The organism is Fibrobacterota bacterium, assembly GCA_019509785.1.
Lineage (GTDB): Bacteria > Fibrobacterota > Fibrobacteria > UBA11236 > UBA11236 > Chersky-265.
The window spans coordinates 173,015-275,935 of record JAEKLQ010000022.1 but is presented as its reverse complement, the minus strand read 5'-3'; the positions used below and the strand labels follow the sequence as shown (position 1 = coordinate 275,935).

Sequence of the window (102,921 nt, the reverse complement as noted above, 5' to 3'; positions counted from 1 at the left end):
GCTCAAAATATAGCCGCAAGCTTCCCCTGACCTCGCTCGCCCGGCTTGCGGAAGACGACACCGGTGCTGAGGTTGTCCATGAAGGCGGTCCACTACAGAACCATTCTTCTCACGCCAAGATGTAGTTGGGGCGCCCTATCTTGACGTAACAACTTCTGCAATAGTGGTGCTCCTTTCCATCTTTGCTCCCGTCATCAGTTACGCTGGCTTGGCTCACCCAATCTTTGCATCCATAGCAAAGGTATCGGAAGCTATGCCATTTTTCGTGCTTCGCCACCTCAGCCCGCTGAATAACAAACCCTTCCGCTTCCAACTCATCCGCTTTGATCCTTTTCGGCAATGCCATACGGTCTCCTTCCTACCATGTCGCCCTGAAATACACCATTCCCCGAATGTTTTCGTTCTTGATGAAACACCATCTTTCATCTTCATCTCGACGCATCATCACTTCCCACAGCAATAGTCCAAAGCAAAACGCTGCGTGCTCATACACCCCTTGGGCCGCAATCACAAATATCGGTTGAAACCCGCTTTTCTCCCAATCATCACCCGGAATCCAACTGCTTGTATGAACTTCACCGCCGCTCACGATGTCATTCAACTTGTCCATCATGGGCTGCAACTGCCCCGCCCGTTCCAGCCTATCCCTCCAGATCATGTAATGTGAGTGATGCGGAATATACGTCACCCGTTCACGGTCGATGTTATACAATGGCACGATCAGATCCCCAACAACTGAGACCGCAAATGTTTTCGTTGTTCATCCCAAGCGAACAACTGCGTGTTCGCCTCGAAGTCGTAAAGCTTGTCGGCCCCTTCCAGCGACTTCCACGTGAAGTACATCCGGTCTAGGATATCTCGATACCTGACGTACTTCGCATAACCTTCTGGGTCTTTTCTAACGAAGGCTTGTCCTATTTCCCCGAACAAGAGTGAATCTATGTTTTGCACGCCTGCATGCTGAGCGCATTTGATAAGGAATGTGTTCTGCTCGAACACCAATGCCTCCGCCGTGGTTGGAACACTTGGAAGATCTGGCCTGTGGCCATAAGACATCTGTGACATAGCGCCCTCCTTCACTCAGTCTATAAAAACGCCGCCCGCCCACAAGTCCTATGGAGGTAACCATAAATTTTCGTTTCGAGAAAATTCCGGATTCGTGTTCCACTAGGAACCACGGTGCATGCATTACAACAGAGAACCCGCCCAAGGCACCCGGTTGATTGTGACGGGGTGTCCACAAAGCGTCCACTTTTTCGGAGTAGGAGAGAGGCCTTCGTAGGGTGAAGACCTAATGGGGGGCCATCTGGTCTCCCTCGATCTCCCGAAATCTCACGATTTCAGAAGAAAGGGGAGCCTGATGGTGGGCCCGGGCAGACTTGAACTGCCGACCCCCGCCTTATCAGAGCGATGCTCTAACCAACTGAGCTACGGACCCGAAACAGGGGTGCAAAAGTAGCTTGGACCAGGTTCCGCGTCAAGGGAAGGGCGGCCTTAAAGCCCCGATTCTTCGCTGTTTGGGGCGGTTCTCAGGCCGGCCGACACTGATTCCCATTGCCAGTCGCGGCTTTCGCACAAGGCCTCGAACGCGTGCGCCTCCCACTGGAGGGCTCCTGGTAATTGGCGACGGAAAAAAGTGCGCTGCCGTTTCGCGTAGTTACGGGTGCGCTTCTGAATGGCCGCCAAGGCCGCGGATTGGCTCAGACGTCCTGCCGCCACCTCCGTCATTTCCGCGTAGCCGAGCGAGCTGGAGGCGGGCGAAGCGCTCCAAGCGGGATCGGCTGAGAGGGCCCGGGCTTCCTCGAGCCAGCCCGAGCGCAGCATGTCTTCCACGCGCGCGTCGATGCGCCGGTACAGATCCTCGCGCTCGCGATCGAGGCAGATGAGCGGGACATCGGCAAGACGCGGATCGCGCACGGCCGGTCCTGCCAGGCTCGTATAACTCTCCCCCATCAGGACCAGGTTTTCCCAGCGCTTGGCGATGCGGTAGGCGTCGTTGGGATGCACGGAAGCGGCGGCTTCGGGATCGACCGCGGCCAACTGGGCGTGCAATGCCGGCGCGCCTAGGACGCGCAGCCGTTCCTGCACTTCGTTCTTGACGGCTTCGGGCGTGGGCCCTCGATCGAAGGGGGACGGGAAGAACAGTTCCTTGAGATACAGGCCGGTACCTCCCACGATGAGGAAGCGCGTTTCAGGACGGGAGTCCAAAAGCGCATGCACCAACGGCGGGAAGGCGCGCGGCGAAAAAGCCTGGGATGGATCGAGGATGCCCAGGAGATGGTGCGGGACGGAGGCGAATTCTTCGGCCGAGGGCGCGCCGGTTCCGATGGAAAGGCCGCGGTAGATCTGACGCGAGTCGGCGGAGATGATTTCGAACCCGTTGGCCCGGGCCAGGCGCAGGGCCACGGCGGACTTTCCGACCGCGGTGGCGCCGCACAGAGCGGCAATCAGCATGCGATAATGATAGTTCAGCGGGGCGGATTTTCTATCTTGGCGGGACCTGCGATGGGCGTTGTCCGGAAACTCCTGATCTTCATCGTCCTTACCGCGGGCCTCATCGCCCTGGGCCGGTTGGCGGGTCGCGTCCTACCCCATTCCTTAATGCCGTCCATCGGCTCCCATGCCCCCGCGGATAGCGTCATTCCCTCCGGACCCGCAAGGGACTCCGGCGATGTTCTCCCCGCCGTCTCCGCCGATACCAGCGGCGGGCGCTGGCACGAACGGCTATTCGATCCCCTGGAGCACGCCAACGGACTGGGCCCCAAGAGCCTGAAACGCAAGCCCGGCTATTTCGAAATCATCCTCCCCAAGGGGAAGCCCCTCTACGAATACGCGCTGGACATCGAGAAAACCTGCCGCGCCCGCGGCATCGTCGTGGTCCAAGGCGCCGAATCCCGGCCCTCCGGAAAGAGCGTGGAGTACCTGCTGGAATCCAACGGCCAGCGCATCAAACTGCGCGCCAGCCTGGGCGGCCCGGTCCGGGCGGGCGCCGCGCGGCTGGCCGTCGTCTTCATCGGATTGGATTCCCTTTCCCTCTCCCAGGCCCAGTCCCTGAAGGATGCCGATTGGGGCAAGACCTTGGTGATCGATCCGTATAATCCCAATCCCGCCTTGCGGGCCTTGCGCGACGGGGACGGCCGCGACGGGATCCTCGCCGAATTGCCGATGGAGCCTTCGGCTTATCCTTACGTCGATCCCGGGAAGAACGCCCTCTACATCCATCATGGCAAAGAGGACGTGGATCGCATCCTGGGGAAAGCCATGGACAGCTTGCCCAAGGCGGAAGGTTTCGCGAGTCGTTACGGGGATCGCGCCATCGAGAACCAGCCTCTGCTCGACAAGCTGTTCCAGTTCACCGCCCGGCGTAGGCTGGTGTTCCTGGACCTGACGGGATCGCAACGCAGCCTGGCGCGCCAGGCCGCGGCCGCCCAGGGCGCGCGCAGCCGCACCTTGTCCCCCTTCCGCGACAGCGCCCATGTCGAAGAGGAACTGGCGCGCAAAACCGCCCTCGCGCAAAAGTCCGGCGAAGCCGTGCTGGTATTGCCGTTCAGCGAGACCGGATTCCGCAGGTTGTCCAAGGCCATCGCGGCGGAAACGCCGCGCTTCAACGAGATCGGGCTTGAACTGGTGGACCTGGCGTCCGTGTCGGCCCCGGATACGCTCCCGTCCGAAGCCGGTATAACGGGGCCTAAAGCGGAATCGCCCATGGGAGCCAAGACGACATCCGCGGCCGCGAAACCGGCCAGCGGTTCGAAAGCGCCGGCGAAAGGTCTTCCTAAAACGCCCGCGAACCCGCCGGCCACGATCTCGAAAGCCCCCGGCGGAGCGAAGCCGGTGAAGGGAAAGACCGCTTCCCCGGTTGCCGGGAAAGCGCCGGCGAAAGCGTCCGCGAAGCCTGCCGGCGCGAAGCCGCCAGCCAAGCCTTCCGCGGGAGCGACGGGAGCGCGTCCGAAGGAAAAGCGGATACCGCAAGACGATAACCCGGCTTCCAAGTGAAAACGGCCGCGCGGTTAGCTATTTATTGGGTCCGGTCCGCGATGGTCCGGCCTGAAACGAGGAAGTTATGCCGAAGCTGGGCGTGAATATCGATCATGTGGCCACCATCCGCGAAGCGCGAAAGGTGCGCGAGCCCGATCCCATCGCGGCCGCCATCATCTGCGAGCTGGCCGGGGCCGATGGCATCACCGCCCACCTGCGCGAGGACCGCCGCCACATGCAGGAGCGGGACATCCGGCTCCTGCGGCAAACCGTAACCACCCATCTCAACCTGGAGATGGCGCCCACCCCCGAGATGCTGCAATTCGCCATCGACGTGCTGCCCGATATGGTGACCCTGGTTCCCGAGAAGCGGGAAGAGCTGACCACCGAGGGCGGCCTGGACGTGGCGGCCCGCGTGGACGATATCATGAAGATGGTCAACTCCCTGCATAAGCACGACGTGTCCGTCTCCCTCTTCGTGGACGCGGAGCTGCACCAGATCAAGGCGGCCGTGCGCACCGGCGCCCGCTTCATCGAATTGCATACCGGGCAATACGCGAGCGCCTACGATTTCGGCGAAGGCAACGAGTGGGAAGAAGAGCTGGTGAAGCTGGACAACATGTCCCAGGTGGCCCAGAAGAGCGGCCTGATGGTCAATGCCGGCCACGGCCTCAACTACCGCAACGTGGGGCCCATCTCCGAGATCAAGGGCTTATGGGAACTGAACATCGGCCATTCCATCGTGGGCCGGGCCGTGCTGGTGGGCTTCGAACGCGCGGTGCGCGACATGAAGGACTTGCTCAGGACCAAGGGTTAAGCCGGTCGGACCTCGGTTCGCGATTAAGGGGTTACGCGCTTTCCCCGAGCGGCCGCCGGCAACGGGAAAATCCTCCCCAAGGCGTTGGCCGCTTCGGTTTTTTCATCCGCCGGCACGATCCATAAATGCATATCGCCGCGAGCCGCGATCAAGCGCGCTTTCGGCTTGCCGGATAGGATCGCCGCCGGTTTACTGAAATCGGGAAGGTCGCCGGCGTTCAGCATATACGCGCTTCCTACGCGCCGGCTCAGGACGGTGCAGGCTACGCCGTTGGCTTCGTCGGAGTACCAAGGCAAGGCGTAGAGCCAGGGGGCGAAGGTCGAATCGGTGAAGGACTTTGCGGGGTCCGGGAAGCCTTGGCATTCGCTTAAGGCGATCATCTTGGTGTTGGTGACGGCTTGCATGAGCTTCCAGGCATCCCGGTATGTTTTGCCGTAGTCCTTTCCATCCGGAGCGTAAGTACCCTTGTTGATCCAGTCCCAATCGTAGAGATCGATCCCGACCAGATCGCAACGGGCATCGCCGACGTAGAAGGCCTTGCGCCGCGGGTATTCCGAAGCCTCGTACGGGGGCCAACTTCCGCCGTCGCATAGGACCCCCGGATTGTAGATCCAAATCAGGTTGTGCATATGGTGATACTTGATGATACGATCTTGTACTATGCCGTAGAGCTTGGCGGTCTTGGCCGGATCGCTCTTGCAGGTCCACCAGAACCAGCCGCCGTCGATCTCATGCAAGGGCCGGAACAAGATTGGGATGGGCCCGGTCGCATCGACGAGTTTCTTCAGGAAATTGACGACGTGGTAATCGACGTCCTCGATCATTGCGTCGTACGTGGCCGTGCCCGGCGTAACGATATCCGACCACTCCTTGTCCGTCAGCTCGGACCAGGCATCATCGGTATAAGCGCCTTTGGCATCCTTATGGGCGACATTCTGCCAATGCCAATTCACCTGGATGATTTCGCGCCGGCCCCAGGCGGTCTTGAATTGCGCGATGTTCCCGGCCCAGGTATCGGACCAGAGCTTGTCCGTCCGGCTCTGGTACCAGCTATTCATGTCCTGCCCGAAGATGGCGGGCCATTCGTTCGTGCAGGCATGGAAGGCTTGGGCGCCCCCGTACTGGCTTTCCGTCCAACAACCGGTGAGCATCTTCTTGCCGTATTGCGCCTGGAGGTATTCCCAAACCTGGCGGGTCCGGGCGTCGGCGCTATCGTCGAGAAGGGCGTTGGCGAAGGCGGCGGGCGCCGTTGCCGAAAGGCATAAGGCCGCGAAAAGCCCAGTCAGAGCGAACCGCATATCACGCATGGGGACCTCCCGCGAATCCCTCAGGAGGGCCGGGGCTCGTAGCCGAAGCCTAATTCATTCCAGCCGGCTTTGCCCCGGGGTCTTTAGTTCCAAAGCGTCCAGTCCACGCCGAAGCGGAAGTTGAGGCCGGGCGGGTGCACCCCGGGCTCGGTCGCGTATCGATCGTGGTTGAGGTTCATGGCATCGAAGTAGAGCAGGAAGGTCTTGATGCGCATATGGGCCTCGAAGTCGAGGACCAGGTATTCGTCGAGCTTGGTAAGCGTGGAGGCCCCGGATAGGTCGGGCGCCCAAGCGTAGCGCGTCGAGAACCATTCCCAGTTCCATGCGAAATCGACCTTGAGGCGATCCTCCACCAGGCTGCGCTTCCAGGCCAGACGGCCTTGGAAAACGCGTTGGGGAACGGAACGATCCGTGAAGCCGATCTTCAGATCCGGATCTTCGACCTGGCGCGAGAGGACGAAGCGTTCGCGTAAATCCAGGCTCCAATTCCCCAGCCCGAAACCGACGCCGAGATGCCAAGCGTCGATGGTTTCCCGGGAATAGTTGCGCAGGGCCAAGGCCAGCGAGTCGGGCACGCTCGGTTCCGCGGCCGCCTCGGATCCGGAAATCGCGCCCGAACTGTCAACCGCGCCCTCCGAACACGTGGTTCCTGCGAGCTTCGTATATGACGAATCCGCCAAAGCCCCGCAGGCCTCGCGGCCGGGCAGCACCCGCGGCAGCCAAACGTCCTTGCCGGCGAAGCGATCGAATCCCAGTTCCAGGGAGTAACGCGACCAGGCCCAGGCCGCCGCGCCCCGATAGGTGCGATCGGTGCGCGGGCCAAGCGAAGGATTGGCGTAACGGAAGCGCGCCGGATTGGTGCGGTATAGCATTTCCCAGTTGGGATCCTCGGCCCGCGAAGCGCCGGATGCCGTTACCGAAAAGCCCAAGGGCAAACGCAGTCGGGCTTCGGCGCCGAAGCGGGGCAGCCATTCCACCCGGTCCGCCATGCGGCTGGCGCGGCCCATTCCCGCAGATCCCTCCAAGCCCAAGGGCCCGAACTCCGGGGCCACCCGCGCTTCCGCCTCTTCATCATCACCCCAGCCGCTCGTCCCGACCCCGGCCCCGCCCAGCACGGGATCCCCGGTCCAAAACTCGCTGCGGGCCTGCGCGGAAAGGGAAGGCCTTCCGGGCAAGCTATCGGCCCGGGCCATCGCGCGCAGGCGGAAGAGTTCGCCGCCGAGCGCGTCCTTGGACGCATCCGCGCCACGGCCCCGCGTTTCGCTTTCATCGGCGCTCCCGTGGGCGGCTTCGAACTGGCCGGTCCAATCCGCATGCGTTTCGCCGTAAAGCACGCCCTCCGTGAGGGCGGAGAAGCGCGCAGGCATCAGGGCCTGCATGCTGTCGGGCCCGCTGGGAAGAATGGTCGTGCTGGCCGGATGCGGCAGTCCGGTGGGATAGGTGAGGCTGGTGGAATTGCGCGTCTCGTCGAGGAAGGCCTCGAGGACGCGATTGCTATCGAGCCAGAACCCGATGCGCGGCCGTATCGTCAGGGCATGGATGGTATGCGAGGTCCCCGCCAGCACCAAAGATGCGCTATCGCGATCGATGGGCTTATACAACTTGCCCAGGAAGCCCCATCCCCCCAGGTAAGGCTGGTGCACGTTGAATTGGTAGTCGTAGGTCGCGGAATCGGCCGTGGACGTGTAGTATTCGAAGCCCAGGTAGGCCCGCTGCGATAGCATGCGATTTAGGCGTAGATCGAATTGGTTCAAGGTAAGCGCGCCTCGCGTCCATGTAAGGCGCGTCACGGGCGTATCCAAAGGCATGACGGGCGTCCAGGCCTCGTCGATGCCGTCCAGGTCGCCGCCGGTGCGATGCAGGGCGAAGCGTTCGGGCGGCGGCAGGCCGCCGGAAAGATAAGGCGAGTCCTTCCAGAAGGGGAAATAGGGGGAGGCCTGCGGCAACGGCCGCCAATGGGTGAGGGACAGGGACCAGGCGCGCGGGCCGGGGAAACCGATTTCCTGGTTGGCCACGTCGCGGGAACCGCGCCAACAGGGCAAGGCCCCTTGCGCGACGCGGCAGGTATCGAAATCCTCCGGGGCGGTCCAACGGTAAACGGGCCGGAGGGTATCCTTGGCGAGGGCCGCCGAATCGCGCGGCATTACCGAACCGGCGCGTCGCGAAGAGTCGGGCAGGACCGGCGCCGCGGATGTGGCGGCCCGCGCCGAGGCGCTGTCGGTGATGGGAACGCGTCCGGGATGGGTGGAATCGGGAGCGGTGGGCGGAGGCGTGGGTCCGGCGCCCGGCAGGAAGGGCGGGGCGGCGGCCCCCGCCGCGCATGCAGCGATGAGGACTGCCAGGAATGTCCGCCAGAGCATAGGAGGGAGAATTTAGTTAATGCGTCCGGTACTTGCGGCCCGCCGGTAGGGTGGCCCGGGGATACCCGTCCGCGAATGATCCCTACGGGCCGGTGATGACGCGGCGGATCTCGTCCCAGTTCTCGTCGAACTGCACGCCTTTATCGTCGATGTAAAGGTCGGCGTAGACCTTGCGGGTGCCGAGGTCGGCGCCCATGATGGGATTATTCACGGTATCGAAGGGGATATCGTTGGCTTGCAGGAAGGCGCGCACGTCCCGCTCTTCCTGGCCGGCCCGGCAAGTCCAAACGATGATCTTGTGGCCCGCCGCCCGGAAGGCCCGCATGGCTTCCTTGGCCCCCGGCTTCAGGGCGCCGATCTTCGGGTACTTATGCTCGACGATGGTGCCGTCGAAATCGACCGCGATGATCACTTACAGTTCCAGGATCCAAGTGCTAAGGGCATGCTGGAATTCTACCACCGACTTGGGACGCTGCTCAATGTCGCGGTGCATGCAGCGCATGAGCACGTTGCGCAGGACCTCGCCCTTGCGGAACGGGATCTCCGGCAACTCGGGCTCGACTTTGGAAAGGGACGAAATGCCTTCCTCGCGGTAGTTGATCTCCTCGCGCTTCGCGAAGGGATAGACGCCGGTGAAGGCATAGGCGGCCATGGCCCCGAGGGAGAAGATGTCGGTGCGGTGATCCACCTTGTAGAAGTCGCCGTCGAGTTGCTCGTAGGACATGTGCGAGGGGGTCCCCAGCACCGTCTGCTGCTCGTCGCCCACGTCGTCCTTCACGTGCATCCAACGCGCGGCCCCCAAATCGGAAAGGTAGGGTTCCCATCCCTTCACGATGATGTTGCTGGGCTTTAGATCGCGATGGATGATTCCCCGGAAATGCAGCTCCCCCACCACTCCCGCCACGGCGTTGATGAAGATGATGCGCCGCATCAGCTCTTGCACGTTCTTCGGACCGCGCTTGATGAGGTCGGAGAAGTTCGGGCCGTCCACGTAATCCATCATGGTGAAGTAGTGCTTGTTGTGCAGGTTCCCGAAATCGAAAATCTTCACCACGTTGCGCACGTTCTGCGAAGTGAGGTAGGTGTTGTAGAAGATCTCGGCCAGGAAGGTTTTCACCACGCGGTTGTTGGCCATGGTGTCCGGGGTGCGGTAGAGCGACGGACGCAACACCCGCAAAACCACCGTCTGCGGGCCCTTGCCGTGCACGTTCACCAGGGGGATCAGGAAGACGTCGCAGAAGCCGCCCGAGCCCAGCCATTTGCCCAAGCTGAGGCCGGGATCGTAGGCCTTGAAATCGACCTCGACCGCCTGGCGGTAGACTTCCAGGTATTCGCTGCCGCGCTCCGGAACCTGGTTTTTGCCCGCCGTAAGCCAGTTGGTGATGGTGTCGAAGGAGAAGTCCATGATAACAGACCAGAATGATACACGAATTCGAGGGGCGAGTAAACCCCCAGGAACCCGATGCCAACCGGCGCGGGCCGCTTGGCCGTGGCGGAAAAAAAAATCCTACCAAACCCGGATGCGTTCGCTGAACGATCCGCCGCCGCCCCGGCCCGACAGGATATAGAGGCCCGCTGGTAAAGCGCCGCTTTCGAATCGGGACGGGCCGGTACCGGAAGCCCGAGAGATCCGCGACCCGTCCAATCGGAGCAAATCGAGGCTCCAGGCCCCTTGGAAGGGGAACGCGAGCGAAACATGGCCCCGTTGCGATGAACCATGGATCCGGCGCGCGAAGGCAGCCACGCCCGATGGAACTATCCGGGTTAAGGCGTTGACCGAGTTCAAGGTGTAATAGCCTACGTTCGTCCACAAGCCGGACCCGCCCGCGCTTTTCACCGCGCTGTCGGCGGTGATGGCGTACATGCGCTTCGGTAATAGGGTCGCCATTTTCAGGCGGACATGCTTGCCGTCTCCGCTGAGGATGGCGGAATCGACCGCGACACGGACGTTGTTGTCGGAGGCGCTGAAATCGCCCCCATGTTCCTGAACCGGAGTATAGACAGTTGTCTTCACCGTCCAATTGGCGGCCAGGCCGGCCGCGGAGTTCGCTGGTTCCGTGAGTTCGACATCGAATCCGTCACGAACCGATCGGATGGCGAGGATATCGAAGGGAACGGAATCGGTCGGGATTAGCAAATCCAAACCCCGGCAGGTACCACGCCAATTCCAATCCTGTTCGCCACCCAAGCCGCAGGCGCCTCCGCCGATCCCCGCCACCAGAATGGAACCTGATGGGGTGTAGAGGAACTGATGGATCCCGAATTGGACGCCTCCATAACCCAATCTCTGGTCCATCAAAGCGAATGCGGCGCCCTGCCATTCTCCGTTCACCTTCTCCAAAAAGGTCCGGAAAATGCCGCCATGGTAAATATCGCCGAACATCATCTGCCCGGCGTAGGCTCCGCTTTTCAAGAGGATGGGACGGGTGGGGCTGTTGGTGAAGCTCCCGTATGGCAACCATACCGCCGGCGGATAGACGGGATCGCTGGGGCAATTATCCTGGTCGACCGCGGCGTAGGGTATGAGATGGCAATCATTGTTCAGGTTGGTGCGATATCCGTAGAATCGGCCATGCTTGGCGGGCTCGGTCCCGGGAGTGGGAATCCAATACAAGGCGTTGGTGGGCTTCCATTCGCCCTGGTTCTCCGTGGTGAAGACCTCGTTTTCCGGCCCTAGCCCGATGCCGTCGGGTTCCCGAAGGCCCCGGGCATATTGGGTGAATCCGCTTCCATCGAAGGCGATCTTCATCAAGGCGCCGCGCTCCCGGGACCCGTCGGGATCCAGCGGGAAAGCGACCGCCGTGGTGATCCAAAAGGCGGAATCCTTGAACTCCAATCCGAATGAAAAATGGAGGTACTGCGCATCGTTATACCAAGCATCGGGCAAGGTCCAAAGGGTGGACTGGGTCCAGGTCGCCCCCGAACCGGAAAACTTCACGAGACGGGGCTTCTCCATGACGTAGAAATCCGGGCCGACCACCTTCACGCCCATAGGTTCGCGCAGCCCTTGGGCGATCCGCACCGGGACGCCAGGGCTGCCGGTCGCGAGGGCGGGGATGATCCAGACTTCGCCATTGCTCGTGGCCGGGCTACGGCCGGCATTGTTCATGCTGCCGCCCCAAGTGCAAATAACCCCATCCCCGTTCGGGAGTAGGTCCATCCCGCCGATGCCGCTGATATTGGCCAGCTCAGAGGGAAGGATGCTCTTTTGGGTGAAATACGGGTTTAGCGTACCCAGGGCTGACGCGCCCCCGAGGCAAAGGCCCAAGACCATCGCCAATACCGGACCTTGCCTGGATGCAGCCATGATTCCCCTTTTCCTTCCGCCGTTCGCGAACTTCGCAAGCTCCCTTCGGGACGTTCCCATTAGATACTCTCATGCCGGAAAATGCGCCGCCCGATCCCATACTTGCCGCTTCCTTCCGCGAACGTCTATCTTAAGGGCTTCCGCCCCGAACGGGCCCGGCGCCGGGCCCGAAGGTTACGCCAAAGGTTACGCTTAAGGACCGGGCTGCGGTTGGAACCCTACTAGATGATCGAACGCGACCCGATGCATGCGCCCAAAGGCGCCCTGGTGGCCGTCGCCATGAGCGGCGGCGTCGATTCTTCCGTCGCGGCCTTGCTGATCCAGAAGGCCGGCTACCGCGCCGTGGGCATCACCATGAAATTGTGGAGCCCGGACGACAAGGATGCGGCCCCGGCCGACGCTTGCGAAACCGAAGGCGGCGAAAAGACCTGTTGCACCGCCGATAGCGCCATGGACGCCAAGCGCGTCTGCGATCAAATCGGCATCCCGCATTTCACCCTCGATATGCGCGAAGAGTTCGAAGAGCGGGTGATCCAGCCCTTCTACCAAGCTTATCTTGCAGGCGAGACGCCCAATCCTTGCGTGAACTGCAACAGCTTCGTGAAATGGGATGCGCTCTGGAAACGCGCCAAGGCCGTGGGGGCCGACTACATCGCGACCGGACATTACGCCAAAACCGCCGCCCTCGACGGACGCGCCTTCATCGTGCGGGGCGATGCGGCCAAGGATCAGAGCTATTTCCTCTGGGGTATCCCGCCGGTTACCCTGGAGAAGACCTTGTTCCCCCTGGCCAACCTGTCCAAGCCCGAGGTGCGGAAGCTGGCGGCCGACGCCGCCCTCCGTACGGCGCAAAAGCGCGAAAGCATGGACATTTGCTTCATCCCGGACGGCGATTACCGCCGCTTCGTGGGCGAACGCGCGCAAGCCCAAGGCGCCGACATCGCCCCCGGCCGCATGCGCGGGCCCGACGGTAAGGACTTGGGCCCTCACCAGGGTTTGCCCTTCTACACCATCGGGCAGCGCAAGGGCCTGGGTTCGGCGACCGCTGCGGCGACGGGCCCCGAGACCGAGCCCCTTTACGTGAAGAAGCTGGACCGGGCGACCAATACCTTGCTCCTAGGGAAGAAATCGGATCTGGATTGCTTCGGCTTCCGCGCGGACCGCGCCAATTTCTTCGAGCCCTTCGAAGGGGAAAAGGAATGCCTGGCCCAGTACCGCTACCGTTCCCCGGCGAAGCCGGCCATCGTGAGGGACGAGGGTAACGGCTGGATTACGGTAACCCTGAAGGAACCCGGCTACTGCGTGAGCCCGGGGCAGTCGGCGGTCTTCTACGTTGGGGACCGGCTGATCGGCGGGGCGAGGATCAAGGAAACGCTTTAGAGCCACGCGCCGCGGGCCGAATAACCGCAGGTTTCGCCAATAAAAAAGGGGCGGACCCATCGGATCCGCCCCCCCACTAGCCCCGACTATCAAGCGGGTTCCGGTTTCCCGGATTTCACCGCCCCGGCAGGCTATCTGAGATCAAGATACGGCATTCCCACGTGCGGGTCAAGAACCATTCTGCATGGTCCCCGGGGCGCGGGATCCCGGTTGCGAACCGCCTAGGCCACTTCCTTGGGTTCCTGGACCTGCTTGAACTTTTCCTTCAGGTCCTTCTTCAACTTCCGCAACTGCTCGCCCTCGTCGCGCTTGCGGTAGTACTCGTCCAGGGGATAGCAGCCCGATTTGATGCCGTTGCGCGGCGCGGTGGTGCAATCCGAAAAGGTGCGGCAAATGGCCTTGGTCTCGAGGCTTCCCTTTTCCAGGGAATCGGCGATGATGCGCGGGTAAGACAGCACCATGCGGCCCATTCCCGCGAAATCGGTCCATCCCTGGCGGACCAGCGCCTGGGCCACTTGCGGCATGTACTCTTGCAGATAGGTAAGCCCCGAGCTGACCAGGGGCATATCCGGGACGGCGGCCTTGAGCTTGCGCACGGCTTGGATTTGCCGCTCCACATTGATGATGGGATCCTCCGCGGGCTGATACCCGTCGGAAGGCGGGAACAGCGCCGGGCGTTGGATGTGCGGATTGTAATATGGCGAGCCGGCGGAAATGTTGACGATAGCCACGCCCCAGGCCTTGAGAAGGGCTAGGTATTGCGCGGTCTCGGCCAGATCGTATTGCACGGGATTTTCCCTGTCCACCCCGAAGCCGTACTTATAGGGAAGGCAAGCGGAATAATCCTCGGGCGTGCCCGGCCCTAGGTTGCCGCCGTTGGCCAATACCGGGTCGGGCTTGAAAGGCACGAAGTCGAAAGCCGAGACCCGCACCCCGAGGATGAGCCGCGGCGCGACCTGGCGGATGCCGGCGATGATTTCACGAGCGAAGGTGGACCGCTCTTCCAGGGTCTCGCCCCCGTATTTCCCCTTGCGGGTAAAGGCGGAGAGGAATTCATGGCCCAGGTAACCATGGCATTGCTTGATATCCACGAAGGGCACGCCGGCCTGATCGGCCAACCTGGCCGCCTCCACGTAATGCTCGACCAGATCCTTGACATCGTCGTCGGACAGGACGGGATAATCCATGGGCAATCCGAACTTCGGATTGAGGATGGGATGGGCGTAGGCCAGCTTGGGCTCGAGCTTCTCTTTATCGCGGGGGCGGCAAAAACGGCCTGAATGGGTCAGCTGGAAACCCCAGAGCACGTCCGCGGCGGTACCGAAGGATCGGGCGTGCGCCTCCAGGGCCTGATGGGCGGCCTCGGCAAGCTCGGCCATGGTACTTGGGTTCGCCAGCAATTGGTTGGGGTTCGCGCGCCCGTCCGCGCGTATCGCGATCGCTTCCATGCCCCACAATAGTTTGGCGCCGGACTCCCCGAAGCGCCGCCAGCGACGGATCAGATCCGGAGTAGGACGACCGTTCGACGTCGCATCCCAACCCTCCATCGGATGGATGGCCCAACGATTGCCGATGCGGAAACCCGCCACGTCCAGGCTTTGGGCCAAGGGCGAATCCGGCGCCTTCTGGATGGAATCCTCAATGGGCAGGTCTAATCCCAGTTCCACCATCCGTTCACGGAATGAGGCTGGGGACTTAATCGACGTAATTCTTTTAATATCCGCTTGCATCTTCTCTCGATCAAATATTTCAGAAATAATATAACCCGAAAGGAAATTTACACCGTATATTTTATCTATAACAGTATCTTAATCCGTAATATCTATCATAGAAGAACTTTTAGGTGTCGGAATTAGAACCAAATACCTCAAGCCTGGATTTTACTGAAGTAGTAAAATCAGATAGCGTTATGACAAGTTCCCCTCAATTCCGACTTCGCGAAGCCTCAGTCTTCTCCCGCCAGGTGAAAACCCGGATGCCGTTCCGGTTCGGGCGTGCCACCATGACCCAGATGCCTATTTTGCATCTGCGGCTCAAGCTGGAATCCGCCGACGGCGCGCTTATCGACGGGGCCAGCGCTTGCGGCATCCCTCCCCTATGGTTCGATAAGGCGGCGGGCAAGACGCACGCCGACAACATCCAGGATCTTTCCGTCTCCCTGCGCCTGGCCTTGGACGAGTATATGAAGCTGGACGCGGCGCCGGTATGGTTCCTGCACAAGGTGGCCGAACCGACGGTGCGGAAAGCCGCCACGGCCAAGGGCCTTAACGATCTCACCGCCGGTTTCGGGGTCGCCTTGGTGGACTCCGCACTTATCGACGCCGCCTGCCGCCATGCCGGCGTTACCCTGCACGCGGCCCTGAAAGCGAACCTGCTCGGGTATGGCGCACATCTCGCGGACCTTTTGCCGGCGCGTCCTCTGGAATTGATTGCAGTGCGGCATACCATAGGCCTGGCCGATCCCATCCTGGATTCGGACATCAGCGAACCCGTGAATGACGGCTTGCCGGAATCCCTGGAGCAAGTGGTGCGGCGGTACCGGACGCGCTTCTTCAAAATCAAGATCACCGGCGATGCCGGAGCCTCGAGGGAACGGCTCCGCCGCATCGCATCGGTGCTGGACGCGCAGGCCGGGGATTATCGGGCCACCCTGGACGGAAACGAGCAGTTCCACGACATGGCCGATTTCGCGGCCTTCATCGGGGCGGCCCAGGCCGATCCCGCGTTGCGCGGCCTATGGGAACGGACCCTGTTCATCGAGCAGCCGGTCGGCCGGGCCCATTCCCTCCTCGACGCCGTGGCGGAGCCCCTGGCGGAGATATCCCGATTCAAGCCCATGATCATCGACGAATCCGACGGCGACGACGAAGCGGTGGACCGCGCCTTGGCCCTCGGTTACCAGGGGATTTCGGCTAAGAATTGCAAAGGCGTGTTCCGCACCCTGCACAGTTACATGGCGATCAAGACCGCGGAGGCTTCGGGAAAACTGACGCCCATCCTCTCCAGCGAGGATCTGACCAACGTACCCACCCTGCCCTTGCAGCAGGACCTGTGCGTAGCCGCGGCCTTGGGGATCCGCCACAGCGAGCGGAACGGCCATCATTATATCGTGGGATGCGACTTCCTCTCCCCCCGGGAACGGGAAGACGCCCTGCGGGACTTTCCCTCGCTTTACTCCGCCCGGGAAGGCGCATCCCCGGTGGTGCGCATCGAAAACGGATACATCAATGCCGCCGATATCAACCTTCGCGGTTTCGGCGCCGCGACCGAACCCGATTGGGACGCTTTGGAGCCGGTCCGGCTCCCGGGGATCCCGGCCGATCTGATCGGGGAAGGCCACCAGGAAGGAAGGAACGCCTCATGACGGACGATACCGAATCCACGCAAACCCTGGATGCCAACGAGAACGAGAAATCGGAGCAAGCAGTCCCGGAGGCCGCTCCGGGAAAGACGCGCGTATACGATTTTTCCATCCTGCGCAATCTCCGCAAGGCCCAGGGCTTCACCATCGCGGACATAGCCCAGGCCTCGGGAATTTCCACCGCGGTCATTTCGCGCATCGAGCGCAACCAGGCGGTTCCCGAGCTGGACACGCTTTCGCGCTTGGGCAAAGCCTTCGGGATCTCGGCCACCGATCTTCTGGGCTTGGCTGAATTCCGCACCGCCCAAACCACCCACTCGCAGCATTACGTATCGGGCGGCTTCCAGTTCCAGCACATCAACTTCATCAACATCCAATGCTTCCTGGGATCGGCCATGGCCGGGGGCACGGTCAACCGTCCCGAGGTGCATCACAACGATCACGAAATCTGCTGGGTGCTCCAGGGCAGCATCGAAATGGTCCTTAACGACGAGCAACACGTTTTGAAGGAAGGGGACGCCTTGCAGTTCGATGCGGTGCTACCGCATTCCTATCGCGCTTTATCCGACTGCCGCATCCTTACCCTGCATATCCGCAAGGGCAAGCAAATCTGAGCCGCGACGGGCGCGCCATTCCACCCAGCGAATCCCGAGAAGCGAATAAACCATGATGGAAATCCGCGCCTCCCTCAAACCCGCCGATCTCGCGCCCAAGCTGGAGCGCATGTGGGGGCTTTCCGCCGCCAAGATAAGGGCCATCGAAAAAGACTGGGATCCCGCCAAGGGCTCTCCGGTCTTTACCATAAAGGGCCGTTACGCCTCGCAAGGCTGGACCGAATGGACCCAGGGCTTCGTGTTCGGATCCGCCTTGTTGCAATTCGATGCGACCCACGATTCGGAATTCCTGTCCTTGGGCCGGGAGCATACCTTCCGGGACATGGCCGGGCACGTGACCCATTTCGGGGTCCACGATCACGGGTTCAATAACGTAAGCACTTACGGCAACCTGTGGCGGCTGCTGGGGGAAGGCCGCTTAAAAGCCGATGGCCGCGAAAGGGAATTCTACGAGCTGGCCCTCAAGGCTTCGGGCGCGGTGCAGGCCAAACGCTGGACCAAGATCGCCGGGGGCCGGGGGTTCATCCATTCCTTCAACGGGCCCCATTCGCTTTTCGCCGATACCATCCGTTCGCTACGCTCGTTGGCGTTGGCGCATAAACTCGGCCATGTAGCCATGGACGAGGGGGACGCGAGGATAAGCCTGCTCAAGCGTTTGGTCGAGCATGCCTCGGTGACCGCCGAGTTCAGCCTGTTCTACGGGATGGGCCGTGACGTGTATGATACCCCCGATCAACGCGGCCGCACGGCGCACGAAATCATTTTCAATACCCTGGACGGCCGGTACCGCTGCCCCAATTCGCAGCAGGGCTACTCGCCTTTCTCGACCTGGACCCGCGGTCTGGCCTGGGTGATGTTGGGATACGCCGAGGAGCTGGAATTCCTGCAAACCCTTTCGGATGCGGAGCTCGACGCCGTCGGCGGGCGCGGGGCCGTCGAGGCCATGATGATGAACGCGGCCAAGGCCGCCTGCGACTTCTACATCGCGCATACGCCCACGGACGGCATCCCGTATTGGGACACGGGCGCGCCCAACCTGCATAAGCTCGGGGACTATCTGGCGCGGCCCGCAGAACCCTTCAACGGGCACGAACCGGTGGACTCTTCGGCCGCGGCCATAGCCAGCCAAGGACTGCTACGCTTTGGACGTTTCATGCGCGCCCGCGGCGAAGCGGCGCAGGGGGACAAATACTGGTCGGCCGGAATGACCGTGGCGGATCGCCTTTTGTCCGAACCCTATTTGAGTACCGACCTGGCCCACCAGGGCCTGTTGCTACATTCGGTTTATCATCGCCCGAATGGTTGGGATTACGTTCCCGCCGGGGCTAACATGACCGGGACCAAGGCATCCGGGGATAAGCCGGACGGCAAAGCGACGGACGGCAAAGCGACGGACGGCAAAGTGCCGTATGGCGAATCGAGCCAGTGGGGGGACTATCATTTACGCGAAGTGGGATTGTACTTGCAGCGCATCATCAAGGGCGGGAAGTATTATGCGTTTTATGGAGCGTGAGAAGAAGGGTAAAGGGTAAAGGGTAAAGGGTATCAGCGAAAGTGAGTCATCGAACCTTACCCTGTACCCTTTACCCTTTACCCTAATCGAAGAAGCGAATATCGTGACCCATAAAGTTGCAGCAATCACCGGCGGCGGACGAGGTATCGGCTTAGGGATCTCTACGGCATTGGCTCGGGAAGGTTTCTCCCTGGCCCTATGCGGGCGTAAGGAGGAGAAGGATGTGGAATCCCTCGCGGATTTGCGCGCTCTCGGCGTCGAGGTTCATTACCTGCAGGCCAACGTCGCGGCGGCATCCGAACGGACCGGATTCCTGGAAAGCATCCGGGGTCGCTTCGGCCGATTGGACGTCCTGGTCAATAATGCCGGGATCGCTCCACGGGCGCGCGCCGACATCCTTGACGCGGGCGAAGAGAGCTTCGATGAGTTGATCGAAGTGAACCTGAAGGGCCCTTATTTCCTGACCCAACTCGCCGCCAAATGGATGATCGCCCAGCGGCGCGAAGACCCTTCCCGTTCCCCGGCCATCGTGAACGTCTCGTCCATATCGGCTACCCTGGCATCGACCAATCGCGGCGATTATTGCCTGGCCAAGGCGGCTTTGGGCATGTCCAACCAGCTATGGGCCGCGCGCCTGGCCGAGTTCGGCATCCCGGTGTACGAGGTAAGACCCGGCATCATCAAAACCGACATGACCGCCGGCGTGGCCGCCAAGTACGACGCCTTGATCTCCGGTGGACTAGTGCCCCAAGGCCGCTGGGGTTTTCCCGAAGACGTGGGCAAGGCCGTGGCCATGCTGGCGCGCGGCGATCTTCCCTATTCCACCGGCCAGGTGATCATGGTGGACGGCGGTCTCACCGTTCCGCGGCTTTGAGCGGCCATAAGGAGCATTCATGCGCCCCGTATTCGACAGGCTCGCTTCCATACGCCTCATGCCCGTGGTCATCATCGATCGGGCCGAGGACGCCTGGCCCTTGGCCCAGGCCCTTAAGGCCGGCGGGCTTCCCTGCGCGGAAGTCACCTTCCGCACCGACGCCGCCGAGGGCGCCATCCGGTCCATCGCCAAGGACAAGGATATCTGCCTGGGAGCCGGCACCATCCTCCAGCCCGATCAAGTCGATCGGGCCATGGCCGCCGGGGCCGCCTATATCGTCACGCCGGGCTTCAATGCCAAGGTCGTGCGGCGTTGCCGCGAGCTCGGCATACCCGTTTTCCCCGGCGTCGCCACGCCCACGGAAATCCAGATGGCCCTCGACGAAGGCGTCGATGTCGTGAAATTCTTCCCGGCCGAGAACTTGGGCGGTATCAAAACCTTGAAGGCCATCGGAGCGCCCTATTCCATGGTCCGTTTCATCCCCACCGGTGGCATCGATCTGGCCAAGCTGCCGGATTACCTGGCCTACAAGGCGGTGATCGCGGTGGGCGGATCGTTCATGGTCGCCCCCGAACTGCTGAGGACCGGCAACTGGGACGAAGTTACGCGCCTGTCGGCGAACGCCGTGGCGCTCGCGAAGGCCGGAAAATAAGCGAGGAGCGATGAGCCTGTTGAACGTTAAGCCCGCCACATCCTGCCGCTTCGATCAGATCTCGCTGGGCGAAATCATGTTGCGCCTGGACCCCGGGGATATGCGCATACGGACCGCCCGCGGCTTCCGGGCCTGGGAAGGCGGCGGCGAGTATAATGTCGCCCGCGGCTTGCGCCGCTGCTTCGGGCTCAGGACCGCCGTGGTCACCGCCTTCGCCGACAACGAAATCGGCCGCCTGGTGGAGGACTTCATCCTGCAAGGCGGGGTCGATACCTCTTTCATCCGTTGGGTACCCTACGACGGCTTGGGGCGGGCGACGCGCGTCGGGCTCAATTTCACTGAACGCGGCTTCGGCGCGCGCGGCGCAGTGGGCATCTCCGATCGGGGGCATACCGCCGCCAGCCAGCTCAAGCAAGGCGATATCGATTGGGAAGACGTCTTCGGGCGCCAAGGAGCGCGCTGGTTCCATACCGGCGGCATCTACGCCGGCCTTTCCGCGACCACGCCGGACGTGATCGAAGAGGCGATGATCGCGGCCAAGCGCCATGGCACCGTCGTCTCTTTCGATCTCAATTACCGGCCCTCCCTATGGAAGCAATTCGGCGGGCAGAAGCGCGCCCGGGAAGTGAACCGGAGGCTCGCGCGATACGTGGACGTGATGATCGGCAACGAAGAGGACTTCACCGCCTCGCTGGGATTCGAAGTATCCGGAACCAACGAGAATCTCTCCGACCTGGACTCGGCCGATTTCAAATCCATGATCGGGGACGTGGTCAAGGAGTTCCCCAACTTCAAGGTCATCGCCACCACCTTACGTACCGTGAAATCGGCTTCCGTAAACGATTGGGGCGCGGTGGCCTGGGGCGGCGGCCGATTCCACGAAGCCACCCTGCGCAAGGATCTATGGATTTACGATCGGGTGGGCGGCGGCGACAGTTTCGCGTCCGGCCTCATCTACGGGCTGATGGAGAAAAGCGATTTGGCCGCGGCGGTGGAATACGGGGCGGCCCATGGCGCCTTGGCCATGACCACTCCCGGCGATACGTCCATGGCGAGCCTGGCGGAAGTGGAAGCCTTGGTCAAGGGCGCATCGGCCCGGGTCCAAAGATGAACGCCGCCAATTTCCGCCCTACCAAGTCGTAACCGCGCCAAGGCGCCGGGCGCGATCCGGCTTGGGCCTTACGGTAGCCGCCCGGCCTGACCGCGAGCGTCCCCGGGAAAACGGCCGACCAATCGAATTGGTTCTCCTTATCCGGCATCGCGACGATCGTCGAGTCCTCCCCGGCATAGAGCCTCACGGAATCGCAAGCCGCCGGCACGCCTGGTATGGAGTACTCCCCCTGCGAACCGGTTTGCGCGAACAGATCGGCCGCCGCCTGATCGTTCCGGCAACTCAGAAGGACCCTCTCGCCCACGGCCGGACCCGCGCCCCGCATGCTTAAGGCCCCCTTCAATTCCTTATTGGTCGCCGCGACATCGCTGTCGAGCAGGACGCGGAAGAAGATGTTGGAGACGGGATCATGGAAATGGAGCATGTTCGAAGTCGTCTTCCGGCCCGGCGCCGAGACCGATAGGAGATACCCCGTGAAGGACTGGAGCTCGGTGAAGCGGATGCTTCCCGTGGAGTCGATCATTACGGAACGAGGCGGCTCGTTGCCCGCCGAGAACAGCACCGCCTGGGAGTTCAAGATGGCCTGCGCCGTATCCTCCGCCTTGAAAACCCGGACGGTCAAGGAATGGATACGTTCCAGCGCGACGTCCACCTGCTTGCCTCCGTCCGCGGCGATCCCGAAATAATCGGAAGCGAAGAACCAGAATCCCGGTTTGCCGACTTCGATTGCGCATGCCTGCTCGCAACCCGTAACATCGTAGAAATGATACGCGCCGGCGCTATCGGTTTGGAGCGAATCGACCTGCTTGGTCGGGCCGTGCACCAGGCGCACTATCGCACCCTGGATGGGAATGTACTGCGGGGGTTCGGCTACGGTGCCGAACACCGTGGCCGCGGAGCTTTGTCCCGCGCCCCATGCGAAGGCGAAAGCCAGGAATAATATTCCGACGTGACGGGAAGGATTTCCCATTTCGCCCCCTAGGACCCGGAGTGAACCGATTCGCCCGGCAGCAATGTACCGGCCGACCGACTTAAGTTAAATCCGTCGAGGGAACGGGATAGGGGGAATCTTGCGGCGGTGAGGGAACAAATCCGTGCCCGCGAGAGGCGGGATCGGTAAGGTTCGGAAGAGGTGGCGGAAACCTGAGGGATCAGCCCAACCAGTGTTCGCGGCTCCAGAACAGCATGAGAAAACCTGCCGTACAGAAGCCGAAGAAGGAGTTCCACAGGACCAGGCCTAGCACCAAAGTGGCGCCCATGGAAAGGGCCCAGCTGATGGAAGCGAGCGCGCCAACGGCCCAGATGACGAAGAGGACGATTCCGCCGATCAAGTTCATGAGTCACTCCGAAAGCCGCGCCCGATCCGGGGCAGCGGCCAAATGATAGCAAATCCCCATTCCGATGCAACGGTCGGCCGGGGGGCCAGGTTCCGCGTAAGGGGCCAATCGCAACTCGTTTCTGACTTAGGGCGGTATTTCCCCGGACAAAAACGGCGTCCCGCCCGCCCCCGACGGCTTCGAAGCGGGGATTAAATCTTGGCCCTGAGGAGGATTAGATCTTAACCCCGAGCTTCAGGCTCCAATACCACTCGCTGGGTCGGGTATAGATTTCCCAAGGCGTCTTTCCGAAATTGGCCCAATCCCAACCGCGGGAATGATCGCTTGCGGCCTGGGCGCTGACCATGAAGTTCTTGAGGATGCTTTTCTCCAGGGAGACGGACCACTTCAGGTTATCCCTGTCCCAGTTGGTCGGATAATAATTCTCCGACAAGAACATGAAGGGAGTGGGCCGGCCATTCAGGTTCTGCGCGGCGTCATAGGTAGGGACATAGGGATACGCTCTGACATTTTCTCGTAATATACGGGATGGTTCTGCGCGCCGAGAATGGCGGCTTCGCCATAGATGACCAGATCCTTCGCGCCGAAAATGCCGGGGCTCCCCAAGAGAGGTTTGGGATCGAAGGAGAAGTACACCAGAGGCTTTATGGCAAAGGCGGTATAGGATTTGATTTCCGGTTTCAGTTTCCCGGCCAATATGGAATCGTTCGCCGCGATAGCGGTATCGACATCCGCCCTTTCCGCCGTCAACCTGGCCCGATCGGCGGCGGATAGATTGGGTTTCGCGAGCAGGGTATCGATACCGCCCTTGAGGGCGTTATAGTAACCGGCGCCCAGGGCCCCGGTCACCAGGTTCTTCCCGTTATATTCGAAATACCGGACCCGCATGACGTCGTCGATATTCGGCTGCTTAGCGTAGGCATGCGCATTCAGGAGGCGCGCCAATTGCACGCCGCCGCCGATCTTCAGGATGTTGGACACGCTGACCTTGGCCATATAGGTCAGATTGAGGTCATATACGGGGGTCATCTCCGTCTCGAGCGAGACGATGAAGTCATGGGAGAAAATGCCCAGCGATTGGTTGAACTTGAGACCCGTGACGGTGGCGGAATTCGCGCCATTGTAGTTGAAGGTGCCTCCGTTCTGGATTATCCCGGGGTATGCCCAGGTGCGGAACATGTACTCGCCGAGGTTCCGCGCGTACTCGTCGTATTTGTAGTTGAAGATTCCGGCGTCGATGCGTAGGGTCGGATGCGCGGGATCGCCGTAGACGTAACTGCCATCGAGACGGGGAGCGATCAGCGCCAAGCTGCGCACGTAATTCTGAGGGAGGTCATTATGGTAAGGGGCGCTGTAATAGATGCCCGCCAGCATCATCTCCAACCCCAGGCCGCGGCCGGTCTTGATCTGCAGGTCCAGAGAACCAATGGTCGGCATCACCCATGCGTTGTCGAGGCCGCCCTTCTGGTTCTGGAATTCGCCCCCCTTCACCACGCGGTCCACTTCCTGGGTGACGTTGAGAACCGGCCTCAGGAATTGGATGCTATCGCCTTCGTCCGCGTAAGCCGGACCGCCGAGCAGGCTTGCCAGCGCCACGGTGGAGGCGACCAAGGACTTCATCATGCGGAACTCTCCTGTAGTGGATTTGGTCGGATGCGATTGTAGGGCGCGGAGCGCGGCCGTATCGGCGGGCCCCGCGTTAGCGGAATCGAATGGCTTGCCCGCGAAGCGGTCGTATGCGGCTTATTTTACGCCGATGATGCTTTCTGTAAGCTTCTTGTCGCCCTTCCAGATCGTGAGTACCCGGGGGCTGCCGTTGAATTTTCCCGATAGGAAAATCTGGTTGGCCTGCTTTACCTTGTGAATCGAGTAACGCATGCCGCGCACATCTTCAATCGTCACGGTGTAATTCCCCGCTTCGGAAAACTCGATGGACAAGCCTTCGCTGCTGGTCCTGATCTTGACGGCCGTCCTGGGCACGATCAAGTACTTCGGCAGGTTGGAAACCCCCTTAGGGAACAGGTCCTGGTCGAAAGCCAGGGTGTCGATGAGGGTGGAGTCCTTACCGGAAGCTTTGTTGAGATAGGGGGAAGCGGGGCCCCACGGATTATCCGTGAGCCGCTTGACGCGGAGGTTGCGGAACTTCATTTGCGGCTGTCCGTGGTCCTGGATGAAAAAGCTCCCGGCATGGATCGTCGGGTAGGTGGCATAGGTCTGGTACTTACTGGCTGCGAATGCCGTCTGATAGGCCGGCGTGCCCTTCTGGTACTCCAGCAGTCGCAGGCCGTTTCCGTAATGGGCGCAATGGCCTTGATAGGAGATGATGCGCGATTGGTTCCAATGGCCTTCGGCCCGCAGCCAGTTCGGGGAATTGTCCGAATTCTTCCGCGAGGGGAGTAGCGGAGTCATCTCATAGTTGCAACCCGCCGTCGTCAACAGCGACTTCCACTCGTCGACCCATTGCGAGTTCTGCAATTGGTATTCGGCAGCGGTGGGATTATTCTCGGTGCTGACTGCGATTTGGTAATAGTAGAGAAGGCCCGCGTTACCCGCCGCGCCTACGGTGGCTTGCCACTCGACTTTCCAATCGAAATTGAGGAAGGATGCGTCCTTGGTAAAAAGGCTGGAACCGGCGCTCACCACTTCCAGCATGTTCGAGTCGGGAGAGGCGCTCTTGTGCGTGTCCCCGCTTTCCACGCCCTTGGTGTTCACGATGGTCCAGTTGCCGGCGGCATCGGGAGCGCCGGGATTGGACTTGCTGTTGTTCAGCACCCAGCCTGTGTAGTCCTTGCCGTTCCAAAGCAATTCATATCCATCCTTGGCTTCGTCAGCCGTAAGGGCGTTGTTGGGGAGGCCCGATACATAGATCCCGCCGTCCTGGGTTTGCGCGAATCCGGTTCCGACGAGAGAAAAGAACATTGTCGCTGTAAGGAGGCTTCGGCCCAGGTTGGATTTCACGGTATACCCCTTAAATCGATGCCGTCTTCAAAATTTGTATAGGAAGTAACTTAAGTCGGAAATTTCAATCGTCGGCAGTATTTCTCCATATTCTTGGGCACATTTCCGCAAAATTACTCGAAGCGCTCATTTATTTTCGCACAAGATATCAAGACCTTTATAATCGGGCTTAAAGCGACAAAGCAGGGAGCCGAATCGAAGGGACCTAAACCAAATCGGGCATGGATTAGGTTCTCAAAGAAGTCCCCGGTGGCCGCTCCGTCCAAATGGTATTGGGGCGTTAAGCTGGGCGTAGCCAATTAAAACCCAAGGGCCTGACGGGAAAGATCCGGGGCCGGCCATTAGTCGAGGTCCGGCGTCGAAGTGCGATTAGGCGCGGGAAGAGGTCCGCTTGCGGGCGGCGAAAATGATACCACAAGCTCCGAGGCCTAACAAGGCCAAGCTCGACGGCTCGGGAACGGCTTCGGGAGCCGGTCCCTGGATATTCATCGCGAAAGTCCCTTGCGCATCCGTTGCGGTTTCGCCATCGGCGGCCTGCCAATGCCGGATATAGCTGGACATGGAATAACCGTAGGTATGCCCTGCGATCAGGTCCCCCGAAGTAGCGCCGACGGTAGGATAATTGAATGATTGGGCCCCCGTTCCCAGTCCCATGCTACCGTCCGTCGAGCCATTGGTGAACTGGAAATCATCGTACAGAGCTCCGTACTCGGTAATGTCGTAGAGACTGGCGAAGAGCACCATCTGGGAAGTACCGGTCTGGTCGAAATCGGCTGTCATGGAATAGGTGTATCCGACATCTGCGGCATCCAAAGTGAAGGTCCCGTTGACCAGCGATTGGGAGTACATATCGCCGGATAGAAAGCTGACGTACCCGTACCAGTAGTCGTAATATGAAACCAGGGTAGGATGAGGGGCGTCGAGATGCTCGGAAAAGGCGTAGTTCATCGTCAAGCTGTTCGCCGAAGACGAAACCGTCCCCTGGGTCGATTCGGAAACCGTGCCGAGATCGGAGGATATTGCCGCTGCGCCGCTCGTCAGGCTGGTGGATTGGACGGTTGATCCAACTGCCGCGTCCGAGCTGATCGTGTACAGGTTCGAGGAGTTAAGTACCGGGACCGCTAGTGACTTGGATACGCTGACGATGGATATGATGCCTAAGAGGAAGAATTGGAAAGGTTTTTTCATATCCGGTCTGCACATCGAATACCATGCCAAAGGCATCCTCCCTGAAATTGGATGAGGGGAGGGATTTAAACCTCTGATGGTCTGTTTTCTGTCAAATTTCCCGACTTTTCATTCAAAAGCCGGCATCAGATAGGAAATATCAATCCATCGCGATAAACCGATGCATCTCGATTGGAAATATTGTATCCTTTACCAAAGAGGGCCATAATTTGGCCGCGGGCGACCCGGGTCGCTTGGAACCATCAGCAGGAGTCCGTAATGTCCAGACAGCTCTTTACGTCCGAATCCGTATCCATGGGCCATCCCGATAAGATGGCCGATCAGATCTCCGACTCCATCCTCGACGCGATGCTGGAGCAGGATCCCAAGAGCCGCGTGGCTTGCGAAACCATGCTGGCCACCGGCATGGTGATTATCGCCGGCGAAATCACCACCAAGGCCAACATCGACTTCCAGAAGGTCGTTCGCGACGCCGTGGCCCGCACCGGCTATACCAATGCCGAATGGGGCTTCGATGCCAAGACCTGCAACGTCATGGTCGCCCTCAACAAGCAGTCCCCGGACATCTCCCAGGGCGTGACCGAAGGCGAAGGCCTCCACAAGGAACAGGGCGCCGGCGACCAGGGCATGATGTTCGGCTTCGCTTGCGACGATACCCCCGAGTTGATGCCCATGCCCATCCACTACAGCCATCGCCTGATGGAGAAGCTGGCCGAACTACGCGAGAAGGGCGTACTCACTTGGCTGCGTCCCGACTCCAAGTCCCAGGTCACCGTCGAGTATATCGACGGCAAGCCCAAGCGCATCGACGCCATCGTGGTCTCCACCCAGCACGGCGAGGAAGTGGACCACGCCACCCTCGTGAAGGAAATCCTCGAGAAGTGCATCAAGGCGACCATCCCCGCCCACCTCCTCGACGCCAACACCAAGTTCTACATCAACCCCACCGGCCGCTTCGTGGTCGGCGGACCCATGGGCGACTCCGGCCTCACCGGCCGCAAGATCATCGTGGACACCTACGGCGGCATGGGCCGCCACGGCGGCGGCGCCTTCTCGGGCAAGGATCCGTCCAAGGTGGACCGCAGCGCCGCGTACGCCGCGCGCTACGTGGCCAAGAACATCGTGGCGGCCGGCCTGGCCACCAAGTGCGAAGTTCAGGTGGCCTACGCCATCGGCGTCGCCAAGCCCGTCTCCGTCTACGTCGATACCTTCGGCACCTCCAAGCTTTCCACCGAGGCCCTCGAGGCCCTGGTGCACGAGCATTTCGACCTCACTCCGGCCGGTATCATCCGCACCCTGGATCTGCTGAAGCCCCGTTACAAGGCGACCGCCACCCATGGCCATTTCGGCCGCAAGGGCGATGCCTTCACCTGGGAAAAGACCGACAAGGCCGAGGCCCTCAAGGCTTCCGCCGCCAAGCTCACCGCGGGCAAGCCCGAAAAGGTGATGGCCTAAATCCCTCCCGGCCCGCCCGTAGGATACGCGGCGGGCCTTTTCATATTCAGGAATTAACGGAACAACAAAGGAACGAATCCATGTCGACCATGACCCAGGCAGCGCCCAAGGGCGTCAAGCAGTCCCAGTACAACGCCCCCACTTGGGGCAACTTCCAAGTCGCCGATATGAGCCTGGCCGACTTCGGCCGCAAGGAGCTCGAGATCGCCGAGCATGAAATGCCCGGCCTGATGGCCACCCGCGCGAAGTACGGCAAGACCAAGCCCCTCAAGGGCGTTCGCATCATGGGCTCGCTGCACATGACCATCCAGACCGGCGTGCTCATCGAGACCTTGAAGGAACTCGGCGCCGACGTGCGCTGGGCCTCGTGCAACATCTTCTCCACCCAGGACCATGCCGCCGCGGCCATCGCCAAGGCCGGCACCCCCGTCTACGCCTGGAAGGGCGAGACCCTGGAAGAGTACTGGGAATGCACCCTGGCCGCCCTCAGCTTTCCGGGCAAGAACGGCGAGCTGATCGGACCGGAACTGATCGTCGACGACGGCGGCGACGCCACCCTGCTCCTGCACTGGGGCGTCAAGGCCGAGAAGGATCCTTCCTTCCTCGACCGCAAGGCCGGTTCCGAAGAGGAAGCGGTGATCCTGAAGCTCCTGAAGCGGACGCTTAAGGAAGCCCCGGGCATGTGGGCCCGCTACGTCAAGGATTGGAAGGGCGTTTCGGAAGAGACCACCACCGGCGTGCATCGCCTGTACCAGATGTTCGAGAAGGGCGAGCTGCTCGTCCCCGCCATCAACGTGAACGACTCGGTGACCAAGTCCAAGTTCGACAACCTTTACGGCTGCCGGGAATCCCTGGCCGACGGCATCAAGCGCGCCACTGACACCATGGTCGCCGGCAAGATCGCCGTCATCTGCGGCTACGGCGACGTGGGCAAGGGCTGCGCCCAGTCCATGCGCAATTTCGGCGCCCGCACCATCGTCACCGAAATCGACCCCATCTGCGCCCTGCAGGCCGCGATGGAAGGCTACAAGGTGACCACGGTCGAGGACGCCCTGGCCGAGGGTAACATCTTCGTTACCACCACCGGCAACGTGGACATCATCACCGCCGAGCACATGAGCAAGATGAAGGATCAGTCCATCGTCTGCAACATCGGCCACTTCGATTCCGAAGTGGACATCGCCGGCCTGCGCGGCTGGCCCGGCATCAAGCACGTCAACATCAAGCCCCAGGTGGACAAGTACATCTTCCCCGACGGCCATTGCATCTACCTGCTGGCCGAAGGCCGCCTGGTGAACCTCGGCTGCGCCACCGGCCATCCGAGCTTCGTGATGTCGACCTCGTTCACTAACCAGTCGCTGGCGCAGATCGAACTCTGGACCAAGAAGCTGGAAGTGGGGGTCTACACCTTGCCCAAGCACCTGGACGAGGAAGTGGCCCGCCTGCATCTGGACAAGCTGGGCGTGAAGCTGACCAAGCTTTCGAAGAAGCAGTCCGACTACATCAACGTGCCGGTGGAAGGGCCTTACAAGGCGAACCACTACCGCTACTAGTCCCGGTCGGCCGTTGAGCCGATTGGAAAAGATGAAGCCCCTGGAGGAGACTCCGGGGGCTTTTTTTATGCTGGTGATCCGTTCTGGCGATCCGGGCGCGGCCCGCCGACAAGCCTAGAGATTGCCCAGGGTAAGCCGGCGGAACCCGTATTTGTTGTGCACCGAGCCGTCCGGGCGGACAAACCCGCCGATGCCGATCCCGCTGCCATCGGCGGCCAGCGGGCCCGTATAGCTGCAAATCAGAACGCCGTTCTGGTAAAATTTCAGCGCATTGCCGATCTTGGTGGCGCGGAACACGTCGCCGTCTACCGGAATCCGGGCGGCGCCGGCGCTTACCCCGATGGAGGTGAAAGCGCTGGGACCTCCGTCAAGGCTCACGATATCGACCCCTCCGCCCGAGTTGAACAGAAATTCGTTCCAGCGATGGATACCGCTGGCCGTCCGGCAACCCAGGATGATTTCCAATTCATGATTCGACCCGCTGGCGTTGGGGTTGTAGCCGGCGGCCTTATAGATCACCGCTTCCAGGAACTGGTTGGCGCCCCAGCCGGGGATAAAAGCGAAGCTGTCGTCGTACTCGATGCCCCCGTGGTTTTCCATGGCGATGCGCGTGACACCATCCGAGGCCAAGGCTACGCGCATGCTGGTGAGGTTAAGCGGGGCCGCGTTGCCTCCAACGCCCTGAGTATTGTTGGACCACAACCCTCCCACGGACAAAGGGTCTTCGATTTGCATCTTGGCGAAGTCCACCTCATAGTGGCCGGACGAGTCGAGTAATTTGGCGGTCATGCGGATGGCGACATCGTTCCGGTCGCCCCCTTTAATCCGTAGCGTGATGGTTTTTTTCTTGCCGCAGGGAAGCAGGGTATCAATTGCCTTGTTCACGCAGACGATGGAGTCCGCAAACCAGGTTGAGCCCCCGTTAAACGAAACGGAGGGAGCGCACCAGGCATACTGCGCATCCCCCTTGGGCACGAAAGTGACCAGGCAGGAACGCCGGGCCACGCCGCCACTATCGCTGTTCCAAACGCTGTCAACCGTGACGCTATCCACGCTGAGCGTCATGGCCGGCAGGAGAGAGGCCGATACCAGGATCATGAATAAAATCTTCATCGTACCACCGCTAATTTCGCGATCCTCGGGCGCATTCCCGGCGCCTCGAATCTGGCCGCGTAAATACTGATTGGAAGTCCGTGCGGCAATGCCGCATACCCGTCATGATCCACCGCCAGCGTGGCAGCGATGCGTCCGCGGCTATCGACCAGGCGAAGCAAGCCTTTAGTACCCGCTTGTACGAAAAGCTTGTTTCCGGCCATGCTGATGCGGAAATCCGAAACCGGCGCTTTCGGGGAATTGCCGATCGGGGCGCCCGCGATGTTCCAGGCAGCCTTGCCGCCGGCCTTTAGCGTGAAGGCTGCGGTTTGCCCGCCGGCCTGAAGCGCAATCTGGGCGAACGCTAAGACCGGGAACATGCAGAATAAAATCAATCGGCGCATATTGCCTCCTCTTGGATTATATAATGCTTTTCCCTCCGTTTTCAGTTTGCCCGATGCCCATGATTGTATAGGCTAAAAAACCCCATCCCGAACCCATCGGGTCAGGGTAAGTTATCGAAACGAAACGATAAATTATGCCTCAAAAAGGGCGGGTGATATGCTAAGCAGGGTTTTCGGGCGCGCGATGGTGTTGTCCTTGCTCGCATTGTCGATACCGTCCTCCATTTCCGCTAATGGCGAAAAAATACTGGTGTTCAAGGATTCCCTCCCCTATAGCGGCCACGCGGCCGGCATCGCTGCGGCCATGACGTTGATGAAGGGATTCGCCTCGTCAAACGCCTTCACGATCGATACCACGATTCATCTGACGTCATTCAACAAAGCCAATCTGGCGCAATACGCCGCGGTCGTGCTGATGTACCCCGAGGCGTACAACAAGGCCAATCCCTCCACGGGACTGAGCGATACCATGAGCGCGGATCAGGATTCGGCGTTCAAGGATTGGGTGCTCTCGGGGAAAGGGGTAGTCGGCGTGCACGCCCACACCAGGATGAACAGCAACTGGCCATGGTACGTCCGGACCTTCATGGGCCTGCGGTACGTGAACGATATCGGGCCGCAGAGCAGTACCTACCATGTGTCGGACCCGAATGAATTCCTGACCATGGGCCTGCCCAAGGATTTTACCGACAACCAGCAGGTCCGGGTCGACAGCTTGTTTTTCACCGAGGCCGACACGAGTTACAAGGTGTTGATCAGGGCCGACGCTAAAGATTACCCGGCCGGACAAACGCAGTCCTTTTATCCCTTCGTCTACAGGCACAACTATCAGGGAGGACGCTATTTCGGATTGGCTCCCGGCCATAACGCCGATACGTGGAATTCAGGCTCTAACTGGAATAAGTTATTCCTCAACGGCATCCTGTACGCGCTCAATCGACCGGGATATGGGCCAACCGGGATCGCTGACGGGCCGGCGCCGATGGGCTTCGAGCTGCAACGGTTCAGCGATGGCAGGAACCAATCCTTGCGTTTCGGGCTTCCGAAAAGGGCCCATGTAGCGATCCGGCTTTACGATTTTAAGGGCAGGATGCTTTCGAGATTAATCGATGCGACCCTAGATGCCGGCTCCCACTCCGTGCCTCTGCCGGAGGGTTTGCGCGGTTCCCTATACTTCGTCGACTTCAAAACCGCGGATTTCCACAGGACAATGAAAATTGTCCGTTAAAGGCCAACCATGAAATTCATCGAACGGAAAATCCAGGAACTCGCCGATCTCTCGGGTAAATTCGCGGCGGAATTTTCGGACTTGTCCGCGGCCGATGCGGATCTCAAGCCGGAAGAGAAGGCGTGGAGCATCAACGAGTGCCTGGACCATATCATCCAGTGCAACCGGTCCTATCATAATGTACTTGACGCGGTCGCCCAGAATCGGCATCGCCGCAACGCTTGGAGCCGGATCCCTTTCCTCCCGACCTTCTGGGCCAAGATGATCCTGAAGGCGGTTTCCCCCGAGACCCAAGGCAAATCCAAGACCTTCCCGGTCTTTATGCCCCTCAGCTCCCGCTACGGCCGCAACCTGGCGGGAGAAGTCGCGACCTCGAACGCGCAATTGACGGAAAAGCTGAAGGCGATCCGGGAGGAGGATTTGGACAAGCAGATCATCACCTCGCCCGCTGGCCCCTTCGTGACCTACTCGCTGCGGGCTTGCATCACAATCTTGGTCGAGCATGAGAAGCGGCACTTCAACCAAGCCAAGCGCTTAAAGGATGCCCTAGCCGGGCAGAAGGTTCCTGCCGGCAGCCCTGGCGCTACTTGAAAACCACCATTGGAATTGGCCCTTGGCAATTCCGGCCGATGGGATATCTTTGCCAACCATGTCCTGGAAATCCCGGATCCTGATCGGTCTCGCCTGCGTTTTATTCCCATGCGCCACGGTGATCGGCGCCTTGTTCATAGTAATGCTGTTCAGCAGCGATCGCAACGGAGTCGTGGGCGCCGCGGCCCTGCTCGTTCCGATCGTGCCCGTCTGGTACGTCTCTTTCCGCATCCTTCGCAAGCCTGTCGCGGCCTGGTTCGCGAGCCGGGGCAGCCTATGGTATTGGTACTTGGGGTTATACCGTCCCTCCAAACTCATGTTGCAAGTCGCCCTGCTGATGCTGGCCACGACAGGGTTCTACGTGTACAAACTTTGGCCCAAAGAACGGCCGGTCAATGCCGCCATTCTTATGCGCTTCCCCAGCGCCGAGGATTTGCAAATCGCCCTGGGCCACGGGGCGGAACCGCGCGATCTGGAACCGGGGAAGCGAAACCGCTACAAGGCATCCGAAGGCACCTACGTTTCGTATGCGACTTTCACCGAAGCCTACGCCTTTGATGGGAAGGTTTACCAAGTGGTCTCGGGGTACAGTAATTACATACGGCATCCCGCCGCAGCGCACATGTATCAGGAATTAATAGACGGCCACTCGGGTTCCGACCGCGTCAACGGAAAGGACCAGTACGGCTTGGAGGCGTTCGCCTTTTCCGAATCGGAAACGGCTTCCTTCTTCCTCGGGATGCGGAAGAACGCCTTGTACCACATCGAAATCAAGCCCGGTCTGGCCGGGGGCGAACCCCGCATGTTGGATTTGCTAAGCCGCAAATTGAAAATCGTCGAGTAGCCGTGCCCCAAGTTACCTCCGCATCGACAAGGATGGGGTCGCGCCAATGCCGGCGATCTTCCACGGAAGACGGCAAGACCGGCAAACGGCTCATCTGAACCCCGGCCGGCGTCCATGCCGTCGCGCCATTCGTCCCAGCCGGTCCCAAAGGTGGCAAGCGACCCCCCTTTTCCCTCGCATTTAGTCGTTACGACACCTATCTTCTCAGGAACGAAAAAATTCCAGGAGCGGATGATGAAGGTTTTTCTCACGGGAGCGACGGGGTACATCGGAACCGCGGTTACTGACGCGCTCAAAGCGGCCGGACACTCCCTGACCGGAATGGCGCGCAACGAGGAGTCCGCTAAGAAATTGGGTATCCGCGGCTTGACCGTGGTGCAAGCCGAGCTCACCGACAAGGAAACCATCACCACCGTGGCCCGCACCTGCGATGCGGTCATCCACATGGCCGCCACCAACGACGCGAATATGGCGACGTCCGACCGCGCCACGGTGGAAGCCATCCTGGATGCTTTGAGCGGAGCGAACAAACCGTTCATCTACACCAGCGGCGTATGGGTACTGGGCCAGACCGGCGCGACGCCGGCGGACGAATCCTCCCCCACCTCGCCCTTGGGCATCGTCGCGTGGAGGCCTGCCCATGAGATCTTGGCGCTGACGGCGAAAGCCATGAAGGGCATGGTCCTGCGTCCCGGCATCGTGTACGGCCGGGGCGGAGGCATCCCCGCCATGTGGGTGGCGGCGGGACGCGAAGGGGAAGTGCGTTACGTAGGCGCCGGCAATCAGAAATGGCCCACGGTCCACGTGGAGGATTTGGCCGATCTATACGTTAAGGCCTTGGCCAAGCCGGCCGCGGGCGCCGTATGGCACGGGATCTCGGGCCAAGTGGAAGTGCGTAAGTTGGCGGAAGCCGCAGCCAAAGCGGGCGGGAAGGGCGCGAAGGTTTCCTCCGTGACGGTGGAAGAAGCCAGGAAGGCCATGGGCCCCTTCGCGGATGCCTTGGCCGCCAACCAGATCATCTCCTCGGATAAGACGAAGCAGGCTTTGGGTTGGAAGCCGTCGCGGCCGGGCATCCTGGAGGATGTAGCCGCGGGGTCGTACGTCCAGGCTTAGAGCCGCGTAGCCGCTCGCGCGAGCCGGCGGCTCGCGCCGGGCTTACCGGTTCCGGCCTCTGCTAGCCCGCTTTGCCGTAACGATTGATATCCACGCTTTCCACGAACCGTCCCTCGGGTAACTTCTGGGTTACGTAGAGCATCGCCCGACCCAGGGTGACGCTATCCGTGGCGAAAGCCTTGGACAAGGCCAGCAGCGGGAACAGGGGGCGGAAAAGGGTGATGAGGACCTGGTAGGTCTTCGTGCGCGAAGCGACCCCGCGCATGGGGCGGATGAACCCGGGACGGAAATTGTAGGCCGCTTTGAAGGGCAAGCGTTGCAGGGCGTTCTCGGTCTTGCCTTTCACCCTCGCCCACATGCGCTTTCCCTTCTCGCTGGAATCCGTACCCGCCCCGGAGACGTAGCAGAAGACCGCTTGCGGGCTGGAGGCCGCCAGGGCTTTGGCGAAACCCAGGGTCAGGTCGTACGTCAAGCGGGAATATTCCGCCTCGCTCATCCCCATGGACGAAACCCCCAGGCAGAAATAACAGGCATCCACGCCCGAGAGGGCGTCCGCGATGGAGGCCGGGTCGGACATGTCGGCCAGGAGCCGCTCCGAGAGCTTGGGATGCTTCATGCCGATGGGCCGGCGGCCGATGGCGAGCACTTGCTCCACCGCGGCGCTATCCAGGCATTCCAGCAAGACCGCCTTTCCCACCATTCCGGTCGCGCCGGTTACGACGACCTTCAAGCCCATGGGTCCTCCCAGCAAACAGACGCGGGAAAGATACTGTATTAACCCGCATGCCGGGTCCGGACCCGGAGCCGGTCCTGACATTTATTTACCCGATGGCAGAGGAAAGTAGGGTGACCGGCCCGAAGATTGACAATTACCTTTGGCGCCCACGATTACGAAGGCAATTGTCAGGTGAAGAAAATCGAAGCCAACATCAGGCCACATAAGCTCGACGACGTTCGGGCCGCGGGATCTATCGGTGCACGGCGAGGAGGCCTATAACCATTAATCCTGGTGTTCCGTCCCTCAGGGCTTGGCGAACAAATCGAAGCGGATGGTGAGCTTGTCTTCCGTCCGGACGAATAGCAAGCTGGGGCGCTCGACCTTGTAATCGGAGAGCTTTACGGCGAACTCGCCGATGATTTCCTCCTTGCCGCCCGCGGATTTCGGCGTGACATGGAAGCTGACGGGGTGGGTTATCCCATGGAAGGTGAGGTTGCCGGATACGAGGTAGCCGTCGCCTTCCGGCTTCACGGCATCGCTGGAGAACTCCACCTTGGGATACTTCATCGCTTCCACCATTTCCATGGCATGCGAGTCCCGGCTCGAGTTCTTGCTGTCGAAACTGCTGATGGCGGCGCTGACCTTGATATGGGAGGAAACCGTGTCCGGCGACAGATCCACCTGGCACAGGAAATCCCGGCTGACCCCGGTGATATGATGCATGGGATGGACCAGACCATAGCTCAAGGAGGACTCCCCCTTGATGGCCTCATAGGTCTTCGCCTGCGCGGCCGCGCCCACGGCCAGCGCCGAGACGATCAATGATTTTACCATACCGGAGCAAATGCGCATTTCGATTCCCGTTTTCAAAAGGTGATGACCATCATCGCCGCGGCGAACGTGGCCGTGGTGATGTAGCCGGATATCTGGTGGATGTGGGCCTTGTCCCGGTTGATCTTGGCCGGGCTCGAGGAGCCGCGTTCCTCCTGGGCGATGCCGTCGGCGAGCAAGGGCGTCAGGATCATCCCGGTGAAATGGATAATGGCCAAGCCCTTGTGGATGGATACGGTATTCCATTCGTTCCTGCGGACCATAGGCGGCGGGCTCAGCAGGGAAAGGGAGGCGGTGGTGAAGTAGGAAATTATGGTGGCAGTGGCCCATGCCTGATGGGTTTCGCCCAGGCTGAGGTTTCCGTTCAAGGTCAACTGCCCGTAGACCACGGTCGTCAGCATGGAAGCCAAGGTGATGAAGCCGCCGATTTCATGGACGGTGAGCATGGTGCGGCGCAGGCTCATTTCCTTTTCCCGCGATTCTTCCGTCAAGGGAAAGGCCCCTATCTTGCGCATCAACCCGTTCTTGCCCCACATCAGTTTCTCCCCCGGGCTCATGATGGCGGGGAGCAAGGGATCCTGCAGCGCGGCCATGTCGGGGGCGGGCGAAGCCTCCGGCGTCTTCAAGGAATCCTTGGCGGGGGCGGGGGCTTGACGAGCGGCCGCATGGTCCACGGGCTTGGAAGCAGCGGCATCCTCGGCCATGGCAGGGATTTGGCATCCTAAGGCGATGGCGAACGGAATGCCAAAAAAAATTCTTGCCGTCTTCATAAAATTCCAGAGCTCCCGGGAAGTGGTTTTGGGTTCCTCATTCTAATTACTCGATTATTTTCGCGTAGAGTAACGGAATGTAGAGACATTCCGACAAAATCGAGGTCGGACCTGGAGTACTTCGAGATTACGGTTCCATTAGGAGCGCATCAGTATGCGCTGCGGCAGGCCCGTACACTTTTGTGTACGGTGAACCCGCGATTGCCGATACCAGGGGAGCGGAATGGTAGCTATGTTGCTCCTCCCGGATCCGGATTTTAAAAGGGTAATCGACGAACGCTAAGGAAAGGTGGATCGTTCCCGCGCGTTCAGCCTTCCACTTCGTGCGGATCCTTGCCGAAGGTGTATTCGGATTGGATGGACCCGTCGAGCTTGGCCACGCGCAGTTCCGCCACCGCTTCCCGCATCGCCAGGAAGCGGGCGAATTCCACCGCATCGGGCTTGGACTTGAAACGGCCTTCGCATTCGTTACGGCCTTTCACCACATGCCATTCGTCGTTGCGGGGAACCACTTGATAGATGATTCGCGGTTGCATCCCAATAACATACGATCCCGGCCCATGGCCGGCCCGGCCCGCCCTTCGGCATCATACGCAGGGGACGGCCCGGGATGCGGAGGGCGAATGCGTATGGGACTCCGACGCAAAGGGATGAAGCCGGGGTTTTCAGAATCCGTCTAAGGGCCTGAACTTCTCCGCTTCCCCATCCACCACCTTGATGATCTTCTCGTTTTTCTCCTTCATCAAGTCGACCTGCAGGATCTGCTTCATGGGCAGAGGCATGCCCTTTTCGTTGCGGAGGATGGAGATGACGGGACGCGTAGGATCCTCGGGATGCGCCGCCACCACCCGGCCCATGCGGCCGGAGACGAGCTCCACATAGGTCCCGATGGGAAAGACGGACAGGTAGCGCAGCAGGTTGCGGATGAGGACCGGATCGAGGAAGTTCATCTGGCCCATCTTGATGACCTTGTCGAGGGCCATCTGGGGAGTGAGCGCGTCGCGATGCGAGCGCTTATGGACCATGGCGCAGAGCGTATCCGAGATGGCGACGATGCGTGCCACCTGGGAGATTTGCGCCTGGGAGCGCCGCTTCGGATAGCCCGCTCCGGTCAGGCGTTCATGATGCTGGTAGGCCGCCGCCAGGATATAATCGGACGCGTCGTGGATCTTCTCCAGGAGGGCGAAGCTGTTCGCGGGATGGCGGTGGATCTCGGCCAGTTCCTCTTCGGTAAGCTTACCGGCCTTGAGCAGGATGGCTTCCGGGACCATAGCCATGCCCACGTCGGCGAGGAGGGCGGCCTGGCCGATTTCCAGCACCTGGCCCTTGGAATAGCCCGAAGCCGTCGCCGCAGCGAGGGAGACCAGGCACATGTTCACCCCATGGCGGTAGAGGTATTCGGCCAGGTTGGGGGATTGGTACAGGCAAAGGGCCAACAGGATGTTGCGATCCTTTTCGAGCACGTCCAGGAAGGAGCCGACCAGGGTGCGAACCTGGGAAAGATTGGCCATCTCCCCCAGGCAGATGGAATCGTAGATCCCTTTGGCGTCCTGCACCGCGGAATCCCAGGTCTTGACCACGGTGGCCTTATAGGTCAGGGTCCGCTCGGCGGGCTCGATTTGGACCAGTCCGCGGTTGAACGGCAGGCCGGAGGGAGCGTCCCCGGTCTGGCCCTTTTCCCATTGGGCCTGCAGCCGCGTCAGGCGGGCGCTTCCCGACATGCGCTTCTCGAGGGTCATCGGTTCGGCCGGCCCCGCGGAGCGGAAGGAATTATCCTCCACCCCCAGGGTATCCAGGCCGTCGAGGTTCATCTCCAATATGGATCGGAGATCCTTGTCCTCATCCGGGATCGGGTCCATCGCCATTGCTCAAGCCTTTCGGAATGCCTTCACAGAACCTTGATACGGCCTTCCTTGAACAGGAAGATTTTCGGCCCCGCCATCTCTTCCTGCACGCGGAAGACCTCCGGCCCCACCTTGATCACCACGCCGGGGTTCACCTTTTTATCCACCTTCACGCAAATGCCGTCGCGGCCGTAGCCCAGGCGGATTTGCTCCAGTATCCCTTGCCGGCGCTTCTCCAGCTCCGGCAGGCGCGCCTGGATCTTTTCCTGCATGTCCCGCAATTCGAGCATGAGCTTGGCCTCCGCGGAGGTAAAGCGCTTGCGCGTCCGATAGCCTTCGCGGATGCGCGTCAGCTTCTGGGTAACCTTGGCCAGGTGGGCGGTCAGTTCCTTCAGCTTTTCATCCAGCAGCGCCTTGTTCTCGTAGAGGACGTAATCCAGGCCCGCCTCGAGCTCGGTCTTGCTCCCCATTTCGTTCCCGGCCACGCGGCACTGGATTTCCGTGAACGCGATAGCCAAGCCTCCCACCAGCGTTCCGTATATGGAGATGGATTTCCGCGAACCGAGCTGGCAGTTGAACGATTCCTTTTCCAAGGTGATGGAGCCGTGGGAGCGGATGATCTGGTTGGAGGCGAAGCCCAGGGTCACGTTGCCTTTGGCGGCGATGAGGCCATGGCCCGAACCCACGAAGCCCTTCTTGACCAGTACGTCCCCGCCGACGACCAGCTTCGCTTCCCCCACGCTGCCGCCCACTTCGAGCGCCCCGCCCACGCTGACGGCGAAACCGTCGGCGATATCGCCGCGGATAACCGCGGATTGATCGTAGGAAATGTTGCCCGTCGAGAAGTCGACGCTGCCGTCGACCACGAAGCATTCGTTGACCTGGAGTTTCCCGTCCTTCAATTGCAGGAAGCCGGCGACCGAGGCGATCACGGTGGCGGGATCGGAGGGGGAGATCCCGGTGTTGAGGCCCAAGGGGATCTCCATGTCCGTTCCGTCGGGAGCGATGGCCGGCTGGCCGAACAGATCGATGCCATGGACGGCCAGGGTGGCGGGCGCCTTGCGGGCCAATGGCTGTCCTTGCTTGACAGGCTTCACCAGGTTCAAGTTGCGGAAGTCCACGCTGCCGCCTTCTTCCGTAGGCCTGAAGGTCAGGGTGGGATCGACGATGTACTCGATACGGGCGTCCGCTCCGGGAACGGGAGGATGGGCGGCCTCGGCCACCAGGCGCTCCGGCATTTCGGCTTTGGACTGGTTCCACTCGTTGGCGAGCGCTTCGGCGACCGATTCCGGGAAGGCTTCGGGATCGAGCTGCGCTTCCCGCCAACGCCGGAGGAGGAAATCTGCCTCGATGGGGGCCGGCGGGTTCCTCACAGGCGGCTTCAAGGCCATGTAGGCTTTGAGCTTGTCCTCGGAAACGCGGATGAGGACTTGGACCGGGCCCCCGCCATCCGGATCCTGGGGTAACACGGAAGTAACCCCGGAAGCGGCCACGGAAGGGGCCGCGGGTATCGCGGGCGCCGCGGAATTGGCGGGTTCTTGGCTCAGCATGTCCCTTCCCGTTCGGCGCGGCGGACCCCTCAGGGCGGAGTCCGCCGGGCGGTTCCTCATCAGGGTATCCGGTTGCGACTATATTATAGGGGACGGTGGGAAACTAAATCCATTTGGAAAATCCCCTAAGAGCCCAAGTATTACTGGCCGGAGGGATGGCGGAACCCTTTTGGTACGATTTGGGGGATGCCGCCTCGGAACTGGCCCCGGGATCCATCGTCCAGGTCCCCCTCATGTCGAAGACCGTTCCCGGCGTAGTGCTGGAAATCGGCCGTCCCGAACTCGCGTTCCGGACCAAACCCATCCAAGCCGCGGCCCCCGGCGGGGCCCGGGTGCCCGCCGCCTGGCTGGAACTCTTGGCCTGGCTCTCGGCCTACTACTTCACGCCCCTTCCGCAAGTCTTCGCCACGTGCCTGCCCAAGGCGGCCTTGGACCAGGTTTTTAAGCCGGCCAAGGTCCGCTTGCCAAAGGCTCCTAAGCGCTCGCGCAGGAAGCAGGCCGTGGCGACGGTGGCGGAAGTCGACCGCTTGGAAGGGCCAGCGGAATCCGGCCCTGCGACGGTACCCGTGCAGGCCCCGGAGGCGGCGTCCGTCGACATGGGTGATCATAGCGCGCCGGCCGCGGCCCTGCGGTTCCATCCCACGCCGGAGCAAGCCTCCGCCCTTGCCGCCATCGGGGAAGCCCTTTCGCCTCCGAGCTTCAAGGCTTTCCTATTGCACGGCATCACCGGATCGGGGAAGACCTTCGTCTATCTCCATCTCGCCCGCCAAGCGCTGGCCCTCGGCCGTCGCGTGCTGGTCCTCTTGCCCGAAATCGCGCTCACCCCGCAGGCCCTGGCGCGCTTTCGCGCCTTCCTGGGCCGGCCGGTTTTGGCTTTGCATAGCAATCTCTCCGCCGCCGAACGCCGCGAGTTGTGGCGCGCCGTCTTCGCGCACGAGGCCGACGTGATCGTAGGCGCGCGCTCCGCCGTCCTCTGCCCCATCGATAACCTAGGGCTGATCGTGGTGGACGAAGAGCACGACGGCAGCTACAAGCAATCGGACGCGTCGCCCCGCTACAACGCGCGCGACCTGGCCCTGTGGCGGGGCCGCCGCGAAGGCTGTCCGGTGGTTCTGGGAAGCGCTACGCCGGCCTTGGAATCGTACCATGCCGCCCAAGCGGGCAAGTACCGGCTCCTGGAAATGCACGCGCGCGCCACCGGCTCCTCCAAGCCCAAGGTGCGCATCGTGGACATGCGCGAGCAGCACGATCTGCAAGGCGGGCAGCCCCTGTCCATCCCGCTGCGCGAGGCGGTGCAAACGGCGATCGGAACCGGCGGTCAAGCCATCCTCTTCCTCAACCGCCGCGGCTACGCCAATCGGCGCCTGTGCCGCGATTGCGGCCGCCCGCGGGAATGCCCGCATTGCATCACTCCCCTGGTTTACCATAAGGGCCGCGCCGCGCTCATCTGCCATTACTGCGGTTACCAGATGCCGGCCTCCGCGCCATGCCTGGCTTGCGGCGGCAAGGATTGGCTGGACGTGGGCCGCGGCATCGAGAAGATCGAGGAATGGCTGGACGGCATCTTCCCGGGGGCCGGGATCGCGCGGCTCGATCGCGATACCACTTCCGCCATCGGCGGGGCGGAGCGCATCCTGGAAGACTTCCGGCGGGGCGAGCAGAAGCTTTTGATCGGGACCCAGATGGTGGCCAAAGGCCACGACTTCCCCAAGGTGAACGTGGTGGGCGTGCTGGACGCGGACGCAGGCCTCGGGCTCTCGGATTTCCGCGCGCAGGAACGCGCCTTCCAGCTCATCACCCAGGTGGCGGGACGCGCGGGCCGGCACGGCGAAGGCGAAGTCTTCCTGCAAACCTATCGTCCCGATAATCCGCTCCTCGCCTTCGCGCTGGACGAGAACTACGCCGCCTTCTACGCCGCCGAGATCGAAAGGAGGCGCGAGCTGGACTATCCGCCCTTCCGCCGCCTGCTCCTGGTCGAGATCTCCGGGACCGATGAGGCCCTGGTGGACGAGCATATGCGCGCCTTCGCGGCGGCATTCCGGCCTTTCGCGGAACAAGCCGAAATCCAGGTGCTGGGCCCCGCCTTCGCCGCGCTGAAGAAGTTGAAGGATCATTACCGGGCGCATCTGGTGGCCAAAGGCAAGGCCCCCAACCAGATGCAATGGGCATTCCATCAGGCCTTGGAACGTTACCAACCCAAACATCCCCAGAAGACCAAGCTGCGCGCGGACATGGATCCGCTCGCCATGCTGTAACGGCGCGGCCACGACGGGTCCGGCGGGACGGCTATGCCGTACGCTACAATGGATCCGGCATGCGCAATCGCAGGACAGGTCGTATTCCCGCGGCTCGGCTCGCGTTATTGCTGGCGGCGTTCCTGGCCGGCTGCGCCGCCCCCGTACGCATCAAGGTGGCCATGGACATGCGCCCCGGGCAGGAGGCGTTGTACGAGACGCGCATCCTCAAGGCTTTCGAGAAGAAACACAAGTGCATCATCGAGCTCGCGCCGGCGCCGGATGCGGCCAAGCTGCCGGAGCTGCTCGCCGCGGGCGACACCATCGATCTGGTCGCCTCGCCCTTGGCAATGACGCGGGCCCTGGTGGGACGCAATCTCATCGCGCCCCTCGACGCCATCGCCGGCCCCAAGGATCTGGCGGAGGCGCGCAAAGAATTCTTCCTCACGGACCTGGGAACGGTCGACGGCCGTACCTACTTCCTACCGCGCTACGTCGAAACCCCCGTCCTGGTCTACCTGAAATCCAAGGTGGCGGAAGCGGCCCAGTATTGGGATATCCGCCGGGACGACATCAACCGCGCTTTGGCGCGCTACAACGGCCGAGGTCTTCCGCGCGGCTATACCCTCGAGAAAGATCCCTCGCAATGGGACTGGTTCGATCTGTTCGTGGCGGGATGGTATTGGAACTCCAAGGAAGTGCAGGGCCAAAAGCGGGGGCGCATGGCATTGGGGCCGCTGGGTTCGCCTTCCACTCCCGAGGCCCTGATGGACGCATGCTTCCTTACCGGCGCCTCCTCCGAAGGGCTATTGGCCATGAGCGACGCGGGCGTGGCGGACATGTTCCAATGGCAGTCGGCGCTGGCTCGCGAGGGGATCCTCAACCCCGCCCTGATCAAAGAGCGCTGGAGCGACGAACAAGTCCGGGATGGTTTCCGCTCCGGCGAACTCTACATATCGGCCGTCCCCCAAGGCGAGGCTTTCCAGATCCACGGAACCGGGTCGGCCGATCTGCCCGGCTACCTGGCCAATCCCGAGGATATGGGAGTCGCCGTGATGCCGAAGGGCAACTCCCTGCTCCTGGATGCCAACGGGGATCCTCTGCGCGAAGGCCGCCGCAACGTGGCGACGCGCAGCTATTGGTGGGGCGTCACGCAGGAAGCCCGTTCCCCTAAGCTGGCGTATGAGCTCGCCCGTTTCCTGTCCAACACCGAGAACCAGGTTTTGGAGAGTTCCGCCTTCGGCATGGTCCCGGTCCGCCAGGATCTGCTCGGCGAGTTGGGCCTCATGTTCGGGGGCGGCTGGACCGCCGAGGTTTTCCAGACCGCGTCCCAGCAATTGGTGGAGAACCGCCTGACGACCGCTCCCCTGGTGCCGGAATTCCCGGAAGTGGCCCGCAACTATCAGGAAGCCTACGCGGATATCTGCCTGCCCGGGCCCGGCCAAAAGACCCGCTACGAGGACGTCCGCAAGGCCTTGGAAGATCGCTGGGTCCCCCGCCAGCGGCAAATCCTGGGGGCGAAGTACCCCGTCAAGGCCCTTTCCTCCCGCTGACCGCGCTTCGGGGCCTCCCGGGGCCGCGACTCCCATTCCGCCGAAGGCCCCCGGCTGCTATCTTTGCCGCCTCACCCCAACCCAGGCGTTCCCGATGGCCGACAAGCTCGATCAACTCTTCGCCCTCCAGCTCGAACTCAACGATCGCATCTTCGCCAAGAAGGACATCCGCGACAACGAGGGCAAGGTCCTCACCATGGCGGCCTTGATCGCCGAAGCCCAGAAATCCGGCCTCGGCCCCAACACCAAGGTCAACGAATGGCTGGGCAAATACCTGCAAGCCCTGGACGACGAATCCCGCGAACTGAAGGAAGAGCTGCTCTGGAAATGGTGGTCCAAGGATCATCTCGACATGCAGAACATCCGGGTGGAAATCATCGATCAATTGCACTTCTGGATGTCCCTGGCGATGACGGCGGGCCTGGACGCCGAAGGGGTTTACCGCATTTACATGCAAAAGAACGCCGTCAACCACGCGCGCCAGGAAAACGATTACTCCAAGGCGAACAAGAGCGAGGCGGAGAACAAGACCATCGCGTAAGCGATGGTACGCCATCCCTTGATCGATGGCCCGGCATCGCGGAGGCCGTGGGCCTTAATGGAAGGCGATCGTTAGGGCGACTGGCAGGATTGCGCCAAGTCTTGCACCACCAGATCGCCCGCGGCCGCGCCGGATTGCACCGCTACGGAATAGGTGGTGCTTTCCTTCCCCATGGTGGGCACGCATTGCGCCAAGGGCGCCACCACCGGCGCTAAAACCTTCGGACTTGTATAGGTGGTGGTATCCGTCCCTTTCAGAACCAGCAGGCTGGTTTCGCTGGAAACGGGGAAGGTGCCGGAAGCCGATTTTCCGGTCGGTACGTTGATAACGGTCCCCTCTTCCAAGACGCCGCAGGATAGCAGGGCCGGGTTCACTACTCCCGTATCCAGCTTGGAGGCCGCCTCGCCCTGCGGGGTCGCGACCACGGATGCCGCGGCCTTGTTGGCGGAATCCCCGGACAATTGCTTGCAGGAATAGCGGGGTTGATTGACCGTGTCCTGCATCGACAGCGGGGTCGGGGAAGCGCGCAGCACGGTCGCCGGGCTGGATACGAAGCGCACGCCCAAGGCCATCCGTTCCGCGTCCGCCGGGAGCAGGCCCAGATCGTAGCCGCCCGCCGAATCCACCTTGGCCATGCGCCCCGTTCCGCGGATGAACACTCGCCCGGAATCGATGCGCAGGCCGGAGGCCAATTTCACCTTGCCTTGGAAGGCCAGCGGGGCGCGGGCGCGGAAAGTGTAAATCGCCGCGCGTTGCAGGTCCGGCACGGCCAAGGTATCGAAGAACAAGGTCCTGCCCTGCAAGACGCCTTCCACCACGAATTTGCCCGCCGCCTTCAAGGTCAGGCGCACGTATCCCCCGGTATCGCTCACGAGGGATTCCGGCTTGTTGGCTACGATGGCTTCCGGGAGCAGCCCCAGATCGGGACGATAAGCCGGATCGAAAAGGCTCAGGGCCACGCCGGCAAGGGGTTTTCCCGTGCTATCCGTCACGCGCGCGGAGATACCCTTCAAAGCATTGGGATCCGGGTTCGGCTTGTCCGTCACGCCGTTTTCGGTATCCGTCCCCGTCCCTCCTATGATGCACGCGGACAAGCCGAGCGACACGACGGCCGCCAGGACGAGGATAGGGCGGATGCCGCCGATGCGGAAGGGGCGCCGGATGCTCATGCTTTCCCCTTTCGACTCGCGCCGGCGGTCAACGGAAACAATTGCATGTTGAGATGGTACACGCGGTCGGGCGCCGCATCCTCCCCCACCTTGCGCAGCACTTCCTTGCGGGTGCCGCGGATGAGTTCGATGATCTCCTGGTAGGTGCGTTCCGAAATGCTCACCGTCGACGAGCTGAAGTACCGCTCTTCCTTGGGGAAACGCGTGATGGCTTCGCCCGCCATGCGCGTCATGGCCTGATGGAACTTCGGGATCAAAAGCGATTGCACGTCCGGATCGGTCAGGATGAATTTCGCCGTGGCCCGGTAAACCCCGTCCTCCCCTCGCGCGATCAAACCCAAACCTTCCATCAGCTTGATCGCTTCCTTGATTTGCTTGGGCGGCACCGAGGGCGCCAGCCGTTTCCCCATTTCCGCCGCGTTACCGTCGTAAGGGAAAAAGGACAGCATCTCGCGGATGGCGACGTTGTACCAATCACGGTAATACTCGTATTGCGCCTTCTCCAGCATGTATCGCGAATGCGGCGATTTCAATTCCATCAGGATGCCGAAGTACTTGTCCTTGTTCTCCAGGGTCGCGGCCTGGTTGAAGTAAACCAGGTTCTTGAAATACTCCGTCTCCGCTTCGCCGAGACCCAGGGCCGCGGCGAACTTGGGGATGCTGTTCTCGGTGAGGTTGTGCGCCCCTTCCATGACCCGTTTGAAATAATTCGGCCCCGACATCCCGGTCTTGGCCATGAAAGCACGATGGGAGAATCCCCGCTGATGGGCCTTGGCCCACGCGTAATACTCCCGCAGGTAGCGTCGGTAATCGGTATAGTTGAAAACGGAGTGGGCGGGAGGATGCATAGGCCTGTAGTGCAGTATAGCTCATTTTTAAAATATACGCCACTCAAATCCGGTTTAAAACCGTTGTTTTTGGACTTTTGAGTAGTGTGAATTACAGGAGAACGGGACAAAAAGAAGAGGAGATCTGCAAGATAGCCATCGGGAACGCATAGGTGAAGGTCCCTTGGCTTGAATGGGTTAGCTGGGGTGCAGGGGGATGGGAGCGAAAAACAAAAAGAGGAATGCGGGAGCCCGGAGCGGGCCCCGCATTCCAGCTCCCGGGTCCGGGGTGGACAAGACCCCGTGGGATGGACCCGGTGCGGGTAACGGCGATAGGGAGAGCGAAGTCCATGCCATGGGCATGCCTACGCATCGCCGGCGCTTTCGCAAAGATTAGACGGGATAGAGGATTGGAATGTGTCGAAGGCGACGCTCAGAAGAGGATTTCGGACCAGCAGGTTTTGACCGGCCGGATAGGGGAACTACCTTTGCGCGCATGCGTTCTCCCTCCGCGCTCCATCGATTCCCGCTTATCGCGGGTTTGGCCCTCTGCGCGATCTCCGCCTTATTCACGGTCCAGCTCGCCGGAGCGACCCCGCTTTCCGGAGCGACCCCGCTTTCCGGAGCGACCCCGCTTTCCGAAGCGGCCCCGCTCTCCGGAGCGGCCCCGCTCGCCAGGGCTTCCGTTCTTCCAGCTTCCCAGAAGCCGGACTCTGCCGCGAAGGCCCGCGCGGTTCAGGGCAAGCGCGTTATCGTGATCCCCGTCGAAGGCGATGTGGATTTCGGTATGTACGCCTTTTTGAAGCGCTCGGTCGGACAGGCCTTGGAGAAAAAGCCCGATGCCCTCGTCTTCAAGGTGAATACCTACGGAGGCGAGTTGCAAGCCGCCTTCGATATCGTGGACTTGCTGACCGGCGTAGTGCAATGCAGCACTTACGTCTTCGTTGAGCAAAAGGCCATTTCGGCGGGAGCCTTGATTTCCCTGTCCGCCAATCGAATCGCCATGGGGAACGGGACCACCATCGGCGATTGCGCCCCCATCACCCAAGGCGGCCAAGACGGCATCATCATGCTGGGGGAGAAGATCCAGTCGCCATTGCGGGCCAAGTTCCGTACCCTGGCCGAACGCAACGGTTATCCGAGCCTTCCGGCACAGGCGATGGTGACGGCGGATTTGGGAGTGGTGGCCGTCGTACCGGCGGGCGGCGCGCCGGGCAAGAACGGGCGGGATTTCCTGACGGCGAAGCAATGGGAAAGCCTGGGGGCGAAGGGGCAAGCCCAGTACCAATCCCATAAGATCATCGTGCCCGAAGGGCAGCTCCTGACCTTGACCGATCGCGAGGCCTCCGAACTCGGCTTTTCCATCGGGTCGTTCGCGAGCATGGACGAATTCCTGAAGGCGAAGGGATTCGTCAAGATGGCGGAAGCTGCCGAATCGTGGTCGGAAGGCCTGGTGCGGGTCATCGGCAAGTTCGCGCCCATCCTGATGATGATCGGTTTCGGGGCGCTGTACATGGAGTTCAAGACCCCGGGCCTGTCCATCTTCGGGGTGATCGGGGTGGTGTGCCTGCTGATCGTCTTCGGCAGCAAGTACGCGGTGGGCCTGGCCAATCATACCGAACTGCTTTTGATGCTTGGGGGCTTTGCCCTGGTGGCGGTGGAAATCTACCTGTTGCCCGGCACCTTGATTGCGGGCGGGCTGGGATTGGCCGTGCTCTTGATCGCCCTCACCCTATCCCTGCAATCGTTCACCATACCGGACAAGGGCGCGCCCTGGGAATGGAAGAGCCTGATCGACAATCTGCTGCTCACCTGCGGGTCGGCCCTGGTGGCGCTGCTCGTCCCCTTCGTCAGCGCCCGCTTCCTGCTGCCGCATCTGCCCAAGGGAGCCAGGGTCATTTCGAATACGACTCTCGCCGATGCGCGCGCGACGGTCCCGTCCACGGCCGGCTTGGCATTGGGAACGATGGGGATCACGAAAACGCCTTTGCGTCCCTCGGGCAAAGCGGTATTCGACGGTAAGACGGTGGATGTAAGCTCCCGGGGCGGATTCATCGAAGCCGGCAAGCAGGTGGAAGTCAGCCGTATCGACGGGAATATCATCGTAGTGCGGACCAAGGAAACCTCGGCCCAGGGGACGGGGCCGGTCCAAGGGAACGGGCCCGTCCCGGGGACCGGGCCGGTCCAAGGGACCGGAGCATGAAGGCCTGGATTCCTTTGGCCTTGCAGGCGCTGGCCTTCGCGGTCGGCTTCGCCGAGGTCCTGTTGCCCTCTTTCGGGCTGCTGGCCTTGGTTTGCGCGGCCTTATTCGCCTGGTCCTGGACCCTGCTCATCCGGCATTTCAGCCACGGCATGCTCATGTCCGTGGGCCTGGCCGATCTGGTCCTCATCCCCATTTGCATCCGCCTCGGTTTCCTATACCTGGGGCGGTCGCCCATCTCCCATGGCACCGATGTGGGGCACGGCTCCGGATTGGAAGCCCTGGAATCGGAATTGCGCCGGCACGTGGGCGAGTCCGCCGTGGCGGATACCCCTTTAAGGCCCACGGGGCGCATCCGCATCGGCGAAGAGACTTACGAAGCCCAGGCCTCGGGCGACTTCGTCGAACGCGGCGCAACGGTGACGGTGATATCGGTAGCGGGCAGCCGCTTCCAGGTCGAGAAGAAAAACCCATAGGAGCAAGCGCATGGACATTAAAATCATAGCCCTCGTCATCGCCGGCCTGATCTTGCTGGTGATGATATTCTTCATCGCGAACTTCTTCAGCCTCTGGTTCCAGGCCCTCATGTCGAAGGCGGACGTGTCGTTTGTGCAATTGCTCGGTATGCGCTTCCGCAAGGTGCCCGCCAAGGTGATCGTGGAATCCAAGATCATGGGCATCAAGGCCGGCCTCCGCCTTTCCACCGAAGAGCTGGAGGCCCATTACATGGCGGGCGGCAACGTGCTGCGCGTGGTGCAAGCCCTGATCGCGGCCGACAAGGCCAACATCGATCTCGACTTCAAGCGCGCGGCCGCCATTTCCCTCGCGGGCCGTAACGTGCTGGAGGCCGTGCAGATGTCGGTGAACCCCAAGGTGATCGAAACGCCCCTAGTGGCGGGCGTGGCCATGGACGGCATCCAGCTGAAGGCGGTGGCGCGCGTTACCGTGCGCACCAATCTCGACAAGCTGGTGGGCGGCGCGGGCGAGGAGACCATCCTGGCGCGCGTGGGCGAAGGCATCGTCTCCACCATCGGCACGCGCAACCATAAATCGGTGCTGGAGAATCCCGACCAGATCTCGAAGACGGTTTTGAGCAAGGGCCTGGACACCGGCACCGCCTACGATATCCTCTCCATCGACATCGCCGACGTGGACGTGGGCAAGAACATCGGCGCGGGCCTGGAGACGGATCGCGCCGAGGCGGACAAGAAGATCGCGCAGGCCAAGGCCGAGGAGCGCCGCGCGATGGCCATCGCCACCGAGCAGGAGATGATCGCCCGCGTGGCCGAGATGCGCGCGAAGGTGGTGGAAGCCGAGGCGCAGATCCCGTTGGCCATGGCCGAAGCCTTCCGGAGCGGCCATATGGGCATCATGGATTATTACAACATGAAGAACATCATGGCGGACACCTCCATGCGCGAGAAGATCGGCGGCGGCGGGGACGTCAAACCCAAAACCTGATCCATGCAAAGCTTTCCTTCCGCGCCGCATCCGATCGCATTCGCGTCCCTGCCCTGGCAGCTGGTGCTGGCGTTCATCGTCTTCAATATCGTCGCGGGCATGATTTCCAAGCGTAAGCAGGGGAAAGCGAAGTCCGGTTCCCCGGCGAACCCGCGTACGGAAACGCGTAAAGCCGAAATGCCGGCCGCGCCCGCGCAAGCGCGCCGCGAGGCTCCGAAGCCGGCCGGGAAGGGGTTGCTGGAGCAATTGGCGCGCGAGCTCGGATTGGAATTGCCCCAACCGACCGGGTCCGCCCCGGTTCCCCAGCGAGCGCCGGCAAGGCCGGTAGAGGCGGCATCCGCGCGTCCGCAGACGGCACGCCAGGAAACCCGGCGGGACGCGCGCCCGTCGGATAAAACGAATAGGTCGGACAGGGACGAAAGGGATGAAGCATCCCGGAGCGAAGGCTCGGATACCCGGCCCACGCCGGCGCCAATGACCGCGCCGGCCGCGCAGGCCCTGGTGGGACCGGGCGATTTCACCGATCCCGAAGCCTTGCGGAAGGCATTCATCATCAAGGTTATCCTCGATAAGCCGATCGCGCTGCAACGGCGTCGTTGATTTTTCCCTGCCGCCGATAAATCGGAAAACCAACCGACAACTTTCCATCGCTACGCCGGTTCCCATCGCCGCCTCGCGCGTCGGCCCCCTTCCGCTTGCGAACCGTCTTTCGATCCGGAGCATCCCTCCTATGCCGGCGGAACCTATCTTGGGATCAGGGCCGCCCCCTCTGCGGCCGAAGCAAGGAGGAACATCATGGCCAAGCAAAACCCTGACTCCGGCGAATCGAAGACGGAGGGATACGTGGACGAAAGCGGATGGACCTCGTTGGAACCGGAAGGCGCGGGCAAGCACCCCCACGTGGAAGAAGTCTACCCCGACTCGGGTTCGAAGGAGCGTTGGGAAGAGGATCTGGGCGGCGAGCCCGGCGGCGATAAGCTGGAAGCCCATGCCCGCGGGCCGAAGCCGGTCGAAGGGGACGGCGACGGGGCGCCGCTTTAAGACCGGAGCCGCTCTAGCCTAAGGGGTACGGCAGCTTCCGCTCCGCCCTTAGTATAATTATCCGCGGATCCCCGGCGCGCGCCTTCGCCCAAGGGACACACGGAGGTTACCCTTGTCCCGGAACGCCCAAGCCGACGCGCTCATCGCTTTCCTCAACGCCAGCCCCACCCCCTTCCATGCGGTCGAGGCCGCCGCCAACCGGCTTACCGCCTTGGGGGCGACGCGCCTGGACGAAAAGGAGCCCTGGTCCTTGGGCCCGGGCCAAACCGCTTTCGTCATCCGCAACGGCAGCAGCATCGTCGCGCTACGCGCCCCGAAGGACCTTTCGCGCCCGCGCTTCCGCATCGCCGGGGCCCATACGGACAGCCCGTGCCTCAAGCTGAAGCCGCGCGCCCCCGATTCTCCCGCCAATTACCGGCAATGGGGAGTGGAGGTCTACGGAGGGGTGCTGTATAATTCCTGGCTGGACCGCGATCTGGGGGTGGCCGGGCGGGTTTCCCGCCTCGACGGGAACCAAGTTAAGAGCCAACTGGTCCGCCGGGAATCGGGGCCGCTACGCATCCCCCAGCTCGCCATCCATCTCGATCGCGGAGTGAACGATACCGGGCTGATCCTCAACGCCCAGCGGCATCTGGTGCCCGTTTTGGGATTGACCGATCCGGGCCCCGGCCGCTCCCTGGAAGGATGGCTGGAAGAAACCGTGGGCGCGGCCTTCCCCGCCCTCTCCTTCGAGCTCCATCTCTACGATACGTCACCGGCATGTTACGGGGGGTCGGATGATGAATTCGTTTTCTCCGGCCGCCTGGACAATCTGGCCATGTCCCACGCCGTCCTCGAAGCCTTCTGCTCCGAAACCACGGGCGACGGGGCCATCCAGGTGGCCGCCCTTTTCGATAACGAAGAGGTGGGCAGCATCTCGGCGCAAGGGGCCAACTCCAATCTCTTGGAAGCCGTCCTGGAGCGGGCCCTTTTGGCCTTGGGGCTGGGCCGGGCCGATTCCCTGGCCGCCCTGGCGCGTTCCCATCTGGTCTCCGCGGACATGGCCCATGCCCTGCATCCCAATTACCCGGAAAAGCATGAGCCCTCGCATTTCCCGCTCCTCAACCACGGGCCCGTCATCAAGGGCAACGCCAGCCTGCGCTATGCGACCAATTCCGAGACCGCCGCCCTTTTCCGCGCCCTCTGCGGCCGGGCCGGCGCGCCCGCGCAGGACTTCGTCAACCGCACCGATCTCGCATGCGGCACCACCATCGGGCCGCACGTGGCCGCCGCGCTGGGAATCCCCACCGTGGACGTAGGCAATCCCATGCTTTCCATGCATTCGGCCCGGGAGATGTGCGGCAGCGAGGACCATGGGATGATGGTCCGCGTGCTACGCGAATTCTACCGCGACTGAGCCGGGGCCCCGGGCCCGCCGGGGCTGACATGGCGGGCGGCCTGTAGCTACCTTGGCTGCTTTAGCCAGGAAGGACGGACATGCAGAACGATATCCGCGCCAAGCTTATCCAGGTCATCGAGGTCGAACATCTACGCAGCGGGGACGAGACCGGCGGATTGCCCTCGCGCTGGGTTAAAACCTATTGGGACCTCAAGGGGAATTTCCTCAGCGAAAACGATCCCATGGCGGAGGAGCTGAGCCGGAAAGCCTCCCCTACCGGGACGGATTTCCTCCGCCGCTGATCGCCGGGGCCAAAGACCACAAGAAGTGGCCGTTTAATTAGGTTCCGGCCCGCCACCCGGTCGGCGGCGGGATCGGCGACCCGAAATTCCAAGCCTCCAGCCCATTACCGGATTCGGCCCGTTGGGCGTCCAAAATAAAGGATGCCAAGCGTTTCCGGCCGGACATGGATTTCCAGGGAGAAAGAGACGCCCGGGGAGGACGCCGTTCCCCAAGCGGGAACGGACGGCCATTGGCGCGGATTCGCGGAATTCCTGCGGGAACGCGCGCAGCGTCACGGCGACCGTACCGCGCTGGCCTGGTCGGACGTTACGGGAATGCGATCGGGCCGCTTCAGCTACCGGGAATTGCATGCGACCGCCCTTCGCCTGGCCGCGCGCCTGGAGGCGATGGGCGTGGTCCCCGGCGACCGCGTCGCCTTGCTTTCGGAATCAAGGCCGGAGTGGGGTGCCGCCTTTTTCGGGGTCCAGATCGCCGGGGCCGTGCTGGTGCCAATGGACGCAAAGGCCACTAAGGCGGAACTCGGCGCCATCGTCACGGATTCCCGCCCTGTCGTCATCCTCGCCTCGCGCGCATGCGCGGAAATGGCGGCCGGCCTCCGCTCGCCGGGCAATGCCATCTTGGAACTCGAATCCCTGCGGACGGATACCTTGCCGCCAGCGATGCCCTTCCCCGATAAGCGCCGCGCCGACCTGGCCCTCATCGTTTACACGTCGGGAACCACGGGAACGGCCAAGGGGGCCTTGATCACGGTGGGCAATCTCCTTTTCCAGATAGAGGCCCAGAGGCAGGGCTTCGGCATCACTTCCGACGATCGATTCCTGTCCATCCTCCCCCTCAACCACCTATTCGAACTCACCTGCGGCATGCTGGGGGTGATCCACGCGGGCGCGCGCGTCTATTATTGCCGGAGCCTCCTTCCTTCCGAGGTAACGAACGCGTTACGTAGGCGCAAGGTTACCTACATGATCGCGGTCCCCTTCTTCTTGCGTCTGGTGGCCAGGCAGATGCGTTCCGCGGTGGCGGCCAAGGGCAGGTGGCGGCGGGCCTTGTTCTCGGCGTGGCAGGGCTTGGCCCCCTGGCTTCCGGCGGCGGCGCGGCGCATGGTTTTCCGTCCCGTGCATGAAGCCCTGGGCGGCAATCTGCGCGCCTTCATCTCCGGAGGGGCGCCCCTGGACGCGGCCACGGAGGATTTCCTGGCGCGCTTGGGCTTGGTCGTTTTCCAGGGCTATGGGCTGACCGAAACCAGTCCCGTGATCAGCGCCAACCGGCCCCACGGCGCGCGCGCGGGTACCGTGGGCCGTCCCTGGCCGGGCATCGAGGTCCGCATCGTCCCGGTGGATGCGGAAGGCGAAGACGCGAAGGGCGGGGATGCGGAAGGCGAAATCCGCACCCGCGGGCCCCATGTCATGGCCGGCTACCATGGCCGGGCGGACCTCACGGCGGAAGCCTTCGATGCCGAGGGCTGGTTCCGCACCGGGGACTTGGGTTGCCTGGATGCGGACGGATTCTTGCGGATCACCGGCCGGATCAAGAGCCTGATCGTGCTGGAAGGCGGGAAGAAAATCCACCCCGAGGAACCGGAGGAATTGCTGGCGCGCCTGGACTGGGTAAAGGAAGCCTGCGTGCTGGCCATGCCCGGACGGGACGGTAAGGAAGAGGTCGTGGCCGTGATCGTTCCGCAGCCGGATTGTTCGGCACGCAAGGCCGATGGCATGGGAATCGATGCGGCCTTGGCGGAGCTCTCGCCCTGGAAGCGGCCCGCGCGCGTATTCTTTTCCGAACAGGAACTCCCGCGCACGGCCACGCGCAAGGTGAGGCGGGACGCGGTCAAGGCCATGCTCGGCAAGGCCGGAGCGGAAGGGATGGCATGCCCGCCTACCTGAACGCCATGGCTTTCGCCGTGGGCGAGGTGGAACGTACGGTGGAGGAAGCCGATGCCCTCGGCCTGCTGGTCTCCGGGGCCGCGGCCCTGCGGGCCGCCGGGTTCGCGCGGCAGCATGCCTGTGCCGAAGGCACGACCGCATACGATCTCGCGCGCCGCGCGGTGGAACCCCTCCGGCCGCATTTGGCGGGGACCGGCGCCCTCCTGTACGCGACCTGCATCCCGGCCAATGCCAACCTGGGCGATCCCTCCCGCTTCGCGGCCACCGGGGACGTGAAGTACCTGATGGACTTCCCGGCCAGCCATTTGCAGGCGGAGTTCGGACTGGAAGACGCCTTCGTCCTGGGCGTAAACCAGCAGGCTTGCACCGGTCTTCTGGGCGCGCTGCGCCTGGCCGCTCTGATGCTGGCGGGCGAACCGGCCTTGCAGTCCGCGCTTTGCGTCACGGCGGATCGTTTTCCCCCCGGGGCCAAATACGAGCAAGCCTACAACCTGATCTCGGACGGGGCGGCGGCCATGGTGGTGGGCAGGAAACCCGCGGGTTACCGTATCCTGGCCTGCCACGCGCGCACCAACGGGGCCTGGGCCCGGGCCTCGGACGACGAAACGGTGGGCACCTTCTTCAATCATACCCATCGCTTCGTGGGCGAGACCTTGGCGAAAGCGGGCCTCAAGGCCGGGGACCTGTCGGCAATCGTCACCCAGAACATGAACGTGAAAGCCTGGCAAATCCTCTCGCGCCTGCTGGGGATCGGTTTCGATAAGGTGGCGTTCCCGAGCCTGGGGGAAGTCGCGCATATGATCAGCGGGGACAATATCGTGAACCTGTTGCGGCTGGAGGCGGAGGGCCGCGTGCGCTCCGGCGACAAGTTGCTGCTCTTGATGTCGGGCTATGGCCTGAATTGGCAGGGCGTAGTGCTGGAAAGGTGTGCGTGCCGATGAGCAGCGAGGAAAATTGGGAAAGGACCCTCGCGCGACTGTGCGAGGCATCGGAAGCCCAGGCGGGGGAATACGCCATCGATTGGCCCGCGGTCCTGGATCGGGAAGCTTGGTTTTTGTCCCCGGAGCTGTTGTCCCTATACGGTACGCCGGCCTATGAGGCCCTGGACGAAGGCGCGCGCAAGCGCCTGAGCTTCTTCGAGGCCGTCAACTTCTTCAGCCTCAACGTGCACGGGGAGAAATCCCTGGTGGCGGGCTTGGCCCTACGCCTGTACCGCGGCGATCGCGGCCCCGCCATCGACCGCATCGGGACGACGTCCCCCACCCGCGCGCTGCCGGGCCACGATGCCTACCTGCACCATTTCCTGGAGGAAGAGAACCGCCATATGGGTTGGTTCGGGGGCTTCTGCCGCCGCTATGCCGGCGGCATCTATCCCGACAAGAAGATGGCCCTCCTCCCCGTCGAGAACGCGGCCGAGGGCGAAGTGGACTTCCTCTTTTTCGCCAAGGTGATGATCTTCGAGGAGATCGTGGACGCCTACAACGCGCGTTGCGCCCGGGACGAACGCCTCCACCCCCTGGCCCGCCGCATCCATTCCCTGCACCATCGGGACGAAGCGCGGCATCTGGCATTCGGCCGCCGGGTCGCGCGGGACCTGTTCGCCAAGCATGCGCCCGCTTGGGATGCCGCGGCCCGGGATCGCGTGCAAGGGTACCTTCTAGGTTACCTGGAATCCGTCTGGAAGGAATATTACAACCCCCGCGCCTACGCGGACGCGGGCCTGCCCGGGGACGCCTTGGCCTTGCGCAACCAAGCCTTCGACCATCCCGCCGCGGCCGCGCGGCGGTCCGCCATCGCGGGCCCCTGCCTGGAATTCCTGCGCCGCCACGGCATGCTGGCCGCGGGGGCCGCATGAATCCCGAACGTATCGCCCACGGTACCCCCCGGGACGACCGCCTTTTCTTCGCCCAAGTGCGCGAAGATCCGCTCCTGGAATTGGAAGTCCTGCGTCCGCATTCCGGCGGGCGCTATGCAGTGGTCTCTTCGGGAGGTTGCACGGCCCTGTCCCTGCTGGCCCGCGGCGCCGGCCACGTGGCCGCCATCGATCTGAACCGTTCCCAGAACCATCTGGTGGAATTGAAATCCGCCGCCCTGCGCCGCTTATCTCCCGGCGATGCCCGCGCCTTCCTGGGCGCCGTGCCCGCCTCCGCGGCCGAACGCGCCCGCGCCTATGCCGTTCTGGGCGATGCGCTCTCCCCCGGCGCCCGCGCTTATTGGGACGCGCGCCGGAAAGCCGTGGCCGACGGGGTCCTCGCCGCCGGTGTCACGGAAAAGTTCCTGCGCGCCATCGTGGGCGTCGTGCGCTTGCTCATCCATCCGCAATCCCGCATGCGGAGGCTGCTGGCCTATGGGGATCTGGAATCGCAAATCCGCTTTTTCGAAAGGGAATGGGACACGCCCCGTTGGCGCCTCCTGTTCTCCCTGTTGCTGAATCGCGCGGTCTTCAATCGCGCATACCATCCGGGATTTTTCGCCAACGTGGAAAACCCCAGCTTCTCGCGGCATTTCCGCGGGCTGTTCGAACGCACCCTGCGCCACCGACCCGCGCGCGCCAATTATTTCCTGCACTTCCTGGTGCTGGGACGCTACGATCCCTCCGTACCCGGCGCGTTACCCCCCTATCTCGAGGACGGGGGCGCGGCCGCGGCGGGGTCCGCCGAGCGCCTGCTGCTGGTCGACGCCACTTTCACCGAATACCTGCGCGCCCAAGCAGCCTCCAGCCTGGACGGCTTCTCGCTCTCCAATATCGGGGAGTGGCACGATGCGGCCATGCTGGAAGATCTGTTCGCGGAAATCCTACGCACCGCCAAGCCCGGCGCGATCCTCTGCTTCCGCAACTTCGTTGGCTGGACGGACCTACCCGCCCGCCTCGCGGCCCACTTCCCCCTCGACCCCGCCGGGGACGAGCTGATCAAGAAAGATCGCAGCCTGATGCAGAGCCGTTTCGCCTTTTGCCGCATCCGTAAGGAGGCATGATGAAAGCGGAAGGAAGCGCGGCGGAACGCGCCGCCTGGCGGCCGCGCCTCGCGGCCCCGGAGGACAATCAGGCCCTCATCGATCTGTCGGCCGCATGCACCATGGAAGGGGACATCGGCCTGCGGGTGGATCGCTCGCCGGATTTCTTCGCCTTGAACCGCATGGAAGGCAAGGACTTCCGGTTGGCCGTGGCGGACGCGCCCGGCGGCGGCCTGGCGGGCTGCATGGCCGGGGCCGAGCGTCTCGCTTACCTGTTCGGTGCCGAGACCCGCGTCATGTACGTCAGCGATCTCAAGGTGCATCCCGACCGACGCGGGTCCGGCGCCGCGGACGCGCTATCGGGATTCATCCGCGGGTATTGCCGCGAACGCGGCGGCGATGACGTACCCACGGTCATGACCGTGCTGGGGGGCAATGCGCCGATGGCCCGCCGCGCCGAAGGACCGCGGGGAATGCCGGAGCTGACGCGCTTCGCGACCCTGCGGGCCCATAACGTGAGCCTGCTCTGGAAGCGGAACCCTCCTACGGCCACCGGCGCCTCCATCCGGCGCGCCACGCGAGCGGACTGCGAAGAGATGGCGGAGCTTTGGCGACGGGTCGCGCCCGGCCGCCAATTCGCCCCCGTGTTCTCCCCGGAAAGCCTGGCCGCCTGGGTGGAAATGGCCCCCGGCCTGGATTGGGAAGACTACCTGCTCGCGCGCGATGGCCGCGGCCGCTTGTTGGGCTTCGTCGCCTTCTGGGATCAGGAGTCCTTCAAGCAAATGCGCGTGGTGCGCTACTCCCGCAACCTCAAGCTCTTCCGCGCGGGTTTCAACCTCGCGGCCCCGTTCCTACGCGCCGCGCCCCTGCCGCCGCCGGGCGGGGCCTTGCGTTATCTCACCGCCGTCAACGTCTGCGTGGCTGACGGCCGCGCCAACGTGTTGCGGGCCCTGGTCATCGAGGCTTATAACGCCTCCCGCGGCCGCGGCTACGCGTTCCTTTCCGTGGGCCTGGACAAGAAAGACCCGCTCAGCGCCGCCTTCCGCGGCCTCATGGCCCAGCCCACCGACATCGATGCGCTGGTGACCACGCCCGCGGGCCGTTACCATGGGCCGGCCCTGGACGTCCTACCCTTGCACTTCGAAACCGCCTTGGTCTGAAAGCCGCGGTTCACCAGGACGCGGACCGCAAAGGAAACCGATGGAAGCCACCCCCAAGATCAAGAAGATGGGAAAGCTGCGATACCAGTGGCGCTTGTACGGCAAGATGCGGTGGGCTAACAATCAGTATTCCCCGAGCCGGGACATGGCCAAGCTGCCTTTCCCGATGGGCATCCAATTGCAGACGGTGAACGCCTGCCAGGCCGCCTGCAAAATGTGCCCGTATCCCGTCTTCAAGGACGTGTTCCCCAGCGGCCGGATGGAGGTCGGGCTGTTCGACAAGATCACCGACGAGATCGCGGAACATCCGGAGGTGGACACCTTCGTGCCCATGCTGCAAAACGAACCCTTCCTCGATCCGCACATCTTCGACAAGATCCGGAACTTCAAGGAGAAGACCAAGGGAAAGGTGACGGTGGAACTGGTGACGAACGGGGCTTTCCTGGACGACCGCAACATCGCCAAGATCAAGCAGAGCGGCCTGGACGTGCTGGACGTCAGCCTGGACGCCATCAGCCCCGAGGTCTATAAGAAGGTACGCGTCGGCCTGGACTACGAACGGGTGATGGCGGGCGTGGACCGCGTGCTCAACGCCGATCTGCCCGGGACGCGGGTGTTCGTTCGCCTGATCCGCCTGAAGGACAATATGCCCGAGGTGGACGCCTTCCGCAGGAAATGGGCCGCCCGCGGCGTGCCCGTCTTCGTGTATACCGCCAACAACCGCACCGGTGCGATGGAGGAATTCGATCGGGACATGCGCGTATCCGAAAGCGAACTGTCCTGGGCCCACAAGGCCGGCCGCTACGCGTTCCGCAAGTGGATGGGCCATTGCCCCATCCCCTTCTCCACGGCCAACATCCTGCATAACGGCGACGTGCTGATGTGCGTGCATGATTGGGCGCGCAAGGAGATCATCGGCAACGTGAAGACGCATACCCTCGCCGAATTGTGGAACGGGGAACGCATGCGCGAGATCCGCCGCGTGGTGAGCCTGCGCCAGTACGACAAGAGCCCGGCTTGCCGCGATTGCTCCCTGTGGAAGGACGGCTGGTTCTGATGCGTCCGCAACTCATGAAGGACGTCAAGGACGCCTTGCGGGAACGCATCGCGCGCCTGTCCGGCAAGGTATCCGCCTCCGACATCGCCGACGATACCCACATCCTCGAACGGCGCATCATCACCTCCCTGCAAGTCATGGATCTGATCCTGGAATTGGAAAGCCTGACAGGCGCTCCCATCGACGTGGAACGCCTCAAGCCGGGGGCCTTCAAGGACGTCGCGTCCATCTATGCCGCCTTCTGGGGTACCCGCGCGGGGATCGATCCCGGCGCCGAACCCGGTCCGTTCGGCGGGAACGGAAACGTCTGATGGAAGCCGTCCCCCGATTCGATCCGGAGAAGCTGCCGGGCCTCCGTTGGCATCCCTCCGGCCAGACATCCTTGAGCGGCGCGCCCTTGCGTCTGTTCCGCCGCCTCGACGCCTTGTTCCAGGCCTGGGCCGCGGAGTGTGGCGCCGAAGCCCATCGCTTCCCGGCCTTCATCGCCGCCCGGGACCTGGCGCGCCTGGATTATTTCCGTTCCTTCCCGCACCTGGTTACCTTCCCGGTTACCCTGGATCCCGATCCATCCAACCTCTCCGCTTTCGCTCAAGGGGAACCTTTTCGCAACGACGGCAGCATCCGGTTGGCCGCCGCCGCGCCCGTACGCGAGGCGCTCACGCCCGCGGCCTGCTACCATTTCTACGCCTTGCTCCAAGGAAGCTCCTTGGATGCGCCCCTCTATCTCACCACCCGCGCGGCCTGCTTCCGTCGCGAAACCCATTACCTGCCGTTGCGGCGGCAATGGAATTTCTCCATGCGCGAAATCGTCTGCCTGGGCACGGCGGACGAGGTGAAGGATTTCCTGCAACGCTACCGGGAAAAGCTGGAAGCCTATTTCGCCTCCATCGGCTTGCCCATCGCCTGGGAAACGGCGACCGATCCTTTCTTCAACCCCAAGGCCAATCCCAAGTACCTGCTGCAAAAATTGGATCCGGTCAAACATGAGATGGTTTATCGCGGGCCTACCGCCGCAACCGGCATCGCCGGCAGTGGCCCCGCAGCCGCTCCCGGCCATGGCGCCGCCGCATCCGCATCCGGCCAATCCGCCCTCTCAGAGCCTTTGGCCATCGGTTCCATCAACTTCCACCGCAATTATTTCGGCGAAGCCTTCGGGATCAAACGCGCCGGGGAGGACGCCTACTCCGGATGCGTCGCCTTCGGTTTGGAACGTTGGATCTACGCTTTTCTGGAAGCCTTCGGAAGCGAACCTTCCCGTTGGCCTTTGCCCCAGGCGGAATCGTGAAGGGCGCCATCCTCATCACCGGCGCGGACGGATACCTGGGCTCCCGCGTGGCGCGCCGCTTGGCGGAGACCACCGATGTCCCCCTTATCCTATGGAGCCGCGCTCGCGACGGGGCCATGGCCGCCGCGAAGCGGGAAGACCTGGAACGCGCGTTGGGAGGGCCTTCGCCGCGCTTCGCTTTCGTACCAGGCGATCTGGAGGACCCGGAGCCTTTCGTCGGAGTCGATGCTAAGGCCGTGGCCGGCATCGTGCACGCAGCCGCCGTGATCCGGTTCAACGTAGAAGCGGCTTTGGCGGATCGGGTCAACGTGCGCGGCGCGGAAAAGCTGCTGGCCTTCGCGGAAAGATGCCCGGCGCTCTCTTCCCTCTGCCTGTTGAGCAGCGTATACGCCTCCGGCCTGCGGGCCGGCGCCATCGGGGAAGACCATTTTACCGAGGCGGACGGCTTCGCCAACCATTATGAACGATCGAAACGGGAATGCGAAAACCTCCTGCCGGCCCACCGGGATCTCCCCTGGAAAATCTGCCGCCTGGCCACCGCCATCGCCGATAATGAGCTCGGCCAGGTCACCCAGTACAATGCCTTCCACAATACCCTCAAGCTTTTTTTCCACGGACTCATGTCCATCGTCCCCGGCAAGCCGGAAACCCCTTTGTATTTCGTCACCGGGGATTTCGCCGCCGCCGCGGCCGTCTGCGTACTGCGCCAAGGCGCGCCCCGCGGCATTTACCACGCCTCCCATGCGCGCGGGGAATCCCTCACCTTAGGCCGCCTGGTCGATGCCGCCTTCGCCGAATTCGGCCGCGATGCCGGTTTCCGCGCGCGCCGCATCCTGCCGCCCCTCTTCTCCGACTTCGAGGCCTTCGCCTTGCTCGACGAGGGCGTGCGCAACTTCGCGGGCGGAATCGTGCGCCAGAGCGTGGCCAGCGTGGCACCGTTCGCGCGCCAGCTTTACATCGATAAGGATATCCGCAATGACAAATTGGCCGCCTTGATGGGATCCGCTTATCGCGCTCCCGATCCGGAAACCCTCCTCCGTAACGCCTGCGCCCGCCTGGTGGCCACGCGCTGGGGCCGCGAGGCCGCCCATGATTGAAACCTTGCCCGGCATCTCCGCCTACCTCGAGGCCGGCGGATTGGCGGGGGAATGGCGCCGCGCCTTGGGCCTGGACGTGCGCGCGGCCGTGGCCTTCTCCCCTTTGTCCGTGGACCTGCTCACCCCGGGGGAACTCGCGCGTTACCGTAACCTGGATGGAACGGAACGGAGGCGTTCCTGGCTCACGGGCCGCGCCGCCTTGCGCCGCCTGCTCCGGCGCCTGGACAGGGGCCCCGATACCGCGGGGCTGGCCTTTCCGGCCCCGGATATGTCCCTGACCCATTCCGGCGGCATGGCCGTCGCCGTCGCCTGCTTGGACGCGCCCGGACAAGGCCTGGGCGTCGACCTGGAGGCCGAGCGTTCCTTGCGCAGCGAATCGGCCCGCTTCTTCCTTTCCGACGGGGAGCGCGCGCGCCTGGCCCTTCGCGGCCTTGCGCCCGAAAGCGCCGGATTCGAAGATGCTTTGCTGCGGTTATGGACCGCGAAGGAAGCCTTGTTCAAGGCCGATACGGGCAACCGCGGGCGTATCCTGGCGGACTATCGCCTGTCCGATCCGATGGCCCGCCGCGGCCGGGCCGCCTTGCGGGCCGAGTTAGGGCGCCGGGAATTCCGTTATGTATCGCATCGCCTGGCCGGTTGGCACCTATCGTTGGCGGCGGGAACCGGGAGGACGCTTGGCTAAGGACTTCGCGAAGGATAAGGAAAACCAGATCTGGCTCCTCAGTTTCTACCGGGTCTCGGAGATCACCGGCGCGCTTTTCTTCGGCCGGCTGGCCAAATCCATGAAACCCGGATCCATCCAGATGGATCTCACCCGCCACTTCGCCGACGAGGCTGAGCACGCGCGCCTATGGACCGATTGCCTGGCGAAGCTGGGGGCCGTTCCCCTCAAGCTGGAGGAGACGTACCAGGAACGTTACCTGGCGGCCGCGGGCATGCCCGCCAACCTGATGGAAGTGCTGGCCCTGACCCAAATCTTCGAACGCCGCGTCATCAACCAATATTCCCGCCATGCCCGCCTGCCCGGCCTGGATGCCCCCGTGCGCGAGACCTTGGCCCTGATCATGGAAGATGAGAAGTGGCATTTGCAATGGATCCGCGAAGCCCTTCGGGGGATGGAAGACGAATACGGAGCGGATGCCATCGCATCCACCCTCAGGCGCTACTCCGCCGCCGACCAGGAAGCCTACGCCGATGTCTTATCGAAGCATGGCGACAAGCTGGACGTCCTCTTGGGCGGGAACGATGCGGACATCGAATCAGGAGAGGATGGAAAGATTGGAGAGGACTGAAATGGGAAATCCGCCTACCCGCGAGGCATTCAAAAACTCCATGGCCCGTTTCCTGAAACGGAAGCCGGAAAGCCTGGATGAAAACGCCCTACTGCTCGAATTGGTGCAAGAATCGTTTTTGCTGGTGGAAATGATCATCGAGCTACAGGAACAGTTCCCCATACGCCTGTCCCAGGAAGACCTGCGGGCCGTACGCACCGTGGGGGATTTGCTGCGAATGCTGATCGCAAAAACGGTTTAGCTGCGGCCCGATTGACGCCAACGCCGCCTTAACGGCCGCCGGAATGGCGCTTAGGCAATACGCGCCCCGCCAAGTCGACCGGAAGGACGTACCGGCGGCCGGCTTTCACCGTGCGGATCCCGAGCCGGATCGCGATCGGGAACGCGGTACCCGCTTCGTAGGCCCCGATGTCCAATGGCCCCTTGGCAGGGCGGGACATGCCTTGGGCATTCGGAACGTACTGGGAAACCGGAAGCAGGGAAAAGCCCCCGGCCGTTCCCGGATCCTTGCCCTTGTCGATGGCTGGGGAACCATCGGCCAGCCGATAGTCGTAGCCCTGGCGATCCAGGAATCCGGGATCGTTTCCCGTCCAATCCGCCGCGGTGTCGGCGGATCCGGAAATCGCGGTTCCGGGCCCGGCGAAGATGTTGTTGATGATCTTGGCCGTCCCGCCCGAAGCCACGCTGACGAAGGAACCTCCGCCCGTCCGATCGTTCACGAAGGTATTGTTCACCACGTACAAATCCTTGCCGGTATTGCTCAGGCCCTCCGCTCCGTAATTCAAGATGGTGGAGTTCTCGCTGGCCGGGCCTTGTTGGATCTGGTTGCCGATGACGTAGGACGTGCCGCCATTGGGCAGATCGATTTCCATGCTGGCCGTTCCTTCCGCCCCGTCCCAGATGCGGTTGTACAGGATGAAGTTCTTCTGCGCCCGGCTCTTGAGATCATGGCCCACCTTGGCGTGGTGGGTGTCGCAGAATCTGAAGGTGAACGAGGCGATATTGGAGATGTACAAGTTATGGCTGTAGCCATCCCCATGGCCGTTGGCGGCGAATTCGCTGTTCTCGATGACGACCTCGCTGGCGGCCCCGCCGCCACCCAGGATCCCGTCCTCATCGTCGTGGAAAAAGCAGTTCCGGACCACGAGTCCGTCCCCTTCTTGCCGGATGCCGGCGCCATTCAAATCCGGCACGGCGGCGCCGTAGAACTCGATGTTCTCGACCGTCGTACGTTTGCCTTGGATCACCCAGATGGCCTTGCCGTTGGGGATATCCGCCGGGGCATGCAGGCGGGCGTATCGCGAAACCCCGCGAAGGACCAAGTCATTAGCCTTCCAAGTGGCCACTTCGCCCTCGTAGTTCGCGGCGGCGATTGCCACGGTATCGCCGTCGATGGCGACGTCGGCGGCTTGGTGGGGAAAGGCATAGGCTTTGCCCGGTCCCACTTCCAGCGTGCGCGCCAAGGACGATGCGCAACCCGCGAACAGGAGGAGCAATGCCGTCCATTTCCCCGGAGCGATTCGATTCGCCATGGCTATCCCCCCTATTTCCCTAGGAACGATCCATTATACTCCCGCCCTCGGGGCGCGGACCTAAATCTCCGGGGGGTTCCCGATGGGAAAACGGGAAGCTTAGCCGCGGTATTCCGAACGGGCCGTGCAGGTCTCGTGGAGGATAACGCCGGTCAAGAGCGGCAGGGAGGGCTTCAGCCGATCCCAAATCCATTTGCAGATTTCTTCCGAAGTGGGATTGGGCAAATCCGCGACGTCCTCGTTGAGGAAGCGGTGATCCAGGGCTTCCTCGAGGGGACGGAAAGCCTTCTTGATGTCCGCGAAATCCATCACCCAACCGGTCGCGGGATCGACCGGTCCCGTCACCTCGATTTCGCACCGGAAGCTATGCCCATGGATGCGCCCGCACTTATGGCCGATGGGCACCTTGGGCAGGTAGTGGGCGGCCTCGAAGCCGAAGGACTTATACAGTTTCATGACCGGGTGGGACACGGCGGGCAATTTAGCAAATGACGGATAATCCGTAACGGGAAGGTTACGGAACGCCCAGGGCCCTGAGCCCCTGCACCAAGGCCACCGTCAGCACGTAGGCGGTCCCGGTGTAGAGCAGGAGCTGGACCGCAGCCAGCTTCCATCCGCCCGATTCGGCCTTGGCGACCGCCACGGTCGAAAAGCATTGCAGGGCGATCATGAAGAAGAGGATCACCCCCAGGACCGAAGAGATGGTGAAGACGCGCGCTCCCGTGTCCTCGAAGCGCACTTCGCCCATGCGCGCCAGCAGCCGATCGGCCAGGCCTTTATCCTTGCCTCCCGCATCGTCGATGCGGTACATCAAAGCCATAGCGCTCACGAACACCTCGCGCGCCGCGAAACCGCAAATCATGGCCACGCCCCCGCGCCAATCCAATCCCATGGGCCGCGTGACCGGTTCCAGGAAATGCCCGAGCTGGGCCGCATAGGAATGGGTCACCGCCACGTATTCCACGTCGCCCACGGGAGCCAAAGCGGAAGGCGGGTTCGGCCCGGGCGCGTCCTGGGCCGCGGGGGAAGCGGATTCGACGGTGGCCGCGGTCCGGGCTTGCGGCGGCGTATGCGTCAGAACCCACAGGCCCAGGGAAATGATTATGATCATCAATCCCGCTTTCCGCAAATACTGCGCGGCCTTATGGTAGGTGGAAGCGGCCACCACCTTCAGCACCGGCATGCGCAGCGCGGGCAGCTCCAGGATGAAGCCGGACATTCCCTTGTTCTTGATGATCTTGCTGATGATGGTGGATACCGCCGCCCCCAGCACCAGGCCGGCGAGGTAGAGGCCCGTCAGCGCCAATCCGCCTATCCAGGGCTTGTCCCGCGGCGTGATGAACGCCAATAACAAGGTGTAGACCGGCAGGCGGGCGCTGCAGCTCATCAGCGGAATGATGAAGATGGTCAGGTTGCGTTCGTAGCGATTGGGGATGGTGCGCGCCGCCAGCATGGCCGGGATGGCGCAGGCATATCCCGATAGCAAAGGCACGAAGGATTTCCCGTTCAGCCCGATCTTGGACAAGGGCTTATCGACCAAGGCCGCGCCCCGCGCCAGGTATCCCGAATCCTCCAGGTATCCCATCGCGAAGAAGAGGATCAGGATCTGGGGCAGGAAGACCATCACCGTGCCGACCCCGCCGATGGCCCCGTCGGCCAGCATGTCCACCGCCCAGTAATCGGGCAAAATCCTTTTCAGTCCTGCTATGCCCCAACCGAAAGCCGCGTCGATGCCGTCCATGAACGGCGTCGCCAGCCAAAAGATGGAAGTGAAGATCGCGAACATGGCCAGCAGGAAAATCGCCAGGCCCCAAACGGGATGCAGCAAGATGCGATCGGCCGCATCACTACGCGCCCGCGCGCCGCCGGCCGGCGCCCGCCCATCCCCGTTCCCCGCTTCCTGCTTCGATACCGTCCCGCTCCGCCCTGCGTTGGCCTCCGCCTCGCCGGCATCCTTCAACACCAGGAGTTCCACCTGATCGAGGGCTGCGTAATACTGCTGCACCCGCTCGTCGGACATCCCCGCCGCGAAGGCCCGATAAGACCCTTCGTCCACCGGCCTCCGTCCTGACTCGGGACGTCCCGCCAGCCAACGTTTCTCCACCAGCTTCCCCATCTCGGCGGCCTTGTCCTTGCGGCGCGGATCGATGGGGAAAACCGGGCACTCCATCATTTCGGACAATTTGCCCGCGTCCACCGCCTGGCCGCGCTTCCGCAATAAGTCGGACATGGTCAGCGCGATGATGAGGTTGAATCCCAAATCTTGCAATTGCTTCACGAGGTACAGATGCCGCGAAAGCTGGTTGGCGTCCACCACCGCCACCACCACGTCGGGACGATGCCGCGCGAAGAGGGCATCCACGGTGACCTTCTCGTCCAAGGACGATGGGATAAGGCTCGACAAGCCTGGCGTATCCATGACCCTGCACTTGAAGCCCAGGTTCTTCCCCTGCCCTAAAGCGAATTCCACCGTGGCCCCGGGATAATTGATGGTCGTGTAATGCGATCCCGTCAGCAGGTTGAAGAGGGTGGTCTTTCCGGAATTGGCCGAACCCACCAGCGCCACCAAAGGATCCGAAGCGGAAGCCGAGCCCGATGCGGAGAGCACGGAAGCGTCGGGAGAGGCGGAAGACGGTGCGGGACCCGGCCCGGGGGCGGGGTTCAAATCCGGATGCGAATGCACTTGGCCTCGCTCTTCCGCAGAGCGATCGAAGTCCCCCGCAGGGCATAGATGTTGGGATCGCCGAAAGGGGTGGACATCAGGAATACGATGGGGCTGCCCGCCACGAATCCCAGTTCCATCAGATGGAGCTTGAGGGCCGCTTCGGCCTCCACCTTTATCACCGTGCCCGCTTGGCCGGGACGCAAACGATCGAGGGTCGTTCCTTCCCCGCCGGCGTCGGACGCGGCTGATGCCGTGGCATCGGTACCTTCACGGCCTTTGGGCAGGCCCTCGCGTTGAGCAATTTTCACCATGAATCGCGTATCCCTGAAAAGACGGTTCCTGAACTAAGAATACATGGCGGCCCGACCAAAATCAAGACTTAGTCTCAATCTTATATTTGCCAAAAATGCAAGCTTTCGGTTTTTGCGGCAAACGGTACTGAAACAGCGGACCGCACGGACGGCTGCAGCCGGACAGACATTCTGCCATGAATTCCAAGCTGCCGGAATAAAAATTGGGGGCGCCGGGTGATTCCGGCGCCCCCGACCTCGAGGAATGAGGCCGCCTCAATTCGGAACGGGAGAGGCTGACCTAAGTTTCACCCATGGAACCCCCGACAGGGAAGGGGGAATTTCCCCGAGGGCGCGCACGTTTTGTGCGAATAACCCGGCTAACCCTGCTGGAGCATGGCGTAGAGCTTGTCCTTCACCTTCAGCCTCTCGAATTTCAAATGCTCGAATTCGGAATCGCCCATGGGGACATTGTCGATTTCGATGCGACGGATCTTGTGGTTGATTTCGTCATAGGCCTTGAACAGTTGGGCGAAGGCGGGATTGCCGATCTTGAGGTCATGGATGCGTTGGGCATATTCGGGGAAATCGTCGTGCAGGTCGCGATGATCGATGCGCATAGGTTCTCCTGGGTTTCTCTTATTAAAGATACCTATGCCCCCCGTGATCCGAGAGGGCCATCCGCTTTTAGATGCGAGCGGCCGGGGCGAAACCGAAGGACTACCTTTTCCAAGGACCATGCCTAAGCCCGCCCTTCTCTTCTGGCTAACCCTGGCGCTGACCGATTGCGCGATGCGCCCCATGACCCTCACCGGGAAATTCGGCGAATCGCCGGTTCCGGATCGCGGGCAAATGGCCCGGCTGTATTTGGATTCCGGCGATTCCCTCACGGCCCGGAAAATCGAACAAGAGCACGACACCCTTTATCTCACCCGCATGGATTATGGCCTCGCCGCGATCCCCGCCAACCAGGTGGACCGGATTCTCATCCTGGATTCGGACGATCCGAGTGGGGCTTCAGGCGAGCCTGCGCGGATGGATTCGAAAAGCGAGTTGGGCGACGACCCGAAAATCGGCGCCACGATAACGCGTAGCCTTGAAATCATGACTACCGTTATTGGAGCCTTCGTACTCATCGCGCTCTTGCTTTGATTTTCCAGGAGAAAGCCGGCCCCGCCGGACCCAGCAGGCCGTAAGTGACGGTGGCATGGCCACTTGAAAAGCGGCCTATCCGGATTTTACCGGAGACTGACGCGTACACAAAAGAGTACACATTCCGAGCGGATTGAAAGTTTTATCCGGGCAGGATCGTTAACTTAGCCTCAGGTTATCGCCGAAGAAGCGGCACTGCCTTGCCAGGATGTATTCCTGAAAGGGTCGCCGTTCAATCTTTCAAGGAGAAGCGTCATGGAAAAGTTCATCCCCAAGTCCCTATTCAAGACGGCCGCAGCCCTCTGTTTCGCAGGCATCTTACAAGCGCAGGCGGCGGATATGACCAAGCTCCCCCAGTTCACGCTGAAGGATCTGGACGGCAAGGAATGGAAAAGCTCCCAATTGGAAGGCAAAGCCTGCGTCCTGGATTTTTGGGCTACCTGGTGCAATACCTGTAAGGAAACCATTCCCAAGCTGAGCGAGCTTAGCGAAAAGTTCAAGGACAAGGGCCTGACCGTCATAGGCATCAGCGTCGACAAAGGATCAGCGGAGAAGATCATGAAGTCCGCCAAAAAGCTGGGCATCAATTACCTGGTGCTCCTCGACAAGGAAAATACCCTCAGCCAGACCTTCGGTTTCAACGGAATCCCGTCCTTGTACGTCTTCAATCGCAAAGGCTCCCTGGTAACGGCCATGCCCGGGTATGATCCCGATCAGGAAGCGCAACTGACCGATGCGGCGCAAAAGGCGATAAACTGAAATGACGTGGAGCGGAAGGCTTAAAATATGATCAGCAGTCAACATCTGGCGGCGGCGCTCTCGACCGGCTCCTTCGGGGTCCTTTTCCTTTGCTTCATGGCGGGAGTGGCGTCGAGCTTTACCCCTTGCATTTATCCGCTCATCCCCGTGACCATCAGCATCCTGGGCACCCGCAACGTGGAATCGAAGTTGCGCGGGTTCCTGTTGACGGTTTTCTACGTCGGCGGAATCGCCACCACCTACGCGGCCCTGGGCGTGATCGCCGCGTTCACGGGATCCTTGTTCGGATCCTTGAGTTCGAACCCCTGGATCCTGATCGGCGTCGCCACGGTGATCATGGCCCTGGCCTTGAATATGCTGGACGTTTTCCAAATCAACTTCTCCCGCTTGAACCTGGGCGGCGGCGCGGGGCAACGTAAGCAGGGATTGCTTTCGAACTTCGCCTATGGCCTCACCTTCGGCCTGGTGGCCTCGCCCTGCACGGCGCCGCCCCTGGCGGTCATCCTGACCTGGGTGGGCTCCACGCATAACCTGGTCCTGGGGCCGCTTTTCCTCTTCTCCTTCGCCTTGGGGATGGGATCGATCCTGATTTTGATCGGCACTTTCTCCTCCTTCCTTACCCGCCTGCCCAAGTCGGGAATGTGGATGGTGTATATCAAGAAAGTCATGGGCTACATGATGGTCCTGATGGCGGGCTATTTCGTATTCCAGGCCGGACGCCAGTGGTAGGCTTCAACTAGCTTTAGCGGATTCCCACCGAAGGGGGTCCGCCCATGCCGTTGCCGTTCGCCGCATTCCTGAATCTGATCTTATTATCCGCGTCCTTGGCCGCCAGCGGTCCCGCCGATTCCCCTAAGCCGGCAAGCGTAGCCTTGAGTTCGCCCGAAATCGGCGCGGACGGGAAGGTAACTTTCCGCTATCTGGCTCCCGCGGCCAAACAGGTGATGCTCTCCCCCGATTTCGATGGGCAACCGCATGCCATGGCCAAGGACATCCAGGGGCTCTGGAGCGTCACCGTCGGCCCTCTGCAACCCGATATTTATCTCTACGCCTTCCAAGTCGACGGCATCACCTCCTTGGATCCGCGGAACGCGAATACGAAATACCAGTACGGCATCTTCGGCGCCGTCAGCGTCTTTGAGGTTCCCGGGCCGTCCCTGCAATTCTACGACGCCAAGCCGGTTCCCCACGGTGCGGTGTCCATCCAGCCGTACCAATCCAAATCCATGGGCTTGGCTCGCACGGTATGGGTTTATACTCCCCCCGGCTACGCGCAAGGGAAGGACTTCCCCGTGCTCTACCTATTGCACGGCGCGGGAGACGTCGAATCCGGATGGACCATGATCGGCAGGGCCAATCTCATCCTGGACAACCTCATCGCCTCGGGCGAAGCCAAGCCCATGGTGGTGGTCATGCCGTTGGGCCATGCCATCCAAAGCTGGTGGACGGGCCCGGCCCAATCCGCGCCCGATCCCATCGCGAAGGCTTTCCAAAGCGGGAAGGCCGCGGAAATCTTCGCCGCCATGTACTCCGGGGACGGCAAAGGCGGTCTATCCCCGTTCGCGAAGGACTTGCTCCAAGACGTGATGCCGCTGGTGGAAGGCGCATTCAAGGTCGCGAAGTCGCCGGATAGCCGCGCCATCGCCGGCCTATCCATGGGCGGCGGGCAAAGCATCCAGCTCGCCTTTTCCCGGCCCGAGCTGTTCCGTTACGTCGTGCTCATGAGCCCGGCCGCCGACGGCCGCGTGGACCTGGCTTATCCCGCGTTCTTCGCGGATGCGGCGGCCGCGAACCAGCGCTTTAAGCTGCTCTGGCTGGGCGCGACCAAGCAGGACGTGATTACCGGGCCTGGCGATCTGGCCTTCGATTCCCTGCTGACCCGGCGCGGCATCAAGCATACCTTCGTCCTGGGCGAAGGGCGGCACGAATGGAGCGTATGGCGCTATAATCTCCGTGACGTGGCGAAGTTATTGTTCCGATAATGGATCCATGGGAATGGATCCGCTCAAGCTCTTCATCGAGTTCCTCTTCGGCATGGTCGGAACGGGATATTTCATGTACGGCCGGAAGGCCGGGAACATGATCGCGCTATGCTGCGGCATGGGGCTGGGGATCTTCCCTTACTTCGTGGATCGGATGGCGTTCATCCTCCTGGTCGGAGGCTTGCTCATCGCCATTCCCTTCGTGCTTAAGAGCCGCTGATTTATCGGCGGTTTATTGGCCGGTGATCGCGGTCTTCTTCTCGGCATTCATTTCGGCAATCCCCCGGTCACCTGCCCGTCCCAATATTCATTCAGGAACCAATAGTTGTAAGCGGAATCCAATTCGGTTGCATCTTGGAATCCCAGCGTATAAGAGATCAGATGCCCGAAAGGATCGAATTTTTTATTAGCCATGTATTCCTTGTAGGCAGGATAAGGGCCAAGTCCCGGATCGAAAATCGTGTCGCCCCGCGTGGCCAAAAAGTAGGCCGAGTCATTCCGCACGGTGTCGACGGGCGGGAGAAAGGCGAAATCGAATTTTCCCGCTTTGGTAAAGTAATACGTCCAAATGACGTCGTTCACGGGATCGGGTAATCCCGTACTTCCGTAGATGCGGTCATATTGGGTGACTTTCTTCAAAGCCTTTCCCGGAGCCGGGCCGGTGGGATCGCCTAAGGCGCCGGCTTATCACCATTGGAAGTGGTGACAGGAGAAGACAGGTAGGTATAGAACGCCGGCACTACGAATAGCGTTAACGCCAGGCTGAACAGCAAGCCTCCGATGACCACGATGCCCATGGATACCCGGCTCTTGGCCCCGGCGCCCAGGGCCAACGCGATGGGCAAACTACCCAGGATGGCGGTGAGGCTGGTCATCACGATGGGGCGGAAACGCGCCGTGGCCGATTCGATGATGGCTTCCCGGACCGGGAGGCCGTGCTCCTTGCGCTGATTACCGAACTCTACGATCAGGATGCCGTTCTTGGTCACCAGGCCGATCAGCATGATGATGCCGATCTCCCCGAAGATGTTGAGCGATTGATCGAAATACCACAAGGAGAGGAACGCGCCGGCCAGGGCCAAAGGCACGGTGAACATGATGATCAGCGGGTCCTTGAAGCTCTCGAATTGCGCGGCCAGGACGAGGTAGATGAGGGCCAGGGCGAAGAGGAAGGCGAAGGCGAGGCTAGAGGAGCTTTCCGAATAATCCCGGGCGGGGCCGGTAAGGGCGGTGGAGAAGGATGGGCCGAGTACCTCGCGGGCGATCTTGCCCATCTCCTGGATGCCGGCCCCCAAGGTGACGCCGGGGGATAGGCCCGCGCTTACGGTGGCGGAAGCGAAGCGGTTGTAGCGGAAGCGGGTGGGCGTGCTGCTGCCCTCCTGGAGGCGCAGCACGTTGTCCAATTGCACCAGCCGGCCCCCCGACCCGCGCACGTAAAGGGAACGTAATACCAAGGGATCGTCGCGGTCCTCCAGTTCCAATTGCCCGATGATCTGGTACTGCTTGCCTCCGCGCACGATATACCCGAAGCGCGCGCCGCTGAGCCCCAATTGCAAGGCCTGATCGATGTCGAGCGGGGAGACGCCCAGATCCTGGGCCTTGGCGCGGTCGATCTGCAACTGCACCTCCGGGCTGTTGAACTTCAAATCCACGTCGGACACGGAGAAGGCGGGATCGCGGTTCACCGCCTGGAGGAAATCGGGGAGCTTGGCCGCGAGGCGATCCAGATCCGGCGCCTGGATCACGAACTGCAAAGGCAGGCCCCCGCGGCGGCTGGTGCTGACGGTCTGTTCTTCGGAAACGATGGTACGGGCCGCGCTCAATTGCCTCACGGCCCGGGTGAGGTCGTCGGAGATTTCGGTTTGGGTGCGCTTGCGATGGCCGGGATCCTTCAGGATGATGCGGCCCGATCCGGTATTCACCGCCCCCGTCCCGCCGAAGCTGGGGGCCACTTGGATCTGCACTCCCTTTTCCTCCGGAACGGCCTTCTTGATCAGGCCTGTCAGCGCGTCCATGTAATCGACCATGGCCGTGTAGGAGGTACCCTCGGGGGCACGGACGTTGACGCTCAAGCGGGAACGATCCTCGGTGGGGGCCAGTTCCCGGGGAAGTTGCCGGTAGAAGATGAAGATGAGGATCACGGCAAGGCCCATGATGGCGAAGCTGAGCCAGCGCCGTTCGAGAAAGCCCTCCAAGAGGCCGCGGTAGCCATGGATGAGCCGTTCGAAAAAGGCTTCGCTACGGACGTAGAAGGAACTCGGCTTGCGTTCGCGCCGTTTCAGGAAGCGCGTGCAGAGCATGGGGGTGATGGTCAGGGAGACGAAGGCGGAGATGAGCACCGCGCCCGCCACCACCACGCCGAACTCCCGAAAGAGCCGGCCTACGATGCCCTGGAGGAATACGATGGGCAGGAACACGGCGGCCAAGGTGAGGGTGGTGGACAGGACCGCGAAGAAGATTTCCGCCGAACCCCGATGCCCGGCCGCCACCGGGTCTTCCCCATCCTCGATTTTCCGGTAGATGTTTTCCAGGACCACGATGGCATCGTCCACCACCAGGCCGGTGGCCAGCACGATGGCCAGGAGGGAAAGGATGTTGATGGAGAAGCCGCTGGCCAGCATCAGGAAGAAAGCGCCCAGAAGGGAGATGGGCAGGGCGATGACCGGGATGAGCGTCGCGCGCCCGTCCCGCAGGAATACGAAGATGACCAGCACGACCAGGGCGAAGGCGGCGGCGAGGGTTTCCAGCACCTCCTTGATCGATTGCCGGACGTTCGCCGTATAGTCCAGGAAGGTCTGGATCTTGATATCCTTTGGCGCTTCCGCCACGACTTGATCGAGGCGCTTGTAGAACTCGTCGGCGATGGCGATATAGTTCGTCCCGGGCTGCGGGATCACCGCCACGCCGATCATTTCCACCCCGTTCAGCTTCATGATGGTGCGCTCGTTCTCCGCCCCTGCTTCCACCCGCCCGATGTCGCTAAAGCGCACTACCCTTCCGCTATCGCTCTTCACGATCAGGTCCTCGAAGTCCTTCGGATCCTGGAGGCGGCTCAAGGAGCGCACCGTCAGCTCCGTGCGCTTGCCCTCCAGGTATCCCGCCGGAAGCTCCACGTTTTCCCGGTTCAGGGCCGCCTGCACGTCTTCCGGGATCACGCCTCTGGCGGCCATCAGGCCCGCGGACATGTTCAGGCGGATGGCGTAGCGCTTTTCCCCGAAGATGCGCACCTCGCTCACGCCGGGAATGGTCTGCACGCGCTCGGTCAACACGTCGGACGCGTATTGGCTGAGATCGATGGGGCTGCGGGCGTCGCTTTGCACGGTCACGATCAGGATGGGCGAGGCGTTCACGTCCGCCTTGGTAATGGCGGGCGGAGTGGTGAGATCGGTGGGCAGCTGTCGCGCCGCGCGGGAGACGCGGTCCCGCACGTCGTTGGCGGCGGCCTCCAGGTCCGCTCCCAGGTTGAATTCCACCGTAATGGCGCTGGTGCCCTGGGAGCTGGACGAAGTGAGGGTGCGGATGCCGGCGATGCCGTTGATGGAGCTTTCCAGGGGTTCGGTGATCTGGGCCTCGATCACCTCCGGCGCCGCGCCGGTGTAGGTCGTGGAGACCGTGATGACCGGCGGATCCACGGAAGGGTAATCCCGTACCCCCAGGAATTTGAAGGAGACCAGGCCCAGCAAGGCGATGACGAGATTGAGTACGATGCCCAGCACCGGGCGACGGATGAAGAGGGAAGAGAATTTCACTCCGGCCCCTTCAATCCAGGCTTTTGATCTGCACCGGCGATCCCGGGCGCACTACGGACACGCCCGAAGTGATGACCGTGTCCCCGGGATTCAGGCCCGACACCACTTCCACAACGGCCGAGGTGCGCAGCCCGGTCCGCACCGGCTGGGCGGCCGTCTTTCCCTCTCGCAACACGTATACCTGCTCGCCGTTCCCGCTGGGCACCACCGCCTGGCTCGGCACCGCCAGGGCCTGCGGCTTTTCCTGCACCACCAGGCTCAGGCGCGCGAAGGTCCCCGGCGCCAATGCGCTGTCCAGGCCGTCGCATAAGGCCCGCACGTTCACCGTGCGGGTCGCCTGGTCCACCACCGGATCCACGGCGTAGACCTTGGCCGCATAGACCTTGGGGTTGCCTTGCAGGGTGAAGCTCACCTTCGTCCCCGGCCCCACGGAATCGTAATACTGCTCGGGAACGGCGAAGTCCACCTTGAGGGGCGCATCGCTGACGAAATTGGCGATGGGCGCCCCCGCGGAAACCAAGGTCCCGACGCTCACCTGGCTCAAGCCCACCACGCCGTCGAAGGGGGCGCGGATTTCCGTCTTGGCGATCTGCGCTTCGATGAGCTCTATGTCGCCTTTCGCGGAGGCGGATGCCTCGCGGGCCTGATCATACTCCTGCCGGCTCACGAACTCGCGCTGGAACAACTGGCGCTCCCGCTGCTCATTGACCTGGGCCATTCCCAAGGCAGCCCTGGCTTTCAGCAATTGCGCCCGTAAATCCGCGTCGTTGATTTTCACCAGCAGCTTGCCCTTGGCCACGCGCGCGCCTTCCTTGAAAGGCAATTGCACGATGCGCCCGGAGGTCTCGCTCTTGAGTTGCACCGCGTCCCCGGCCCGCAGGCTTCCGGTGCTGACCACGGTCCGCTCCAGCTTCTGGGGCCGCACCACGTGGGCGGTCACCTGCACCGCGGAACCGCCTGGCCCCCCGTCCCTTGATCCTCCCGAACCGCCCCGCATTCCCCCGGCGGCGGCGCCCGTTCCCGCTCCGGATCCTCCCCCGCCGGTTCCGGAGCCGCCGCGCGGGCCTTGGCCGGTTTTCACCGGCTTACCATGGATGCCTTGGATGACCTTGGGGATCGCGAGCAATACGAGGGCTGCCAATCCGATGCCGATCCAGAGGATGCGCCTGCGGGAGTACGCCAAGCTGGGCTCCTTGCCGCGCGACCCCACCCGGAGCGCGGCCCGACGGGGATAAAATCGCATTTGCGATAACGCATGGGAATAAAATCGTTTCTCCGCATCCGGATGCTAACTTGCAAGCATTCGGGAGGCATCGCGCATGGGTACCAACGAGATCAAATTCACGGACGGGGCCGCGTACGAAAGGTACATGGGCCTCTGGAGCCGCATGGTGGGGGACGCGTTCCTGGATTGGCTGAAACCAAGGTCCGGCCTGCGCTGGTTGGACGTGGGCTGCGGCAACGGGGCCTTCACCGAAAGGCTCGCCGAATCCTGCGCCCCGGCTTCCCTCCACGGGATCGATCCGTCCGAGCCGCAATTGGAATTCGCCCGCTCGCGCAACGCCCTACGTACCGCGGTCTTCCGAAAGGCCGACGCGATGTCCCTGCCCTATCCCGATGACGCCTTCGATGCGGCGGTGATGCCCCTGGTGATCTTCTTCGTGCCCGATCCCGCGAAGGGCGTGGCCGAAATGGCGCGCGTCGTCGTGGCGGGAGGAATCGTATCCGCCTACGCCTGGGACATGACCGGAGGCGGGTTCCCGTACGCGATGCTGATGGAAGAGTTGAAAGCCTTGGGCCATGAAGCGCCGAAGACGCCCTTTCCGGAGGCCTCCCGCTTGGAAACCTTACGCGATCTCTGGACCCGGGCGGGCCTGGAATCCATCGCAACGCGCACGTTCGAGGTGAAGAGGACCTACTCCGGCTTCGAAGATTACTGGGCCACCATCCTCGGAGGGCCCAGCGTGGGGCCTACGTTGGCGGCCATGTCCGCGGCGGAAACCGCCGCGCTCCGGGAACGCTTGCGCACGCGATTGGCCGCGCCCGCATCCGAACCGATCACCGTGAGCGCGCGTTGCAATGCGGTTCATGGGAAGGTCGCGCCTTCCGTCAAGAGTCCCTAACATAAGGGGGGCGAAGAAGCGAGCCCCTCGGTCCACGAAGCGTGGACCGGAGCGAACGGGTCCTTAGTCCTCGCTATAACGGATGCGGTAATACGATCCGGCGTATAGGCGGAATTGGATTTCGCTGCCGCTCCCGTCCGGCTGCTGGGTGCTGTGCCGGAACTTGAAGTCCTTAATGTAGGCGTTCATTTCCAACCCGATATAGAAGTAAGGCAAGCGTATCTGGCCCCCGCCTCCGAGTATGACGGAACTTTCGTCGGCCAGAATGCCCTGATGGGGGTAACTCTTGCCGTTCACGACCGCGGTCTCGTTGAAGTAGCTCTTCCCGAACCCGAGCATCCCGTAAACGGGCAACTCCGCGGTGTTGCCCACGGTGGGAAAGCCCAGGATGAATTCCAAGGTCCAGTCCTTGCGGCTGATATTCCAATCGCTCAATACGGCGCCCGGTTGGGCTTGCGCGATGGACTCGGCCAGGCTGTTCTTGATGTCGCTGCTCGCATCGTAAGTGGTGTAGGCGTATCCGAGGCGGAGCCCGACGATATCGCGGTAGAGAAGGGTCGCGCGGAACCCGATCGGCGGCGATTTGGTGTCCGCGTAATCCTCGAAATCGAAAGACTGGCTCGGCTGCGAGAACGGGTCGTTCTGATCGGCTTGCTGATCGTCGTTGAGAGGCAAAGCGGCGCACACGGCGGCATCGAAGCCGAAATCCAGGGTATGCGGCGCGGCATGGATCAAGGCCCCATCACGCCGGATCTTCTTGGGGGCGCCTTCGCCATCGGGACGGGCGATGAAATGATCGCGTCCTTGCAGATCGGCGGCCACGCCTTTGAGCCCCTGCGACAAGTCGGAGCAAGGGACATTGCCGCCCGCCAGGGGAGCCAATTGATCGCGTTGGACCACGAGGTATTGGCAGGAATCGTGGCGCATCTTCATGGCCAGCAGGGGGCGCTTCCAGGCTGCGAACGCATCCTGATCGTCCTCGTCCTGCGCCCCCAGATCGGCCCGGTCGGAATGCGGGCCCAGGTTCAGGAAGGCCCCATAGAGGTATTTATCCGGCCGGGTATTCGGATGCGAATAAGCCCGCACGCTGCAGTTCGCGGGTTTGATGGCGGAGGAATCGGCGCGGGCGCAATCCCAGAGCGAATCCGTCGCGGTCGAATCGAACAACCAAACCAGGACGTCGACATTATGGCTCGGCGGAAGCGCTTGCGAGGCACGGAAATACGGTTCGGCCCGGGCCTTACCTGATAAAACCCAAATAATGGTAATCAAGCAATACATTAATAGAGCGGCGGACGATGACCTTCGCATCGCTAGGTCTCCTAAGTGAGAGTGTTGTACCTGTGAAAATCGGGGACCGAAATGTAAATATTCCTTGGTCATTTTTTCGCGCCAGTCTTCGGGACATTTTTCGACATCTCGCGCAAAGTTCGCCTTGGCGGAACAGGAAGATCCCTGTAGCCGTTCGTCCGGGATTTTTTCGCCGCGAGTGGAAAGGATGCATGAGGTTCGTTATCCGTATCGCACTCGCCGCCGCCGCTTTCGGCATGGGCGGATGCTCGCAAACCTATACCCACCACATGAGCGAAACCTATAAGGACAGTAAGCTCGACAAGGTGAGGTTCGGCGTGGTGGCCATGCCCACCATGGAGTATAACCCGCCGTCTTCCTGCTTCGGCGGGGGCTCGAACGATGCGGACGCCGAAAAATACCGCATGGAATGGGAGCGGGAACTCGTGAAATCCCTGGGCACCTCTTTTCCCAAGCAGAAATTCATCTCCATCCCGCTGACGCAATTGGATGAGCTCGGCATCAAGTCGGAAAGCTTTTTCTCCCGCGCCGAAACCGACATCGTCAAGATGGGGGTGGAACAATACGAAGTGCAAGGCGGGCAGGAAAAGCCGCTCATTTACAAGGCCGCCCAGCGCGACCCGGAAATGCAGACGTGGGGTAGCAAGATAAGGGCGGCCGATTCCGTCGACTTCATCATCGCCCTGGTGACGCCGAAAATGACCGGAGAGACCCACAGCAACGGGGGCGGCATGATGATGGGTCCCATGCCTGGCGGCGGCGGGGGCATGATGATGGGCGGAGGCGGGGGCACCAGCACCTCTTATACGGCCGATGCGCGCTTCGGGATCTGGTCCGCCGAGACCGGCGAAATCGCCTACGCTTCCGGCAGCATCTCGAGCTCTGGCGGCTTTTGCATTTTCCAAAGCCCGCAGTCGGGTTCCATTTCCACTTATTCGGGGGACATGGCGCAAAGGCTAAAGGAATTGATCACGGCGTTCTTGCAGAGGCTGCCCGCGGACGCCGCCGGGGCTTCCGCCGCGGTCCAAGTACCATCCGATTCCCGGGCGCAATGATCCGGGCCAATGATCCGTAGCGAAAAGACGCGGAGGCCGGCCGCCCCCGCGTCGCCTCGCTCCCGGACCCGCCTGCTTCCCGGCCCAACCTATCCATGAGACCGCTGCGTAGCCTCGTCCTGTCCGCCGTCCTGGCCTTCGCCGCCGCGGCCCGCGCCGATTCCCCGGAGCCGATTTCGCAGGCTTATCTCGCCAACGAGAAGGCCGCCGTCGCATCGGGCCCGGGGGTTTTGAAGGCTTTTTTCGATCTGCTTTTATGGGGTTATCGGAACGGCGTCTCCCCCGCCGACGGGCCCACTTGCTCTTTCACTCCCACCTGCGCCGGCTTCGCCCTCGAGGCATTGCGTAAACACGGAGTCGCCGAAGGCATCCTGATGACGGGCGATCGGCTCCTCCGTTGCAATCCGTACGATCGCTCCATTTATCCGCGCATCGGTCCCGACGGGCATTATCTTGATCCGGTTCGTTAACCGCCTCGTTACGGCCGCATTAGCCAGCCTATCCTTAACGGGCGCGGTGGCCGCGCGCGCGCAGGCCTGCCCGGATGCCCGCGAAGCCGAATTCCTCCGCGGACTCAACCGGGAACGCGAATTCTCCCTGGTCGCCTACCAGGGCACCCTCGATCGCCTCCAGGATACGGCTTGCCGCGACCCGCAACGCGATCTCGAATTGGCCAAAGCGCTTTACCAGTTGGGGGCCTTCCCCCGCGTGCGCGCGCTCCTGGAGCCGGACCTAGGCGAACCAGACGCGCGCTTCCGGCATTATTACTATGAATCCTGGTTATTGGATCATGGCGATGCCCGCAATCCCGATTCGGCCGCCGCCATCGCCCGCAGCCGCGGGCTGCCGGGCCCGGAAGCCGCCGAGATCGCGGCCGCCGCGGCCTTCTTGAAAGGGGATGCGGGCTCCGCTCGCTCGGCCTGGCCGGAGCCTTCCCAGGGCGCCTGCGCCGACGGTAAGGATGCCCGCTGCATCTTGGATCGGGGATTCGCCAGCCCGGCTGCGGCCGCCTGGCTTTCGCTCTTCCCCGGCGCCGGCTATGCCTACGCCGGCCGCTCCGGCGACGGTTGGTTCGCCTTCTCCATGGTATCGGTCTGTTACGGATTGGCCGCGACCTACGCGGCGCTGGATTCGCCCGCCCGGGCCTGGACCTTCGCCGCCATCGGGGGCGTCTTGCATGCTTCCAACGTCTATGGCGCGGCGCGGGCCGCGCAGGTCGCCAATCAGGGCCGCCGGCTGGCCTTCGTGATGGCGCTCCACCAGCGATGGTTCCCCTGAAATCGGGATTCGCCACGCGGCCCGCATGGAGGCTGGCGTTCCTGATCTCCGCGACGCTTCTCTCTGCCGGGTGGGGCGAAGAGGGAAGCCCCCATTGCGGCGCGCGCGGTTCCTCCCTCCTGACCGATCCGGAATATCTTGCCCAGCGGATTGGGCTGGAACGCGCCTTGTCCGAAGCCGCTTTGTCGCATTGCGCTTACGCCTTCCGTCGCGCCTGCCTGGATTGGGAATCCGATCGCGAGGACGCCGGCCGGCATGGATTCGACATGGCGCAGGAATTCTGCGAGGCTTCCCCGGCCGCCGCCCGCGGGGAGATCGCCTCGGCCCTGGCCCGCGGTGATTTCGGCGGCGCCTTCGCCGCCTTCGACCATGGGATATCCCGCGGCGGCGCGGATTCGGCCGCGGTGGCGGCATACGCGCCGGCGGCTTGGGGCGGGCTATCCCTCACGCCCTACGCCCGGCCCGCCCCCGTAACCTATAGGTTACCCCCGGGCCGCTTCGATCCGGGCCTGGCCTGGCGCCTATCCTTCCTCCCGGGGGCGGGCCTGCTTTACGTGGGCGAACCCAAGGCGGCCCTGAGCCATCTCCTCACCAGCCTCGCCTTCGGGTCGTTGTCGGCCTGGAGCGGATACCGCGTCTTTACGGGGGCCAATCGCAAGGCGCGCGCCACCGCGGCCGTGGACTTCGGCATCATCGGCGCCTTTTTCTTCCAGCGTTATTACCTGGGCGGGATGCGCGAAGCCCGGCGTATGGCGCGCGAGAAGAACCGCGCCGCCGACAAGGAGAGGGTCGCCGCCCTGGCGGACTCGGTGGATCCGTTCGCGGCGCCTTGAGCCGGGGAAAGAGGGGAAATAGGAATGGAAGAATCCATCGAAGAATACGCGAACAGGATAGCCGGATATAGCAGCGAGAACCTGAAGTCGATCGCGCTTTCCATCGACCAGGAAAAGTACGCCCAACGTCTTCCACTGGCGCTTCGGGGCGACCTTCGGGAAAATGGCCACGGGCGTCAAGGTCGTGGACTACGCGAGCGAAGGCCGGATAAGCCTTCTCCAAGCGGTGCTTCGGGACATGGTACCCTTGGGGGTCCTTTTCATCACCGCCGGGGAACTGCTCTACTACTGGCATTCCAATTCCATCCCCAGGGATTATTCCGGAGCCGTCGACGGCCTCTGGTCCTGGGCCGAAATCCTCACGGCCTTGTTCAGCCCGAAACGAAGGGCCATCCATGATCGGATCGCGAAAACGATTTGCGTGAGAACATGAAATGCGGAACGCGTCGCGACCTCGGGATTCCAAGCGGAACGCGCCCTGGTCGGTGAATCGGGCATTTGCAAGCTGACTTGGCCCCTCGAATCAGGTATCTTTGGGGATACGGCCCTTTTGCCCGGGGATCATGCACGTGGAAACTTCGCTTCGCCTTTGGATGGGTTCCGCCTTGCTCGCGGCGGCGGTGGTCCTTTCGGGTTGCGCTTCGCACCGCCCGCCCCTACCGCTTTCCGGCGAATACGGGGACCTGTCCGCGCCGGACCTGAAGCGGGCCCTGGTCATCGATACCAAGGGCGGATCGGAATTCGAGATCCGGAAGCTGCAGGAAGAGGACGATACCCTTTTCGCGGTGATGCTGGATTATTCCTTCCGGAAATTCCCCAAGGACAGCGTGGCCACGGTCCGGAACGTCCCGCGCGATTCCTTGCCGGGATCCAAGACGGCTTGGGTCGGCCGCAAGGAAAAGGACCGGGGCGAGGAACGCGGTCAGGGCCGCCCGGACTTCTTCGCCGCTTTCGGCGCCCTCTTCGCCCTAGGCCTCTTGCTCGCCGTCCTCATCCTCAACAATTAAGCGCCGACAAACCGCCCCTTTCAATGCGTCGGAAATAGTTGACGCGTCGGATATTTCCGATGTATTATTCCCTTATGGCCGAAGTCGACGTCTTCTCCGCCCTCGCGAACCCGGTTCGCCGCGAAATCCTCATGCGCCTACGGCGCGGTCCGCAGGCCGTTTCCGGCTTGGCCAAGGGATTCGCCATCGGGCGCCCGGCCGTCTCGGAGCATTTGCAGGTGCTGCGCAAGGCGCGCCTGATCCGCGAAGAGCCCCGGGGACGGGAGCGGTATTACCATCTGGATCCCCGACCGTTGCACGAGATCGACGCCTGGATGGAGGCCTTCCACAAGTATTGGAAACAAAGGATGTCCGCGCTGGAGACGCTGCTGGACATGGAGGCGAAGAAATGAACAAGCCCGCGATCATCGAAGTCGAACATCTGTTTTCCCATCCGCCCGCGTCCGTATGGAAGGCGCTGACCGATCCGGCCCTGCATGCCCGTTGGTGGGCCGCCGGGGACGTGCGTCCCGTGGTGGGCCATCGTTTCGATCTGGACATGGGCCAATGGGGCAAGCAGCCCTGCGAGGTGGTCCAGGTAGAACCGGATCGGCTGTTGAAATACAAGTTCGGGATCGGCACCCTGAATACCTTTATCACCTGGCGCCTCGCGGCGGAAGGCGCGGGCACCCGCCTTAAGTTGATCCATGAAGGCTTCGATATGGACTCCCCCATGGGGCGCATGGCCTTCGAGGGAATGGGCGCCGGCTGGCCGAAGGTGGTCGCCCATCTCGCGACGGTCTTGTAAGGAACGGATCCCACGCCGCCGATCCGCCGCGCCATCCCGGGACGCCCCGGCTCACCATGGAGCTGGGCAATTGCCCGGGATTTTACGACACTTAAGTGCGATGATCGGGACGGGCGCGCATAGGCTGATCGCTTTCGCTCTGGGCGTTACCCTGGCCGGTTCCTGGATCCGGGCCGAGGCGAAATCGGCTTCCATCCCCCGCTCTCCGGTCGGCGTGCCCGCGGCCGCGGCGGTACCCGCCCCCAAGGCAGCGCCTTCCCGGGCCGGCGGATTTTATTTCCCCAAGGAAGCGCAGCTAGGCTACGTACTGGCCGACCCGGCCGCACCGGAAGGCGAGCTGCTGGCCTGCCGCGATTGCTATCGCAACTTCACCCCGGGTTCCACGCAGAAACTGTTCACGACCTGGATCGCCCTGGAACTGCTAGGCGCTGATCGCACTTACGCTACCGAGCTACAGCGCACAGGGGTGATCGCGGACGGGACGTTGAAAGGCGATCTGCTGATCAAGGGCGGCGGCGATCCTTCCTTCGCCGGGGCGCAAGGCGGCCCCGAACGGACGGCGGCCGCGGTGTTCGGCGCTTGGGCCGAAGCCCTCAAGCGCGAAGGCGTCAAACGCGTGGACGGCTGCGTGGTCGGGGACGGGTCGTTCCTGGAAGAAGAGGGGCCGCATCCCGCGGAGCTGTGGGAAGACGCGGGCAACTATTACGCGGGCATCGTTTCGGGCCTATGCTTCAACGACAACCTTTTCACCGCCGAGTTCTCGGGCGCCTCGGTCCCGGGAAAGCCCGTAGCCTTGCGGAGCACGCTTCCCGCGCATACGGGCATCGCGCGCTTCGACAACCGCCTGGTCACCGGCCCGGCCGACTCGCGCGATTCGGCCTATTTCCTGGGCGGATTCCCGAGCCCGGTCAGGACCTTGCGCGGCAGCTATCCGGCCGGGCGCATGGCCTTCGCCCTCAAAGGCAGCCTTCCCAATCCGGCCTGGACCTGCGCCCGCGAGTTCCAGGACTTCCTGATCGCGAAGGGGATCGAAGTGACGGGCAAAGGCTCGGCATGCGGCGATCCCTTGGCCTTGCCCAATCATGCCCCCGTCGCCGGGGCCCAGGCCATCGCGGGGACCAGCGTGGTTTCCCCTCCCTTGCGGGAACTGTTGCGCATCGTGAATCAACGCAGCGACAACAACTGGGCGGCGCAGACCTTGGCCCTGATCGGCAAGGGGACCGGGCACGCGGCGGATTGGCGCGGGGGCCTGGAGGCGGTTTACGGGTGGCTGGACGGCCATGGCTTCGATCGCAAGCTGATCCATCTCAAGGACGGCAACGGCTTGTCCCGCTACGATTGGATCGCCCCCGCCATGACGGCGCGCCTGTTGGCATACGCCTATAGGGATGCGAAGCTTCCCCAATTCCAGGCCACCTTGCTGGGCGCGCCGGGATCGGAAGGGAAGCTGGATCGTTTCGGGCCGGGTTGGGAAGGCCGGCTGTACGCGAAGACGGGAACCCTGGAGGGCGTGAGCGCCTTGGCCGGATTCCTGCGCGGAAAGTCGGGGAAATGGCTGGTGTTCGCCATCGCCGCCAACAATTTCGAGCCCCGCAACGGGGATCCGCAAAAATACTTCGCGCCTTTGCTCCGCGCTTGGGCCGATTCGCATTAGACGCATAAGAGAGAGCGATCATGCTGCCCATCCTCATCTCCACTCCGCATTCCTCCGCGCACGTTCCCCACTGGCTCCTGGCGCGCATGCTGCGCACGGGCGAGGAACGGTCGGCCTTGGAGCGGCGCCTATTTAAAGAAGGCGATCCCTTCACCGACTTGATCTTCGACGTACCCGACGCGGCCGCGACGGTGAACGCGGCGGCCTCGCGCTTCGTGGCCGATCCCAACCGGGCCCGTAGCGAGGGCGGCGAGAACGGAGTCATCAAGCTCACCGATTTCGAGCGGAGGCCCTTCTTCCCCACCCGTTACGTGGTGACCCCGGAAGAGCGCGAAGCCCGCCTGACGCAGTATTACGATCCTTTCCATACCGCCCTGGCGCGCGTCCTGGCTTCGGGATCAATCCGCTTTTTCATCGACGGCCATTCCATGACCGCACGCGGGCCGGCCATCGGCCCCGATGAAGGCGACCCGCGGCCGGCCCTGTGCATCGGGAATTTCGGCGATGCCGACGGCGATCCCGCCGCTGGGCCGCTTTCCTGCCCGGGACCTATGGCCCGCGGCATCCGCGATCATATGGCCGAATCCTTGCGCGACGTGATCGCCGCAAGCGGATTGGAGGCGCCCGCCCTCAATTCGCCCTTCGACGGCGGCCACGTCCTACGCCGTTATTCCGCCGCGCCCTTTTCCGTGCCCGGCGTCATGATCGAAGTGAACCGCGCCCTCTACCTGGACGAAGAGTCCTTGCGCCCGCTGCCGGGCCGCATCGAGGCCTTGTCCAAGGCCGTCCAGCGGCTCGCCGCTTGGGTGGCGGAATCGCTACCCTGATCACGCTCCGACCCCGGGACTACCGTCCGAACCGGCCCGCGACCCCATACGAAAGGACCCGCTGTGAAAATCCGCTTGCATGAAATCGAATTGCCCAGCGGGAAAATCCCGGAGAGCCGCCGTTTCTATCAAGAGGCGCTGGGACTGCATTTGAACCACCACGAAGCGGGGCTCAACGTATTCGATCCCGGCTGGCCGGGGATGGACCTGGACACTTCGATCCACCTTCCCGGAAAGATCCGGCTAGGTTTCGTGGTCGATAACCTGGCCGAGTTCATCGCTTCGATTAAGGGCAAGGGAATATCCTACTCCGGCCCCATGCCTTCGCATTTGGGGATGAAGGTGATCCGGATGGAAGATCCCGATGGAAACCTGGTGGAAGTCCAGGAGTTCACGGAAGGAACCCCGCCGCCCGTCCGGGAAGCCTTCTCCGACTGACCGCCGGCCCCAGGCGCCCCCGCGAAGACCTGGCGCCAGGCCTGGATCCGGGGACCGGCTTGCGGGTATTGTCCTTTTGACAAAAATAAGATTGAGACTTAGTCTTGATCTTATTCTCAACCGGCATTATCCTTAGTTCAGCATATCTAGGATGAAATATCCCCGTTGAAAGGAAACCCATGCATTCCCGCTTTCGCATTCCCGCCCTGCTCGGCATAACCTTGGCGGCCATTCCCGCGCTGGCCAACGAACGCCACTTCGGATTCGTCTACGAAACCGGCGTCCTGGCCCCCGGAGCCAAGGAGATCGAGACCTCCACCACCTTGCGCGCCGGCCGCGACGATTATTACGCCGCCCTCGATCATCGCCTGGAATTCGAAGTGGGCGTGGCCGAACGCCTGATGACCTCTTTCTACCTGAACTGGAGCAACGTCACCGAAGGCGGAACCGCCTTGTCCTCGTCCTTCGAATGGCAGGGCATCTCCAACGAATGGAAATGGAAGTTGATGGATCCGGTGGCCGATCCCGTGGGCCTGGGGCTGTACGCGGAATTGTCCTACGGGACCGCGGGGATGGAGATCGAACCTAAAATCCTCCTTGACAAGAAGGCGGGGAATTGGCTGTTCGCCGCCAACGCCATCACCGAATTCGAGTACGCGGCCAAAGCCGACGGCGGGATGGAATTGGAAGAGATCGCCCCCGACCTTTCCCTGGGCGCGACCTACGAGATCAAGCCGGGATTCATGGCCGGCCTGGAACTCCGCAACCACAACGCCATCGCGAAGGCGGAAGCAGAAGACCTGGCCTACCGGTTCTCGGCCCTGTACGCCGGCCCCGTGGTCTCCTACGCGACCCAGTCCTGGTGGGTGACGCTTTCCGTCCTTCCGCAATTGCCGGCCTTGTCCAAGGAATCGGGCGGTTCTATACTTGTGCTCGATGACGGCGAAAAGGTCAATGCCAGGTTGCTCTTCTCCTTCCATATCTGATCGGCTCCGCGCGGCCGTCCCCGTGGCCGTCGCGCTTTTTTCGCTGGCGGGATGCGCCGGCAGTTCGCGCATCCCCCACCCCACCGCCAAGGAAGTGGAGTTGGCGGGACGTAACGGGCAAGTTACTACGCTGGAGGCCCTCAAGGTTGGCCGCAGCCTCTATATCGGGCGTTGCGGAGCTTGCCATTCCCTCAAGGATCCCGCCTTCCTCGATCCCCAGGATTGGCCGGGAATGGTGGAGCGCATGTCGGAGAACGCCAAACTCAATCCCGATCAGCAGCGGGCCATAACCCAGTACTTGGTCGGGGTGTCTGCCTCCATGCACGGAGGCGATTCCGGGGCGGCCCCTGCGGATTCGTCGCATGCGCCGCATGGCTGAGGCCGGGCCTTCGTCCCCGAGGCCCGCGGCTCCCGTTTCAAGACCCTTCCGATCCGGTTTTCCGTCCCGCCCATAGGGTATATTACGGATATGGCCCAGCCGCATCACCATCACCCCCATCATCACGATCACCACCATGAAGGTTCCGGCCTGCATCTGGTACATGCATCCTACGGGAAATTGCTGACCGGCTTCTGGATCATCACCGCTTTCATGGGCGTGGAAATCGCCTGCGGCTCCCTCTTCCATTCGCTCGCCTTGCTTTCCGACGGCGTGCATATGCTTTCGGATGCCGTGGCCTTGGGGCTTTCCGCCCTGGCGGTTTCCCTCGGGGCGCGGCGCGCCACCCGCGAAAAGACTTTCGGCTTCAAGCGCTTCGAGGTCTTGGCCGCCTTCGGCAACGGTCTCACCTTGGCGCTCCTCTCCGTTCTGATCGCCGCGCAGGCCATCGCGCGGCTGGCTCATCCGCAGCCCGTCGCGGCCCGATCCATGCTCATCGTGGCAACCCTGGGCCTCATCGTCAATATCGTGGTCGCATGGTGGCTGCATCGCGGCGGGCATGAAAAGACGCTTAACGAGGAAAGCGCCTTCAAGCACGTGCTCAGCGATCTGGCCGCTTCCCTGGCCGCCGTGGCCGCCGCCATCCTCATCCTCGCCCAAGGCTGGCTCTGGGCCGATCCGGTATTGAGCCTCGCTATCGCGGGCGCCATGGCCTTCGCCGGCATCGGCGTCATGCGCCGCAGCGGGCATATCCTGGTAGAGGGCACGCCGGAGGGGATCGCCATCGAGGAGGTGCGCCGCGCCATGCTGGCCGCCCCGGAAGTCCGGGGAGTGCATGATTTGCATGTCTGGACCATGAACGGGCGGGACCTCTATTTAAGCGCTCACGTGGACGTCGCCGGGGGCGAAGGACCCCAGAAGGCCGCGGTCGCGAGCCTCACCCGTTCCCTGACCCGCGATTTCGAAATGGACCATATAACCCTGCAGGTCGGCCAGTGCCTGGACGCCGATTGCCTTAACAACTGCGAAGAACCTCCCCGCCCGGCCGGCTCCCCGCACCCCCACAACGCCGGAATAAGCTGATTCGAAGAATAGGGAAGAATCGGTAACCAATCCGGCCTGCTTAAAAACCCAATCCGCGATTCCCGCCTGTTTTGGCGGTACGGTCGGATTTTTTTACAATAGATTCCCTTAGGGATATCGCGCCCCTGGCTCTGCGTCCACGCCCCTTGCGGTCGCAACGCCCCTCGCGCCCATTCCCCATCAATTGTTAGGAGCGCTCATGGGATTCTTGGATTTCTTTAAACCGCAATGGAAGCATAGCGATCCCGCCATGCGCGCCGCCGCGATCCGGGCCCTGGAAGAGGATCAACAAGAAGTACTCTACGTCCTAGCCTATGAAGACGCGGATGCCGGGAACCGCATGTTGGCAGCGCGCAAGCTGAAGTCCATGGACCTGCTCAAGAAGCTGCGGGACAAGACCAATGATCGCGCGGTGCGGGAATGGGCCCAGAAGGCTTGGGTGGAACGCGCGGTGGACGCGGCCAAGACTTCGCAGGATGATCCGCGATCGATGGAAGACGTACGCGGAATGCTGGCCGAGGTCGGCGAGGATCAGCGCGCCCTGGAAGCGATCGCGACCGGCGCTTCCGCCCTCGAGATCCGCAAGCTCGCTTTCGCGAAATTGATCCACGCCAGCGCCCATCATGCGGTGGCCCTGTCCGAGTCGGATAACGGCTTGGCCCTGCGCGCCCTCGATAAGGTTGCCCGCGAAAGCCAATTGGAAAGCCTCGCCAAAGGCGCCGTCAGCAAGGCCGTGCGCACCGCCGCCAAGGAACGCCTCAAGTCGGCGCAGGCCGCCAAAGGCCCCGATGCCGCTTCGGTCAACCGGGCCAAGCTCGGCTTGGTATTATCCGCGATGGAGAAGGCCGCCGCCGCGGCCGATGAGACGCCCGCCCACTACGATTGGGAGAAGGGCAAGGCCCGGGTCGACGAGACGGAAGCCGCCTTGGAAGATCTAATCGCCCAAGGCGCCGGGCCCGATGCCGCGCGCCTGGCGCGCTTCCGCGAAGGGGCCAGCCGGTTCCATGCGCGTTACGCCCGCTGGCGCCACGAGAAGAACGAGAAGCAGGAGAAGGACCGCCAAGCCTTGGCCGACCAGGCCGTGAAGGAAACCATCTGCGCCGAACTGGAAGCGCTTTGGGCCGTGGAACCCCAGGCCCCCGCGGGCGCCGAGGGCGAGAACGGACCGGAAGCCAATCCCCTGGCGCCGCAAATCCGCGCTTTGCGCGAGCGTTTCCTGGCCACCGGGCCCTCCCCGGAACCCGCCGAAGGCGAATTGCAAAAGCGCTTCCGGGGCGCCGTGGATCGCCTGGAGAAGCGGAGCCGCGAACGGGAAGCCGCGACGCGTCGCGCTTCCGAGGACAAGGAACACGGCGGACGTTTGCGCGCCCTGTGCGAGCAGGCCGAGGCGCTGGCCCAGGTGCCGGCGCTGCAGGCCGCGGAACGCTTCCGCGAACTTCGCCGCGAATGGAACAAGGCCCTGGCTGGCGCCGAACGTTGGCCGGGCCGCGAGGAATACCGCGCCCGCTTCGATTCCGCCGTGGGATCGCTCGAAGGCTCCCTGGACCAGCTGCGCGCCAGTAACCTGGACCGCATGCAGTCCTTATTGCCCCAACTGGAAGGCTTGCTGGAAAGCCCGGACATGACCGCGGCCGAGAAGCGCTTCAAGGAACTGAACGGCGAGTGGCGCGCCCTCCATCCCGTGCCGCATGGTCCCGGGGCCGATGAGGCGCTGGGACGCTATCAAGCATTCCTGGATCGCTTCCGCGAGGCCTCCGATTGGCTGCGTTGGTCCAATCTGCGCGCCAAGACCTCGGTATGCGAACGGCTCGAATCCCTGGCCGCGTCGGCGGATGCCCCGCAGGCCAATCCGGGCGAAGCCGTGGACCGCAAGGCGATGGTGGCGCGATTCAAGGAACTGCTGGCCGAATGGAAATCCCTGGGGCCGGTGCCCTGGGATAGTTCCGAAGCCTTATGGGAGCGTTACCATCATGCTTGCGATAAGCTTTACGAGCGTTGCCGGGAATATTTCGCCGAGCTGGACGAAGAACGCGAGGGCAATCTCAAAGCCAAAGAGGAATTGTGCGCGCGTATCGAGGCCTTGAACGCGGCGGACGAAATCGATTGGCGCGACGCGATGGAAACCGTGAAAGAAACGCAGAGCGCTTGGAAGGCATTGGGGGCCGTGCCCAAAGCCCAGTCGGAAGCGATCTGGACCCGGTTCCGCGCGGCTTGCGGCGCCTTCTTCGAGCGCAAGGATAAGCAGAACCAGGACAACCTGGCGCGCAAGCAGGAACTGGCCGCCCTGGCCGAATCCCTGGCGGATTCCACCGAGTGGAAGGCCGCCGGTGCCAAGATCAAGGAAGCCCAGGAGAAATGGAAGGCCATCGGACCGGTCCCGCGCGATCAGGCCGAAGCCGTCTGGGGACGCTTCCACGGGGCCTGCGAACGATTCTTCACCGCCCGGCGCGCGTTCATGGAAAAGCTGGATACCGAAAAGCCCTTGAACCTGGCCAAGAAGGAAGATCTCATCAAGGGAATGGAAGGCCTCGGCGACCTGCCGGACGACCAGGCGCGCTTCGACGCCATCAAGCAGGCGCAAAGCCAATGGAAGGAAACCGGGCCGGCCGGTACCCGCGAAACCGACGAGGCGCTCTGGGAGCGCTTCCGCAAACCCATCGACGCGTATTTCGAAGGACGCAAGGCCCGCGTCGGCGAGGAGCGCGCGCAACGCGATGAGAACGGCAAGATGAAGGAAGACATCTGCCTGGAGGCCGAATCCCTGATCGGATCGACCGAATGGAAGGCCACCATCGATAAGATCAAATCGCTGCAAGAGCGCTGGAAGGCCACCGGCCCCGCCTCGCGCGAGGCCGACCGCGATTTGTGGAAACGCTTCCGTTCCGCCTGCGACGGATTCTTCGATCGCCTCAAGGAAAATTCCGCCAAGCGCGATCAAGAGCGCGAAAGCAATCTCAAGCGGAAGATCGAACTCTGCTTCCTGGCCGAGAGCTGGGTCTCGCGCCCATTGTCCCCCGAAGAAGCCGAAGCCCGCGCGGCCTGGGAGGCCAAGAGCCTGCCCGTCGATCTCGCCCGCTTCAAGGCGCCGGGCGGGGCCGTCGATTGGAACGCCGCCACCGAGACCATCAAGGCCCTGCAAAGGGAATGGAAAAAACTCGGGCCGGTGCCACGGGAGCTGAGCGACTCCATCTGGGAGCGCTTCCATGCGGCCTGCGACGGCTTCTTCGAAGAGCGCCGCGCGGCCCTGGGCCTGCGCCCGGAAGACCCGCAAGCCAACCTGGAGCGGAAGCTCGAATTGATCGCCGAGGCCGAAGAGCTGGCCCGTAATCCCGGGCCCGCCTCTGCGCGGCGCGGCGAGCAGCTGGAACGCGAATGGAAGCGCATCGGCGCGGTGCCGCGCGCGCAAAGCGATTACGTCTGGAACCGTTTCCAAGAAGCGATGCGCTCGGCCTTGGGCGGATCGGAGATGGGCTCGGGGAACGATGGGGCGGAATCGGAGGCGGAAGCGGCGGCCAATCCCTGAGGGATCGACGCGGAGGGCATGCCCTTCAACGACCGCCGGAACGACCTTGGAGGGTAGGAGCGGTTCTCTCCGCGACGAGCGTATCCTTGAAAACGAATTCGGTTTTCGCGGCCAACCAAGCTCCGGCCAACCCTCCCGCAGCCATACCGCCCAGGCTTCCCAGCAGGGTTCCGCCGTAGAGGAAAATCTCCTTGGGACCGGTTTTCCTGCAATTGGCGGATGGGCCGGACGGATCCCCTTCGCAGACCTCATCCGGTACTTCGCTTTCCAAAATGCTTCCCCAAACGAACCCGACGGCGGTTCCCGCCGCCAGGCCCAGGCCCATGCCTTGCCACGCGCCTCTTTTGGCGTTGCGCACCACCAACCGTCGCACGTCCGCGGAGCGGAAGCGCAGATCCATCAGGGAATCGCCGTCCGATGCGAGCACCGTATCGCCATGGGCGCGCACGGCCTCCACCTCCACCGCCCGCGCGTCCCCATCCGCATCGCTTACGATCAATTGCGCCCGGCCCCGGTAGGCGAATTCCTCGGATGGCCGCACATAGCGCGTGGTCGTGCAATCCGAAACGAGAAGCCCCAACACGGGGACGAGGCGAGCCGCTTTCAAACCCGTTCTTTCAGATACTTCCGGATCAAGGTGTTGGTCGACCCATCGTGCTTCAGCGCCACGTTGGCATCCTTTTCCCCCGCCTCCAGTTCGGGCAGGATCTTCTTGGCCAATTGCTTGCCCAGCTCCACGCCCATCTGATCATAGCTGTTGATCCCCCAGATGATGCCTTGCACGAAAATCTTGTGTTCGTACAGGGCGACCAGGGATCCCAGCAAGTGCGGCGTGAGCTTTTGGAAGAGGATGGAATTGGTGGGCTTGTTCCCCTCGAAGACCTTATGCGGCGCCACGCGCTTGGCATCGGCATCCGGCATCCCACCGGTCTTCAGCTCGGCCAGCGCCTCGTCGAAGGTCTTGCCGACCATGAGGGCTTCGGTCTGGGCGAAGAAATTGGACAAGAGGATGCGGTGATGATCGCCGATGGGATTGTGGGATTGCGCCGGCGCTATGAAGTCGGCCGGGATCACCTTGGTCCCCTGGTGGATGAGCTGGTAGAAGGAATGCTGGCCGTTGGTGCCGGGTTCGCCCCAGATGATGGGCCCGGTCTGGTAATCGACCCGCTCGCCGTCCTTCCGTACCGACTTCCCGTTGGACTCCATATCGGCTTGCTGCAAGTAGGCCGGGAGGCGATGCAGGTATTGGTCGTAAGGCAGGATGGCGTGGGTCTGCGCCCCGAAGAAATCCCCGTACCAGACGCCCAGGAGGGCCAGGGTAACCGGGAGGTTACGCTCGGCGGGGGTTTCGCGGAAATGGCGATCCATGTCGTAGCCGCCGGAGAGGAAGTCCTTGAAATGGCCGAAGCCGACGGAGAGGGCGATGGAAAGCCCGATGGCCGACCAGCAGGAATAGCGGCCTCCCACCCAATCCCAGAATTCGAAGGCGTTCTTGGGATCGATGCCGAAGGCGGCCACGTCCTTGAGATTGGTGGAGAGCGCGACGAAATGCTTGGCTACGGCCGACATATCTCCGCCGCAAGCCATGAGCAGGGCCGCGCGCGCGCTCATGGCGTTGGTCATGGTTTCCTGGGTGGTGAAGGTCTTGGAAGCCACGATGAATAGGGTCTGGTCCAATTCCACTTCGCGCAGGATCTCGGCGAGATGGGTGGCGTCCACGTTGGAGACGAAGTGGGCGCGCACCACTTCCTTCCCGGAAGCATCGCGTGAATACGGCTTGAGGGCCTCGGTCACCATCACCGGCCCCAGATCCGATCCGCCGATGCCGATGTTCACCACGTGCTTGATGGGTTTGCCCGAAAAGCCCTTCCAGGCGCCGGTCCGGATCTGCTCGCTGAAATCCCGCATCTTGTCCAACACCGCCCGTACCTTGGGCATGACATCCTGCCCGTCGACCAGGACCGGGGCGTTGCCGAGGTTGCGCAGGGCCGTGTGCAGCACGGCACGGTTCTCGGTGGTATTGATCTTCTTGCCGGCGAACAAATCCTCTTTGGCCTGATCGATCGCGGCCTCTTTCGCCAGCGCGCGCAGGAGGGATAGGGTTTCCTCCGTAATCAGGTTCTTGCTGTAATCGAGATAAAGCCCGCACGCTTCCAGGCTGAACTTCGCCGCGCGTCCGGGATCGCCGGCGAAGAGATCCTTCATCTTCAGGGAAGCGGCGCTGCGGTGATGGTTTTGCAAGGCCTTCCAGGCGGGGCTTTGGGTCAATGAGCTCACGTTCTCATCCTAGGCTTAGGTTGTGGCCGAAATATAGATTCTCGTTTTTCTACCTTGGCACGCCATGGCCGAACCCCTTCCCGATCCTCCTAAGCAATCCGGCGTCTCCGGCAAATGGGTGGTATTCGTGGTGTTCGGCGGCGCCCTGCTGATGTGGCTGTCGGTGTTCCTGTTGGGCCTCCGGGAACGGCGGACGCGATCCGGCGAAGGTACCGAGGTGGTGACCACCACTCCGCAAATACGCGTCTGGCTCCGGAGCCTGCCCGAACATTGGTCCAAAGTCACCCTGGTCGAAGGCCAGGGATGGGTGCTTTACGTGCCGTGCTACGCGGCCAATAGCGAGATCGCCATCCGCACCGCGCCGGAAAACCCTCCCGGCGTCATCTGCGAGTATTGCGATAGCTTGGACTCTTTCACGGTCAAGGCCATCGCGCGCGACCGCAAGGATAGCGCTTGGTACCTGCGGCTTACTCCCGAAGCCGGCGACGTCCGCATCGTACCGGTCAGCGACAGCCTTTTGCAGGCCTTCCCGGAGGCGCCCTTCCAAGACCGCATTCTGCTGTGGATCCGGCCCCGGGCCAACGGCAAGTCCGATTCCATGATCTTCGTCCCCAAGGCCCAAGAGCCGGAATTCGAGACTTTACGGGCGGAGGACGAGAACCCGGAAGGCTGTAACGGAGGCGGAGGCGAGTAACTACGGCGATTGCAGGGCGGCCGGCATTTGTTTAGTTTGGACGGCATGCGCTCGCGAATCGTACGGCCCGGTGAAATGCGGGAAACGTACGGGACACAAGTCCGGGATTTCCCTTACGCATTCGTGCTGCCAACGCATGGCGAAGGCTGGGATTCGAACGTGCGGGCGCCCGCCGAAACGCCTGCTCCCCTAACCGCGGCGGCGCCGACGCCGCAACGCCGCGCCGGCGACAAGCAACCCATCTATATCGAAATCAAACCGAAAGCCCTGAACTAAGAGCCTCTAACATAATGGGGGCGAAGCAGCGAGGCCGAGCGAGCGACCCGCGGCCAAGGAGGACGAAGGAGCGATATTCGGAGAATATCGCGACTGAGTCCGACGCAGGCCCCGGGCCGCGCAGCCGGCCGCAGCCGAGCAACCATTATGTTAGAGGCTCTAAAGGGAACCCCAATCGTCATCGGGTTGTCCAATTAAAATCCGATGAGATCCTTTGTTCTACACACCCCCCGCGAGTATCTTCTCGGCTTCATGAGCCCACGCAGCATCTTCCTCGCCGCCCTCTTGGCCGCATGCCTTTGCTACCCGACCCGCGCCGATGATATCTTGGGGTTGGACCAAGCCATCCGCCAAGCGGTGGAACGCAACTTCGGCCTTTCCGTTTCGCGCGATCAACGCGAGGCCGCCACGGTCGCGCGCGAAGGCGGCGTGGGGCAGTTCCTGCCCTCGGCCGATGCCAACGCTTCCCTGAGCGGAAAGGTGTCGGGCGGTTCCCCCACGACCACCCTCGGGGCCTCGGCGACATGGATCCTTTTCGACGGGCTCCAAAACGTGAACGGCTACCGCCGGCTCAAGGCCCAGGAACAGGCCGCGACCTTACAGGAACGTCTCGACCTGGAAAACCTGCTCGAAACCGTGATCGTCTCCTATTACGACGTGGTGCAATTGAAGCAGCAATTGCAGGCCATCGAGCAACAGCTGGCGGCTTCGTCGGACCGGGCGCGCTTGGCGCAGGCCAAACTGGAGGTGGGTTCGGGATCGAAACTCGAGCAGTTGCAATCCCTTTCCGATCTGAACCAGGATTCGTCCACCTGGCTGGATCGGACCTTGGCCTTGCAAAGCGCCAAGGTGCGCCTCAACCAGGAACTGGCCCGCGATCCCGCCATGAACTTCGAGGTCGCCGATTCCATTCCTCTCGATCCCGGCTTGCCTTTGGAGGATTGGCAGAAGGGCCTTCCGGATCGCAATGCCTCCGTCGCCTATGCGCGCGCGCAGCAGAGCGCCGCCCAAGCCGGCTTGTCCCAGGCTCAAGGGCGTTGGTTCCCCACCCTGTCGGCCGGTCTCAACTACTCTACCACGCCCGATGCGCTTAATTCGTCCTCGGTCCTGAACGCGCCCGGGGGCACCGGCCGGGAAGGCGCCACTTATGGAGTGAATCTTTCCCTGCCGCTCTTCGATCGGCTTTCCACCCCCACGGCGGTAAGGCAAGCCCGTCTCGATGTGCGCTCGGGCGCGACCCGCGCGGCCCATGCCGAATCCCAGGCGGCCGCGGACTTCGAGGTCGCGAGGCGGCAGTACGCTTTGGCCATGACGCGCATCGGATTGGAAACCCGGAACCTCCAGGTGGCGAAGCTCCAGGCCGAGGCCGCGCAGGCGCGCTACCGCCTGGGCGCATCCTCCCCGCTGGAATTCCGGGACGCGCAAACTCGCCTGCTCGACGCCCAGGGCCGGCTGATCACCGCGCGGCAAAGCGCCAAGCAGGCCGAGACGGCTTTGCGGCGGCTGGCCGGGAGCCTGGTGTCCGCGGCCGGCCAACCGGCCGGGGCGGGAGACCGCAAATGATGAACGGCAGACGGTAGGAAGTGAACATGGCAGGTTGGTTACCGAAGGCCCTGTGGGGCGCCGCGGCAGCGGCATTGATCGCCGGCGGGGTCTACTGGTTCAAGGGCCGCGGGGCCCCGGAAGTGAAATGGCGCACCGCGACCGTCGAGCGCGGTCCCTTGCAAGTCGCGATCACCGCCACCGGAACCTTGCAGGCGGTGCTCACGGTGCAGGTAGGCACCCAGGTTTCCGGAACCGTCTCGGCCATCTACGCCGATTTCAACTCGCAGGTGAAAAAGGGCCAGGTCATCGCCCGCATCGACACCACCTTGTTGCGCGCTTCCCTCTCCGATGCGCTATCCAACATGGAAAAGAGCGCGGCCCAGGCGCGCCAAGCGGAGGACACGCGTAAGCGCTCCCAAGCCTTGTTCGATCGCGATCTCATCTCCCAGTCCGAGCTCGATCAGGCGGTGGCGGACGCGCGCGTTGCGAACGCCAATCTCGCCTCGGCCAAGGCCCAGGTCGATCGCGCCCGCATCAACCTCCGTTACGCCACCATCGTTTCGCCCATCGACGGCACCGTGTTGTCGCGCGCCGTAGATGTCGGGCAAACCGTGGCCGCCAGCTTCAACACCCCCACCCTATTCACTATCGCCAACGACCTGCGCCAGATGCAGGTGCAAGCCTCGGTGGACGAAGCCGATATCGGAAAGGTGCGCATGGGGCAAAGCGCCAGCTTCACCGTGGACGCCTACCCGGACACCAACTTCGTGGGCGAAGTCTCGCAGATCCGCTTGAACCCCGTCGTCAACCAGAACGTGGTCAGCTATGACGTCCTGATCAGCGTACCGAATCCCAATCTGCGCTTGATGCCGGGTATGACGGCCAATCTGTCCATCGCGGTGGCCCGGAAGGAAGATGTACTCCAGGTACCCATCGCGGCCTTGCGTTTCGCCCCGCCCGATGCTTCCCCGCGGAAGGCCAAAGGCGAATGGAAGAAGACGGAGACGGATTCGAACGGCGGCGCCAATACGGCTTCCTCGGCGCCCGGCGCCGCCGCAAGCCCGGCCGACTCGGCGGGCAGCGCCCATATGCGCCGGAACCGGGCCGGTTCGGACAGCTCGGACGGCCATGGAGGCAAAGGCGGCGGACCCTGGTCCGGCAAGCGGAATCGTGGGCTCGGACGCGTGTATGTCTTGGAAGCGGGGAAGCCCAAAGCGGTGGACGTGAAAACGGGCCTCAGCGACGGATCCCACACCGAAGTCGACGGACCCTTGGAGCCGGGGGCCGAGGTCATCATCGGCACCGAATCCCCTAAAGGATCGGCGGCGGCCCAGAGCTCGCCATTCGGCATGCCCCGCATGGGCGGCGGGGGCGGAGGACGCCCGCATTGAGCCCCGTTGCCGCGGACGGCCCCATCATCGCGGTGCGCGGCCTGACCAAAACCTACCGCATGGGGGAAGTCACGGTTTCGGCCTTGCGCGGCGTCGATGCCCAAATCCATCGGGGCGAATTCGTGGCCATCAGCGGGGCCAGCGGCTCGGGCAAATCCACTTTCATGAACATCCTCGGCTGCCTTGATCAGCCAACGGCCGGCAGCTACGACTTGGACGGCCGGCCGGTCCAGGCGCTGAAGCCCGATGAATTGTCCCTGGTGCGCAATCGCAAGCTGGGCTTCGTTTTCCAGTCCTTCAATCTGCTTAGCCGCACCTCGGCCTTGGAGAACGTGGAACTGCCCCTGCTCTACCGAAGCGAAATCTCCCCGCAAACCATGCGTTCGAAAGCGCAGGCCTCCCTGGAGGCGGTGGGCTTGGGGAAGCGCGTCCATCATCATCCGAACCAGCTTTCCGGCGGCCAGCAGCAACGCGTAGCCATCGCCCGGGCCATGGTCAACGACCCCGTCGTCATCCTCGCCGACGAGCCCACCGGCAACCTCGATACGCGCTCGAGCACCGAAATCATGGCCCTTTTCCAAGGGCTGAATTCCAAAGGGATCACCGTGGTGCTGGTGACCCATGAGCCCGACATCGCCGCCTTCGCGGGCCGGCTCATCGTATTCCGCGATGGTCTCATCATCCGCGATGAGGCCAATCCCTCCCCGATGGACGCCCGCGCCGAACTCGCCAAACTGAAACCCGCGGAAGGGATCGCCTGATGCGGTTTTCGGCCTTGATGCTGATCGCGCTGCGGTCGATGATGCGCAACAAGCTGAGGTCCTTCCTGACCATGCTGGGCATCATCATCGGCGTAGGTTCGGTGATAACCATGATGGCGGTCGGCCAAGGGGCGAAGTCCATGGTCGAATCGTCCATCGCCAGCCTGGGCACCAATGTCATCAACGTGTTCGGCGGCGGCGGCGGCCCCGGAAACGTGCGCCAGGACGCCTCGACCTCGAGCCGCTTCACCGGGGACGATGTAGAAGCCATCCGTAAGGATGCTCCCGCTGTCAAGTTCATCACCCCCACGGTGCGCTCGAGTGTCCAGGTGAAGTACGGCAGCCAGAACTGGCGGACCAGCGCATACGGCGCGTATCCCGAATACCTGGACATCCGCAATTGGGCCCTGGTGTCGGGGGCACCCTACTCGCAGAGCGACGAACGTTCCGGGAACAAGGTGGCCCTGATCGGCCAGACCGTAGCCAAGAACCTCTTCGGCGAAGGGGTCGATCCGGTAGGCCAGACCATCCGCGTGAAGAATTTGCCCTTTAAGATCGTCGGCTTGTTGGAGGCCAAAGGCCAAGGCTCATTCGGGCAGGACCAGGACGACATCCTGATCGCCCCGTACGAGACGGTGCTCAAGAAAGTCCAGGGCGCCCAGTATGCCATGACCTTGATCGCTTCCGCCGCCAGCGAAGACCTCATGCCCGAAGCCACCCGGCAGATCGACGAGGTGCTGCGCCGCCGCTTCCGCGTTCCCCCGGGGGAAGAACCCAGCTACCAGATCCGCACCCAAACCGAAATCGCCCAGGCGGCGGGCAGCATGTCGCAGACCATGACCTTGCTCTTGTCCAGCATCGCCGGCATTTCGCTGCTGGTGGGAGGCATCGGCATCATGAACATCATGTTAGTCTCGGTCACCGAGCGCACCCGCGAGATCGGCATCCGCCTGGCGGTAGGCGCGCGCGGTCGCGACATCCTGCTACAATTCCTGGTGGAAGCGCTGGCCATCAGCCTATGCGGGGGATTGCTGGGCATAGGCGTGGGCATGGGGGCTTCCGCCTTCCTGTCCTCGGTGCAAGGCTGGGCGGTGCGCATCTCGCCCTCCTCCGTTGCGGTCGCCTTCGCCTTCAGCGGCGCCACTGGCATCTTCTTCGGGTGGTATCCGGCGCGCAAGGCCGCCAGGCTGAATCCCATCGACGCCCTCCGTTACGAATAGGTAAGGACCGCACCGGAAGCCGCCGGTAAGGCGGAATCAGCGCGAATAAGCCGATCCGCCCGGTAAGGGGCCGGCCCCGCCCTTTCCGGCCTTGACGGATTAATTGACCGAGGAGTAATTTACTCTAGAGTCAATTATGTCCACCCCCAAGAAACGCCGGCCTTCCGCGACCGCCGCCTCCCGCGCGACCCGCCCGCGTTCCCCTCGCTGGGAACGCAAGGCCGACGAACGCCCCAGCGCCTTGCTGGAGGCCGCCCTGGACGCCTTCGCCCATCACGGTTTCCATGCCACCCGCTTGGAAACCATCGCCGAGGCCGCCGGGGTTTCCAAAGGAACCGTTTACACTTATTTCCAAAACAAGGAAGACCTGCTCCGCAAAGCGATCGAACATCGCCAGGAAGCCAACAAAGCCGGCTTCGAAGCCCAGCTCCGGGATTTCCGTGGATCCGCGGAGGATAAATTGCGTCTTTTCCTGGAACACTTGTGGGCCAAGACCCTCACGGAAGATTGGGGACGCTTGCACAGGCTCATGCATGGCGAGATCGCGGACGAAGCGCCCGAACTCTATCGCGTCTGGATCCGCAACGGCTTGCTGCGCGGATGGAAGCTGGTCGCCGGCATCCTGGCCGAGGGCCAGGCCTCGGGGGAGTTCCGCGCCGAGGCGGATGCCGAAGCCTTGGCGCGCTTCCTGCTTTCGGGCCTGACGAACCAGGCCTTCCTGCAGGTCCATATGGGCATCGGCAAGCTGGACGCCTTCCCCTTGGAGCGCATCTACGCGGCCGGTGTGGATACCCTCCTGGCCGGGATCCGTTCTTCGCGCGCCGAACGCGCCAAAGCGCATGGCCATGCTCCCGCTTCCCGTCCTTCCCGTAGCGCCGTCCGCCGGAGAATAGCATGATCGCCGCTTTCCTACTCGTTCCCTGCCTTACCGTCCAGGCGGGCCCGCAGTCCGGGCCCGATACCTTGCGCTTAACCTTACGCCAGGCCATGGAGGCCGCGCAGTCTTCGGGATACGCCGCGCAAGCGGCCCGCTCCCGTTCCGCCGAGGCCCGGAGCCGGGTCAACGAATCGCGCGCCGCTTTGCTGCCGCATTTCGGCGCCTCCGCTTTCGAAGCCAGGCGCTCCTTCGATCTCCCCGCCATGGGGCTTTCCTTTCCC

Annotated in this window: 102 protein-coding genes and 1 tRNA gene (1 of these 103 running past the window's edge); 66 read left to right on the top strand and 37 right to left on the bottom strand. The window is 62.6% G+C overall.

Translation table 11 applies throughout. The annotated features are described in order from the left end of the window. Positions 1-358: 358 nt before the first annotated feature. The 4 genes from JF616_02555 to miaA all read right to left on the bottom strand — a co-directional run bounded on the left by JF616_02555 (position 359) and on the right by miaA (position 2,454). Complete coding sequence (locus JF616_02555; protein ID MBW8886614.1) at positions 359-718, bottom strand: hypothetical protein; 360 nt, start codon at positions 716-718, stop codon at positions 359-361. Between the two features lie 2 nt (positions 719-720). Continuing rightward, positions 721-1,065, bottom strand: coding sequence for a hypothetical protein (locus JF616_02550; GenBank protein MBW8886613.1), 345 nt, complete (start codon positions 1,063-1,065; stop codon positions 721-723). Positions 1,066-1,361: 296 nt separating this feature from the next. After that, positions 1,362-1,438 (bottom strand) — tRNA-Ile (locus tag JF616_02545). A 56-nt stretch (positions 1,439-1,494) separates the two neighbouring features. Further along, positions 1,495-2,454 carry a tRNA (adenosine(37)-N6)-dimethylallyltransferase MiaA gene (gene miaA, locus JF616_02540; protein MBW8886612.1) on the bottom strand — a complete coding sequence of 320 codons (960 nt, stop codon included), beginning with the start codon at positions 2,452-2,454 and terminating at the stop codon, positions 1,495-1,497. Positions 2,455-2,490: 36 nt separating this feature from the next. Here miaA and JF616_02535 point away from each other — a divergent pair, with 36 nt between their 5' ends. Beyond that, positions 2,491-3,996 (top strand): divergent polysaccharide deacetylase family protein, encoded by a 1,506-nt coding sequence (locus JF616_02535; protein MBW8886611.1) that lies wholly within the window; start codon positions 2,491-2,493, stop codon positions 3,994-3,996. A 67-nt stretch (positions 3,997-4,063) separates the two neighbouring features. Continuing rightward, a complete protein-coding gene (locus JF616_02530; protein ID MBW8886610.1) occupies positions 4,064-4,795 on the top strand; it encodes a pyridoxine 5'-phosphate synthase in 732 nt (243 codons plus the stop codon). Positions 4,796-4,818: 23 nt separating this feature from the next. Here JF616_02530 and JF616_02525 read toward each other — a convergent pair whose 3' ends face one another. The 5 genes from JF616_02525 to JF616_02505 form a co-directional block, all read right to left on the bottom strand. Next, positions 4,819-6,102: a hypothetical protein gene (locus tag JF616_02525; protein MBW8886609.1), complete on the bottom strand. Its 1,284-nt coding sequence runs from the start codon at positions 6,100-6,102 to the stop codon at positions 4,819-4,821. Between the two features lie 83 nt (positions 6,103-6,185). Continuing rightward, the gene (locus JF616_02520; protein MBW8886608.1) at positions 6,186-8,462 is read right to left on the bottom strand and encodes a hypothetical protein; all 2,277 of its coding nucleotides are present in this window, start codon (positions 8,460-8,462) and stop codon (positions 6,186-6,188) included. A gap of 82 nt (positions 8,463-8,544) precedes the next feature. Further along, positions 8,545-8,874, bottom strand: coding sequence for a hypothetical protein (locus JF616_02515; GenBank protein MBW8886607.1), 330 nt, complete (start codon positions 8,872-8,874; stop codon positions 8,545-8,547). Further along, positions 8,875-9,867, bottom strand: coding sequence for a serine/threonine protein kinase (locus JF616_02510; GenBank protein ID MBW8886606.1), 993 nt, complete (start codon positions 9,865-9,867; stop codon positions 8,875-8,877). Between the two features lie 102 nt (positions 9,868-9,969). Next, entirely contained in the window at positions 9,970-11,769 is a 1,800-nt protein-coding gene (locus tag JF616_02505) for a hypothetical protein (protein MBW8886605.1), read from the bottom strand. Positions 11,770-11,994: 225 nt separating this feature from the next. Between JF616_02505 and mnmA the strand changes: the two genes are divergently transcribed. Further along, positions 11,995-13,149, top strand: a complete 1,155-nt coding sequence (gene mnmA / locus JF616_02500) for a tRNA 2-thiouridine(34) synthase MnmA (GenBank protein MBW8886604.1) — start codon at positions 11,995-11,997, stop codon at positions 13,147-13,149. A 221-nt stretch (positions 13,150-13,370) separates the two neighbouring features. Here mnmA and JF616_02495 read toward each other — a convergent pair whose 3' ends face one another. Continuing rightward, positions 13,371-14,879: an NADH:flavin oxidoreductase gene (locus JF616_02495; protein ID MBW8886603.1), complete on the bottom strand. Its 1,509-nt coding sequence runs from the start codon at positions 14,877-14,879 to the stop codon at positions 13,371-13,373. A gap of 272 nt (positions 14,880-15,151) precedes the next feature. Here JF616_02495 and JF616_02490 point away from each other — a divergent pair, with 272 nt between their 5' ends. The 6 genes from JF616_02490 to JF616_02465 all read left to right on the top strand — a co-directional run bounded on the left by JF616_02490 (position 15,152) and on the right by JF616_02465 (position 21,274). Beyond that, entirely contained in the window at positions 15,152-16,513 is a 1,362-nt protein-coding gene (locus JF616_02490) for a mandelate racemase (protein MBW8886602.1), read from the top strand. After that, positions 16,510-17,124, top strand: a complete 615-nt coding sequence (locus JF616_02485; protein MBW8886601.1) for a helix-turn-helix domain-containing protein — start codon at positions 16,510-16,512, stop codon at positions 17,122-17,124. The genes JF616_02490 and JF616_02485 overlap by 4 nt, the downstream gene beginning before the upstream one ends. A 52-nt stretch (positions 17,125-17,176) precedes the next feature. Next, positions 17,177-18,637, top strand: a complete 1,461-nt coding sequence (locus JF616_02480; GenBank protein MBW8886600.1) for a glycoside hydrolase family 88 protein — start codon at positions 17,177-17,179, stop codon at positions 18,635-18,637. Positions 18,638-18,737: 100 nt separating this feature from the next. After that, positions 18,738-19,511: a 3-ketoacyl-ACP reductase gene (locus tag JF616_02475; GenBank protein ID MBW8886599.1), complete on the top strand. Its 774-nt coding sequence runs from the start codon at positions 18,738-18,740 to the stop codon at positions 19,509-19,511. A 19-nt stretch (positions 19,512-19,530) separates the two neighbouring features. Then, positions 19,531-20,163, top strand: a complete 633-nt coding sequence (gene eda, locus JF616_02470) for a bifunctional 4-hydroxy-2-oxoglutarate aldolase/2-dehydro-3-deoxy-phosphogluconate aldolase (GenBank protein ID MBW8886598.1) — start codon at positions 19,531-19,533, stop codon at positions 20,161-20,163. Between the two features lie 10 nt (positions 20,164-20,173). Then, the gene (locus JF616_02465) at positions 20,174-21,274 is read left to right on the top strand and encodes a sugar kinase (GenBank protein ID MBW8886597.1); all 1,101 of its coding nucleotides are present in this window, start codon (positions 20,174-20,176) and stop codon (positions 21,272-21,274) included. Here JF616_02465 and JF616_02460 read toward each other — a convergent pair. The 6 genes from JF616_02460 to JF616_02435 all read right to left on the bottom strand — a co-directional run bounded on the left by JF616_02460 (position 21,243) and on the right by JF616_02435 (position 26,757). Next, a complete protein-coding gene (locus tag JF616_02460; protein MBW8886596.1) occupies positions 21,243-22,244 on the bottom strand; it encodes a carboxypeptidase regulatory-like domain-containing protein in 1,002 nt (333 codons plus the stop codon). The two genes, JF616_02465 and JF616_02460, sit on opposite strands and share 32 nt — an antisense overlap. Positions 22,245-22,425: 181 nt before the next feature. Beyond that, the gene (locus JF616_02455) at positions 22,426-22,611 is read right to left on the bottom strand and encodes a hypothetical protein (GenBank protein ID MBW8886595.1); all 186 of its coding nucleotides are present in this window, start codon (positions 22,609-22,611) and stop codon (positions 22,426-22,428) included. Between the two features lie 214 nt (positions 22,612-22,825). Further along, the gene (locus JF616_02450) at positions 22,826-23,050 is read right to left on the bottom strand and encodes a hypothetical protein (GenBank protein ID MBW8886594.1); all 225 of its coding nucleotides are present in this window, start codon (positions 23,048-23,050) and stop codon (positions 22,826-22,828) included. Positions 23,051-23,070: 20 nt separating this feature from the next. Next, on the bottom strand, positions 23,071-24,234 hold the full coding sequence (locus JF616_02445; protein MBW8886593.1) for a hypothetical protein: 1,164 nt from the start codon (positions 24,232-24,234) through the stop codon (positions 23,071-23,073). Between the two features lie 120 nt (positions 24,235-24,354). Further along, complete coding sequence (locus tag JF616_02440; GenBank protein MBW8886592.1) at positions 24,355-25,530, bottom strand: DUF1080 domain-containing protein; 1,176 nt, start codon at positions 25,528-25,530, stop codon at positions 24,355-24,357. Positions 25,531-25,938: 408 nt separating this feature from the next. Then, positions 25,939-26,757, bottom strand: a complete 819-nt coding sequence (locus JF616_02435; protein ID MBW8886591.1) for a PEP-CTERM sorting domain-containing protein — start codon at positions 26,755-26,757, stop codon at positions 25,939-25,941. A 258-nt stretch (positions 26,758-27,015) separates the two neighbouring features. Here JF616_02435 and JF616_02430 point away from each other — a divergent pair, with 258 nt between their 5' ends. Both JF616_02430 and JF616_02425 read left to right on the top strand, forming a co-directional pair. Next, on the top strand, positions 27,016-28,212 hold the full coding sequence (locus tag JF616_02430) for a methionine adenosyltransferase (protein ID MBW8886590.1): 1,197 nt from the start codon (positions 27,016-27,018) through the stop codon (positions 28,210-28,212). An 89-nt stretch (positions 28,213-28,301) separates the two neighbouring features. Next, complete coding sequence (locus tag JF616_02425) at positions 28,302-29,765, top strand: adenosylhomocysteinase (protein ID MBW8886589.1); 1,464 nt, start codon at positions 28,302-28,304, stop codon at positions 29,763-29,765. 114 nt (positions 29,766-29,879) lie between these two features. Here JF616_02425 and JF616_02420 read toward each other — a convergent pair whose 3' ends face one another. Further along, entirely contained in the window at positions 29,880-30,878 is a 999-nt protein-coding gene (locus JF616_02420) for a hypothetical protein (GenBank protein MBW8886588.1), read from the bottom strand. After that, the gene (locus tag JF616_02415; GenBank protein MBW8886587.1) at positions 30,875-31,261 is read right to left on the bottom strand and encodes a hypothetical protein; all 387 of its coding nucleotides are present in this window, start codon (positions 31,259-31,261) and stop codon (positions 30,875-30,877) included. The genes JF616_02420 and JF616_02415 overlap by 4 nt, the downstream gene beginning before the upstream one ends. Before the next feature lie 157 nt (positions 31,262-31,418). Here JF616_02415 and JF616_02410 point away from each other — a divergent pair, with 157 nt between their 5' ends. From JF616_02410 to JF616_02395, 4 genes are all read left to right on the top strand, one after another. Next, positions 31,419-32,489: a ThuA domain-containing protein gene (locus JF616_02410; protein ID MBW8886586.1), complete on the top strand. Its 1,071-nt coding sequence runs from the start codon at positions 31,419-31,421 to the stop codon at positions 32,487-32,489. Between the two features lie 9 nt (positions 32,490-32,498). Beyond that, positions 32,499-33,080 carry a DinB family protein gene (locus JF616_02405; protein MBW8886585.1) on the top strand — a complete coding sequence of 194 codons (582 nt, stop codon included), beginning with the start codon at positions 32,499-32,501 and terminating at the stop codon, positions 33,078-33,080. 58 nt (positions 33,081-33,138) lie between these two features. Then, positions 33,139-33,924 carry a hypothetical protein gene (locus JF616_02400; protein MBW8886584.1) on the top strand — a complete coding sequence of 262 codons (786 nt, stop codon included), beginning with the start codon at positions 33,139-33,141 and terminating at the stop codon, positions 33,922-33,924. A 231-nt stretch (positions 33,925-34,155) separates the two neighbouring features. Then, positions 34,156-35,037, top strand: a complete 882-nt coding sequence (locus tag JF616_02395; GenBank protein ID MBW8886583.1) for an NAD-dependent epimerase/dehydratase family protein — start codon at positions 34,156-34,158, stop codon at positions 35,035-35,037. A gap of 61 nt (positions 35,038-35,098) precedes the next feature. Here the strand turns inward: JF616_02395 and JF616_02390 are convergent, their stop codons facing one another. The 6 genes from JF616_02390 to JF616_02365 all read right to left on the bottom strand — a co-directional run bounded on the left by JF616_02390 (position 35,099) and on the right by JF616_02365 (position 40,750). After that, positions 35,099-35,773, bottom strand: coding sequence for an NAD(P)H-binding protein (locus tag JF616_02390; GenBank protein MBW8886582.1), 675 nt, complete (start codon positions 35,771-35,773; stop codon positions 35,099-35,101). 285 nt (positions 35,774-36,058) lie between these two features. Then, positions 36,059-36,607, bottom strand: a complete 549-nt coding sequence (locus JF616_02385; protein MBW8886581.1) for a YceI family protein — start codon at positions 36,605-36,607, stop codon at positions 36,059-36,061. Between the two features lie 14 nt (positions 36,608-36,621). Next, positions 36,622-37,290: a hypothetical protein gene (locus tag JF616_02380; GenBank protein MBW8886580.1), complete on the bottom strand. Its 669-nt coding sequence runs from the start codon at positions 37,288-37,290 to the stop codon at positions 36,622-36,624. Positions 37,291-37,664: 374 nt separating this feature from the next. Next, positions 37,665-37,892, bottom strand: coding sequence for a DUF2188 domain-containing protein (locus JF616_02375; GenBank protein MBW8886579.1), 228 nt, complete (start codon positions 37,890-37,892; stop codon positions 37,665-37,667). A 129-nt stretch (positions 37,893-38,021) separates the two neighbouring features. Next, complete coding sequence (locus tag JF616_02370; protein MBW8886578.1) at positions 38,022-39,221, bottom strand: HD domain-containing protein; 1,200 nt, start codon at positions 39,219-39,221, stop codon at positions 38,022-38,024. 23 nt (positions 39,222-39,244) lie between these two features. Next, a complete protein-coding gene (locus JF616_02365) occupies positions 39,245-40,750 on the bottom strand; it encodes a DUF342 domain-containing protein (GenBank protein MBW8886577.1) in 1,506 nt (501 codons plus the stop codon). Between the two features lie 155 nt (positions 40,751-40,905). On the opposite strand from JF616_02365, the gene priA reads away from it, so the two are divergent. The 3 genes from priA to JF616_02350 all read left to right on the top strand — a co-directional run bounded on the left by priA (position 40,906) and on the right by JF616_02350 (position 45,078). Continuing rightward, positions 40,906-43,005, top strand: a complete 2,100-nt coding sequence (gene priA, locus JF616_02360) for a primosomal protein N' (GenBank protein ID MBW8886576.1) — start codon at positions 40,906-40,908, stop codon at positions 43,003-43,005. 59 nt (positions 43,006-43,064) lie between these two features. Continuing rightward, positions 43,065-44,537: an extracellular solute-binding protein gene (locus JF616_02355; GenBank protein ID MBW8886575.1), complete on the top strand. Its 1,473-nt coding sequence runs from the start codon at positions 43,065-43,067 to the stop codon at positions 44,535-44,537. 94 nt (positions 44,538-44,631) lie between these two features. Further along, positions 44,632-45,078, top strand: a complete 447-nt coding sequence (locus JF616_02350) for a dUTPase (GenBank protein MBW8886574.1) — start codon at positions 44,632-44,634, stop codon at positions 45,076-45,078. Between the two features lie 71 nt (positions 45,079-45,149). Here the strand turns inward: JF616_02350 and JF616_02345 are convergent, their stop codons facing one another. Both JF616_02345 and JF616_02340 read right to left on the bottom strand, forming a co-directional pair. After that, on the bottom strand, positions 45,150-46,247 hold the full coding sequence (locus tag JF616_02345) for a hypothetical protein (protein ID MBW8886573.1): 1,098 nt from the start codon (positions 46,245-46,247) through the stop codon (positions 45,150-45,152). Continuing rightward, the gene (locus tag JF616_02340) at positions 46,244-47,095 is read right to left on the bottom strand and encodes a TIGR02147 family protein (GenBank protein ID MBW8886572.1); all 852 of its coding nucleotides are present in this window, start codon (positions 47,093-47,095) and stop codon (positions 46,244-46,246) included. The genes JF616_02345 and JF616_02340 overlap by 4 nt, the downstream gene beginning before the upstream one ends. Before the next feature lie 475 nt (positions 47,096-47,570). On the opposite strand from JF616_02340, the gene JF616_02335 reads away from it, so the two are divergent. The 19 genes from JF616_02335 to JF616_02245 all read left to right on the top strand — a co-directional run bounded on the left by JF616_02335 (position 47,571) and on the right by JF616_02245 (position 64,427). Beyond that, positions 47,571-49,277 (top strand): serine protease, encoded by a 1,707-nt coding sequence (locus JF616_02335; GenBank protein ID MBW8886571.1) that lies wholly within the window; start codon positions 47,571-47,573, stop codon positions 49,275-49,277. Beyond that, positions 49,274-49,750: a hypothetical protein gene (locus JF616_02330; protein MBW8886570.1), complete on the top strand. Its 477-nt coding sequence runs from the start codon at positions 49,274-49,276 to the stop codon at positions 49,748-49,750. Before JF616_02335 ends, JF616_02330 begins: the two co-directional genes overlap by 4 nt. Before the next feature lie 10 nt (positions 49,751-49,760). Further along, on the top strand, positions 49,761-50,735 hold the full coding sequence (floA, locus tag JF616_02325) for a flotillin-like protein FloA (protein ID MBW8886569.1): 975 nt from the start codon (positions 49,761-49,763) through the stop codon (positions 50,733-50,735). A gap of 3 nt (positions 50,736-50,738) precedes the next feature. Continuing rightward, entirely contained in the window at positions 50,739-51,335 is a 597-nt protein-coding gene (locus tag JF616_02320; protein MBW8886568.1) for a hypothetical protein, read from the top strand. Between the two features lie 195 nt (positions 51,336-51,530). Then, the gene (locus tag JF616_02315; protein ID MBW8886567.1) at positions 51,531-51,776 is read left to right on the top strand and encodes a hypothetical protein; all 246 of its coding nucleotides are present in this window, start codon (positions 51,531-51,533) and stop codon (positions 51,774-51,776) included. A gap of 112 nt (positions 51,777-51,888) precedes the next feature. Next, positions 51,889-53,172: a M18 family aminopeptidase gene (locus JF616_02310; protein MBW8886566.1), complete on the top strand. Its 1,284-nt coding sequence runs from the start codon at positions 51,889-51,891 to the stop codon at positions 53,170-53,172. Between the two features lie 80 nt (positions 53,173-53,252). Further along, positions 53,253-53,456 carry a hypothetical protein gene (locus tag JF616_02305; protein ID MBW8886565.1) on the top strand — a complete coding sequence of 68 codons (204 nt, stop codon included), beginning with the start codon at positions 53,253-53,255 and terminating at the stop codon, positions 53,454-53,456. A 141-nt stretch (positions 53,457-53,597) separates the two neighbouring features. Next, a complete protein-coding gene (locus JF616_02300) occupies positions 53,598-55,340 on the top strand; it encodes an acyl--CoA ligase (GenBank protein ID MBW8886564.1) in 1,743 nt (580 codons plus the stop codon). Next, positions 55,325-56,281, top strand: a complete 957-nt coding sequence (locus JF616_02295; GenBank protein ID MBW8886563.1) for a hypothetical protein — start codon at positions 55,325-55,327, stop codon at positions 56,279-56,281. Before JF616_02300 ends, JF616_02295 begins: the two co-directional genes overlap by 16 nt. Beyond that, positions 56,278-57,195, top strand: a complete 918-nt coding sequence (locus tag JF616_02290) for a diiron oxygenase (protein ID MBW8886562.1) — start codon at positions 56,278-56,280, stop codon at positions 57,193-57,195. The genes JF616_02295 and JF616_02290 overlap by 4 nt, the downstream gene beginning before the upstream one ends. Continuing rightward, positions 57,192-58,316: a DUF3419 family protein gene (locus tag JF616_02285; protein ID MBW8886561.1), complete on the top strand. Its 1,125-nt coding sequence runs from the start codon at positions 57,192-57,194 to the stop codon at positions 58,314-58,316. Before JF616_02290 ends, JF616_02285 begins: the two co-directional genes overlap by 4 nt. Further along, positions 58,313-59,455 carry a hypothetical protein gene (locus JF616_02280; protein MBW8886560.1) on the top strand — a complete coding sequence of 381 codons (1,143 nt, stop codon included), beginning with the start codon at positions 58,313-58,315 and terminating at the stop codon, positions 59,453-59,455. The genes JF616_02285 and JF616_02280 overlap by 4 nt, the downstream gene beginning before the upstream one ends. Before the next feature lie 40 nt (positions 59,456-59,495). Continuing rightward, positions 59,496-60,512 carry a radical SAM protein gene (locus tag JF616_02275; GenBank protein MBW8886559.1) on the top strand — a complete coding sequence of 339 codons (1,017 nt, stop codon included), beginning with the start codon at positions 59,496-59,498 and terminating at the stop codon, positions 60,510-60,512. After that, on the top strand, positions 60,512-60,823 hold the full coding sequence (locus JF616_02270; protein MBW8886558.1) for an acyl carrier protein: 312 nt from the start codon (positions 60,512-60,514) through the stop codon (positions 60,821-60,823). Before JF616_02275 ends, JF616_02270 begins: the two co-directional genes overlap by 1 nt. Beyond that, positions 60,823-61,797, top strand: coding sequence for a hypothetical protein (locus tag JF616_02265; GenBank protein MBW8886557.1), 975 nt, complete (start codon positions 60,823-60,825; stop codon positions 61,795-61,797). Before JF616_02270 ends, JF616_02265 begins: the two co-directional genes overlap by 1 nt. Then, positions 61,794-62,894 (top strand): SDR family oxidoreductase, encoded by a 1,101-nt coding sequence (locus JF616_02260; protein MBW8886556.1) that lies wholly within the window; start codon positions 61,794-61,796, stop codon positions 62,892-62,894. Before JF616_02265 ends, JF616_02260 begins: the two co-directional genes overlap by 4 nt. Beyond that, positions 62,887-63,576, top strand: a complete 690-nt coding sequence (locus JF616_02255; protein ID MBW8886555.1) for a 4'-phosphopantetheinyl transferase superfamily protein — start codon at positions 62,887-62,889, stop codon at positions 63,574-63,576. Before JF616_02260 ends, JF616_02255 begins: the two co-directional genes overlap by 8 nt. Beyond that, positions 63,569-64,186, top strand: a complete 618-nt coding sequence (locus JF616_02250) for a ferritin-like domain-containing protein (GenBank protein MBW8886554.1) — start codon at positions 63,569-63,571, stop codon at positions 64,184-64,186. Before JF616_02255 ends, JF616_02250 begins: the two co-directional genes overlap by 8 nt. A gap of 1 nt (position 64,187) precedes the next feature. Continuing rightward, positions 64,188-64,427, top strand: coding sequence for an acyl carrier protein (locus JF616_02245; protein MBW8886553.1), 240 nt, complete (start codon positions 64,188-64,190; stop codon positions 64,425-64,427). Positions 64,428-64,455: 28 nt separating this feature from the next. Here JF616_02245 and JF616_02240 read toward each other — a convergent pair whose 3' ends face one another. The 5 genes from JF616_02240 to JF616_02220 all read right to left on the bottom strand — a co-directional run bounded on the left by JF616_02240 (position 64,456) and on the right by JF616_02220 (position 69,293). Beyond that, positions 64,456-65,718, bottom strand: coding sequence for a hypothetical protein (locus tag JF616_02240; GenBank protein ID MBW8886552.1), 1,263 nt, complete (start codon positions 65,716-65,718; stop codon positions 64,456-64,458). Between the two features lie 99 nt (positions 65,719-65,817). Next, complete coding sequence (gene queD, locus JF616_02235) at positions 65,818-66,174, bottom strand: 6-carboxytetrahydropterin synthase QueD (protein ID MBW8886551.1); 357 nt, start codon at positions 66,172-66,174, stop codon at positions 65,818-65,820. A 58-nt stretch (positions 66,175-66,232) separates the two neighbouring features. Continuing rightward, positions 66,233-68,401 carry a ferrous iron transport protein B gene (gene feoB / locus JF616_02230; GenBank protein ID MBW8886550.1) on the bottom strand — a complete coding sequence of 723 codons (2,169 nt, stop codon included), beginning with the start codon at positions 68,399-68,401 and terminating at the stop codon, positions 66,233-66,235. Next, positions 68,380-68,694 carry a FeoA domain-containing protein gene (locus JF616_02225; protein ID MBW8886549.1) on the bottom strand — a complete coding sequence of 105 codons (315 nt, stop codon included), beginning with the start codon at positions 68,692-68,694 and terminating at the stop codon, positions 68,380-68,382. The genes feoB and JF616_02225 overlap by 22 nt, the downstream gene beginning before the upstream one ends. Before the next feature lie 359 nt (positions 68,695-69,053). Further along, positions 69,054-69,293: a DUF465 domain-containing protein gene (locus JF616_02220; GenBank protein MBW8886548.1), complete on the bottom strand. Its 240-nt coding sequence runs from the start codon at positions 69,291-69,293 to the stop codon at positions 69,054-69,056. A 118-nt stretch (positions 69,294-69,411) separates the two neighbouring features. On the opposite strand from JF616_02220, the gene JF616_02215 reads away from it, so the two are divergent. From JF616_02215 to JF616_02195, 5 genes are all read left to right on the top strand, one after another. After that, the gene (locus JF616_02215) at positions 69,412-69,825 is read left to right on the top strand and encodes a hypothetical protein (protein ID MBW8886547.1); all 414 of its coding nucleotides are present in this window, start codon (positions 69,412-69,414) and stop codon (positions 69,823-69,825) included. A gap of 255 nt (positions 69,826-70,080) precedes the next feature. Continuing rightward, positions 70,081-70,584, top strand: a complete 504-nt coding sequence (locus JF616_02210; GenBank protein ID MBW8886546.1) for a TlpA family protein disulfide reductase — start codon at positions 70,081-70,083, stop codon at positions 70,582-70,584. 27 nt (positions 70,585-70,611) lie between these two features. Continuing rightward, the gene (locus JF616_02205) at positions 70,612-71,313 is read left to right on the top strand and encodes a sulfite exporter TauE/SafE family protein (GenBank protein MBW8886545.1); all 702 of its coding nucleotides are present in this window, start codon (positions 70,612-70,614) and stop codon (positions 71,311-71,313) included. Positions 71,314-71,357: 44 nt separating this feature from the next. Then, positions 71,358-72,566: an esterase gene (locus tag JF616_02200; GenBank protein MBW8886544.1), complete on the top strand. Its 1,209-nt coding sequence runs from the start codon at positions 71,358-71,360 to the stop codon at positions 72,564-72,566. Positions 72,567-72,579: 13 nt separating this feature from the next. Further along, positions 72,580-72,786 (top strand): hypothetical protein, encoded by a 207-nt coding sequence (locus tag JF616_02195; protein MBW8886543.1) that lies wholly within the window; start codon positions 72,580-72,582, stop codon positions 72,784-72,786. A 47-nt stretch (positions 72,787-72,833) separates the two neighbouring features. On the opposite strand, the gene JF616_02190 is transcribed toward JF616_02195, so the two are convergent. Genes JF616_02190 through JF616_02180 form a run of 3 tightly spaced genes read right to left on the bottom strand, consistent with a single transcriptional unit; the run spans position 72,834 to position 77,498 of the window. Next, entirely contained in the window at positions 72,834-73,205 is a 372-nt protein-coding gene (locus JF616_02190; protein ID MBW8886542.1) for a hypothetical protein, read from the bottom strand. 32 nt (positions 73,206-73,237) lie between these two features. Continuing rightward, positions 73,238-76,315 carry an efflux RND transporter permease subunit gene (locus JF616_02185; protein ID MBW8886541.1) on the bottom strand — a complete coding sequence of 1,026 codons (3,078 nt, stop codon included), beginning with the start codon at positions 76,313-76,315 and terminating at the stop codon, positions 73,238-73,240. Positions 76,316-76,325: 10 nt separating this feature from the next. Then, positions 76,326-77,498, bottom strand: coding sequence for an efflux RND transporter periplasmic adaptor subunit (locus tag JF616_02180; GenBank protein ID MBW8886540.1), 1,173 nt, complete (start codon positions 77,496-77,498; stop codon positions 76,326-76,328). Positions 77,499-77,634: 136 nt separating this feature from the next. On the opposite strand from JF616_02180, the gene JF616_02175 reads away from it, so the two are divergent. Then, entirely contained in the window at positions 77,635-78,438 is an 804-nt protein-coding gene (locus JF616_02175; GenBank protein ID MBW8886539.1) for a class I SAM-dependent methyltransferase, read from the top strand. 63 nt (positions 78,439-78,501) lie between these two features. Here the strand turns inward: JF616_02175 and JF616_02170 are convergent, their stop codons facing one another. Further along, the gene (locus tag JF616_02170) at positions 78,502-79,710 is read right to left on the bottom strand and encodes a hypothetical protein (GenBank protein ID MBW8886538.1); all 1,209 of its coding nucleotides are present in this window, start codon (positions 79,708-79,710) and stop codon (positions 78,502-78,504) included. Positions 79,711-79,940: 230 nt separating this feature from the next. Between JF616_02170 and JF616_02165 the strand changes: the two genes are divergently transcribed. From JF616_02165 to JF616_02095, 15 genes are all read left to right on the top strand, one after another. After that, positions 79,941-80,804 (top strand): hypothetical protein, encoded by an 864-nt coding sequence (locus JF616_02165; protein ID MBW8886537.1) that lies wholly within the window; start codon positions 79,941-79,943, stop codon positions 80,802-80,804. A gap of 95 nt (positions 80,805-80,899) precedes the next feature. After that, positions 80,900-81,274 (top strand): membrane protein insertion efficiency factor YidD, encoded by a 375-nt coding sequence (locus JF616_02160; protein MBW8886536.1) that lies wholly within the window; start codon positions 80,900-80,902, stop codon positions 81,272-81,274. Beyond that, positions 81,258-82,082, top strand: coding sequence for a hypothetical protein (locus JF616_02155; protein MBW8886535.1), 825 nt, complete (start codon positions 81,258-81,260; stop codon positions 82,080-82,082). Before JF616_02160 ends, JF616_02155 begins: the two co-directional genes overlap by 17 nt. Further along, positions 82,070-82,915, top strand: a complete 846-nt coding sequence (locus JF616_02150; protein ID MBW8886534.1) for a hypothetical protein — start codon at positions 82,070-82,072, stop codon at positions 82,913-82,915. Before JF616_02155 ends, JF616_02150 begins: the two co-directional genes overlap by 13 nt. Positions 82,916-83,078: 163 nt before the next feature. Then, positions 83,079-83,348 carry an RDD family protein gene (locus JF616_02145; GenBank protein ID MBW8886533.1) on the top strand — a complete coding sequence of 90 codons (270 nt, stop codon included), beginning with the start codon at positions 83,079-83,081 and terminating at the stop codon, positions 83,346-83,348. Between the two features lie 136 nt (positions 83,349-83,484). Beyond that, positions 83,485-83,922, top strand: coding sequence for a hypothetical protein (locus JF616_02140; GenBank protein MBW8886532.1), 438 nt, complete (start codon positions 83,485-83,487; stop codon positions 83,920-83,922). 74 nt (positions 83,923-83,996) lie between these two features. Next, complete coding sequence (locus tag JF616_02135; protein MBW8886531.1) at positions 83,997-84,314, top strand: winged helix-turn-helix transcriptional regulator; 318 nt, start codon at positions 83,997-83,999, stop codon at positions 84,312-84,314. Next, the gene (locus JF616_02130; protein MBW8886530.1) at positions 84,311-84,709 is read left to right on the top strand and encodes an SRPBCC domain-containing protein; all 399 of its coding nucleotides are present in this window, start codon (positions 84,311-84,313) and stop codon (positions 84,707-84,709) included. Before JF616_02135 ends, JF616_02130 begins: the two co-directional genes overlap by 4 nt. Positions 84,710-84,809: 100 nt before the next feature. Next, on the top strand, positions 84,810-86,363 hold the full coding sequence (dacB, locus tag JF616_02125) for a D-alanyl-D-alanine carboxypeptidase/D-alanyl-D-alanine-endopeptidase (protein MBW8886529.1): 1,554 nt from the start codon (positions 84,810-84,812) through the stop codon (positions 86,361-86,363). Between the two features lie 20 nt (positions 86,364-86,383). Further along, positions 86,384-87,190 carry an N-formylglutamate amidohydrolase gene (locus tag JF616_02120; protein MBW8886528.1) on the top strand — a complete coding sequence of 269 codons (807 nt, stop codon included), beginning with the start codon at positions 86,384-86,386 and terminating at the stop codon, positions 87,188-87,190. A gap of 63 nt (positions 87,191-87,253) precedes the next feature. Continuing rightward, the gene (locus JF616_02115; GenBank protein MBW8886527.1) at positions 87,254-87,628 is read left to right on the top strand and encodes a hypothetical protein; all 375 of its coding nucleotides are present in this window, start codon (positions 87,254-87,256) and stop codon (positions 87,626-87,628) included. Positions 87,629-87,807: 179 nt separating this feature from the next. Then, positions 87,808-88,614 carry a hypothetical protein gene (locus JF616_02110; GenBank protein MBW8886526.1) on the top strand — a complete coding sequence of 269 codons (807 nt, stop codon included), beginning with the start codon at positions 87,808-87,810 and terminating at the stop codon, positions 88,612-88,614. A 22-nt stretch (positions 88,615-88,636) separates the two neighbouring features. Beyond that, on the top strand, positions 88,637-88,993 hold the full coding sequence (locus JF616_02105) for a hypothetical protein (protein MBW8886525.1): 357 nt from the start codon (positions 88,637-88,639) through the stop codon (positions 88,991-88,993). A gap of 90 nt (positions 88,994-89,083) precedes the next feature. Next, the gene (locus JF616_02100; protein MBW8886524.1) at positions 89,084-90,076 is read left to right on the top strand and encodes a cation transporter; all 993 of its coding nucleotides are present in this window, start codon (positions 89,084-89,086) and stop codon (positions 90,074-90,076) included. A gap of 199 nt (positions 90,077-90,275) precedes the next feature. Next, positions 90,276-93,599, top strand: coding sequence for a DUF349 domain-containing protein (locus tag JF616_02095; protein MBW8886523.1), 3,324 nt, complete (start codon positions 90,276-90,278; stop codon positions 93,597-93,599). A 25-nt stretch (positions 93,600-93,624) separates the two neighbouring features. Here JF616_02095 and JF616_02090 read toward each other — a convergent pair whose 3' ends face one another. Then, entirely contained in the window at positions 93,625-94,206 is a 582-nt protein-coding gene (locus JF616_02090) for a hypothetical protein (GenBank protein ID MBW8886522.1), read from the bottom strand. Then, positions 94,203-95,876: a glucose-6-phosphate isomerase gene (gene pgi / locus JF616_02085; protein MBW8886521.1), complete on the bottom strand. Its 1,674-nt coding sequence runs from the start codon at positions 95,874-95,876 to the stop codon at positions 94,203-94,205. Before pgi ends, JF616_02090 begins: the two co-directional genes overlap by 4 nt. A gap of 64 nt (positions 95,877-95,940) precedes the next feature. On the opposite strand from pgi, the gene JF616_02080 reads away from it, so the two are divergent. The 8 genes from JF616_02080 to JF616_02045 all read left to right on the top strand — a co-directional run. Next, entirely contained in the window at positions 95,941-96,570 is a 630-nt protein-coding gene (locus JF616_02080) for a hypothetical protein (protein ID MBW8886520.1), read from the top strand. 45 nt (positions 96,571-96,615) lie between these two features. Then, positions 96,616-96,846 carry a hypothetical protein gene (locus JF616_02075; protein ID MBW8886519.1) on the top strand — a complete coding sequence of 77 codons (231 nt, stop codon included), beginning with the start codon at positions 96,616-96,618 and terminating at the stop codon, positions 96,844-96,846. A 252-nt stretch (positions 96,847-97,098) separates the two neighbouring features. After that, positions 97,099-98,409, top strand: a complete 1,311-nt coding sequence (locus tag JF616_02070; GenBank protein ID MBW8886518.1) for a TolC family protein — start codon at positions 97,099-97,101, stop codon at positions 98,407-98,409. A 26-nt stretch (positions 98,410-98,435) separates the two neighbouring features. Then, positions 98,436-99,782, top strand: coding sequence for an efflux RND transporter periplasmic adaptor subunit (locus JF616_02065; GenBank protein MBW8886517.1), 1,347 nt, complete (start codon positions 98,436-98,438; stop codon positions 99,780-99,782). Positions 99,783-99,805: 23 nt separating this feature from the next. After that, positions 99,806-100,543: an ABC transporter ATP-binding protein gene (locus JF616_02060; GenBank protein ID MBW8886516.1), complete on the top strand. Its 738-nt coding sequence runs from the start codon at positions 99,806-99,808 to the stop codon at positions 100,541-100,543. Continuing rightward, positions 100,543-101,763, top strand: a complete 1,221-nt coding sequence (locus tag JF616_02055) for an ABC transporter permease (GenBank protein ID MBW8886515.1) — start codon at positions 100,543-100,545, stop codon at positions 101,761-101,763. Before JF616_02060 ends, JF616_02055 begins: the two co-directional genes overlap by 1 nt. Before the next feature lie 136 nt (positions 101,764-101,899). Next, positions 101,900-102,661, top strand: coding sequence for a TetR/AcrR family transcriptional regulator (locus JF616_02050; protein ID MBW8886514.1), 762 nt, complete (start codon positions 101,900-101,902; stop codon positions 102,659-102,661). Then, a protein-coding gene (locus JF616_02045) for a TolC family protein (GenBank protein MBW8886513.1) crosses the window boundary here: on the top strand, positions 102,658-102,921 show its 5' portion. 1,035 nt of this gene lie beyond the right edge of the window; only the first 264 of its 1,299 coding nucleotides appear in the window; its start codon is at positions 102,658-102,660; the stop codon falls past the right edge of the window. The genes JF616_02050 and JF616_02045 overlap by 4 nt, the downstream gene beginning before the upstream one ends.

Coding starts and splice junctions, on each gene's coding strand:
- JF616_02225 (MBW8886549.1), bottom strand. CDS start 68,694: ATGGTGAAAATTGCTCAACGCGAGGGCCTGCCCAAAGGCCGTGAAGGT.
- JF616_02320 (MBW8886568.1), top strand. CDS start 50,739: ATGCAAAGCTTTCCTTCCGCGCCGCATCCGATCGCATTCGCGTCCCTG.
- JF616_02460 (MBW8886596.1), bottom strand. CDS start 22,244: ATGGGAAATCCTTCCCGTCACGTCGGAATATTATTCCTGGCTTTCGCC.
- JF616_02110 (MBW8886526.1), top strand. CDS start 87,808: ATGCATTCCCGCTTTCGCATTCCCGCCCTGCTCGGCATAACCTTGGCG.
- JF616_02370 (MBW8886578.1), bottom strand. CDS start 39,221: ATGGCGATGGACCCGATCCCGGATGAGGACAAGGATCTCCGATCCATA.
- JF616_02215 (MBW8886547.1), top strand. CDS start 69,412: ATGCCTAAGCCCGCCCTTCTCTTCTGGCTAACCCTGGCGCTGACCGAT.
- JF616_02380 (MBW8886580.1), bottom strand. CDS start 37,290: ATGGCCGAGGATGCCGCTGCTTCCAAGCCCGTGGACCATGCGGCCGCT.
- miaA (MBW8886612.1), bottom strand. CDS start 2,454: ATGCTGATTGCCGCTCTGTGCGGCGCCACCGCGGTCGGAAAGTCCGCC.
- JF616_02100 (MBW8886524.1), top strand. CDS start 89,084: ATGGCCCAGCCGCATCACCATCACCCCCATCATCACGATCACCACCAT.
- JF616_02275 (MBW8886559.1), top strand. CDS start 59,496: ATGGAAGCCACCCCCAAGATCAAGAAGATGGGAAAGCTGCGATACCAG.
- JF616_02425 (MBW8886589.1), top strand. CDS start 28,302: ATGACCCAGGCAGCGCCCAAGGGCGTCAAGCAGTCCCAGTACAACGCC.
- JF616_02070 (MBW8886518.1), top strand. CDS start 97,099: ATGAGCCCACGCAGCATCTTCCTCGCCGCCCTCTTGGCCGCATGCCTT.
- JF616_02285 (MBW8886561.1), top strand. CDS start 57,192: ATGAATCCCGAACGTATCGCCCACGGTACCCCCCGGGACGACCGCCTT.
- JF616_02300 (MBW8886564.1), top strand. CDS start 53,598: ATGCCAAGCGTTTCCGGCCGGACATGGATTTCCAGGGAGAAAGAGACG.
- JF616_02525 (MBW8886609.1), bottom strand. CDS start 6,102: ATGCGTGATATGCGGTTCGCTCTGACTGGGCTTTTCGCGGCCTTATGC.
- JF616_02270 (MBW8886558.1), top strand. CDS start 60,512: ATGCGTCCGCAACTCATGAAGGACGTCAAGGACGCCTTGCGGGAACGC.
- JF616_02505 (MBW8886605.1), bottom strand. CDS start 11,769: ATGGCTGCATCCAGGCAAGGTCCGGTATTGGCGATGGTCTTGGGCCTT.
- queD (MBW8886551.1), bottom strand. CDS start 66,174: ATGAAACTGTATAAGTCCTTCGGCTTCGAGGCCGCCCACTACCTGCCC.
- JF616_02400 (MBW8886584.1), top strand. CDS start 33,139: ATGTCCTGGAAATCCCGGATCCTGATCGGTCTCGCCTGCGTTTTATTC.
- JF616_02095 (MBW8886523.1), top strand. CDS start 90,276: ATGGGATTCTTGGATTTCTTTAAACCGCAATGGAAGCATAGCGATCCC.
- JF616_02435 (MBW8886591.1), bottom strand. CDS start 26,757: ATGAAAAAACCTTTCCAATTCTTCCTCTTAGGCATCATATCCATCGTC.
- JF616_02385 (MBW8886581.1), bottom strand. CDS start 36,607: ATGCGCATTTGCTCCGGTATGGTAAAATCATTGATCGTCTCGGCGCTG.
- JF616_02265 (MBW8886557.1), top strand. CDS start 60,823: ATGGAAGCCGTCCCCCGATTCGATCCGGAGAAGCTGCCGGGCCTCCGT.
- JF616_02075 (MBW8886519.1), top strand. CDS start 96,616: ATGCGCTCGCGAATCGTACGGCCCGGTGAAATGCGGGAAACGTACGGG.
- JF616_02350 (MBW8886574.1), top strand. CDS start 44,632: ATGGCCGACAAGCTCGATCAACTCTTCGCCCTCCAGCTCGAACTCAAC.
- JF616_02395 (MBW8886583.1), top strand. CDS start 34,156: ATGATGAAGGTTTTTCTCACGGGAGCGACGGGGTACATCGGAACCGCG.
- floA (MBW8886569.1), top strand. CDS start 49,761: ATGGACATTAAAATCATAGCCCTCGTCATCGCCGGCCTGATCTTGCTG.
- JF616_02465 (MBW8886597.1), top strand. CDS start 20,174: ATGAGCCTGTTGAACGTTAAGCCCGCCACATCCTGCCGCTTCGATCAG.
- JF616_02255 (MBW8886555.1), top strand. CDS start 62,887: ATGATTGAAACCTTGCCCGGCATCTCCGCCTACCTCGAGGCCGGCGGA.
- JF616_02165 (MBW8886537.1), top strand. CDS start 79,941: ATGAGGTTCGTTATCCGTATCGCACTCGCCGCCGCCGCTTTCGGCATG.
- JF616_02240 (MBW8886552.1), bottom strand. CDS start 65,718: ATGGCGAATCGAATCGCTCCGGGGAAATGGACGGCATTGCTCCTCCTG.
- JF616_02440 (MBW8886592.1), bottom strand. CDS start 25,530: ATGTTCTTTTCTCTCGTCGGAACCGGATTCGCGCAAACCCAGGACGGC.
- JF616_02050 (MBW8886514.1), top strand. CDS start 101,900: ATGTCCACCCCCAAGAAACGCCGGCCTTCCGCGACCGCCGCCTCCCGC.
- JF616_02415 (MBW8886587.1), bottom strand. CDS start 31,261: ATGCGCCGATTGATTTTATTCTGCATGTTCCCGGTCTTAGCGTTCGCC.
- JF616_02065 (MBW8886517.1), top strand. CDS start 98,436: ATGGCAGGTTGGTTACCGAAGGCCCTGTGGGGCGCCGCGGCAGCGGCA.
- JF616_02330 (MBW8886570.1), top strand. CDS start 49,274: ATGAAGGCCTGGATTCCTTTGGCCTTGCAGGCGCTGGCCTTCGCGGTC.
- JF616_02055 (MBW8886515.1), top strand. CDS start 100,543: ATGCGGTTTTCGGCCTTGATGCTGATCGCGCTGCGGTCGATGATGCGC.
- JF616_02195 (MBW8886543.1), top strand. CDS start 72,580: ATGGATCCGCTCAAGCTCTTCATCGAGTTCCTCTTCGGCATGGTCGGA.
- JF616_02375 (MBW8886579.1), bottom strand. CDS start 37,892: ATGCAACCGCGAATCATCTATCAAGTGGTTCCCCGCAACGACGAATGG.
- JF616_02345 (MBW8886573.1), bottom strand. CDS start 46,247: ATGAGCATCCGGCGCCCCTTCCGCATCGGCGGCATCCGCCCTATCCTC.
- JF616_02200 (MBW8886544.1), top strand. CDS start 71,358: ATGCCGTTGCCGTTCGCCGCATTCCTGAATCTGATCTTATTATCCGCG.
- mnmA (MBW8886604.1), top strand. CDS start 11,995: ATGATCGAACGCGACCCGATGCATGCGCCCAAAGGCGCCCTGGTGGCC.
- eda (MBW8886598.1), top strand. CDS start 19,531: ATGCGCCCCGTATTCGACAGGCTCGCTTCCATACGCCTCATGCCCGTG.
- JF616_02290 (MBW8886562.1), top strand. CDS start 56,278: ATGAGCAGCGAGGAAAATTGGGAAAGGACCCTCGCGCGACTGTGCGAG.
- JF616_02315 (MBW8886567.1), top strand. CDS start 51,531: ATGGCCAAGCAAAACCCTGACTCCGGCGAATCGAAGACGGAGGGATAC.
- JF616_02550 (MBW8886613.1), bottom strand. CDS start 1,065: ATGTCACAGATGTCTTATGGCCACAGGCCAGATCTTCCAAGTGTTCCA.
- JF616_02485 (MBW8886601.1), top strand. CDS start 16,510: ATGACGGACGATACCGAATCCACGCAAACCCTGGATGCCAACGAGAAC.
- priA (MBW8886576.1), top strand. CDS start 40,906: ATGGCGGAACCCTTTTGGTACGATTTGGGGGATGCCGCCTCGGAACTG.
- JF616_02495 (MBW8886603.1), bottom strand. CDS start 14,879: ATGCAAGCGGATATTAAAAGAATTACGTCGATTAAGTCCCCAGCCTCA.
- JF616_02145 (MBW8886533.1), top strand. CDS start 83,079: ATGGCCACGGGCGTCAAGGTCGTGGACTACGCGAGCGAAGGCCGGATA.
- JF616_02510 (MBW8886606.1), bottom strand. CDS start 9,867: ATGGACTTCTCCTTCGACACCATCACCAACTGGCTTACGGCGGGCAAA.
- JF616_02490 (MBW8886602.1), top strand. CDS start 15,152: ATGACCCAGATGCCTATTTTGCATCTGCGGCTCAAGCTGGAATCCGCC.
- JF616_02445 (MBW8886593.1), bottom strand. CDS start 24,234: ATGATGAAGTCCTTGGTCGCCTCCACCGTGGCGCTGGCAAGCCTGCTC.
- JF616_02135 (MBW8886531.1), top strand. CDS start 83,997: ATGGCCGAAGTCGACGTCTTCTCCGCCCTCGCGAACCCGGTTCGCCGC.
- JF616_02455 (MBW8886595.1), bottom strand. CDS start 22,611: ATGAACTTGATCGGCGGAATCGTCCTCTTCGTCATCTGGGCCGTTGGC.
- JF616_02405 (MBW8886585.1), top strand. CDS start 32,499: ATGAAATTCATCGAACGGAAAATCCAGGAACTCGCCGATCTCTCGGGT.
- JF616_02150 (MBW8886534.1), top strand. CDS start 82,070: ATGGTTCCCCTGAAATCGGGATTCGCCACGCGGCCCGCATGGAGGCTG.
- JF616_02120 (MBW8886528.1), top strand. CDS start 86,384: ATGCTGCCCATCCTCATCTCCACTCCGCATTCCTCCGCGCACGTTCCC.
- JF616_02450 (MBW8886594.1), bottom strand. CDS start 23,050: ATGTTCTTGTCGGAGAATTATTATCCGACCAACTGGGACAGGGATAAC.
- JF616_02355 (MBW8886575.1), top strand. CDS start 43,065: ATGCGCAATCGCAGGACAGGTCGTATTCCCGCGGCTCGGCTCGCGTTA.
- JF616_02080 (MBW8886520.1), top strand. CDS start 95,941: ATGGCCGAACCCCTTCCCGATCCTCCTAAGCAATCCGGCGTCTCCGGC.
- dacB (MBW8886529.1), top strand. CDS start 84,810: ATGATCGGGACGGGCGCGCATAGGCTGATCGCTTTCGCTCTGGGCGTT.
- JF616_02245 (MBW8886553.1), top strand. CDS start 64,188: ATGGGAAATCCGCCTACCCGCGAGGCATTCAAAAACTCCATGGCCCGT.
- JF616_02280 (MBW8886560.1), top strand. CDS start 58,313: ATGATGAAAGCGGAAGGAAGCGCGGCGGAACGCGCCGCCTGGCGGCCG.
- JF616_02365 (MBW8886577.1), bottom strand. CDS start 40,750: ATGCTGAGCCAAGAACCCGCCAATTCCGCGGCGCCCGCGATACCCGCG.
- JF616_02335 (MBW8886571.1), top strand. CDS start 47,571: ATGCGTTCTCCCTCCGCGCTCCATCGATTCCCGCTTATCGCGGGTTTG.
- JF616_02295 (MBW8886563.1), top strand. CDS start 55,325: ATGCCCGCCTACCTGAACGCCATGGCTTTCGCCGTGGGCGAGGTGGAA.
- JF616_02530 (MBW8886610.1), top strand. CDS start 4,064: ATGCCGAAGCTGGGCGTGAATATCGATCATGTGGCCACCATCCGCGAA.
- JF616_02520 (MBW8886608.1), bottom strand. CDS start 8,462: ATGCTCTGGCGGACATTCCTGGCAGTCCTCATCGCTGCATGCGCGGCG.
- JF616_02130 (MBW8886530.1), top strand. CDS start 84,311: ATGAACAAGCCCGCGATCATCGAAGTCGAACATCTGTTTTCCCATCCG.
- JF616_02305 (MBW8886565.1), top strand. CDS start 53,253: ATGCAGAACGATATCCGCGCCAAGCTTATCCAGGTCATCGAGGTCGAA.
- JF616_02420 (MBW8886588.1), bottom strand. CDS start 30,878: ATGAAGATTTTATTCATGATCCTGGTATCGGCCTCTCTCCTGCCGGCC.
- JF616_02340 (MBW8886572.1), bottom strand. CDS start 47,095: ATGCATCCTCCCGCCCACTCCGTTTTCAACTATACCGATTACCGACGC.
- JF616_02175 (MBW8886539.1), top strand. CDS start 77,635: ATGGGTACCAACGAGATCAAATTCACGGACGGGGCCGCGTACGAAAGG.
- JF616_02410 (MBW8886586.1), top strand. CDS start 31,419: ATGCTAAGCAGGGTTTTCGGGCGCGCGATGGTGTTGTCCTTGCTCGCA.
- JF616_02390 (MBW8886582.1), bottom strand. CDS start 35,773: ATGGGCTTGAAGGTCGTCGTAACCGGCGCGACCGGAATGGTGGGAAAG.
- JF616_02210 (MBW8886546.1), top strand. CDS start 70,081: ATGGAAAAGTTCATCCCCAAGTCCCTATTCAAGACGGCCGCAGCCCTC.
- JF616_02480 (MBW8886600.1), top strand. CDS start 17,177: ATGATGGAAATCCGCGCCTCCCTCAAACCCGCCGATCTCGCGCCCAAG.
- JF616_02220 (MBW8886548.1), bottom strand. CDS start 69,293: ATGCGCATCGATCATCGCGACCTGCACGACGATTTCCCCGAATATGCC.
- JF616_02205 (MBW8886545.1), top strand. CDS start 70,612: ATGATCAGCAGTCAACATCTGGCGGCGGCGCTCTCGACCGGCTCCTTC.
- JF616_02430 (MBW8886590.1), top strand. CDS start 27,016: ATGTCCAGACAGCTCTTTACGTCCGAATCCGTATCCATGGGCCATCCC.
- JF616_02160 (MBW8886536.1), top strand. CDS start 80,900: ATGAGACCGCTGCGTAGCCTCGTCCTGTCCGCCGTCCTGGCCTTCGCC.